This window comes from Desulfovibrio sp. ZJ369 (assembly GCF_011039085.1).
In the GTDB taxonomy this organism is placed as follows: Bacteria; Desulfobacterota; Desulfovibrionia; order Desulfovibrionales; family Desulfovibrionaceae; genus Desulfovibrio.
In genome coordinates, this window is record NZ_JAAKEI010000006.1 from 1 (window position 1) to 109,766 (window position 109,766).

The following is a 109,766-nucleotide window of genomic DNA, read 5'->3' on the forward strand; positions in this document are numbered from 1 at the left end:
AAGCATACTTTCAGCAATCCGGGTAACGGGAGAAACTTGCAGTGTTGTTTTTGATGGGGCACTGGATGGAAAAATGTACAATGCTTATATTGAAAAATTTCTTCTTCCAACGCTTAAAGCTAACGATGTTGTTATAATGGATAATTTGAATGTCCATAAATCAAAAACAGCCCGAAACTTAATAACGGAAAAAGGCTGCAAGTATATTTTCCTTCCAGAATACAGCCCGGATTTAAATCCCATTGAAAAGATGTGGAGCAAAGTGAAACAATTACTTCGTGGTATGAAAGCAAAAACATGTGATGAACTGTATAAATCCATTGGAAAAGCATTAAGTTGTATCACACAAAAAGACGCTGAAGGATGGTTTAAATCCTGTGGATATGTAAAAAGTTAAAAGCAAAATGCTCTAGGCGGGGCGCCAGTCCTTGATGCCCAGATCCACCGAGGCTATGCCGTTGTACATGTCCAGGCGGGAGGTGTAGGCCAGAAGAATGGTCTGACCCACCAGCGAGGGCGGCAGAGCCTCGGCCATGCGCCAGGCCTTTGCGGAAAGGGTGATACCGCTTTTTTGATCCTGCACTCTGAGCAGGACGTGTTCCCGGCTGTGGCCCAGAAAAGTGCGCTCCTTGACCAGCAGCGGCGGCGAGGCGAAAACGGGTTCGGCATTGCCCGGACCAAAGGGCTGCAAGAGCTCCAGTTCCTTTAAAAAACGGTGTTCGGACGCCCTGGCGAAATCCAGCTCACATTCCAGGGTCAGGCTGGGGCTGAGCGGCTCCGGCCCCAATGCCTCGGCCGCCGCGGCCTCGAATTGCGCGCGAAATTCATTGAGGCGGCGCGGCTCAAGGCGCACTCCGGCTGCCAGCCGGTGCCCGCCGAAGCCCAGCAGGCAGTGCGCTGTGCGGGTCAGGCCGGCGTGCAAATCAAACTCCCGCACGGAACGGCCCGATCCCTTGAGGCAGCCCTGATCATCGCAAAGAATAATGGTGGGCCGGTAAAATTCGTCCACAATGCGGGAAGCGACAATCCCCACAATGCCGGGATGCCAGTCCGGGCCGTAGAGCACCAGGCCCGCCCGTGGCCGTTGCGCCAGAAGTTCCTGGGCCTGCTCGCGCGCCGCGGCCAGGATGCGTTCTTCCTCCAGACGGCGCTCCGTGTTCAGCGCGTCCAGTTGCGCGGCCAGGGCGGCGGCCGCCGCATGATCCTTTTCCCGCAGCAGTTGCAGGGCCAGATCCGCCTTGCCCATGCGCCCGGCGGCATTGATCCGCGGAGCCAGTCGAAAGACCGTCTGCCCGGAGCTCAGGGCCGCGGCCGCGTCAAAGCCGCTGACCACTTTCAGCGCCGCCATGCCGGGGCGAGCCGCGGCGGCCAGTCTGGCCAGACCGCCGCGCACCAGAATGCGGTTTTCGCCGGTCAGGCGCATGACGTCGGCCAGGGTGCCCAGAGCCACGAGATCCAGAACCTCGTCCATCTTGCAGCGGTTGCCGGTCCGGGCAGAGAGCAGCGCGTTGAGCCCGGCCATGAGGTAAAAGGCCACGCCCACGCCGGCCAGATGCGGGCAGGGCGAGTCCTCCTGCGGGCCCAGCCTGGGATTGCACAGCGCATGGGCCAGGGGCAGTTGGGCCGGGGGAAGGTGGTGATCGGTGATGATCACGGTCATGCCCAGATCGCGCGCGCGGCGCACGGCGTCCACATCGGCAATGCCGCAGTCCACGCTGAGCAGAATCCCGCAGCCCTGCGCGGCAAGCGCTTCAACACCCTGGATATTGAGACCGTAGCCCTCGGCGCGGCGATCCGGAATATGCCAGACAGCCGTAAGGCCGTGAGCCTCCAGAACATCCAGCACCAGACAGGTGGCGGTGATCCCGTCCACATCGTAATCGCCCCAGACCGCGAGCTTTTTTCCGGCGGCCAATTCCTGCGCAAGGAGTTCCGCGGCCTGAGGAATCTGGGGCCAGCAAGCCGGAGCGGTCAGAGCATGCAGCCGCGCGGAAAGAAAATCCTCCATGCAACGGGCTTCGGTAAGGCCCCGTCGCCAAAGGATTTCCAACAGGAGCGGCGAGATGGAAAGTTTTTCGGCCCAAGCCCTGGGCGGCGCGCCGGGCGGACCTTGCCGGAACTGCCAGTTTTTCACGGCGGGCGTCAGGCCTTGGCCGGGGCCTGTTGGGCGTCCTTGGCCGGGGCCTGCTGGGTAGCCTTGGCCGGGGCTTGTTGGGAGCCCTGGGCAGGGGCTTGCTGGGCGGTCTGGGTCAGAGCGCGCAGGGCTTCGCGCACGGTTTCCAGGCGATCTTCGGGCACCAGGTTCTTTTGGATCAGCCAGGCCAGAAACTTGATGGAGGGCTCGTGGCTGGGCGCTATTTCCAGGGCCTTGAGCAGATGATCAATGCAGCCGTTGATGTCTTTTGTTTCCAGCAGCACGCGGGCCATGTTCATATATAAATTCTCGTCGCTTTGCGAGAGTTGCAGAGCGCGCTGGTAATATTCAAGGGATTGCTGCAACATCTTGTTCTTGCGCAGATTGATTCCGAATTCATTGAACAAATGCTTGTGCTCTGGCTCAAAGGCGCCATCCAGCTTGACCAGCCGCGCGAAAATGTCCTGGGCTTTTTCCGCGTCGCCCCGTTCCAGATAGGTGAGGCCGATGCCGAAGTTGGCCCGCACGTTTTCCTCGTCTATCTTGAGCGCGCGGGAATATTCATATTCGGCGGCAAAGGTTTCGCCTTTCTCCCTGTGACTGTCGCCGTTGTCGACGGAGCGTTGCATTTCCTGCATCTTGGGATAGACGGAGTTCATGTAGAACTCCGGTTCGGGCGCGAACTTGCCGATCAGTTCGTCCATGGTGATTTTACGCTTCGGACCGCTGGGCACATAATTGGGGTTCAAGGGCTGACATTCGATGACATCGCCGTGCTGTTCAATAAACCAGAAGGTTTTCTGCACGGTTTTGCGCGTGGTGGTGCCGGTGCCTACCTTGCGGATTTCCTGAGTGGAAAAGACGCCGCGCACTTCAGTCTTGCTCGCCTCGGCACTGGAGGTCGGGGCCGCGGCGGTCTGCGGGGCGTTTGCCGCCGGGGCCGCGGGGATTTGTTCTTTGGGCATGATCTTCCTCAACAAGGCATGTTAGGCCTGAAATTGCCGTTAAGGCATCATGGAGAATTTTGCTTTTGAAATTGAATAATTTCAAAAGCAAAATTTTCTAGAGGGCGCGGCCGGCAGCCATTTCCGCCAGAATGCGCCGTGCGGCTTCCACAGGGGAGGGCGCTTCCAGAATGGGTCTGCCCACGACCAGAAAGTCCGCGCCCTGGGCCACGGCCCTGGCCGGCGTCATAATCCGGCGCTGATCTCCGGCCGCGCTTCCAGCCGGGCGGATGCCCGGGCAAAGACATTGCAGGCCCGGCAAAGCCGCCTTGATGTGCCCGGCTTCATGCCCGGAGCAGACCACGCCGTCCAGCCCCCAGGTCTGCGCGCCGTGTGCCAGAGTCAGGGCATGTTCGGCGGGCGCGGCACTGATGCCGGGCATTTCGCCGGGCATAAAGCTGGTCAGTACCGTGACCCCGAAAAGCAAAGGCTTGCCGCTGGCCATGCCGGACGCAGCCTCCGCGGCTTCCCGGCACATCCGCTCTCCACCCTGGCAGTGCAGGGTCAGCATATCAATGCCCAACGAGGCGGCCGCCCTGACTGCCTGCCCTACGGTGTGCGGAATATCGTAAAATTTCAAATCCAGAAAAACATTATAGTGCAAATGCTTGAGCGACTCAATCAGCGCAGGGCCGCCCACGGTGAAAAGCTCCATGCCCACTTTGCACCAGGGCACGAAACCCCGCAGCTCACGGGCCAGGGAAAGCGCGGCCTCCTGGCGGGGAAAATCCAGGGCGACGATCAGTTGCGCCATGCGTTTTCCGCCTCGTGTGCAGGTTCCGGGGCGCGGCCAGGGCCGAGCAGACTTTCCAGCAGGCGCGGGTTGCGCTTCGGCGACAGCGTGGCAGCCAGATATACGGCGCGCAGAGCGTCGTAGGCCGCATCAAGCTCGTCATTGACCAGCAGAGCGTCATACCAGCGGGCCTGGCGCATTTCCCGGCGCGCGTTGGCCAGCCGGCGTTCAATGGTGGCTTCGTCGTCCAGATCGCGCGCGCGCAGGCGGCGCTCCAGCTCTTCCATGCTCGGCGGCAGGATGAAGGCAAAGGTGGCCTCCTCCAGCGTCAGCTTGAGCTGGGCCGCGCCCTGGACGTCGATATCAAAGAGCATGTCGCGGCCTTCGCGCAGCAGGGTCTTTACCGGTTGCAACGGCGTGCCGTAAAAATTGCCGTGCACCTCGGCCCACTCTGCGAAATAGTTTTCCGCGCGGCGGCGCTGGAAGTCCTCATGGCTCAAGAAAATGTAATCCTTGCCGTCGATCTCGCCCGCGCGCGGCTTGCGCGTCGTGCAGGAAACAGAATAGCCGAAATGCGGAAATTCCGCCAGAAGCCGCTTGATCAGCGTGGTCTTGCCCGCGCCGGACGGCGCGCTCACAACCAGCGCTATGCCTTCGCGCCGCATCAGCTCCCTTCCTCCTGCGCAAAACGCTGGCTGATGGTTTCAGGCTGGATGGAGGAAAGGAGCACATGGTTGGAATCCGTCACCAGGATGGAGCGCGTCTTGCGCCCCTGGGTGGCGTCAATCAGCCGCCCTTCGGCCCGCGCGTCCTCGCGCAGGCGCTTCATGGGCGAGGAGGAAGGGCTGACAATGCTCACCACCCTGCCGGCCAGCACATAATTGCCGAAGCCTATGTTGATCAGACGATCGCCGCGCATGGGATCCTATTCCAGATTCTGAACTTGCTCGCGGCATTTTTCGAGCTCGTTTTTAAAGTCCACGACCAGCCGCGAAAGCTGCACGTCCGGCAGCTTGTTGCCGCAGGTATTGATCTCGCGGAAGCACTCCTGAAGCGTGAAATCCAGGCGGCGTCCGGCATCCTTGCCGCTTTGCAGAAGATTGCGCAGGCGTTCCAGATGGGTGCCCAGACGGGTCAGCTCTTCGCTCACATCCAGGCGGTCGGCCAGAATGACGATTTCCTGCAGGAAGCGGCTTTCTTCCAGCTCCTGACCGTTTTGCGCAAGAGCATCGCCCAGGCGCTCCCGCAGCATATTGGCGCGCTCTTCTTTGATGGCCGGGGCGCGCTCGGCAATCAGCCCCGTCCATTCTTCCATGCGCAGGATGCGCGAGTGAATGTCCGTGGCGAGCGCGCGACCTTCGTCGGCGCGGGCTTCGTCCCAGTCTTCCAGAGCCAGGGTCAGGCCTGCCTCCAGATTTGCGCTCATGGCTTCGTCGAGCTCGTCGCCGGTGTCGCCCCACAGAAAAGACAGTTGCAGCAAGGCGTTGTAATCCGGGGTAAAGCTGTCGCCGCGCGTTGTGGCCAGATCGCGCAGGCTTTGGAGCATGGCCGCGGCCTGCATGCTGTCAAAACGCGGCGTCGGCGCGGCGTCGGCCGCATAGTGCAATTGAAGGCTGATGTCCACCCGGCCTCTGGAGGCGAAGCGCCGCACCACTTTTTCCAGGCGCGGCTCAAGGCTGCGCACCGCTATGGGCAGCCGCCACTTGAGATCCAGATGACGGCCGTTGACGCTTTTGATTTCCCACTGCTGGGTAATATCGGCATTTTCCACCAGACAGCGGCCAAAGCCGGTCATGCTGTGGAGCATAGCTTCCTTCCTGCTGCAAAGTATAATGAAAAATTGTATCTCAGGGCGGGGGAGAAAGCAAGGAAAGCCCTGCTGGGAGACATTCATGCTTTCAATGGAAATGATATTGCAACCATCTGAAATTCAAAATGAATTTTTTATAAAATCATCTCAAAGGTGAATCCCTCCCTTGCCAAAGGCGAGGGCTTTTCTTGCGCGCGTTGCCTTTCAGCCCGGCGGCGCAAAGGCCGCCCCGCGGCCTTTGGCCTGAGGCCACAACCGCACAGTGTATCGCGCAATCCAACGGATTGCGGTTATTTTGCTCAGGAAAAGCGGCTGCCGCAGCCCCCGCTGCCGCAAGAAGGCATGCCTCTGCCCAGGGGCCGCACCGGCCCGGGCTTGTACGGGAAAGCCCCGGTTTTCAGAGGGCTCGGGGCGCTCATTTGGCGTTGCGTAGCTGTGGAGCCGCATTGCGGGCAGGTCGGAGCCGCGTCGCCGTGGATCAGTTCTTCAAATTTTGTTCCGCAGGCTGTGCAGAGAAAATCGTACATGGGCATGGGGCACCTCGGCAGTCTGGATTTCAGCCCGGCTCAGGGCTTGCGGATGAGCTTTGCTTGCATATATAAGAGGCTGCATTGATAATGGCAAGGGCGGCTTACCCCCCTGCCGTGAATTCGTCAACCGGGCCCCGACGGGGCCATGAAGGCGGCCTGAGCGGGCCGCCCGAGGAGTGAAATGATGAAAAAGATTCTCTTGCTTGCCGGTGATTATGTGGAAGACTATGAAGTGATGGTTCCGTTTCAGATGTTGCAGATGCTGGGCTATGAGGTGCATGCCGTCTGCCCCGGCAAAAAGCCAGGCGATGTGGTGCGCACCGCCATCCATGACTTTGAGGGCGATCAGACCTACTCTGAAAAGCGCGGCCACAATTTCGCGATCAACCATGATTTCGACAAGGTCGATACCGGGGAGTATGCCGGTCTGGTGGTCCCCGGCGGACGCGCTCCCGAATACCTGCGCCTGAACCAGCGGATTCTGGAAATCGTGCGCGAATTCCACGCGGCCCAAAAGCCCATTGCCGCTGTGTGCCACGGCCCGCAGATCCTGGTTTCCGCGGGCATTCTCAAAGGTTGCGCCTGCACTGCCTATCCGGCGGTGAAGCCCGACGTGGTGGATGCCGGGGCTCAGTGGAGCGAGGCCAATGAATCCTTTACCAACGCCGTCGTCGATGGCAATCTGGTCACGGCTCCGGCCTGGCCCGCGCACCCGGCCTGGATTGCCGCTTTCGCCAAGCTGCTGGGAGCCAGGATCAGCATCTGACCTTGATACGATCATCCGTGCGGATCAGGGAGCTGCCGTTCAAGCGGTTCTTGCTCTACAGCCCAAAGAAATCGCTGCCGTTCTCCGTATGCCGCTGGAGCGGCGACGGCTGACGCTGGCCTGTCGGCTTTGTCAAGCTGCGCTTTTTGCGTAAGGAGCGTACCGTCAGAGTGCGCTCCTTTCGCGAGGGGTTCGCCTTTGAGATGATTTTCGCAAAAAATCCATTGTAATTTTACATGGTTGAGAAAGAAATTTCACGCTGAAAGTGAATCCTTTCAGGGCGGGTGAACATTGACAAAGAACATTTGAACAGATATTCTGATAAGAAAAGCTTATATGCAATATATCGTCTCTTGAAAGCGCGGAAGAGGAAGGGAAGGAGGCCTTTGGGCGCGTAAAAAGGCTCTTCTTTTCCTGCGGCAGCGCGCAAGGGCGTGCGAGGGGAAGAAGGCAAGGATGAAAAGACATGTGCTGCTGAGAACGAATCTTCTCATTTTCGCCATAATTATTTTGGGATTTATGTGCATTTTTATTCATAATTATCATTATAACAGGGAAATTTTTAAAAAAGATATGGAGCAGGTGGCTCTGTTGACGGAAAAATGTATTTATAATGATATTGATTCAATCTTTACAAAGCCTATCCATATCGCGATGACAATGGCAAATGACAATTTTCTTAAGGATTTTCTTGAAACAGAAGACATGATGCCTGATAATGAAGAATTTTTAAACACAATAAAAAATTATATTTTAACGTACAAAGAAAAATACAACTATGATGCCGTATTTCTGGTATCCACGAAAACGAATCGCTATTATCATTTTGAAGGCATTGACCGCATTCTGACGCCGGATAACGCTGAAAATACATGGTATTATTCCTTCCTTGCATCTCCTGACGAGTATGCGCTGAATATTGATAACGATGAAGCGGCGCATAATGAAATTGTCGTTTTTATCAACTGTAAAATAAAAAACAAGGCAGGCTCCGTGATCGGCGTGGTGGGGGTTGGCTTCCGCGTCGATTATTTACAGAAGATATTCAAAGAGTACGAAACGCAATTTGATGTGAAGGTCTACCTGATTGACAATCAGGGCATGATTGAACTTTCCATGGATAAGACCGGATTCAGGAAGACGGATCTTTTTGCATTGCCTGAATTCAGGGATCTCAAGGAACGGATTCTTTCTGAAAAAGAAAAATGCCAATATTTCTGGTATGCCGCAAAAGAGCGTAAGGGCTATCTTGTGGCGAAATATGTGCCGAATCTGGAGTGGCATCTGATTATCGACAATGACGCTGACGTGCTGGCGGAGCAGACCAAACGGCAGTTTTTTACCGGCATTATGGTCCTTCTGATGATAGTCGCTCCCGTCCTGATCGTCACCACCTGCATTCTTCGCGGGCATAATATGCGGCTTGTCAAATTGGCCGTGGCGGAAGAAAAAAAGCGCAGTTCGGTTTTTCAGGTGGAAACCGGAAAGCTGTACGAAAACATTTATGAAGTCGACATTACGCATAACCGCGCAGCCAGCGAGGCGACCGAAAGCTATTTTGAAAGTCTGGGCGTGCCGAGGAACACGCCCTATGACGAAGCCTTGCGGATTATCGCCAAAAAACAGATCAAAACCGAATATCGCCAGGGCTATCTGGCCACATTCGGCCGCGAGAATGCCTTGCGCGTCTATGCGGAGGGCGGCGACTGCCTGCGCTATGACTTTATGATTTCCACTGACGCCAGGCCCGACTATCACTGGCTGCGCCTTACGGCCCGCATTTTTCATTGGGATGATGACGGCTCGGTGCGGATGTTGATGTATCGCCAGAATGTGGACAAGGAAAAAGAACACGAACAGCATCTGCTGGAAAAAATGCAGCGCGATTCCCTGACCGGCCTTTACAATAAAGCGGCCACCCAGGAGTATATCCAGCAGCGCCTGTTGCGTCACCCGGGAGAAGTCTTTGCCTTTTTCATCCTGGATATTGATAATTTCAAGAATGTGAACGACAGCTGCGGCCATGCCGTGGGCGATATGGTCATTGCGGATTTCGCGGAATTGCTGAAAAAAGAATTTCAGGAGAACGACATCATCGGGCGCATCGGCGGGGATGAGTTCGTGGCGCTCGTCCGCGCGCCGTCACGGGAGTGGGCGGAGAAAAAGGCTCTGAGCGTGGTGACGGCCATGCGCCATGATGTTACGGACGGCGTGAAGACCTGCCCCGTTTCCGTCAGCATCGGCGTGGCCCTGGCGCCGGAGGCCGGCGCGGAGTTTGAAACGCTGTATAAGAATGCGGACAGAGCCCTGTACCATACCAAACAGCACGGCAAAAACGGCTTTACCCTGTACGATTCCTGAGCGCGCGCCCGCCAGAGCGTTGAGCTAATTCCATCAGCAAAACGCTCTAGAGCATTTTCACTTTGAAAATGCTCTGCTGACGCGAAAGCGGCAGCCGCCGCAACGCGGCGTACATTCAGGCGAAAACCGCGTTTTTCGCCTGAATGCCACCTTTGACTTTCATAAAAAGTCAAAGGTAATCTGCTCTAGGAAGCCCAGGCGGCCAATGCCTTGTCCAGTTCCGGCCCTGGCTGCACCTTCAGGGCGTCGTCCAGGCGCAGGTGACATTGGCAACCGTCCAGGAGAATCAGGGCGTGCGTTTCCACCGGGCCGGGATGGGTTTCAAGGATATTTTTCAGCGCCTGCATATCTTCCCGGCCGAGACGGTGCGCCGGGATCTGCACGCAGACCGGCGTGTCGCTCTGGCCGCAGGCTTCAGCCAGGGGGCGCACGCTCTGGCCCAGCAGCTTGAGCTCGCGCGGAGCGTCTTCATTTTCCTCGTCCGTTTCCGGGGCAGTGTCGCCCTGGCTGTCCAGGCGGGCCGTGAGGCACAGGGGCTGCTCGGCCCGGATCAACTCGCGCGCTTCGGCATAGGCCCGCGGGAAAAAGGTCACTTCCGCGTGGCCGGTCAGATCCTCCACGCCCACAAAGGCCATGCGCTCGCCCTTGGATTTGGTGAGCACTTCCTTGACGCTGGTCACCAGCACCGCGCTGGTGATTTCCGCCCCGGCAAACATTTCCCGCGCGTCTTCCAGGGTGGTCAGGCGCAGGCGGCGGATCTCGCGGCTGTAGGGCTGGAGTGGGTGGCTGGTGAGAAAAAAGCCCAGAGCTTCCTTTTCGCCCCGTAACTTCAGGTCGTCCGCCATTTCGGGCAGCCCGGCTTCAGGGCAGTCAAAGCCGATGCCGGGCAGGGGCGCGGCTTCAGCCGCAGGCGTCATGGCCAGCAGGGAAACCTGGTTGGAATTTTTATCCCTGGCCTTTTTTTGGGCGCGGGCCACCGCGGCTTCCACCGCGGCCAGCAGGCCCGCCCTGCTGACGCCGAAGCAGTCGCAGGCCCCGCCCTTGATCAAAGATTCCAGCACCCGCTTGGTGACCTTGCGCAGATTGACCCGGCAGCAGAGATCCAGAAAGGAGAGATATTCGCCGCCTCCCTTGCGCGCCTCCACAATTTCGCGGATGGCCTCGTCGCCCACGTTCTTGATGCCGCCCAGGCCGAAGATCACCTTGCCCGCATGCGCGGTGAATTCGCGCTGGCTCCGGTTCACCGAGGGCTGGACCACGTCGATGCCCATATCCTTGCAGCAGGAGACGTACTTCAGCAATTTGTCCTGGTTGCCCATTTCCGAGGTGAGCAGGGCGGCCATGAACTCCACCTTGTAATGCACCTTGAGATAGGCCGTATAATAGGAGATCAGGGCGTAGGCCGCCGAATGGGACTTGTTGAAGCCGTATTCGGCGAATTTTTCCATCAGATCGAAAATTTCGTTGGCCTTTTCCTCGGCAATGCCGTTTTTTTCCGCGCCGGCCACAAAGGTCACGCGCTCCCTGGCCATGGCTTCGGCCTTTTTCTTGCCCATGGCCCGGCGCAGCAGATCCGCACCGCCCAGCGTATAGCTGGCGATGATCTGGGCGATCTGCATGACCTGTTCCTGATAGACAATGACGCCGTAGGTGTCGCGCAGACATTCGGTAAGCGACTTATGCGGGTAGACCACCGGCACCTGGCCGTGCTTGCGCTTGATGAACTCTTCCACCATGCCCGACCCCAGAGGCCCCGGCCGGTAGAGCGCCAGCATGGCGATGACGTCCTCAAAGCAGGTGGGCCGCAGCATACGCAGATATTGGCGCATGCCAGAGCTTTCCACCTGAAACACGCCGTCCGTGTCGCCGCGGGCATAGAGATCATAGGTTGCGGCATCGGTGAGCGGCAGATTGTCCAGATCCGGCGGGGTCTGGCCCTGCAGGCTGATGTTGTCCAGAGTGTCCTGGATCAGGGTCATGGTCTTCAGGCCCAGAAAGTCGAATTTGACCAGCCCGACCTTTTCGGTCATGGGACCGTCGAACTGGGTCACAAGTTCGCCGCGCTTGCCCAGGTACAGGGGCAGGTATTCCTCCATGGGCTTGTCCGAGACAACCAGCCCGGCGGCGTGGGTGGAAGCATGCCGGGCCAGCCCTTCCAGGCGCAGGGCCGTATCCAGCAAATGCCTGACCGCCGGATCCTCCTCATAGAGTTTTTTCAGATCCGGCTCCATGTCCAGAGCCTTTTTGATGGTCATTTTGAGGTCGCCGGGCACCAGTTTGGCAATGCGATCCGTCTCCGCAAACGTCATGCCCAGAGCCCGGCCCACGTCGCGCACCACGCCCTTGGCCTTCATGGTGCCGAATGTGGTGATTTGCGCCACCGAGCCCTCGCCGTAGGTCTCCACCATATGGCGGATCACGTCGCCCCGGCGGCGCTCGCAGAAGTCCACGTCAATATCCGGCAGGGAGACGCGCTCATTGTTCAAAAAACGCTCAAAAAGCAGATTATAGGGCAAAGGATCCAAGTTGGTGATGCGCAGGGCCCAGGCCACCAGGGAGCCCGCCGCGGAGCCGCGCCCCGGCCCTACCGGGATATGGTTGTTCTTGGCCCAGTTGATGAATTCCTGCACGATCAAAAAATAGCCGGGAAAGCCCATCTCCAGAATGACGTTGATTTCGTATTGCAGGCGTTGGCGATAGCGCGCCGGGTCGATGTTCTCGCGATCCGGATGCTTTTCCAGGCGCTTTTCCAGGCCGGCCTCGGCCAGCCGGCGGAACTCCGACTCCATGCTGGCCCCTTCGGGCAGTTGGTAGACCGGGAAATAATGGTGGCCGAAGTCCAGATCCACATTGCAGGATTCCGCAATGCGCATGGTATTGGCCAGAGCCTCGGGCACATGGGCGAAGGGCTTTTCCATCTCCTCCACGGACTTGTAGTAGAGCTCGCGCGTCTCAAAGCGCATGCGTTTGGGGTCGTCCATGGTGGTCTGGGTCTGGATGCAGAGCAGAACCTCATGCGCGTCGGCGTCGTCGGCGTTGAGATAGTGGCAGTCGTTGGTGGCCACCAGGGGCAAGTTGGCGCTTTCCGCCAGTTCCAGCAGGGCGGTGTTCACGGTTTCCTGCTGGGCCAGGCCGTTGGATTGCAATTCCAGATAAAAGCGGCCGGGGTAAATATCCGCATATTCTTTGGTCAGGTTCAGGGCCGCATCCATGTCCCCGGCCAGAATGGCGCGGGGAATCTCGCCCGCGAGGCAGGCCGAAAGGCAGATCAGCCCCTCGGCGTAACGGCGCAGCAGGGTCTTGTCCACGCGCGGCTTGTAGTAAAAGCCGTCCAGAAAACCGTGGCTGACCAGCTTGACCAGATTGTGATAGCCCAGCTCGTTCTGGGCCAGGAGGATCAGATGATGACGTCGTTTGCCCGTTTCCGGGCTTTTGTCCGTATGATCGCGGCAGACGTAGACCTCGCAGCCGAAAATGGGCTTGATGCCGAAATCCTTGCAGGCCGTGTAAAAGTAGGCCGCGCCGAACATGTTGCCGTGATCCGTGACGGCGCAGGCGGGCATGCCGTAATCCTTGGCGCGGGCGCAGAGATCCTTGATGCGGATGGCGCCGTCCAGAAGACTGTATTCGGTATGGCAATGCAGATGCACGAAATCGGACATGAGAGCTCCTCAGGCGAAACACGCTGCCCACGCGAGCGGCCGCGGACAAAAAAGTTTTGCCGGGCGCGGCCTGTACCGCGGCCCAACGCCACCTGGATTGTGGAAAAAAATCGCGTTTTTTGAATGATGCCGATTGAAATCAGAGACGTTCAAGCCAAAAAGGTTCCGGGCTCCTGCGCGGCTTGGGGCAGGCAACCGACGCAAGGGCGCGGCGGTCGACCGCGGAGAACGTAGTGTAGCAAATTGCCGACCAACCCTCAAGAACGCGCTTGTGCTGCCGGCGCGCCCCGTGGCTTGCCTTGCGCCAAGGCCCGGCGTACACCAAAAAGCATGAATTCGGACATCAGCCTGCACGAGCAATGGTTTGCGGCATATGCCGCGCGAAAGCGCGCCAGGGAGCTCCACGATGCGGCTCCGCTGGATTTGAAGGCAGCGCACACGCGCGCTGTTCTGGAAAATGCCCGCCGCATGGCGCTGCACGAAAAATTCGAGCCGCCTCTGGTCAGAGCCTGCCTGCTGGCCGCGCTCTATCATGATCTGGGCCGCTTCGAGCAGTATCTGCGCTTTCATACTTTCCGGGATCGCGAGTCATGCAATCACGGCCTGCTGGGCGTGAAAATTCTCAAGCGCGAGGCGCGGCTGGCCGGCGAAGACGCCCGGACGCGCAAAATCGTGCTGGCAGCAGTGGGCCTGCATAACCGCTTCGCCCTGCCCGCGCATCTGCCGCGCACTGTGGAACTGGCCGCGCATGTGGTGCGCGACGCCGACAAGCTGGATATTTTACGGATCATAGACGAGCACTTGAGCGGGCCCGGACCCTGCAGCCCTACCGTGGTGCTGAATTTGCCGGATGATCCCGCCCAGTCGGGTGAAGCCGTGCTGCGCGCGGCTGCGGAAGGCCGTGTGGCCGCATATGCCGATTTGCGCAGCGTCAATGATTTTCGCGTGCTGCTCGGCACCTGGTTTTTTGACATGCATTTTGTGACCAGCCGCCGTCAATTCGTGGAGGACGGTCATGCCCGCCGTCTTCTGGAGGCGCTGCCCCCGGTTCCGCCCTACGGCCCAGCGCGCGCGGCTCTGTTGGAGCGGCTGACCGGGGCTGAGCGCGGCGCGCCGGGCAGCCGCGCAAGAGCGTAAGCATGTTGTGCGGCTGCGGCCCGGAACCACGTTTTTTCCCTTTGGCCGTCTTGCGCTCGCGCGTCCCCTGGCCGGCGCAAGCCAGCGCGGCCCTGCTCAATCCCTCTTGGGCCGAACTGCGGCGGCTCGCGGTGGAAACACAAGGCATTGCCCCCCGCGGCGCGCTCCGCATCCGCCTGGCGTACAGGCTTTTTTATCTGTCGTTCGAGGAAGGCGCGACTTTTCTGGCCCTGGCGGCTCAGGCCGGCGGCGAACTGCTGGCCGCGGATTTCAAACCCGCGGAACGCAATCTGGAGCTGCCCGCCGCGCTCCTCGTGCGTTGTCTGCCGCAGCTCTGGCCCTGTTTCGCAACCGGCCCGGTTTTTGCGGACTTTCTGTCCCGGGGCGGCCTTGAAGGATTGGCTCAGGAAGCCGGGCTGCGGGTGCTGGCGCGCCGTCCCTTGCTGGCAGGCGCGGCCGTGCTGCTGCGCCTCAGCCCTGTTGCCCGGAATTCACGCTGACCCTGCGGGCCGGGGACGGCGCAGAAAGGTATCCGGGCCGAAGCTGCCGCGCAGCGCCACGCGCAGCAAAAGGCGGGCGGCATACCGGGCCGCGCCTTCCGTTGCATACCTGCCGAAGAATTTTCGCTGCACCAGGGGCAGGCATTGCGTATACTTGCGCCAGTATACGCCGTCTTCCATGCGTTTTTCCAGGGCGGGAAGCCGGTCGGTACTGAAGACGCCGCCCAGAAGCCCGGCCAGGCGTTGTTCTTCATTGTGCGCGGCAAGGGCGTTTTGCCAGGGCACAAATGTTTCTCGCGCCTGCGGCAGCGCCTGATGTTCCGTGAGCAGCGGCAGCACCGCAAGGCCCAGCATCAGGCAGGTGGTGAAAACGCCCGAAAGCGGAGAGGCGAGAATAACATCGGCTGCAAAGCGCATGCAGCCCGGGGCAATGGTCAGGGTATCCTGAATCGTGGCTGTGGATGGGGCTCCCAGCAAAATCTGGTGCTCGGGAAGAAAATAATAAGGCTTGAAAATGACGAAATAATGCCGCGACAGGTGCAACACGGTTCGGATTTGCTCCTGCGGGCAGTCAAGCAGGCCGCCGCAGTAAAAGACAATCCTTTTGCCGCAAGGTATGGCGATATTCAGGCCTTGCGCCAATTCCCGGCGCAAGGCGTTTTTGTCTTCATGACGGCGTGTTTCCCACTCTCCCAACTGGTAAAGCCCGGCATGGGCGAACTCCTGGACGGCTTGCGCATTTTCCGCCCTGCCGGACGGCGGCCGGGCGGCCGCGCCTGCCGCCTGACGGGCCTGGCGCTCATACATGCACAGAAAATGGCTGTATTCGGCATGCGCAAGCCGGGGCAAAAAGGTTGTGGCATGCAGCATAAGCACGCGCCGTTCGGCCAAAAGGGAAAGATGGGGATGATTGAGCAGATCCGGCACGCCCGCCACGGCCAGCGCGCCATAGGGGCCGCGCGCCGCGTCGTCCGGCAAGACGGCGTAGCCTTGCCCTCGCAGAGCCGCGAGCGTGGGGTTGGGCGGATTTTGATCCGCGCACAAGGCGCGCGGCACGAGAATATCCACCTCATCAGCGGGCAGATGAGACAGGACATGCCGGAAATAGAGCAGACTGCGGGCCGCGAGATAAACGGCAAGGTGCGGGCTGGGCATTTATTTTTCTCGCAGAAGCTTCAGAAGCGCGTCCAGGCATTGCGCCGGAGACAGCGCGGCCGTATCCAGAGTCAAATGCGGGGCAAGGGGCACATCCACCGGCGTGTCCTGCCCGGCCATCTGGCGCATTTCTCCCTGCGCTGCGGCTGCATACAGGCCTTTGGGGTCGCGGGCGCGCCGCACCTCTTCCGGGCTTTCCAGCCAGACTTCCAGGTAGCCCGGCACATGGGCGCGGTTCCAGGCATGCACCTCATGGAAGAGGGAAATGGTGGCAATGACCACCGTGTGCCCCTGATCGGCCAGCAGCTTGCAGAAACGGGCATAGATCATGGCCAGTCGGAGGCGGCTTTGCCGGTCAAAGCCGGAAGTCTCCGTGCCGAGTACGGCGCGCAGATCGTCGCCGTCCAACAGCACGGCCCCGGGCAGATGCGGCATCAGGGCGCGGGCCAGAGTGCTTTTGCCCGCGCCCGAAAGACCGGTGATCCAGATCACGCGCCCGCAGGATGAAATCCCTGACACTGGCATGCTTACTCCTTGCGCCGCGCGATCCAGGCGCGCGTGAGATATTCGGCCTCAATGACCGGAATATCCCTGGTTACTTCCCGAATATGCTCAATAAAACGGGCAAAGCGTTCTTCACCGGCCTGCACGCGCACGTCGTTGACCGATTCCCAGAGGCCGATATACCGCTCCGGGCTTTGCAGTTCCGTATGCCGTCCTTCCAGATACAGCACATCCGCGAATTCCGCACGCTGAAGCAGGCGCTCCGTCAGTGTGTTGCAGAACTCGGAACGGCCCGAGGACACCCGTTTCAGTTCCGGCACAAGCGTGTGCAGATATGCTTCTATTTCCACCAGCAGTGGATTGGCCTCAAAACGACGTGTGTTCCAGAGCGCCATGAACAGGCCGCCGGGTTTGAGAATCCGGTGAAATTCCCTGACCGCCGCGTCAAAGTCCGGCCAGTGAAAGGAGGACGCCATGCAAACCATGTCGCAGGAGGCAGCGGACAGGCCGGTGGCCTCGGCATTGCCCTTGCGCCAGAGAATGTCCAGATTTGCGTTTTGTTTCTCTCCTGCCATGCGCATGGCATCGTTGGGTTCCACCGCGATGACGCGCACACCCCTGGCCGCCAGCTGACGCGACCAGATGCCCGTGCCCGCGCCTACGTCAGCGCAAAGTCTCCCTCTCTGAGAGAGCGACAGAAAAGCCTCCAGCACAAAGGGCGCGTATCCGGGCCGGTAGCGGGCATAGTTCTCTGCAAGATCTGAAAAATCACCATGTTTCATAGACGATCTTCCTTCAGGAAAAGCGCGGCGATGCGCACAGGCCGGGCGCAGCAGCCCTCTCCGGATCTGGCGCAACAGCGCGCTTCCTTTTGATCAGCGCTTTGCAGTGCGCTGTAGTGGAAAGATATTCTGTCCCCAAACATTTTCAAGCGCACACCATTCTAGCGCCGCCAGTCATGCGGCCAGCTTTCGCTGCGCAGAGCCTGCTCATAGCGCCGCAGGTCCTCCTGATTGTCCACTTCGCACCAGCGCCCCTGCACGGGCACGGCCCCCACGCGGATGCCCCTGCCGATCAAAAGGCGCAGAAAGCCGGTCATATCCATGCGCGCCACAGCCTCGCCCAGTTCGGCGCAGGTTTGGCGAATCTGCGCCCAACCGTGAGGCGTCACCCGAATCAGGCCCATATATTGTCCCTGAACTTCTGCAATATTTTGCGGCTTGCCGCCGATTTCACGCAACAGACCGTCCGTCTGGCGAAAGGTCTCCGCGTCAAGCAAGGGATCGTTGAAACGCAGTCGCCAGAGCTGCTCCCAGCACAGATCACAGGCCACGGCAAGAGGCTCCGCGCAGGCTGACAGGGCGCGCACATGCTCCGGCGGATAGACAATATCGGAATAACTGATCGTGGCCGCGTCCTGCCCCTCTGCAAAGGCCCTTTCCAGCCACGGCCCGGCGCAGAGCAGGGAGGAGAGCATATTGCTCTGTTCCCAGCGCGGATTCTCCACGGTTTCAAACGATCCGGCCTCAAGCCCGGCGGCTTCGGGCGTGAGGATGTGGGACAGATAGCCGCGAACCACCAGGATGCGCGCGGCTCCGGCTCCCCGCAGGGCCTCGCACTGCCAGCGCAGCAGCGGCTTGCCCGCGATCTCCACCAGGCACTTGGGCTTTCGGGCCGTGAGTTCGCGCAAACGCGATCCGCGCCCGGCTGCCAGAAGAACGGCAATCATCTCAGTTGTCCTCGTGCAGGGGCATGATCAGCTTGCCGGCGCAGTCCAGAAGGCCGGAGCGGGCCTTGCAGATGCGCTCAAACAAAATGCCCCCGCAACCGATGGCCGCGGGCAGATTATATTCCGCGCAGCGGATGGCCATATGCGAGTTGGTTCCGCCGTAGCGGGTGACAAGCCCGGCAATGCCGCGCGTGAACAGCCAGTCATAGCCCGGATCCGCGCTTTCGATGCAGACAATGGCCCCGTTCAGCCTGAGGCCCGCGCCGCTGCCCGTCAAATGGATCACCGGCGCTTCCAGGCGCTTGGAGGTGATGAAATTGGGCACGCTGCGCTGCTGGGCCGCCACATAGACGTCGCGCGGCGAGCGGATCAAATGTGAGAGACGGAAAGAATGCGCCAGCTCGTATCCCTGACGCTGGGCCTCGATCAGCTTGAGATAGTATTTGCGGGCCTCGGCGGGCAGGGGCGCGTACAGGCCGTTGATCACCATATCCACATTGAGCATGGAGATCTGCTCGCGCGTCAGTTCCAGCGTCTCGCCCCAGGCGGCCAGGTTCTCAAGCACAGCGCAGATATGGCGGCTGAAGACGAATTTGATCCACTCCCGCCCGGCTATGGCCGTGCGCGCATAGTTGAGAAGATGTTCGGGCCCGCAGTCCAGGCCCGCCTCATCCAGCAGGGCGGCCAGGGCTTTGCGCTCCGCGGCGCGAAGACGGAAACGCGAGGGCGCCTGGCGCGATTCGGGCAGATCGGCGATTTCAAAAAGATCTTCGCGTTGCGCGTAGCAGGGGGTCATGATGTCATAGGTGCCGGGCCGCAGATGCCCGTATTGGCGCAGAAAAGCGCGCCGGGCCGCCCCGCTTTGGCAGGCTGCGCGGAAATCGCGCGACAGTTCGCCGGACACCGTGCGCACGCTGCATTTGAAGGCCTGGAGGCGTTCCGGACTCAACGCGCCGCGCCGAACCGCCGAGCGCAGCAGGGATTCGGCCATGAACGCATGGCGCGCGGCAATGGAAAAGGGCAGGGTGCCGAGCTGGCGGCATTCTTCCAGCAAGGGCGAAAGCGTTGCGACCAGGGCAAAGCCCGAAGAAGCCGTGGGCCGGGGCGGCATAAGCGCCTTTTGTTTTTTCTCCAGGGCCTGCGCGTCGGCCAGCGCCGCGTCAAGGCTGCCGCCGGGCTTCAGCGCCCTGTTGGTCAGGCGCCGCAAACCTGCCTTGAAGGCCAGGCGCTGCGCCGGAGAGAGCAGGCCCGGATAGCGCGCGTCGAAACTTTGGTCAAAATCGAAATCCAGCACAGTATGCGCGATTTCAAATTCCACTTTGTCATGCAGCGCCGGGTTGGCGTCCAGCCTGTCCAGCCAGGCGTTGATCAGCTTTTCGCAGGCGGCGGCAGGCAGATCCGCGGGCAAAAAGGAGTTGAAGCTCGCCCGCACGTCGATATATGGCCGCCCGGCCAGGGAGAGCATCAGCTCCGTGGGCGGCAGGCAACGGTAGCCCATGCGCTCCCGCGCCAGGCTCCAGATGCGGCTGGTGATCAGTTCCCGATAGAGGCTCATGGCCAGGGGCCGCGGGGTGACGCCGATGATTTCCGCCGGGTTCCAGTCCGGCATGATTCCGAGCAGCGTGCGCTGCCCGAAAAGTTCCGGGCGTGGCCGCATGATTTCCTTGACATAGGCTTCCACATGCCGAATGCGGCGTGAAACGCCCAGACCCGCGTTGGCGCGCCAACGCTTGGCGGCGCAGATGCGCCGCACTTGCAGAAGATGCACGTTCTCGGCGCTGTCCACGGCAAATTCCACGTCCAGCGGCGTCTGGCCGTAATGGCGCTCCAGCCCGCGCAGCATCTCCAGCACGCGCCGCAGGCGCGGCGAGTCGAAATATTCCGGCTTGACGCCCTTGTAAATGCAGACGGTCTTGCTGACGCCAATGCCGCCGGTGACAGTGTCGGTGCGGCCAGAAACATCGTCATAATTGATCACATAATACGGCGAGCCGTCTTCCAGAGCGCGGGTCATGGCCACACCGCACATGGTCACTTCGCCGATCATGGGCTGCACCAGCACCTGATCACGCTCGTCGCGAAAAACGGAAATCACACTGTCGATGGCGCTGCCCAGTTCGGACGCATCCTGCGAAGGCACATGCAAAATGCTCTGGAAAGCGCCGGCCAGGGATTGCTCGTTGCCGTCTTCGCAACGGGCCGAGGAGCGCACGGCGAGGTTGCCGCGCGGAAAGCGGCTCTGGATGGCGCGCAGCACCTGATGCGGATCGTTGCGCCATTGGCGGGCTTCAAAAAAATAGCTCGGCGGCACGGGAAAGCCCTGATCCGCGAGGCAGGTCAGGGTTTCTGCCTTGGTTCCAAAAGATTGACGCATACTCCTTCCCCTTGGCTGTGTACAGAGCATAAGCAAGAGTCGTGCCATATTCAGGGGCAAAGAGTGTCACGCTGGGGAAGCGCACAGGAGGCGGAAAGGGCGGCGAGGAAAAGACGTTCACGCGCCTTTTGCCGCAACGCGCCACAGCCATGGCGACTCTCCGGCAGATTCAAGGGACAAGCCCCCAATGACGCCGGAAGAGTTCCAGATCCGCGGGATGCGCTTCAACCTCCCGTTCCGGATGCCACATGAGGCCGAGCCAGGGCAGGTTGCGGGCGCGCAGGGCCTCCACGCTGTTGTCCGCTGCGCAGAGCGCCAGACTTTCCAGTTGCGGCGGCAAAACTTCGGGGAACAGGCCCCACTGATGGTAGGAGTTGACCTCTCGCGTTTCGGATGCCGCTTGCGGCCCCCGCCCGATGATGGGATGCCTGGCGCGCACATGCCGCTCGGCCGCCAGCCGGGCCAGGCCCCCGCCGAAGAAATGCTGCAACATCTGCATGCCCCGGCAGATGCCGATCACCGGCAGATTCCGGGCCGCGGCCCAGGCCAGCAACGCTTGTTCCGTGCGGTCGCGCTCCGGCGTGACGCCGAGGTCGTCGCCGCCGGAAAGCACCAGGGCATTCACGCCAAGGTTTTGCGCCAGGGCCGGGCAGTCCTCCTGCACATTGGGCAGCATGACCCAGGGCAGGCCTCCGGGGCTGAGAGCGCGGAAAAAGCGGGCCCAATCCCGGGCCAGAGCGTCGCGCTGCTCGCCGCTTGCGGGATCGCGCGTCACCCGCATGGTGATGCCCGGCAAGACGTGTTGCGCCGTCATGGCAACGGCGTTCCCGGCTGGCGTTGCAGAGGCGAGGGCGGAGACTGCACCGGAGCCTGGGGCGTGTCCGGGGCAGTGTCCGGGCCGGGCGCGGTCAGGTCCTTGGGAGGATCATCCCGGCCGGGCGGGTTGAGGGAAAGCAGATTCGCCGGCACTTCGCCCGGACCGGGTATCACAAAGGTTTCCGGGTTCAGGCTGTACCAGGCGAACCACATGGAGTAGCCGCCGAAATACTGCTTCATGGACGCGCCCTGCATATTTCCTTTCAGAGCCTTGCCCGTGGCCGGATCCCAGACGCTGCGGGTGTTGAGATCCACAAGGCGGCCGTATTGGCTTACAAACAGAAAAGGCTCGGCCCAGATCTGGCGGTTGAAGATCCGCACCACGTCCAGCCGCGGATCATGCACGGCCAGCAGGGCGGAGGGGCCAAGAAAGAAATTCACCGCGCCTTTCTTCCTGACGTAGCCGATATCCACCGCCAGCAGCAGGCCCTCGTATTCCAGACAGAGCATGGGCGTTTTGCGGGGAAAGCGCCGGTCAATGCGCTGCACCGGATAGACCAGAATGTCGTTGTCGTAATAGGTGCCCTTTTTCAGGTAGTTGCCGTAGGGGTCACGGCCGTAAGGGCGGTTGCCGCGCGGCTGGGCCAGGACCGGGGCGTCGGGGTATACGGTGCGCGCCGCGCCCCAGGTCGTCCAGTACACGGGGATGGTGGGCATGCCCCGGCCCAGCAGGGGGCCTTCAAAGGCCATGCCCGTTGCCTGTAGCCAGAGGCTGCCGGAATTGCGGTCAATAAGCACGCTGTTGCCGTCGTAAAGGCGGCCTTCAAGATCGAAAATCAGATTCAGTCCGCCCATGGATGCGTTGTAGGCCATCAGCGTCCCGGTAATGGGGCAGTAGGTGATGGCATAGGCCACGTCGTCGATAAGCTCGTTGACCACCTGATGCCAGACCATGAAGCGTTGGGGGAAAATGCGCGGGCCGTCCGGCAGCATAACCACAAAGACCACATCCTCCCGGCTCATGTTCAGGTCCGCGTCCTGCACGCGGTCATAGCGCGGCCGGTAGAGCGAAGGAATGGCCCCGTAGCTGACGCTGGTTTCCGTCAACTTGCTGGCGATTGCGGCCAGTTGCTGCAGATTTTGGGGGCGGGCCTGGGCGGGCGCAACTGCCGTTGCCCAGATCAGGCAGAAGAGCGCCATGCAGGCGACCAGCCCGGAAACTGAAACAGCTTGGCGCGAAGCGGGGCTCTGAAGGCCGTGCACGCGTGCCACGGCGGCATCTGCTTTGCTCAACGCGCTCCCTCACTGCCGGGCTGAGCGCCGGGCACATATTCGCTGAACAGAAAATCGCGCAGGGCCTGGGGCCAGGGCCGGGGCTTTTTGCCCAGAAATTCGCTCAGTTTGCCGGTATCCAGCACGGAATAGGCGGGGCGCTGGGCCTTTTGCGGCCATTGCGCCGAGGCCACGGGTTCCACCCGGCAGGGCGAGGCCGTGAGGGCAATGGCTTCGCAGGCCAGCTCGCACCAACTGGCCTGGCCGCCGTTGACCGCATGCCAGATCCCCGTGGCTTGCTTTTCCGCCAGATCCACGCTCCATTGGGCCAGATCCAGGCTGTACGTCGGGGAGCCGGTCTGATCATGAACCACACTGATCGCATCGCGGCGGCGGCAGGCCTCAAGAATAGTTTCCACAAAATTTTTGCGCCCCGGGCCAAACAGCCAGGCTGTGCGCACCACGCAGGCCCGTTCGGGCAGGCCGCGCAGCACGGCTTCCTCGCCTGCAAGTTTGGTGCGGCCGTAGACTGAAGCGGGATGCGGCGCGTCTTCTTCGGTCCAGGGTTGCTGGCGCGGCCCGGAAAAGACGAAATCCGTGCTGAAGTGCACAAGGTGGCCCCGCCCGCGCGCCTTGAGAATCCGGGCCAGGGCGTCGGGCAATGTGCGGTTCACGAGCAAGGCTTCTTCGGGATGCTCCTCGGCCTCGTCCACCTGGGTCCAGGCGACGGCGTTGAAGACCACATCCGCGTCCACGGCCGCCAGACGGGATTCGAGAAAAGCCATGTCCTGCAGATTGCCGTCTGCCCGGCCCAGCGTTTCGGCCTGCCAGCCGCGGGCCGTGAGCACGCGCTGCAACGCCTGCCCCAAAAGACCTGTCGCGCCGCCCAGAATCAGCGCCTTCGCCATCGGAACCTCCCCGGCGACCGCAGCCCGTCCATGCGCGGGACGGAGTCCAGTAGCCATATTGGGCACTGTAGCCTTTCGGGGGGACAGGGGTCAATATCCGCCTTTACGGTCGGCGCGGCCTTGCTCCAGGCCGCAGGCCGCGCAGTGAAGCGCGCTTTTAACGCAATTTCACTTTGGAATCGCTGCGGCGTCTGCTCCCGCAGCCCAGGCTGCCGCTCTTGTGAAAGTATTTTTGAGATGCCGCCGCTCCGTTACGGTCAACCGGCTTTCGTGCGGGCTGCGGTCGTCTTGCCTCGCCTGAGCAAGTGTCGTACAAAAAAGGTATGAGACGCGCAATTCTTCTGACGGCCTTCGGGGCCAGCAGCGCACAGGGGCAAAAGGCCCTGAAAAGTTTTGACGCCCGGGTGCGCGAGCGTTTTCCGGGCGTGCCCGTGCGCTGGGCCTATACGTCGTTGCTGTTGCGCGAGCGCCTGGCCAGAGCCCGCCAGAAAAGTGATTCCGTGCGCAAGGCCCTGCGCAGGCTGAGCTTTGAAAAATTTACGGAAGTGGCGTTGCAGCCCTTGCAAACCATTCCGGGCAGGGAACATGCCGAGGTCTGCGCGGCTGTGGACGAAGCCGCCGCGGAGGACGGGCTGATCTGCGGGGTCGGCGCGCCCTTGCTGGCCACGGCGCAGGATGTGGAGCAGGCGGCTTTGGCCCTGATGCGCCATTTGCCGCCGGAGCGCGTCCCGGGCGAGGACGTGGTGCTCATGGGCCACGGAGCCCGCCATGCGGCCGTGGCCCGTTATGAGGATCTGGCGCGGGCCGTGCGCCGGCTCGACGCGCATGTGCATGTGGGAACAATGAACGGCGCGGTTGCGCTGGAAGATATTCTGCCCCGGCTTGTTTCCGCACGGGTCTGGCTTATGCCCCTGCTCTCGGTGGTGGGGCGTCACGCCCTGCAGGACATGGCCGGGGAGGGCGGCCGGTCGTGGCGCTCGCGCATTGAGGCCCACGGCCGCCAATGCCTGCCCGTGCTCAAGGGCACTGCGGAATATGCGGCTTTTGCGGAGATCTGGCTGCAGCATCTTGAGCATGTTGTCCGGGCGCTCGAAACCTGACGGCGCTGCGCAACGCTGTTTTGCCAGGCGTCGCGTTGAGAAAGCGCGCAAGCCCGGCGGCGCGGGCAGCTCAATGAAAAGGCTCTTTGCGTGATGAAATCGCCTTGTGAAAACCTCGCGACGTTACCATGCCTTCTCGCCAGGCCGCGCAGGCCGGAGCATTCCGCTTTGCGGCAGGTGTTTTAATGAGGGCTGACCCTATGGAAGTATAACGGCTCTGCGGCTTTTGGCTATTCTGCCGGGGCCAGGAGCGTGAACGATAAATGTCAATGTTACTGAGGTGTACTATGCGCGGAGTAGTGGTGTGTACAGTGCTTCTGGGATTCTTGCTGACAGGCTGCGGCGCGGGCGGCACAGGCCGGGCCGCGGCCAGCAGGGCGGACGCGACAACAACACAGCCTGGAGAAAGCGCACCCGGCGGCGCTGCCAACATTTTCAACCCGTATATGCATGAGCGCCTGCCCAACACGCGCGCGCTTTCGGCCGAAGGCGCGCAGATGCTCAAAAAAATCGGCGGCCGGGAACAACGCATTGAGGGCGAGGCCGCCTTCAGAAAGCATTGGCGGCAGGAAATTTATCCCGTGGTCTTTGGCGACCCCAGGGCCCCGCATGAAATTCTGGCGCTTTTGGATTTTTCCGCGCCGCAAAGTGAAAAAGTCTGGCAGGCCGTCACGCAAGCCGCCAAATCGCTGTCTCCCCAACAGTGCAAAATCGCCGTCTTTGCCAACAGCAAGGAAAATTACGGCACTGACCTGATGGGTCTGGCCATCTGGATTTCCTACTCCCGGCCGGGCCAGGCCATGCCTTATCTGAGCTACGCCCTCTCCCGCTGGAACGCCGTCAAGGCCGAACAGAAGCGCGCCGGGGGCGTGAAACGCTTTACCAATGAGTATGACGCCACGGCCAATGCTTCGGACTTTCCCATCCACTATGCCTATTTTTCCAGACTGCGGCCGCCCGTGCCCGCCCGCGAGGAGTTGGCGGTGGCCAAATACTGTTACAACGCGGGCAATGTGAATTTGTACCAGACCGTGCAGATCTGCCGTTATTACGGCATCAACAGTCTGCCTGCCGTGGTGGTGGACGGCAAACCTCTGGGTACGGTTTCGGCGCAGTCCATTTTGAATGCTCTGAAGTAGAGCGTTTTGCTACTGAAAGTAGCTGAACGCTCTGGCGACAGCGTTAGAGCGGTTTGCTGTTGAAAACGGCAACCGCTCTGGCAACACGCTCTCATCGCGTCACATCCTGAAAAAACGCAGCGGCGGCGGCGCGGGGATCATGCCGGCTGTGGCGAGCTTTTCGTAAAAAAGACGCAAGCCCTGCAATTCCTCCTGCCCCAGACTGTAGACCAGACCGTCGCGGTAATAGGCCAGAAGCTCCTCGCGCGAGAGCGGGCAACCCAGGCCCGTGAGATCAAGGATCAGATCCATGTGTTGCAGGCCCCAATCCCGCGCGCGGCGCAGCAGCGCGCCGGGGTCGGTTTTGAACAGGCCTTGTTCGGCAGCCTCCCTGCTCACCACCCAAAGGCCGAAAATGAAAGGCAGTCCGGTCCAATCCCGCCAGGCTTCGGCCAGATCCAGGCGGTAGGGATAGTCGGGATGGTTGCGCAGGCGCAGGGCTTCGTCGCCGATGGCCAGAAACGCCGTGGGGGGGTTGGCGCCGCGCACTGCGGGCGTGACCGGGCCCGTGGAGAAACGCACGTTGAGCTTGTAGCGGTCGCGCATGAGCAGGCGCAACAGCGCCACGGAGGTATGGGTTTCGCCGCTGATCAGAATGCCGTGCCCGTCCAGTTGCTCAATGGGCAGGCGCGAGAGCAGCAGCACGCTCATGACCGGCCCGCGCGAGCCGATGGAAAGATCTTCCACCAGATAATACCGTTCGGGGCGGCAGGCGTATTCAAAGCAGGAGCACGACGAAACGTGCAGCTCGCCTCGGGCCATCATGTTGTTGAGCAGGGCCGGAGGGCCGGAAACCAACTCAAAATCGTGGGGCAGAATGCCTGCCTCAAGCGGATGATAAATGGGCAGCACATTGAGATAGCCGATGCGGCCCATACGCAGGACCAGTGGAGTGCTCATGCCGAATTTCCGGGGTGGTTGAAGGCTGTCGCAATCGCCGGGCGCGCCCGGCGGAACCGGGGCTTTGCCGTGAGGCCAATCGCGGCACATGCCGCGGTGATAGCCGATGCGGCCCATGCGCAGGGCCAGTGGAGTGCCCATGCCGCTTTGCCCTCAGACTGCGGGCTGCGGCTCCACCGGCGCATAGTTCATGGTGCGCTGCACAGGCGTAAAGCCCGCGGCGCGGATCACTTTGTGAATGTCCGCCCGGCTCATGCTGTAGGACACGCCCGCGGCTGCGACCACGTTTTCCTCAATCATCAGGGAGCCGAAATCGTTGGCGCCGTAAAACAGGGCCAGTTGGGCAATCTCAGGGCCCATGGTCACCCAGGAGGCCTGAATGTTGGGCACGTTGTCCAGCACCAGGCGCGATACGGCCAGAAGCCGCAGGTAGGCCGGAGCGGGCAGAGGAGCGCAATGAATGCGGGTGTGCGCGGGCTGGAAGGTCCAGGGGATGAAGGCCGTGAAGCCGTGGGTGCGATCCTGCACGGCGCGCACGGCAAAGAGGTGATCCAAACGGTGGCCCGGTTCCTCCTCATGGCCGAACATCATGGTCGCCGTGGTGCGCAGGCCCAGTTTATGCGCCTCTTCCATGACCATCAGCCATTGATCCGCGGAACATTTGTTGGGCGAGACGCGCGCGCGCACTTCGTTGTGCAGAATCTCGGCCCCGCCGCCGGGCAGGGAATGCAGGCCCGCATCCTTCAGGCGGCGCAGCACTTCGGGCACGGAAAGGCCGAATTTTTGCGACCAGAAAAATATTTCGGGCGGGGAAAAGGCATGGATATGCAGCCCGGGCCAGTTTTCGCGCAGCCAGCGCAGCAGATCCTCATACCATTCCAGAGGCAAATCCGGGTGATGCCCTCCTTGCAGGAGGATCTGCGTGCCGCCCAGGCGCAGGGTTTCCTCCACTTTGGCGGCCATTTCCTCGCGGCTGATCAGATAGCCGTCCTTATGGCCCGGCGGCCGGAAAAATGCGCAGAAGCGGCAGCCGCAGACGCAGACGTTGGAATAATTGATGTTGCGATCGCCCACATAGGTAACCACGGGTTCGGGATGCAGGCGCAGCCGCAGACCGTGAGCCAGGGCGGCCAGGGTGTGCAGGCTTGCCTGGTAATACAGGGTTTCGGCGGCCGCGCGGTCAAGGCGCGCCGGGGCCGCTGAGCCTGTGTCGCCTATGCGGGCGGCCAGCGCGGCAGCCTCGCGCACGGCGGGGCTTTCTTCAAAAGGGCTGTGGGCAGGGGCAAATGTGGCCATCAGCGCACCTCCGCACTGTTCCGGCCGTCAGAAGGCAGGGTTTCAAAAACCGCGTTGCGTCGCACAGGCTCAAAGCCGGACTCGCTGATCATGCTTTCCAGCTCGTTGATGGTCAGGCCCTGGCTGGACTGAGCCCCGGCCATGTGGCCGATGTGTTCCTCCACAATGGTGCCGTCCAGATCGTCGGCCCCGTACCACAGGGCGGTCTGGGCCAGTTTGGGGCCCAGCATGATCCAGTAGGCCTTGATATGCGGGATGTTGTCCAGCAGCAGGCGGGAGACGGCCACGGTGCGCAGTTGATCCAGCCCGCGCTGCGGGCCGAGACGCTCGTCCGGCAGCTTGAGCCTGCTGTTTTCAGTCAGAAAGGGCAGGGGGATGAAACAGGTGAAGCCGCCGCTCTTATCCTGCTGATCGCGCAGGCGGCACAAATGATCCACGCGCTGGGCCGCGTTTTCCAGGTGGCCGAAAAGCATGGTGCAGTTGGTTTTGATGCCCAGGCCGTGCGCTTCGCCGGAAATGCGCAGCCAGGCCGCGGCGTCGGCCTTGTGCGGGCAGAGCCGCGGGCGCAGCTCCTCGTCGAAAATTTCCGCGCCGCCGCCGGGCAGCATCGTCAGGCCAGCGGCCTTGAGCCGTTGGAGCACTTCCAGGCTGCTGATGCCCTCCAGTCGGGCGAAATGCTCGATTTCCACGGGCGTGAAAGCTTTGATCGGCAATGTGGGGTTAACGGCCCGCACCGCGCGCAGCACGTCCTCGAACCATTCTAGGCGCAAGCCCGGATGGCAGCCGCCCACAATATGCAGTTCGTCCAGGCGCAGGGAGCTTTGATCCGCAGTTTTCAGCCGGGCGAGAATGTCCTCCCTGCTCAGGACGAACGCGCCGGGCTCGTTTGCCGCGTCGCGGCGGAAAGCGCAGAAAACGCAGCCGTTCACGCAGACATTGGTATAGTTGATCTGACGGTTGACCACATAAAAGGCCTTGCGCCCGTGCAGACGGCAGCGCGCATGCAGCGCCAGGGCTCCCACGGCGGTGATGTCCGGGCAGTCGAACAGGGCCAGGCCGTCATCGAAGCTCAGGCGGCGGCCGTCGAGCACTTTTTCATGGATGGACGAAAGGCCCAGATCGGCGTAGTATGCGGCGTCAAGCATGGCAATGTCCTATGCGTCTATGGCGGCCGGAAATGAAGGATATGCGGGGCAATTCTCCGGCAAAACGCGCTCGCGGCTCCGGCCCTGGCGCAAGGCCGCCGCACCGGGCGGCGCCATGCCCGCCGTTACGCGCCGGAGCGAGCGTTTCAAAAACACTATGCTCCAGGACGCGCAGGATGCGCCGGAATCGCCCGCTTCCCGCACGGCAAGTGAACCCGGCTGGAGCATTTTCACTTTGAAAATGCTCTGCTGACGCGAAAGCGGCAGCCGCCGCAACGCGGCGTACATTCAGGCGAAAACCGCGTTTTTCGCCTGAATGCCACCTTTGACTTTCATAAAAAGTCAAAGGTAATCTGCTCTAAGACGTATGGCGCGGCGCGCGCGTTTCGCGGAGCGTGGTTTTTGAAAGAGCGCAGTGGGCAGACTATGCCCGTCCGGCGTCTCCTGTCAATGTGAGGAAACTATGGCTGTCTCTCTGCCCGGTTCATTGTCGCTGGGGCTTTCGCCCTGTCCCAACGATACCTGTATTTTTCATGCCCTGCTGCATGGCCTGATTCCCGCCCCGGCCGCCATTCGGCCGTATCTGGCCGATGTGGAGCGACTCAACTCGCTGGCCCGGCAAAAGAAACTGGATGTGACGAAAATGTCTCTGGGCGCGGCCGCGCAAATCATGGATGACTATGCCCTGCTGGCATCCGGCGCGGCCCTGGGCTGGGGCTGCGGCCCTCTGGTGGTGGCCCGCGAGGCTTTGCCGCCCGAAGCCTGGCGCACGGCACGAGTGGCCGTGCCCGGTCTCCTGACCACGGCCAATCTCCTGCTTACCTTGCACGGCGGCTTTCAGGGACCGAGGCAGGAAATGCTCTTCAGCCAGGTCATGCCCGCGGTGGCGCGCGGCGATGCGGATCTGGGCGTGATCATCCACGAGGGGCGCTTCACCTTTGAGCGCATGGGGCTGGTAAAGCTTCTGGATCTCGGCCAGTGGTGGGAAGGAGCCTTTCATCTGCCCCTGCCCCTGGGAGCCATTGCCGTGCGCCGGGATCTGCCCTTGCAGACGGCGCGCGCCATGCAGGCCGCCATTGCCGACAGCCTGGCCTATGCGCGCGCGCATCCGGAGGCTTGCAAAGACTTTGTGCGCTCCCACGCCCAGGAAATGGAAGACAGCGTGATCAGGGCGCATATTGAAACCTTTGTCACCGATTTCAGCCTGGATCTGGGAGAGGCGGGGCGCAGGGCCATTGAGGCGCTGGTAAGTCGGGCCGCGGCCCTGCTCGGACGCGAGCTGCCCGCGCGGGGCCTTTTTCTGGAGTAAAGGTTCCGCGCCGGTCCATGTTCCCGGCGAGGCCGCCGCAGTCCGATTTGCAAGCCCGACGCCTCGCATCAGGATATTCTATGATCCGATCTTTCTTTTCCTGGGCCGAAGCCCGGCGTTTTTACGCCATTGGCCTGCCCATCTTCATTGCCCAGCTTTCGCAGACCGGCATGAATTTCGCGGATACGGCCATGACCGGCCAGTACAATGCCGAGGACATGGCCGCCGTGGCCGTGGCCGGTTCGGTGTGGGCTCCGGCCGCGCTTCTGGGCATAGGCTGCCTTTTGGCCCTGCCGCCTCTCAGCGCGCAGATGGTGGGCGGGGGGCAGCGCGAGGGCGCTGCGCACCTGCTGCGCCAGGGCCTGTGGCTGACCCTGGGCATGAGCCTTCTGCTGATGACTTTTTTTTACGTCATTTCCTGGCGGCTGGAATCCTTTGGCCTGACGCCGGAGCTGGCCCGTCTGGCCGGGGGATACTTGCGCGCCATGCTCTGGGGCTTGCCGGGCTTTATGTTTTTTGTGAACCAACGCAGCTTTCTGGAGGGCTTTTCGCGCACCCGCCCGGCCATGATCATCGGCATGCTCGGGCTGGCGCTCAATATTCCCTGCAATTATGTGCTGATTTACGGCAAGTGCGGTCTGCCCGCCCTGGGCGCGGTGGGCTGCGGCGTGGCCACGGCCCTTTGCTATTGGTTCATGGCTCTGGCTATGCTCTATTATCTGCGCCGCGACCCGCAGTACCGGGATTTGCGGCCGCTTTTCGCCCCCCTGTTTTTCCGTCGCGGGCTTTCCGGCCGGCGGCTTCAGGAACCGCGTTTTGACGGCGCTCTGGCGCTGCGCGTCCTGCGCATCGGGCTGCCCGGCGCGCTGGCGCTGTTTTTTGAGGTTTCGCTCTTTGCCCTGAGCGCCATTTTGCTGGCTCCCCTGGGCACGGTGATGGTGGCCGGGCATCAGATCGTCATGAACTTCAGCGCCCTGGTTTTCATGATTCCCCTGGCAGTGGGCATGACCGCCACCATCCGGGTGGGGCATTACCTGGGCGCGGGAAAGGTGGCGCGCGCCCGCCTGGCGGCCCGCACGGCCCTGGCGCTCAGCGTGGTTTTTGCCTTGCTCATCGCGCTCTGCGCCATTGTCTTTCGCCACGGCATCGTGCTGATTTACAATGATGATCCCGCCGTTACCGCTCTGGCCATGCATCTTTTGTTCTATGTGGCGGCCTATCAACTGGTGGACGGCCTGCAGATGGCGGGCATCGGCATATTGCGCGGCCACAACGACACCCGGATTATCTCCGCGATCTGCTTTCTTGCCTACTGGGTCATCGGCCTGCCCCTGGGCTATGCCCTGGCGCGCACCGATATATTCGGGCCGCCCCGGGGCGCGGAGGGCTTTTGGATCGCCTACATTTTCGCGCTGGGCTTCGGAGCCGCCTGTTACCTTTGGCGTGTGCGTTTTTTGCACGGGCTGGGCGATGCGGAGGCGCTGGCGCGCGTGCGGCGCTGAAACAGAAGAGACAGGGCAGGGAAGGCCCGGCGGGTGTGCGGGTGCGGCCGGTCTATTTGTCTCTGCGGACAAGCTTCCAGGTGCATTTCATGACCGAGAGCAGTTCGTTGAGCCTCGGTTTGCCGGTGAAGAGCTTACTGGTGGCTTCAGTTTCGCTAAGGGGCTCCACTACAGGCAGGCGGCTTGCGGAATCCCGGACCGATCCGCGGGGTGAAGCCGCAGCGTCTTCGTCCAGAGGCATGAGCGCGGGTCGGTCGCCGTCCTGCGGGCTGACCACGCCGCTGACCGTAACACGGCTTGTGCGCGCCCGGCCCGCCAGAGCGGTCAGCGCCGATGGCGCGCCTGTTTCCGGCGCAGTGCCGCGCGGTTCTGTTTTTTCTTCCCCGGTCGGTTCTTTGGCCTGTTCCGCGCCAGAGTCCGCGCTTTCCTGCGCGGCTCCCTCCTGCATTTCCCTCTGCCGGGCCATGCGGCGGGAAACGCTCCACTGGCGTTCGGCTGCGGCCTCACGCCGTCGGGCCTCCTGCTGCCGGATCAATTCGTCGAGGCACGTCCGGATGTCGCTGCCGAGCCTGTCCCCTTGCGCTCCCAGAGCCCGTCCCAGGCTCCTTTCCAGTTGGCGCAGCATGTGCTCCGGTTCCTCGGAGGTCAGGCAGGTCTGCGCTATTTTGTCGCAGAGCTGGCTTTTTGAGGTGACTTCAAAACCTTGCGCCAGAATTTCGGCGGCCTCGTCGTACAGACCCTGGCGCATGAGCTGCCGGGCTTCAGCCAGAAAGGGGCTTTTAGCGCCGGGATCTTCCTGGAGCACGCGCGCGTGGACGGCGCGGGCGCGACGCCAGTGTCCGGCGCGCACAAAGGTGGCCGCTGCCTGCGCAAGACAGGCGCGGTAGCGCGTCAGATCACCCTTGCCCTTCCAGGCCACGGCCATGCCGAGTTCAGCCTCGCCCTTGATCTGGGCATCGCGCAGGGCCCGCTGAAAAGCGTTGATGGCGTTGTTCCAGCGCTGTTGCTGCAGGTCTTGCATACCCACGCGGAAATAATCTTCCGGCTGGCGCACCGGCTTGAGAAGCAGGCCGTATGTGTCCAGCGCGGCGTCAAAAGCCTTGGTGTCCGTATAGCGCGCGGCTTTCTGCAGTTGCGGGAGGCGTTTTGGGGAGACCTCCAGCACGGCCAGGGTGGCTTTGAGATCCGTCACTGAATAGGGGCGGCCGAGCAGGGCGCTGGCGCCGCAGCCCAGGGTTTTGAGCTGCTCCACTTCGCTGTCGCTGGGCAGAATCAGCAAAACGGGCATGGCCAGCAGGCGGGGGTGCAGCCGCAAAATGGCGCAGAACCGCTCGCCGTCCATATCCTCCAGCTTTTGGGCGCAGACGATCACATCGGGCTGAAGGCCGCCGGGGTTGGGGGCCAGGCCCGCCAGAATCCGCGCGGCTGCTATGCCTGAAGTCATGACCTGGATCTGGGTCACGCCCACTTCACGCAGGGCGCGCCGATCAAGAGCGGCAAGCGATTCGCTTTCGCTGAGCAGCAGGACGCTTGGCAAGCTGGGCTGAAGGGTCATGAGCTGCGCTTCCTTACGGAAAAAGCCGCAGCACTGGAGCATAGTGCTTGTGAAACGCTCGCTCCGGCGCTTCACGGCGCAAGTACATTTCCTCTGCTGTCGTCATCCGCAAGGCGGCACAGCCGCCAACGGCTGACGCGCGCGGGCATGGCTTCGCCCTGCCAGAGCGTTGCGCTGATTTCATGAGCAAAACGCTCTGCGGGTTGTTTCCAAATTGAGGAGTTTTGCCCTTGCAGCAAGGAAAGCAGGCTTTTTGCGAAAGGAGTGTACTCCCAATGGTACTCGACTGGAGCAAAAAACGCAGCCTGACAAAGGTGGAAGGCAAAAGAACCAATTGAGAAACAGCCCCTGGGGCGATCCGCCGGACGCTGCGGCTTTCTTTTTTCACATACTATAATGCCTGTTACGGACATCAGCAAGTGCGGACGTTGCCGCCCGGCGTGGAAGGGGGAGCTATTTGGCAAAGGGCAGGATTCGCGCCTGGCGCAGAGCCAGCCCGGAATCCGCGTGGCCGCCGGAATCGCGCGGGCTTCCGGCATAGCTTGAATCGCAATACGGGCAGCGCAATTGGCTGCCGGTTTTTTCCAGCCGGATCAGGGCGCCTTCGCTCTCATAGCAGTGGGTGCAGAACGGGCCCTGTTTGGCCCCGGCGGTCTTGAGCCAGTAAAAGCCGTTCTCCGCATAAAGATTTCGGGAAAGATAGAAGATATCTTCAAAGGTCTGAAGGCGGACTTTAAGCATGCTCATTTCGTCGCGCAACGCAATGCAACGGGATTGCAGCTCCATGAGCAGACGACGCGCTCTTTCCGGCTGGCCCGAGGCAAAGAGATCGTTAATTTCTTTAAAGCGTCTATAGTCGAGCATGGTTTTTTCCATCCGTGTTATGTCCAGCCTATCGGAATGCCCGGGCAAACCTTTAGGGCATATATAAACAACTGTAGTAAAATCGAAAAAAAATAATTAGTGATTATAATAGGTTAAAAATGAAAAAAATTCTAGAAAACTCCTGGAGTCTTTTCTTGTGATCGGCACGGCTTTCCACGGCAGCCGACGCGGCAAAGTTTATGAGTCGGCAGGAAATTTTTTGAGGGGGAGAAGAGAAAGCATACCGGGAGGAAGTGCCGCCTTTGACTTTCATAAAAAGTCAAAGATAATCTGCTCTGGAGGCCGCAAGGGCGTGGCCTTACATCTTGCGGCGGGAAATGGGATCCAGGGAGCGCAGCAGCTCACGGAAGCGCTCTTCCTCCTCGCGCGCGTTGCCCTGCGGCAAAACACCTTCACGGGTCAGGACGCCGCTCAGCCGCTCAACTTCTTTTTGCGCGTCGGCCTTGCGCATCATATCCGTGGCCGCATCCGCGGCAGGGATCGGCAGCGCCTTGTCCGATATGCGGCGGCTGACCCTGTCCTGAGCCTCGGCCGAGCGGCGCAACACGTCCTCATTGACCAGAATGCGGGCCTTGGCGCGCAAAGCCAGCGCAATGGCGTCCGAAGGGCGGCAGTCCACGCGGACAACGCCTTCAGGGCCGTTCAAAATCAGCAGGGCGTAATATACGCCGTCTTTGAGCTCGGTAATCTCCACGCGCGGCAATTCGGTTTTGAGAGCCTTGATGCTCATCAGCAGCAAATCGTGCGTCAGGGGGCGGGGAAGATTCTCATTGTTCAGCACCAGGGAAACGGTCATGGCTTCCATGGCCCCTACCCAGATGGGCAGCAGCGTATCGCCGCCGTTCTCACCCAGGATGACAATGGGCGTTTTGGTCTGGGGATCAATGGTCAGGCCCAGCACGCGCATCTCTACCATAACGCACCGGTCCGTCGGGCTGTAAGGCTGTGTTTTTTGGCTTCCATGATCCGTACAGGGACCATGCGCCCGGTATGATCCTCGCCTGCGGGCAAGGTTACATGCACGGGCACGCCATAGGGGTCGCGCCCTTGCCAGCTCGGTTCCGCGCCCAGCCCCTGCCTGCGGCTCGGCCCTTCGATGAGCAGGCTTGTTTCCCGGCCTGTGCGGGCCTCCAGCCAGCGGCGGCTCAGCTTTTCCTGGAGTTCCTGGAGGCGCAGAAGGCGCTCCTGCTGGACCTCAGGCGGAATTTTGTCCGGGAAAAGCGCGGCCCGCGCTCCGGGCCGATCCGAGTAGCAAAAGGAAAAGCTGGACATGAAGCCGCAGGACTCCATCATTTCCAGGGTGGCCTCAAAGTCCTTCTCGGTCTCGCCGGGAAAGCCCACGATCAAATCCGTGGAAAGCGCAAGATCCGGCCTGGCCGCGCGCAGGCAAGCCACCAGATCCAGAAAATCGCGCCTGTTGTACTTGCGGCGCATACGTTCCAGCACAGTGTCGGAACCGGACTGCAACGGCAGATGCAGGCGCGGGCAGAGCGGGGCAAGCTCGGCAAAGGCCGCCACATCATCCGGCCCCATATCCTTGGGGTGCGGCGTGACGTAGCGCAGGCGCGCGAGGCCGGGCAGGGCCGCCACGCGCGAAAGCAATGCCGCAAAGCTCACGCCGTCGCCGCTTTTGTCGCGGCCGAAGGCGTTGACGTTCTGCCCCAGAAGGGTAATTTCCCGCGCGCCGCGATCCAGCACGGCGAGGCATTCCTCCAGTATGGCCGGTGTGGCCCGGGATTTCTGGCGGCCCCGGGTAAAAGGCACAATGCAGTAGGTGCAGAAATTGTCGCAGCCCTGCATGATATTGATATAGGCCACAGGCTCTGCGGCGTGCCGGGGACCGGCCTCGCGCTCCACATAGCTGCTCGTGAAGTCCAGCAGGGAAAGGCGCAGCCCCGGCTCGGCCAGAAGGCGCTCAATGGCTGCGGGCGCGCCGGCGATGCCGTCGCTGCCGGCCACAAGACGCACCTGGCCCGCGCCTTCAAAAAGCTTCCCGCCCAGTTGTTGCGCCACGCAGCCGGTCACTGCCACCAGCACGCCGGGATTGCCGCCCGTGACCTGACGAACACGGCCCAGGGCGCTGATGACTTTTTGCTCCGGCTTTTCCCGCACCGAGCAGGTGTTGAGCACCACCACCTGAGCCTGCTCCAGGGGCGCTTCCTGGAAACCGCGCCCTGTGAGAGCGCGCGCGAGCCATTGCGAGTCATGCACGTTCATCTGGCAGCCGAAGGTGAGGATGTGGAAGCTTTTTTCAAGCATGGCGCTTATTGCTCAATGCCCGAATCGGCCTCGTAGAGGCCGGGCTCGCCTTCTTCTTCCAAAGCCGCCACACGGTCTTCCAGCCATTCCAGCACGGCGCGCGCGGTATGGTAGTTAAGCAGCACCCGGGAATGGATATGGCGGGTGACTTCGCGCCGCTCATCGTCTTCCGGCGTGATTTCATGCCCGATGGAGCCGTCCGGGGCGACCAGCCGTTCGGAATAGGGAGGCAAGGCGTCGCTTTCGTGATAAAAGTTCATTTCAATTTCGCCCTGGGGATTGATCCCGCCCCAGACGCCGTGGGCCGTATTCAGCCGGGCTTCCGGCGCCATCTGGTAATTATAGCGGATTTTCGCCGGATGGGCGTTGCTTTTGCTCATGTGCGTTCCTTGTGGAGATGGACAAAATACATAGAGGCAGAGTACAATAAAGAATAGAAAGCGCCAAGTAAAGCCGGGCAGGGCTGAGGCAGCTTATGCGGCAGCCCTGGCCGCGGCGTCAAGGGCCTTGACGATGGCGGCCCCCTGGTTACAATAGCAAAAAGGCGCTTTTGCCGTTGCGTGAATTTCAGCCGGGCGGTTTGCAGATGCCGGGCGTGTTTGCCACAGGCGGGACATGCAAGGTCAACTGCCCCTCAAGGAGAGCATGTGAGCCAGACAAGCATTGAGGAACATCATATCCGGCCATATTTCGACATGGAAGCCTTTATGATCATGAGCCGGGAAACGCGCTTGGGCGGCGCCGCCCTGGAGCGCCTTGTGGAGCTGTGGGGGCAATGGCTGGACCGGTTGAAAGTCTGTGAGGTGAAGGCGGGCAAAATTTCGTATCTGGCCGTCTGGCTGCCGGAATCCGTGGAAGACTTCGTGGATGAAGCCTGGGGCAAATCCCCGTCCGAGGGCTATCTGGTCAACAATCTGGCCCAGTTTTTGTGCATGTCCGCTGTTCAGGAGCTCTTGCCGCAGGTGGAGGATGCGGGTTGCGCGCCTTCGCCGCGCCCCACCGAAGCCCTGCGGGAAGCCCTGGCCGGTCTGGGCCTGCCCTACCGGGAAAATTCCCCCACGCTCAGCCGCCGCTATGCCGTGGTGACTCACTATCCCTTCCGGGGAGGGTGCGAGATCTGCCATATGCAGGCCCACTGCCCCAAGGGGCAGGGGCAGGCAGAGAGCGCGGGCGTGATTCTGCCCGGCTACGAGCGGGAAGAGGGGCAGAGCTAGCGGCCTTCCATGACCAGCGTCCGCCGGACGCCCCTGGGCGTGCGCACAACCACTTCCACTGTGCGGGCGTTGCGGGTGACGCTTTCCACAAGGCATGTTTCGCTGATGTCGTTGTCATAGTTGCGCACGTCCACGGTGTCGCCCTGGGCGGGCATTTTGTCGGGCGTGATCTCCACAAGGTCGGTGGTGGCGGCGTCGAAACCGTCCCAGGCCAGAACCGTCAGCGGCAGAACAAGGCAGCCTGCGACGGCCACCCAAAGCAGCAGGTGTTTCATGCAGGCAGATGTAAATCCATTTTGGCTTCTTGGCAACAGGGGGCGCACGAGCAGGGGCGGGGCTTTTGGCGCGCGCCCTGCTTGACGGCCACGGCCGCACGGTGCGCTATCTGCGTCTTTCCGTGACGGATCGCTGCAATTTGCGCTGCCTGTATTGCCGCAGCAATGTGATGCAGCGTTGCATCCCCCACTCCCAGATCTTGCGCTATGAGGAAATAACGCGCATGGTGGGCATTGCGGCCTCTCTGGGCGTGCGCAAGGTGCGGCTTACCGGTGGGGAGCCTTTTGCGCGCAAGGGCTGCGATGGTTTTCTGGTCATGCTGCATGAGCGCTTTCCGGATCTTGATGTGCGCATCACCACCAACGGCACTCTGCTTGCGCCGTACATTCCCCTGCTGCGCCATGTGCGGGTAGGCGCCGTGAATCTTTCGCTGGACAGCTTTGATCGCGCCACCTTTGCCCGCGTCACCGGCCGGGATCTGCTGCCCCAGGTGCTGGCCGCGCTGGATGCCTTGCTGGCCGCGGGCATTCGGGTTAAAATAAACGTGGTGGCCATGCGCGGGGTCAACGACGGGCAGATGGATGATTTTGTGCATGCGGCCCGGAACATGCCCCTGGATCTGCGTTTCATCGAGTTCATGCCTATGGGCAGCGCCACCCCCTGGAGCGTGGAAAATTTCTGGTCCACGGCGGACATTCAGGCCGAGGCGGAGCGCCGCGCGCGCCTGATCCCCGTTACAGCCGATGCCGCGGAATCCGGCCCGGCCCGCATGTACAGGATTGCGGGCGGCCTGGGGCGGCTGGGCTTTATTTCGCCTTTGACCAACCATTTCTGCCTCTCCTGCAACCGCCTGCGCCTGACCAGCGACGGGGCTTTGCGCACCTGCCTGTTTGCGGATAAGGAATACCGCCTGCGCGGACTCCTGCGCCAACCCCGTATCACGGACGAAACCATCGTCCGCGTCATCCGCAGGGCCTGTGCCGACAAGCCCGTGGGCGCGGAGCTGCTGCGCGCGCGGCGCGGCGCGGCCGTGGCCGTGAAGCAGATGGTGGGCATCGGCGGCTGACCGCGTGAGGATGTCATGTGGAAGGTCTATGCGTTGCTGGCGGCCTTGTTTGCCGCCCTGACGGCCATTTTTTCCAAAATGGGCGTCAAGGATGTGGACTCCAACCTGGCCACGGCCGTGAGGGTGACCTTCATCCTGGCGCTGACCTGGGGAATAGTGATTTTTACCGGAGTCGCCGGGCGCGTCAAAGAGCTGAGCGGGCATACGCTGCTCTTTCTCTTTCTTTCCGCCGTGGCCACGGGTCTGTCCTGGTTGTTCTACTTCAAGGCCCTGCAACTGGGCGAGGTTTCCAGGGTCGCGCCCATCGACAAGCTGAGCGTGCCCCTGGCCATGATTCTGGCGGCCCTCCTGCTGCATGAGCCGTTGGGCCTGAAGGCCGTGGCCGGAGGCCTGCTGATCACGCTCGGTTCTCTGCTCTTGCTGCTCTGAGCGGGGGAACCCGGCGACCGCAACGGCGTATTCTTTTGAAAAACCACATGGCGGGCCGCGCCCGCTCCTGCACAACGAGTTGCTATGATCGCCTATCTTGAAGGCCGTCTGGCCGAAACCTGGGGCAATGCCTGCCTGATCCTGACTGCGGGCGGCGTGGGCTATGAAGTGGCCGTGCCCACGCATACGCTTGCCGCGCTGCCCGGCAAGGGCGAGCCGGTGGCGCTCTTCACCAGCCTTGCGGTGCGCGAGGACGCGCTGGAGCTTTTCGGCTTCGCGACCTTTGAGGAGCGCCAGACCTTTGAAGTGCTGGTGTCCATTTCCAAGGTGGGCGCGCGCACGGCCCTGGCCATCCTCTCCATTTACCGGCCTGAGGATTTGCGCCGCCTGGTGCTGGAAGAGGATGTGCTCTCCCTGACCCGCGTTTCGGGCATCGGCAAAAAAACGGCCCAGCATATTTTTCTGGAACTGAAATACAAACTCAAGGTGGACGACGGGCCGCAGACGGCTGTGCTGGCCGCCGCGGGCCGTCCGGGTTCCGTGTACCGGGATGTTCTTGCCGGTCTTGCCAATCTTGGCTATGCCGAGGAGGAATGCGCGCCCGTAGTGAAAAAGATACTGCATGCGGAACCGGATCTGGATGTGACCGGCGCGCTCAGGGCCGCGCTCAAGGCGCTGGCCAGGGGGAGAGCCTAAATGGCGGAATTTGAGGATAACGTGCCCTTCGCGCCGTCCGGGCAGGGGTACGGCCGCGATCCGGCCGTTACGCTGGACGAAAGCGTCCGCCCCCGCAGCCTGGATGATTTCATCGGCCAGGACGAGCTGCGCGCCAATCTGCGCGTCTACCTGGGCGCGGCCAGGGAGCGCGGCAAAGCTCTTGATCATACGCTGTTTTACGGCAACCCCGGCCTGGGCAAGACGACTCTGGCCCAAATCATGGCCGCGGAACTGGGCGTCAACCTGATCTGCACCTCTGGCCCGGTGCTGGAGCGCAGCGGGGATCTGGCGGCCATCCTGACCAATCTCGGCCGGAACGACATTCTTTTTGTGGATGAAATCCACCGCATGCCCATTGCGGTGGAGGAAGTGCTCTATCCGGCCATGGAGGATTTCAAGCTGGATCTGGTCATCGGCCAGGGCCCGGCTGCGCGCACGGTCAAAATTGATCTGGAGCCCTTCACCCTGGTGGGGGCCACCACGCGCATGGGCCTGATTTCTTCTCCTCTGCGCGATCGCTTCGGCATTGTGGCCCGCCTGGAATATTACACCCCCGGCGATCTGGCCCGCGTGGTGCAACGCACGGCGCGCATTCTGGGGGTGGAAGTCACGCCGGAGGGCGCGGAGGAGATTGGCCGCCGTTCGCGCGGCACGCCGCGCATTGCCAATCGGCTCCTGCGCCGGGTGCGGGATTTTGCCCTGGTCCGGGGCAACGGAAGAGTCACCTTTGAGGAGGCCGCGGCCGCGCTCAAGCGCATGGACGTGGACGAGAACGGCCTGGACCAGATGGACCGCAAGCTTCTGGAAGTGCTGATCACGCACTATGACGGCGGCCCGGTGGGCATCAAGACCCTGGCCGTGGCCTGCTCGGAGGAAGTGCGGACCATAGAGGATATTTATGAGCCCTATCTGATCCAATGCGGTTTTTTGAAGCGCACCCCGCGCGGCCGCATGGCCACCGCCAAGGCCTACAAACATTTGAAGCCGCTGCTCTCCTGATGTCCGCTCCCCGCCGCGTCAGGAAAAAAGGGCTGATCCGTCGCTATGCCGGTCCGGGCGTGGACTCCTTTCTCATGGCTTCGCCCTGCCAGAGCGTTTCGCTAGAGCATTTTGCTTTTGAAATTATTCAATTTCAAAAGCGGCGCTGCCATCATTTCGCCTGAAAAGCGTGGTTTTCAGGCTCATTCGGCGCGGGCGTCCGCTCCCGCGGCCGCCAGAGCGGTTGCTGTTTTCAACAGCAAACCGCTCTAATTTCATTAGCAAAACGCTCTGGCAGAGATACCGGCAGCAACGAAAAGCGCGTTTTCCGGCGGAAGGACGTTTTGCAAGCCACAGGCTGCAAAGCCACTCTGCCCCCCCAGGGCAGCAGAGCCGCAGCAGCCGGCCGCTTCAGCTCGGTGAACGTACTTTCACGTTCCGCATGCGTTCAGGTTCAGGCTTCGTATTCCTCCAGGGGCACGGCTTCCCAGGCCTCAAAATCATAGAGGCTTATGCCGGGGTTGTGGGCGCAGGCCGAAGCATGATCATAGGTTTCCACCACAGGCCACGCGGTTACACGGCCCAGCGCCTCCTGAAAAGAGGCTGCTTCAATGATCTGCTGCCTGCTGATTGTAAGGTTTTCATTGGGGCCTGCGATATAATGCACGCGGTACTTGCGCATCAGTCTTCCTTTTTCTGAAGCTGCGGCCGCACGGCCCGGAATGCAGCCGGAGCGCGGCCGGATAAAGAACGGGAGCGCATCGTGGGATGCGCTCCCGTTGCGTCAGGGCATTCTTAGGGTTATTGCCTTTGAAGCGCTCGCTCCGGCGCTTAGAGGGTTTAGCTACGTTCATTAGCAAAACGCTCTAAAGGGCAGAGCTCTTTCTTCACCCGTGGGCCGCCTTGGGCCGCGCCTTTCATTCAAGCCGGGTATCCGAAGAATACGCTTCTTTTTCGAGAGGCCCGTTTAGCTTGCCCGGACTTCAGGAGCGTTGCCGGTTCTCAGACATGGGCCCCAGGAATAAGCTGGCTGACCAGCCACAAGACGACCAGCAGGCCCACGCCCAGCCCCCAGCTCCAATGGATAAGCTTCATTTCGGTCTTATCCAGGGGCTCATATTCCATTTTTTGCACTTCTTCGTGAAACTTCACTTCTTTGCTGTCTTCAGACATGTCCAACTCCTTGCGAAGGAAAGATGATTACAATGTTGCGTGCTGACCCGCTAGAGCATTTTGCTTTTGAAATTATTCAATTTCAAAAGCGGCGCTGCCATCATTTCGCCTGAAAAGCGTGGTTTTCAGGCTCATTGCTTCAGCCGTTGCGACGAAGGAAGCTACGGATGAAGACAGCAACTGGTTACTGCGACAGCCAGCCAACGCAACCGCTGTCGCTATCCGTAAGCAAGCAAAGCTTGCTAACGGCTACCGCCGGCGCGGGCGTCCGCTCCCGCGGCCGCCAGAGCGGTTGCTGTTTTCAACAGCAAACCGCTCTAGCCCACCGGCGTAACCAGCGGCGGGGTCAGGCCGTGGAAGAAGGCCCAGGAGATGAACAGGCCGACCCAGATGATGAAGCCGAAAAGGCAGACCACATACACCACGGCCAATTTGCCGATGCCTTCTTCCATCAGCTTGCGGAAATTGGAAACCATGCCAATGCTGAAGAAGGTCAGCAGGAAGAAAATGGTGCGGAAGCCGTTGATCGTGCTGGAAACGCCCTTGCCGAGCTTCTGGAGTTCGGGAGACTGCACGCAGATCAGCAGCAGAATGAGAAAGGTGACCAGATAGCCGATGACAAAGCGCGGGAAGCGGGCCCAGACATCGGACCAGCCCATGGTCTGCTCGCCGTTCCTGGTCTTTTCAAACTTTGTGGTCCAGATCCAGGCCAGAACCAGCGACCAGACGCCGATGAAAATATCAATGAAGATTTTCACCGTGGTGGTGACCATCAGGATCCAGCCGGGCTGGTAGTTGATGCCCTGGGACGCGGCCTTGACCAGGATGAGGGAGTCGGTGATGGCGCCGCTGGCAATGGCCCCGCCGTCGGACTTGACCGCCAGGCCCATCCAGCCGCCGGCGACCATGGGTTGTGAAGTGAGGAAGTATTGCGCGATAAACGGCAGAATGAGCATTTCAATGCAGGTGAAAACCACCACCAGCGAGGAAACCATGATCGGCACCACGGGCCGGGCGCGGATGGCCGCGCCGGTGGCAATGGCCGCGGACACGCCGCAGATGGAAATGCCAGAGGCCAGCGGGGCAGCCCATTCTTTGTTGAATTTGAAGTACTTGCGGGCCACATAATACACCACGGCCCAGTAGAGCAGATAGGCTTCCACAATGGCGCAGAGACCCCGGAAAAGGATGTGCCCGGCAAAACCGGCGGCGCCGGCGGCCTTCACGCCCAGCTCGGCACCCATGATCACGATGGCGATTTTGACGAAGAGTTCCGGCCGGCAGGCGTCGCGCAGACTGTCGGCCACGCCGGGCAGAAAGTTACTGATCAGAATGCCCGCAATCAGGGCGATGATCAGGCCCGCCTCCGTGCTCAGGCCCAGGGACCAGGGGATGTCGATCTTGCCGATGGGCGCGATCTGGGTGGGATTGGCCGCAATGTAGGCATTGGCGCCGATGGCGTAGCAGATGAAGGCAATAAAGAAGATCACGGTAAAGGAGCCGATAAATCGCCCCACATTGCCGCCCAGCATTTTTATGCCCCAGGACAGAAGAAGGGTAATCGCCGCCCAGGTCAGCAGAGCGGAAGCGTAGCCCGGCAGCAGGCCCTTTGTGGCTGAGGACCAGGCATTGAGCGGATTGCCCACCCACAGTCCGGTTTTGACCACCCAGCCCAGTAAATCAATGTTGCCCAGTTTGAACAGGGCCAAGATGAAGATAAGCCCCCCGAGTACGAGAGCCACCTTATCTTCGTTCATCCTTGGTTCGGCCATAATGTTCCTCCTTTACGGAACACAGTTAGGGTGAATTCATCCGCTTTCTGCGGCGGAAGCCTCCCTCTGTGGATGTCCGGCGCGAGCCGGCAATCGACCTCGTCAGACATGACAGCCGGGACAGTGGACACGTTGCGCAATCCCTTACGCCAGGGCGCGCTGCGGTAGAAAGGCGGGCTCCCTGTGAAGGGGTTGAGACGGGGCTATCAAAGGCGCTGTACCGTGTCAATGCGTCGCGAAACCCAGGAAAGACGCCGTCTCCAGGGGATTGAACCGGGACGGGGCCCCGGCATGATCCATGTATCGGAACGCATTGAAAGGAGGCAATTTCCCTTGCCGTGATCGGCAGCCGCCATTTTTTGATTGAACATATCCATTTTCAATCAAAAGCTGCGCTACTGCTATAACGCTATGGAATAGTTGGTAGAAAAATATTTTACGTATTTTCCTACCAACTATATTACCAACATTCTTTCTGGCTTTCAGAGGATTCTATCGCCCTTCATCAGCCAACCTCCCCATGCCGGGCGGGTCGCCTCTTGGCATTTTCATTTCCCATACACTTGCCATACCTTCTGGACCGACTTCCAGCGACTGATTCATTTTTTTGCAGAGCACCTTGCCTGGTCTCCGGAGCTCAAGCCAAGACACGCATTCGGGCACGCCGGACATACTGGCGTCGTCCTCTTGCGACGAATAATCCATCCCTGTGGGAAATGGCAATCTCACATATTCCACGGAGATTGCACTTTCTCCCCATACAGTCACTGTCACCGCCAGCCTGGCCTTCGGATGCCCCCGCTGTCACGCTCACCCTGCCGACCATTCTGTGAGCCAAATACAGATCGGACGGCTGCCGCATGATGCCCAGACTTTCGCCGCATACCGCTTTCCCGTGAGCGGGATGTTTGCCCGATATCGCTGACATACCTATCCGCGACGCGTCGGATGCGATCCAGTTTCCCGCCAGATACGCACCTGCAACGATCCCGATATCCGTATCATGCGTCTCCGTTTTCGCACGGATACCTGTTCATTTGTCCGGCATTATCCCGGAAGGCCAGCTTACCTTTCGTATAGACGCTTCGCGTCATACTTCACGGCTGGCAAGAGGCGCTGCCCCTTTGAACCCCGGAAAGGCAAAAGGCAGGGAGAGCGGTGACACGCCCAGTCGCCATCTTGTATGCCCTATGCCCGGATTATCCAAGGCAGACACAGCCCGCCCCAGGCGCTACGCGGCGCTCCCGCCATGCCCCACGCGCCTATCGACAGTATAAAGGGCCGATAAAAATTCACCTCGCCAAATCATGTCAAGCAAAAATTTGCTGTGCCTGCGCTCTCCCGTTGGACGTATGCGGATTGCCCTGGTCATAGCCTCATCTTCAAATAAGGAGTCGCTTGAAAAAGCCATGATACGCTGTGCGGAACCCGCCTTGCCCAACAGAAAAAGTTGTTGGATCAAGACGGCAAACGCAAGGAGGATACCGCATGGCTCGTCATCGCTTGTCAGACCCCTTGGCACAGCAACCGCCCGTCCAGGCAGGGCGACGTGATGCGCCCATCAGCCTTGATGCCTTTGTCGCAAACGTCTATCTGCCGCACGTCACGATCCGCAAGCGGAGCTGGCGCGTGGATGAGCGCATTGCGCGGCAGCATCTTTCCCCGGTATTCGGCGACAGGCGACTTGCCAGCATCCAACGCCACGAAGTGGAAGACTGGCTGCACGGCCTGTCTGTTCAGGGGCTGGCCCCGGCCACCTGCAACCGCATTCTGGCGGTCTTCAAGACCATCTGTTCTCTGGCGAAAATGCGCGGCGTTCTGCCCGCCGGACAATCCCCGTGCGCGGGCGTGTCTTCCTTCAAAATCCACATGTTGCGGGAACGCTATCTCACGCGGGAGGAAGCGCAGCACCTCATGCGGGCGCTGGAAAAAAGCGTGCGCCCGGAAGCCCTTGCCATCCGCCTGCTTTTGCTGACCGGCGCGCGCAAGAGCGAAATCCTCAAGGCCCGCTGGGAAAACGTCCGCCTGGATTTGCGGCTGCTCATCGTGCCGCTGTCCAAGTCCGGCAGGCCGCGCCATATCCTGTTGTCCGACGCCGCAGTGGCGGTTCTTCGCGCCATACCGCGCACGCCCGGCAATCCGTGGCTCTTCCCCGGCCATGCTCCGGGCAAGCCGCTTTCCGATCTCTATCTGTTCTGGAACAAGCTCCGGCGGGAATTGGGGCTTGCGGATGTGCGCATCCACGATTTGCGGCACACGTTCGCCAGTTTTCTCGTGAATGCCGGTCATTCGCTGTACGAGGCGCAAAAGATGCTGGGGCACCGCGATCCCCGAACGACCATGCGCTATGCCCACCTGGGGCAGGCGTCACTGCTGGCGGCAGCGGAAACCGTGAGCGGATTTTTCACTCTGCCAGCACGCGCCGACAGAAACTTTTTCCCGTCGCCCGTCTGGAGCCCCCCCTTGGAGAGGTGCACGCCGATCATATCTGGAATGGGAGGGACACGGGACGGCGTATCCCATAGAAGATAGCGGGTTTTCACAAAAAGGAGGGGTAGAGACTTTTCTGACCGACGCTGGAGGCCTTCGGACATGCCTGGCTGTCTGCGGACGTGTGCGGACTGCTCATCGACAGACGCACTGTCAATGAACTTTTGGAACACAATACCTGCAAGAGCCCTTTTAGGCAAGACTCTTCTGCGGGAAAAAAGTTCCCCGCCCGCGGGTTCAAAAAATATTCATTATTTCAATGCGCTTTTCCCTTCGGGATCTTCTGATCCTCCAAAAAATCGACAGTGCGTCTGACACTGAGTGTCTTACCAAATGTCGGGGGAAGAACGCCCCCGGAGGAATCTGAGGAGGATCTTGTATGCTTACGAAAGGAGCTATCGGAAATCTCATCAACAGATATCGGGCGGTTCTCAAAAAATGCAGCCTGATCAATACCTTCGGCTCGCTGGCCGTGGCCGGGATGCTGGTCATGGGCGGCGCGGGTCTGGCTGTGGCGGAGGAGCCGGAGTATCCGGGCAACTGGAATACTGATTCCCTGACCATAGGCAGCACCGGCACCTCCTCCGTTACTGGGGGGGGCATAGATCTTACTACTAATGGGACTAATGGGAATGATGGGAATAACCTGTCCGGAAACTATGGGAAAAACGTCCGGACCGAGAAGCTCTTCATCCGCGACGGGGGGACGCTGACGCTGGGCAGCAGGACCGAAAACCAGCGGGTCGTGCATTACCAGCGCAACGGGGGAACGCAGCCGTCGGCCGCGTCCGGCATCACCATCCCGGGTATGGGTATGGTTGTGGAAATGAGCGGCGGCACGGTGGCGATCACCAGCAAAGATCCCACCTCCTCTGCCAGCGAGGCCGCTGTCACCGCCGCCGCCGAGCAGGGCACCTTTGATTTTTCCAGCCTGGACGTCAATACCTTCAAACTGACCGGCGGCGACATAACGCTGACCGGCAACCCAAACAGCACGCGCTGGGATGAGGCCGCCTACATCGGCGCCTACAATGGCATGGACATCGGCAGCAGCACCGCTGCCACGACGATCACCATGAACGCAAACAGTGAGCTCTTTGCCGGAAATCACCTCAACATCAGCGGCGCCAACACCACCATCACCATGAAGGGCGCGAAGGCGGTGGATGGGGAGTACGGTAAATTCGACGCCCAAACGGCCCATATCATGTTCGCCGCATCGGGGAACAACACCATCAGCGGCGGCAACATCACTGTGGCTGTGAACTCCTCCGGCGTGTTGAGCGCCAAGAAACTGAACATGACCGGCGGCACACTCACGGTGGCGGAGGGTGGCGCTCTGCTGCTTCAGCCGAACTCGGGCGAGAGTGATATCGTGTATACCGGTGGCGCCACCAGCGACTTCAACCTTTCCGGCAGTGCTACCGTGAAAGTGGAGGAGGGCGGCCTGCTCTGGGCTCCCTATACCCAGATCAACCAGACCGGCGGCACGCTGACCGTCAACGGCGCGCTCAGGACGGAGAAGCCCAAAGGCGACGCGGACGGCACCGCCAATCACTTCGCTTTTCTCCGTAGCGGCTACACCCTTTCCAGCGGCATACTTAATATCGAGGGCAACGCCCAGGCCATCGACAAGGGTAACGGCGCGGTCAACGGCAACATGCAGGTGGGCAAGCTGCTCATTGAAGGAGACGGCAGGGTTACAATCGGCGCTACGAAGAATAATAAACCGAACCAGTGGGATCAAGGCCCCTTCCTGGGCGGCGAGCTCGGCACCACCATGACCGGCGGCACAGTGACCCTGGGCAACTACGGCGAGCTGTATGGAGGGGTTGATGCGCCGGGATGGAGCGCCGGCAAAATAGGCGAGATGAACCTTTCCGGCGGCGACATCTTCATGACAGGCAAGAATACGGGCTCTGGCGAAGGCAGAGTCGTCAAGGGTTCAGTGCTCTATGCCGCTGCCAATCAGAACTGGGGTTCGACGGTTTCGGGTGTGAATGGTGCCGAAGGCTATGTGGCCCTGAATCTCAGCGGCACCAACATTACGGTCGGCACTGAGAACGCGCCTGCTGATGGCTACATCGTGGCCCGCGAAATCAATATGAGCGGCGGCTCTATCACCGTGAACAGCGGGAGCACGCTGACCGTGGCCGGGGGAGCCAAGAAGGGCAATAACGAGGGGTTTACCCCTGATATAGAAGAAGGTATCCAGGCGATGGTGGGGGATCCCTCCGAACCCTCGGGCGGCGGCGCCGGCGCCGGAGCAAGCGTAGCGGCACTGAAAACAACGTCCCCCACGCCCGCCACGCCCGCGCCCGAGTTCGACGAAACCTTCACCCTTTCCGGCGGCGAGATCACCGTGGCCAGCGGCGGCAGCCTGGACTTCGCCAAGGGCAAGGTGGACCTGGTTCTGACCGGCGGCGGCAAGTTCAACTATACCCAGGCCGCCGACTCCGGCTACCTGATCTTCAACGACCTGACCCTGGCCGGCGGCACGCTGAACCTGACCGACGTGGACACCCTGACCGTGGGCACTAACCCGGAGGATCTGACGAGCACCAAGGGCGTGTACGTCGATGATACCTTGCAGGTGGGCGACAGCAACAATACCCACGACCTGACACTGACGACGCTGAACCAGGTGAAAGGCCACGACAGCAATGTGCGCGTGGCCAACGGCAGCCTGACCGTGAACCACCTGAACCAGACTTTTGAGGATGCGGCCGGCGCGGCGATCGCGGCCAGCACGCCCGGCACGCCTGCGGATGCCGACACCAGCCTGATCACTGTGGGCGGCCAGGGCGCTGTGGGCACGCTGACGGTGAAAGACTCGCTGACGAACGTGGAATATGCGGCGGGCCAAAAAGGCATTCTGGTCGCCAATCTTGGAACGCTGGTAGCGGGCAAGAATGTTCTGCTCAAAACAGCAGCAGTAGACAATTACGCCAAGCTAGACACCGTGCAAACGATTGGGGTCGCGGCTGGCGGTACCCTGAAAATAACCGGCCTGGACAATCAGACGATCACTGATGCTCAGCTGACTGACATCAAAGCCATCATGTCTGCTACGGCTAATGACGGTATGCTGGATCTGGGCAACGCGAAGCTCGACGTCGTGGCGGAGGACGCGACTGAGATTACCGCTGACACAGCAAAGACCCTCGGTAACGTCGAAACCACTGCCACCTTGGGGCTTACCGTTACCAACGCGGACAATACCCAGCCTCTGAAGGGCGGCTACAAGAATGTCGAGGTGAAGGAGGACGCGGGAACCGCCGCGGAGATCAAGACCGAATCCGGCACCTTGCGACTGGCCGGTGATACGAGCAATGGCAATCTTGTAGCGAAGGGCAACACCGTTGCGGCCGTCATTGTGGGTAAGAGCGATAGTGGGGATAACGCGGCCCTGACGCTCGGCGTCGAAACCGCCGACAACAGCGGCAAGGTGGGCGATGTGACCTTGACGACCCAGAGTGGTAGCGCCGGCGGCACAGCCACGCTCAATGCCGAAGGCAAGGGCAACGCTTCCTTCGAGACCGGCGCCATCAAAGTTAATGGTCAGGGCGCTACCGCGGTCAACGCTTCCGGCGCAAGCCTGGAGAGCACCAAGATCGGCGACTCCGCGGCGGACAAGGCAGTGACGACGGTCAATGCCACCAACGGCGGCAAGGTGATCTCCACGAGTAGCATCAACGCTGACAACCTGGCCGCCGACCAGAAGGGCAGCGTGGTGAGTGCCGGATCTACCATCACCGCTGACAACCTGAGCGCCGCCAATGGCGGCACGGTTCAGGCAGCAACGGGCATCACAGTTACCAACGCCGTGACCGGCCTGAACGACGGCACAATCAAAACCACCAACGGCACCGTGACCCTGAATGGCGGCGCGACCAACGCCAGCGGCACCATTGAGGCCGGCGGCACTACGGGCGAAATCAAGGCGGAGGCCGATGGCGGTACTAAGCAGGACATTCTTGCCGCCGCTGGCAAGGATCTTACCCTTTCCGCCACACAAGGCACCATCACCGCCAAGGACATCACCGCCACCAACGTGGAGGCCAAAACCCTGACCGCCTCCGGCGCGGTGTCCGTGACGAACGGCACACTGAAGACCGCGAACGACAGCACCGTGGGCTCTCTGACCCTGGACAACAACGCTGAGGGCACGGTGGGCAAGCTGACCGTAAACAGTACTGGTACGACCACCCTCACCAACGGCGCTTCCCTGGAGGCCAAGGAGCTGGACGCGGGCTCTGGTGCGACCACCCTCACCAACGGCGCTTCCCTGACCGCCGAGAAGCTGACCGCCGCCGACAGCGCTGTGAGCGTGACGGACGGCAAACTGAATATCACAGCTACGGACGCTGCTGCCGCCAGCGCCGTGAAATCTCTGGCCCTGGACGGCTCTACGGGCACTGTTGCGGGCCAGCTGACCGTAAGCACTACGGCCGCCCTCACCAACGGTTCTGTTCTGCACGCCGACACCCTGATCATGAGCTCCGGCGGCACCAACAACCTGACCGTGGGCAGCGCGAACGATACCAAGGGCGGCACGACGCTGGTGGTGAAGAACTTGACGCTCGACGGCAATTCTCTGCTCATTGACCCTGCCTGGGAATCCGGCGGGGTTGCCCTGCCGTCCACCAACGTGGCCGTGGAACACTTTGGCGGCGACCCTGTCGCTAAGCCTGATGTAGAGATCGACGGCAACGTGGGCGTGGGCAGAAACTCCATGGCCGCCATCGGCACCGGGGATGAAAACTGGTTGCGCGGGCATGTCAATGCCGTGACCAACAACGCGGGCCTGACCGAAAACGGCGTGACTGCCGCTCTGGGCATCGTCAAGCCCACGGCGCTGCAAAACGCCACTAATAATGGCCTTGAGGTGAACGGAATCAAGACCACCGATACATTCGGCAGCTCCCCCAACCTCGGAACCCCCACAGCCGGCAAGCTCATATTCGCCGACAACTCCCTGCTGGTAGTCACTGCCGAGGCGGCTGATAATGATGGGAACGGCGCCTTGTCCTTCGCAAGCAGCACCGGAACAGCCGAAATCATCGGCAACGCGAAACTGCGCATTGAGGGCGCGGAAGTGGGTGAAACCTACAAGGTGCTCGGCAAGAACATCAGTCAGGGAGGTGGTGGCAACGGCATCACCAAGGATGATCCTGACGCCTGGAGCGGCGACAACCTCAGCACGGACTCGGCGATGGTGGAGCTCGGTAACTTTAACAAGGCCGACGGCACCATTGAGGCCAAGCTCAAGTCGGCCAGCAAGAACTACCCCTTGCTGGACTCCGAGCTGGCAAACGTGGTGGACGCGGGCTACCTGGCTCACGAGATCGGAACCGACGACCAGTATGTAAATGCCGAGGACAAGGGCGTGCGCTTCCTCTCCCGCGCCACCAGCGACAAATACATCGGCAAGGACGCCGAGCAGGTTGCCGTAACCATGGAAAGCGCGGCGCGCATGGCTCTGATCGGCGCTGTGCCGCAAATGACCCTGGCGGCCAACAATGCGGCGGGCAATGCCGTGACCCAGCGCACCAGCCTGGCCCAGCCCGGCGGCAACGCCATCCAGAGCATGGCCGCGGATGGCTCCGTGTCCGGCTCTTCTGCCACCAACGTCGCCAAGACCGGCTTTGCCCTCTGGATCATGCCTCTCTACCAGAGCGCCAACGGTTGGGGCCTGGAAGGCGGCAACTTTGATCTGGACTACAGCGGCGGCCTGGGCGGCGTGGCCATTGGCGCGGATTACACCTTTGACAACGCCATCCGCGCGGGCATCACCTTCAACATCGGCGGCGGCTATGCCTCTGGCTCCGGTGATTTCAACGAAACCACCAACAACATGACCTTCTGGGGCATCGGCGCCTATGCCGGCTGGACCATGAACAACTTCGGCCTCACCGCCGATGTCAACTACACCTCCACCTATAACGAGCTGGAGCAGGAACTGCCCGCGGCCATGCAGATGGACAGCCTCAAGAGCGACGTGACGGCCTGGGCCATCAGCGTGGGCCTGCGCGGCGAATACAAGATCGAAACCAGCGCCCTGGACATCACCCCCCACGTGGGCGTCCGCTACACGAGCCTGAATACCGACGAATACGACGTGACGTCCGGCGGCACAGTGCTCACCGGCGACGCCATCAGCCAGAGCATCTGGACCTTCCCCGTGGGCGTGGCCTTCTCCAAGCAGATCGACACCGGCAACGGCTGGCACTTCAAGCCCAGCCTGGATCTGGCCGTGATCCCGGCCGCCGGGGACATTAAGGCCCGCGGCGATGTGCGCTTCACCGGCGTGTCCGGCACCGCAGAACTGGAAACCCAGACCATGGACTACATCTCGTACATGGGCCAGGCCGGTCTGGAATTCGGCAATGACAACGTCAGCTTTGGCGTGAACTACAACCTGCAAACCGGCGTCAACAGCACGTCGCACGGCGTGTTTGGCACCTTCCGCTACGAGTTCTAGCGTTCTTTGGAGTTCTGATGCCGTGCGGCGTTCACCGCCGCACGGCATCAGACACAGAGCGCGAGAACAAAAATGCTTCACATGACCCGGCCTTCGGGCCGGAAAATGTGATCCCGTCTGCCGCGGGCGGGCGGCTCCGCCAGGGGGCGGAACCGCCCGGCTGGATATCCGGGGGGCATGGGCTTCCCGAGTCCGGCGGCCGTCCGCCGTTATCGCTTCCCCGGCGGGCGGTTTTTCTGAAGCCGGCGTTTTTTTTCCTTCCTGGGGCGCCGGCAGCGGCGCGGCGGCATGTGCCCGCCGCGCCGTTTTTGTGGAAAAGAGCGTTTCGCTCATTGCATGAGCAAAATGCTCTGCCCTGACACGCATAACAACAGGAAATCAGCCCCATGTGCCGTAGTACTCCATTTCTCCTTGCCCTCACGGCCCTGCTTGCCGCCTGCCTTTTGAGCGGCTGCCTGGAGGGCGACAAACCCGCCTCCGCCGCGTCCGCAGCCCCGCAGATCGCCACCGTGGATCTGGAACGGATCATGACCCGTTCCAGCGCCGCCGAGGCCGGGCGCGCTCATCTGGCCCAGGCCCGCCAGCGTCTGGAACAGGGCTTTGCCGATCTGCAAAAAGCCTGGGCCAAAGCCCCGGCCAAGGAACGCGAGGCCGTCTTGCGCGAAGGCGCCCTGACCCTCAGCCGCCAGATGGCCGCCGAGGAAGCCGCTGTGCAAAACGTGATCAACAAACTGTTGCTGGAAGAGGTCAGGGCCTGGCGGCAGGCCCACAAGGCCGCGCTGGTTCTGGCCCGACAGAACGCCCTGGATGCCGACGACACCCTGGACATCACGGCCAGCGTGCTCGCGGCCATGGACGCCCGCAAGCCCGCCTTCCCGGCGCTGCCCGTGGTCTCGGTCAAACTGCCGCCCAACGCGGAGCAAAAAGCCGCCCCGGCGCCCGCCCAGAAGGACAAAACCCCGGCCCGCGCTGCGGACAGGAAAAAGAGGTAGCCATGAGCAAAGAGAAAAAGCAAACCGCCACCGCCGACGCGGCGGCAAGCCAACAGATCCGCGTGGCCCTGAACAGCGCGCAGCTTGTCACGTCCTACGCCAATGTTTTTCAGACCCGCTGCACCGCCGAGGAAGTGATCCTCTGCTGCGGCCTGAGCCTGCCCGAAAGCCTGAACGGCCCGGACGGCAACGCGGAAAACGGCCTGGCCGTGGATCTGGATCGGCGCATTGTCATGAGCCCGTCCTCGGCCCGGCGCCTGCTGCTGGCCCTGGATCGCACGCTCAGGGAACATGCCGCCCGTTTCGGCACAGACAGCCCGCAAGAGTGAAACGGCCGCACAGGCAAGACTGACGTATCTGAAGAGGAGGGCGTTTTGCGCATGCAATCAGCAAAACGCTCTCCATAGCAAGCGCAATACGTTTGCTGGCTCAGCAAGATATTGCGATCCTCTTGTTACTCCCCTCCTTTTTTGCGCAGGCACGATAGTATGACCACGCTCGGCTCACGCATCAAAATGGTTCGCGGCAAGGAGTCACAGGAAAAATTCGCCGCCAGGCTCGAGATCAGCAAGGGCACTCTGGGCTTTTATGAGCGGGACGAAAATCTGCCCAAATCCGACGTTATTCTTAAAATCTGCGCCCTTACCGGCGCTTCGCTGGATTGGCTGCTGACCGGCGCGGAATCCGCCACCCGCGAAACGGCGCACGACCTCGCCCCCTGCCCGACCCCTGCCAGGCAGGCGAAACAGAGCGCCGCCGCGCCGCAAGAGAGCCGGGAATGCTCCTGCCCGCAGTGCGCGGAGCTGAAAAAACGCCTGACGACCCTTGAAGAGGAACGGCGGGATCTGTACGCTGAAAACAGAAACTTGTGGAAAAAGCTCTGCTCGCTGCTGGAAGAGAGCGCCCGCCCGCGCGAGCGGCCGCCCTTGCCGCTCTATGATGGCGAGAGCAAATCCAGGCGCAGGCGGACTTTTCTTGTGCCGTGAAGCGCCGGAGTAAAAGCAATATGCTCGAGAGCTCAGCGGGGCGCGCACCTTGCGCACGGAGCCGCTCCGCGCCCTCGCCGCCCGACGGCATCGCTTCCTCGGCGGGCGGCCTTTCCTGAGGCCCGCGTCCTTGCCCTTCCTTGGGGGCGCGGGCCTCCTCCGCTTGCGCTGCCCGGCGCAGATCCGCCTGGCGACTTACTTTCGCCGGGGTCGGGAAGCGCACCTTTTGCCCGTGGCTTGCCAGCGCCCCCGGCGCTCTGCGGATTTTTCATGTAATAATCTGATGTTCCTCCAGCCCCATGCCCCTGAGAAACATTCGCACGGTTTCCGGGATCTGCTACCCGGTCGGTATCTCGTGCTCGTTCCAGATCAGCAACCAATGGCAAACAGGCATCCTGCTCCTTACGGATTCTTCAGCGAGCGAGATCATCTCGGCTCGTTGACCTTTTCTTGTTGCCGCAATGAAATTCAGTGCTGTTGACCAGACGCATTTGTTCCTGCCATTCTCATCTTTTTCGGAAAGCACATAGTCCACTATGCCGCCAATCATGGAGCGTTTTGCTTTGGTCAGATTGGTGCGCTTACATTGCTTGAGTATCATGTCCGTGCCCAAGCCTGTCGATTGCTTCCTGAATTATTTTCAGTGCCCGGCTCATTTCCCCCCACACCGCTGACTGATGCGCCTCGCTTGCCAAGGCAAAATTGTGCTTGAGCAGCCCCCAGGCCGCCGCAGTTCCCGGATGGTCTGCTCGTCCGTTCTGGCAATGATGGGCCTGCCGCCGAAGAACAGCCGCCGCATGTACTCGGAAACAGAGATTCCGGCGGTCGCGGCCTGCCGGGTGATTCTTGCGTCTTCTTCAGCGGTGAGCCTGAGCCTCCGCCGTCGCTGAAATCTGATTGTCGCCTTCCGCTTTTCCGTCTGCCTTTCCCGCCTTTTTGAGAGCGTGAGAAGCGAAGCGCCGAACGCTCTGCCGGAGTCCAGAGGGCGGCAGCCCTTTGGCAGGATGGGGTTGTGTGTAGCACAACTTCCATCCTGCCACGGCGACCCCGTATCGTGGAGTGGTAGATTTATGCAAAATTTTATCTTTACTGCCGATTGGCTATGATCTTCCCAAAGGAGGCAAAAAACATGGCTTCAAACGCAACAATACGCATGGAACAGCTCACGGAGGCGAAGAAACTGTTCATGAATTTGCCAAAGAAAAAAGACGGAAAAACCAGACCGGACGCAGCCAAATTTCTGGAAAAAGCTTTCAGGAACGCTCTCAAAAAAGGCTACAGCCCAAAAGAACTGAGTCAGCTGCTCAAGAATGAGAACATCATCATTCCCGCATATCTTATTCAGAAATTTTTCTCTGAAACTGCGGACAGCGCGGACGTTGCTCCTGCACAAAAAAAGGAAATTCCCCCGCAAAAACCACCGACTCCGGCAAGAACTTCGTTCATCGTGCCGGATTTGCCGGATAAGAAGTTGTGAACATAAACGCGTCGATTTTTTATGTGGGCGAAAGCAAAGGCGGCGTGGGGAAAAGCAAGGTATCTTTCGCCCAGATCGACTCCCTGCCTGATGACGGAAAAAAGGCGCTTTTGCTGGAAAGCGACAACCTCAAATCCTGCGGAATGGTCGGCGGCGGCGCGAAAAAATCCTGCCGATCCTCAAAAAACAAACGGGGAAAAGGCGGCAAAACAAACAAGAATTATTGGGTGTTGAGTGGGACTTTTATAAAACATAAACAGTTAGCACAGATAAAAGAGCGCCCCTGTCCGAGACGGAACCTCTGGAACCGGGCGGGGGCGTGTCTTGCTTTTTATCCCGTCTATCGTACTTTTCCGCGTAACATATCCAGATAGTCGGCGTACTCCTGAACCATGCGTCGCCGTTCCGGCAAGTACTCCGCGTAGTTGTACGCGGCGCGGACGCCGTTGCGCTCGCAGTGGGCAAGCTGGCGCTCTATCCAGTCTGTGTTATAGCCAAGCTCGTTCAGGAGGGTGGACGCCATTGACCGGAAGCCGTGAAAGGTATGGTCGCCGGTGGCGCAGCCGAGTTGCCGCAGGACGCGCAACGGGCCTCCTCTGTACATGGGGCCGTCGTTTCCCGCCCTGTTGCCAGGAAAGACAAAGCGTCCATCGCCGCTTTTCTCATGCAGCTCATGGAAAATCGTCAGGGCCTGACGTGAGAGCGGCACGACATGGATTTGCTTCATCTTCATCCGTTCCGCCGGAATGCGCCATTCCGCCGCCTCAAGGTTGATTTCCTCCCATTCCGCGCGGATCAGTTCATTGGCACGGACGAACACCAACGGCGCAAGACGCAGGGCGCGGGAGATGAAAAAGTTCCCCTCATAGGCGTAGATTTTGCGCAACAGTTCGCCCACGGCGGCGGGTTCGGTGATGGCCGCATGGTGGCCGTTGACCGTGGGCGCGAGCGCGCCGCGCAAATCGGCGGCAATGTCATGTTCCGCCCTGCCGGTGACAACGGCGTAACGAAAAATCCGTCCGGCATCACGCAGCGCCTTGTGGGCGATGGTCAGCGCGCCCCGTTCTTCCACCCGCCGGAGAACGTCCAGCAGTTCCCTTGGGGTAATAGCGTTGACGGGACGTTTGCCAATGTGGGGGAAGAGGTTTTCCTCCAGAATGCGAATGACAGTTTTTCGGTATGCGGGGATCCACTTCGGCGAATACCTGGTATGCCATTCCCGCGCCACGTCCTCGAAAGAGTTGCGGGCCGCTTCCGCCGCCGCTTCTCTGGCCTGGCGTCGGGCCTCGCTGGGATCGATATGTTCCCGCAGCAGCTTTTTGGCGTCTTCCCGTTTGTCCCGCGCTTCGCGCAGGCTCACGGACGGATACGGGCCAAGGGAAAGGAGCTTCTGCTTGCCCGCGAAGCGGTACGCCAACCGCCACGATTTTTTGCCCGTGGGCGTGACGTAGAGAAACAGCCCCCCGCCGTCCGAGTGCTTCTGAATCTTGCCGTTGGCTATGACATGCCGTATGAATGTGTCGGTCAGTTTCATCCGGCCACCTCCAGAGTGGTGTTTTTGGTACGGCTGGACTGACTGCTACCAACATATTTCTGAAAAAACCTTTTTATACAAGGTAGTACAAAAAATATGCCGCTAGCTGAGAGGGGAACCCCGCTCAGTTTCCCAAGGTCGGGGGCAGCACTGCCCGACCTTGGGAAACGCCGTCATTGACAGCCCAGACCTGCCAAAAGACTACCAACGTGTCTACCAACAGTTTTTGTGGATGCAGGTGGATTTTTGTGGATGGGATAAGGCAAAGATGCCTGGTTAACACATTGAAATTACATGCTAAACAGACATATTTGGACTTTCTGAAACAAGTTGGGCAACTTCAATCAAAAAATGCTCTAAAGCCCGTTCAGGGCCGGAGCCGAAAGATGCCTGATTTTGGCGCGCGCGTCGGCTTTCACTCCCCAGCGCCGCAAAAGGTCCAGAGCCGCATGCGCGGCCGCTTCAAAGCATCGGGCCACCTGGGGCGAAAAAGGCGCGCCCAGGGTCATGGCAGCGGGCTGCACGCCCAAAAGGGCGCAGCACCGCGGCTGCGTGCCGCGCAGCGCGGCATAGCCCATGACTTCAGAAAAGCTGTTCTGGTGCGGGCCCAGCTTGCGCGCGGTGATATGGGCAGGCACCCCCTCCCGCAGCACCAGCTCGCCGGGCGCAAGGCCGAAGTCCACGGCATCCAGCACCAGCAGCCTGTCGGCCTCCTCCACGAAGGCCAGCAGGGTCTGCCCCTGAGTGCCGCCGTCCACCACGCGGACGCCGGGAGAAAAGTTCCACCCCGCGTACAGCCTTTGCGCCAGGCGCACGCCAAAGCCCTCATCCCCGTAAAGAATGTTGCCGAGTCCCAGGACGATCACGCGTTCCATGTCTCTTCCTTTGAGGGTCACGCGGCCGGGCCGCGCGGCAAAGCCTGAGAGCGGCCGGGCCGCAAGGCTGACCTTAGTCTTTGCGCCGCTCTCTGTACCCGCTGAACATGGTGGAGGCCAGGGTGGTCTTGCCCATGATCTCTTCCCGGATCACCATGTAGATATGCACGATCACAAAGGTGATCAAAAGCAGCATGCCCAGCCTGTGCAGGCTGCGCAGCTCCTGATCGTTGCCTCCGATCCAGTACATGAAATCAAGCACAAGGAGAAAGGGTTTGAAGAATGGCGACGCGGAAGCCTGAGCGTACATGCCCAGGCCGCTGAGCATGATGAGCAGCATGAAGATCATGCCCACGGCCATCCCGGCTTGCGCCAGGGGGTTATGCCCCACATACGCGCGCGGCTCCCTGTCCAGAAAGAGATACCAGCGGATCTCGCTCCACAGGCCCTCCCACCAGGATTTTCTCCAGACCGGCAGGATGATCAGCTCCCGCGAATATCTGTTGCCGATCAGCGCGTACAGATAACGCAGTACCGTGGCGATGATCAGGATGAAGCCCGCGATGAAATGAGCCATGCGGGTGTACCCCATGTAAAAGGTGTCACAGGGCTGTCCGGTGACGGAAAGCCAGGGTTTGCCGATGATATAGCCTGTGACGATCAGCACGCTGACGCAGATTGCCATGCTCCAGTGCCAAAGGCGGATGGGCAATTGGTAGACATACACTGATTTGCCCACAGGCATGAGCACGTTGTCGCAATATTCGGTCATGATATTTCTCCACAGCGCGGGACAGGCGGCACGCCGTCTGTTTGCGCCTCAACTCCACGCCGCGCCGGCGCGGCGGCAAGGTTTCAAAAGCCGCGATCCACGCGCACGGTCAGCAGGTCCGAACCGTCGGGCCCGATGATATGCGTGGCGCAGGCCAGGCAGGGGTCAAAACTGTGAATGGTGCGCAGAATTTCCAGAGGTTGATCGGGGATGGCCATCTGCGTGCCCATCAGAGCGGCCTCATACGCGCCCAACTGGCCGTTGGGGCCGCGCGGCGCGGCATTCCAGGTGGTGGGCACCACGCATTGGTAACGCTCGATCTTTCTGTTCCTGATCACCACCCAGTGGCCCAACGCGCCGCGCGGGGCCTCGGTGAAGCCCACGCCGCGCACTTCTTTTTCGGGCCAGGTGTCCGGTTCCCATTTTCGGGTAAAGGCCGTAGCCCGGTTGCCGTTTTTGAGATTGACCAGCAGCCGGTCGTAAAAATAGCGGAGCCGGTCGGCAGCCCAGGTCGTTTCCAGGCAGCGGGCCGCAATGCGTCCGAGGGTGGACTGGAGAGCGCTGAGCGGCACGTTGAGCCGGCCGCAGAATTCATCCACAGCGCCTCTGATCTCGTCATTGCCCCTGGCGTAGCCCACCAGGGTGCGCGCCAGCGGGCCCACTTCCATCTGACTGCCGTGCCAGAGCGGCGTTTTAATCCAGGAATAGCGGTCCCGGGCGTCCAGTTGCTGGATATTGGTGGGCGTGCCCTTGATGTTGGGCCCCGGCGCATACCGCGGATCCGTGATGCCCTCGAAGGGGTGCAGACCCACTTTGCCTTCAGGGTATACATACCAGGCGTGCGTGACGCTTTCCTGGATTTCGTCGGGATCACGCAGATTGACGGGCAGAACCTCGTCAAAATTGCCGTTGATGATTGCGCCGCGCGGCATCAGCAGGCTTTTGTCCGAAAAGTCGTTGGCAATGTCCGGGATGCCGCCGTAGGCCAGCACCGAGAGTTTGGAAAGGCCGCCGCCGACGCCCAGCCAATCGGGATAAAAGCCGGCCAGGGCCATGACGTCGGGAATGACCACCTGGCGCGAGAAAACGCGGCAGCGATCAATAAGCTGGGAGACCAGCTCCAGACGCTCCATATTGATCACGTCGGCCCCGCCCTGTCCGTCCAGGGTCAGCGAACAGGGCACGCCGCCCACCAGCCAGTTGGGGTGGGGGTTTTTGCCGCCGAAAACAGTGTGGATCTTTACCACGTCCTTCTGAAAATCCAAGGCTTCCAGATAATGCGCCAGGAACATGAGATTGGCTTCCGGCGGCAGTTTGTAGGCCGGATGCCCCCAGTAGCCGTTGGCGAAAATGCCGAGCTGGCCGGATTCAATGACCCGCAGCAGGCGGTTTTGCACCTCCTTGAAATAGCCCGGAGAGGAATTGGGCCAGGGCGAGATTTTGCGGGCCAGGGCCGAAGCCTGGGCCGGATCGCCCCTGGCGGCCGAGATCACGTCGATCCAGTCCAGGCCGCTCAGATGATAAAAATGCACCAGATGATCGTGATACATCAGGCACAATTGCATCAGATTGCGGATGATGTTGGCATTGTCCGGCACTTTGATGCCCAGGGCGTCTTCCACGGCATAGACCGAGGCCAGGGCGTGCGTGCCGGTGCACACGCCGCAGATGCGCTCGGTAAATGCCCAGGCGTCGCGCGGATCGCGGCCTTTGAGAATGATCTCAATGCCGCGAAAGAGCGTGCCGCTGGACAGGGCGTTGGTGATTACATTCTCCTCGTTGAGGTTCACCTCGCAGCGCAAATGTCCCTCGATGCGCGTAATCGGGTCCACCACAACGCGGCGGCCCGCGTCAATGACGGTATAGCCTTGAGTGCTGTATTCGTAGGGCATGGATGCATTCCTCAGCGCTTGGAATCGTTACGGGTTGTGGAGGAGCCCTCGGCAAGGGGGGAAGGGGCGCCGGGGGCGGCCGTCTCCCTTTTGACGACCGGGATGCCATGCTCGCAGGGATCGTGAACGTCGCCGTTGCCCGGAGGCGTCGCCTTTGCTTCAGGACAACGGGCGTGGCGGATCATGCTGGCCACGCCGTGCGCGGCCACGCCAGCGGCCACGGCCGCCACTGCGGCCACGCCCACGGTTTCGGCCGTGGCATTGGCGCCGAAATGCGGGATGGTGGTGATGCGATCATAAAAGGAGCCCTGATCCCAGAAATGTTGTTCCGCGCAGCCGATACAGCCGTGCCCGGACGCAATGGGAAAGGAAACGCCGTCGTTCCAGCGCGTGGCCGGGCAGGCGTTGTAGGTGGTGGGGCCCTTGCAGCCCATTTTGTAGAGACACAGCCCCTGGCGCGCGCCTTCGTCGTCCCAGGATTCCACATACTCGCCGGCGTCAAAGTGGGCGCGGCGGTAACACTGGTCGTGCACGCGCTTGCCGTAAAAGGCCAGAGGCCGGCCTTGGGCGTCCAGCTCCGGCAGGCGATCGAACGTCACGATATAGGCGACGATGGCGCTCATCACCTCCGGAATGGGCGGGCAGCCGGGCGCCTTGAGCTGGGGCTTGTTGGGAAAGAGCTTGTGCAGGGGCGTGGCGTCCGTGGGATTGGGATGGGCCGCCTGCACGCAGCCCCACGAGGCGCAGTTGCCCCAGGCCACCAGAGCGCGGGCATGCTCCACGCCGCGGGTCAATTTCTCCAAAAAGGGCTTGCCGCCGTCAATACAGTACATACCGCCCGCGCCCAGGGGCGCGTTGCCTTCCAGGGCGAGAATATACCGGCCCTTGTAACGGCTCACGGCCTCATTGAAGGCGTCCTCGGCCTGCTCTCCGGCCGCGGCCATGATCAGATCCACGCAGTCCAGGGCGATCATCGAAAGGATGATGTCCGTGGCCAGCGGATGAGCCGTGCGCAGAAAGGACTCCGTGCAGCAGGAGCAGGTCAGGCCGCTCAGCCAGATCACCGGCAGGCGCGGCCTGGTGGAAAGAGCCTGAGCGATGGCTGTTTCCGCGCCCGGCCCAAGCCCCAGGGAGACGGCCGTAAGCGCGCAGAACTTCAGAAAATCACGGCGGCTGAAGCCGCGGCTGCGCAAAACTTCAGCGGTTGTTTCCAGATGTGACATATCTTACCTCAATGAGTAACAGCTCTAGAGCATTTTTTGATTGAAAATGGATATGTTCAATCAAAAAATGCTCCAGTATGATCGCCGCGGGCGTTGAGCCACGTCCTGAAGGCGTGCATTTCTCTGGCCTGGGACACACTGATCTCCTGTGCGAGCTTGAGCAGAGCCTCATGCTGGAAGTGAACCAGCACCGGCACGGTCATAATCACGGCCATGCCGTGATGCGGCAGCATCTGTTGCACAAACTGCACGTTGGGATCCTGGGCAGTGTACCTGTGCATCATGGCCTGCATTTCCCGATGCATCTGATCATAGGCCTTTTGATCAAGGCCGCCCACGTCTTTGAGCCAGCCTTTCATTTCTTCTATTTCGCTCTTCTGGGCTTTGATGATTTCTCTGGCCCAAGCCGCCACCTGCGGATCCTGCCGGTTTTCGGGCGTGCGCAGCAGTGCTTCGGACATGGCCACAGCCCCTTCGTGGTGCGCGATCATGCCGGAAAGAAAAGCCTGCCCGGAATAGGCGGGGTCGCTGTCGTGCATGTCGTGAGCTTGCATGGGCGGCTCTGCCGCCTGTGCCGGCAGAGCCAGAAGCAAGAAAGCGAGAAAAAGATATATGTGACGCATACGTTCTCCATTTTCGTAACAAATGAGAGGAAGTATCGGCCGTACCCTGTGCAGCGGCCGATGTTCCGAAACTGCAAGAGATCTTCCTGCGTTTTTCAAGGTCTTTCCCCGGAGTCAGGTCGTCATAAAAAACAGCGCACAAGCAGATGTAGTGAAGAAACAGAAGCCATAGATACGGCCACAAGGCGGATGCCCTCTGCATACTGGCCGAATTTATGCGCACTGAACGAAGTTTGTAGAGTTTGAATCCGGACATTTTATCGTACTCAGGGAAGTGCTTGCATAAACTGCGTACCTGGAAAAATGTTCTTGCCCTTCACAACGTCAGATACTCTGTTGTCAGGCGTTGTTGCGCAGTATACGACTGGAGGCGCGTTCTTGTCGATAGTTTAATACATATAAAAAAATTTATATAACGCGTAGAGTATTTTGCCTGTAAAATACTCTCCAGCCGGCCGGCGCGGCGACATTGCTGACAGAAAAAAACGGAGAGCGCAGGGCATAAAAAAAAGGGGGGCATATTGCCCCCCCTTTTGCAGGTAGTGCTTGTATCGCGCTTATTCTTCGTCGCCTTCCCACTTGATAAAGCCGGGATTGACGTTGGCCATGGCGTTGACGATCAATTCCACCAGGCCGCCGTACGCGAAGCTGTTTTTGGAATACAGGTCGTTGTGCTCCAGCATCTCGCGGATCTGGCCCTTGCAGTTGGAGCAGGGGGCGCAGATGTATTTTTTGGTCTCAGGGCCAAGGCAGTCCTTGAAGGCCTCGCCGATCTGCCACATCTTTTTGCGGCCCGAAATGTTGCCGCGCCATTCATCAATGTTGTTGCGGGTCATGATCGCGAAGCCCGATCCGCCGCCGCAGCAGTAGTTGTCCACGCCGTGGCAGGGCATTTCGCGGAACTTGGGCGCGATCTTGTGCAGGATCTCGCGCTGCGGCTTCACAATGCCCATCAGGCGCACAGCGTTGCACGGGTCGTGCAGGGTCACGGGAAAGTCATTGCGCGAGGGATCCAGCTTGAGCCTGCCGGACATCACGATGTCGCGCAGCGTCACATAGCAGGACTCGCGCGGCACCTGGTACTCAAAGGGGATCACGCGATCCGCGATGACAGTCAGGGCCTTGTGGGCATGCCCGCACTCGCCGATGACGATCTTTTTGACGCCCAGCTCCTTGGCGGCCATCATGTGCTGCAAGGCGATGCGCGCTGTCTGGGCGTCGTCGTAGAACACGCCGTAGTTCACGCCGTCATAGGCCACGGCCTTGCTGGAGAGCGTCCAGGAGAGACCGGCCTCCTGGAAAATCAGCGAGAAAGCGGCGATATTTTCGGGCCAGGCCATGATTTCGCCGGCATTGTGCAGCAGCATGATATCCGCGCCCTGCACGTCAAAGGGCGTATGGATGCCCACGCCGGTGATCTCCGTATAGTCCTCGTCGATGAACTCCACATTTTCCTTGACCACTTCCGGGGTCATGCCGGTGGAGGAACCGACCTTCATCTGATTGATGGTGCCCTTTTCGTGCAGTTCGCGGGGATAGATGCCCAATTCCTGGCTGAACAGCTTGCGGATTTCACGGGCGATCAGACCGTTGTCCACGCCGATGGGGCAGGTCTGGGCGCAACGGCGGCAGAGATTGCAGCGGTAGGCCAGTTCGCCCAGACGGGCCACTGTTTTCCAGTTCAGGCCCATGTCGCCGTAGCGCCATTTGGCAAGGGGCTCTTTTTTCACATACTGCTTGTAGATGCGCCGGAAGATTTCCGAGCGGAAATTGGGCCTGTACATTTCGTGCCCGCCCGACATTTCATAGAGATGGCAGGCCTCGGAACAGGAGTTGCACTGCGCGCAATAATCCATGCTGGTCTCCAGCATGGGCAGGAAAGTCCAGTTGTTTTCCTTGGAAAAGAGCTTGCGCATGCCGGTGAGGAACTTGTTGACCAGCTCTTCCTCTTCCTGCGGCGTCTTGGGCTTGGGAATGTTCAGCACGCAGACGTCGTCCAGGATGCAGGCCGTATTTTCCTTCTGCTCGTCCGTGAAGGGCCTCCAGGGCATGGGGCGCACGTCCAGGGAGAGCTTGGGCAGGTCATTGAGATCAATGCTGACCATCTGCCCCTCGGCAGTGGAAACATCGGTCAAGTGCAGATTGTCTTTCATGGTTGGGACTCCCTAGTCTTCTTTCTTGGGTGCTGCGGGATTGGTGGTGGCCACATCCACCCAGGTCTTGGGCTTGCCGTCGCCGGCGATGTGGTCGGCGGACCAGGTCACGTTATATTTGAGCGCATCGGCGATTTTCTGCTTGTTCTTGTCGCTGTAGTTGGTGGGTTCGTCGCCCCAGCGAATGTCATGATAGGTGAAATACTTCATGAAAAGATGCCCCATGTGGGTCATGGGGATCCAGACCAGCAGGAAAAAGCCCACCAGCAGCTGCAACGCGAAGAGCGTGCTGGTCTGGGGCGCGAAGTTGAAGGTAATCAGGTTGCAGATAAAGGTGCGCGCCAGCTCGAAATACGAGGGGTTCACGGCCCAGGCCGCCAGGCCCAGAATGCCGAAGAGCACAAAGACCAGCAGGTTGAAGTAATGTTCGGGCGTGGTGTATTTTCTCAGGCCCTCGTCGTTCATGCGGCGCAAGACCAGCGCGGTGCCGCCGCCGATGAAGCAGAGCGTGCCGACCAGGCTCACGGCGTTAATCACGTTGCCCACAAAGATCATGAAGCCGCCGTGAGGATCGAGGCCGCAGAGCTGGGCAATGGCCGAGAGAAGTACGATGATCGTGCCGCCCATGAGCAGGTACATGCCCACATGGAAAGGATAGGTGCGGATCCAGAGCCTGGGATTGTGCTCAAGGGTGGCGTGCAGCGCGAGCACTTCGATGAGCAGGGCCTTGAGGTCGCCCCAGTGCGAGACATGGCGGGGCTTTGTCCACCAGTCTTTTTCTTCCATGAAGCTGCCGCCGTACGAGGTTTTCTCGCTGCCCTCATGAGGCACGGGGTACAGCTCCCAGCGCGCATGCAGAGGACTGGCCGCCAGATAGGATTTGATTTTTGTGTAGGCCAGGCAAATGAAGCCGACTACCGCCAAGTAGCCCAAGATGTAAAACAAAATGGTCATGCGTTTTCTCCCGTAAGTCAAGATGCCGCTGCATCATGGGTTTGCCGGAGCGCCGGCCCCAAGCCGTCGCCGCCGCAACAAGCCCGGCATACGCCTGCTTGCCTTTCAACCTCTCCCCAATGGCGCACGCACCCGCCGCTTTGTACCCGTGCTATCAGGAATTGGTTACAAAAGCGGGAAAGTCAAGGTGTGTGCCAAGTCACCTTTGATAACGAAAATTCACAAAAATGCAAAGATCTTGCTGTGATTGTAAGGAAGTGCGGCAATCGTGACTGAAATAATTTTATTTAAATAAATCCACTGGATTATCGGAGAAAAAGATTCCGTAAATTTTTTTTGGGGCTGGAGCGAAAAAAAATTTTTCTGTCAGGGGAGGGGGGGGCAGAAGAGAGCGTTTTGCTCATGGAAGTAGCGAAACGCTCTCACTGAAAGTTTCTCAGAATCCGATCCAACGGAAGGAATCACCCGCAACAAGCCCCGGACGGCAGCCGTCCGGGGCTTGTTGCGGGTGAGAGCGTCGCGCTACTGGTTGAGATCCACCAGCACGGGATTTTCTTCCAGATCCTCCAGGAACTTGTCGGGCCGCTCTTTCTGATCCGGCACTTCGATGTCGCCGTGTACATATTCGCGGTAGCCTGTACCCGCCGGAATCAGGCGACCGACAATGACGTTTTCCTTGAGGCCGCGCAAATAATCCATCTTGCCCTTGAGCGAAGCTTCAGTAAGCACCTTGGTGGTTTCCTGGAAGGAAGCCGCGGAGATGAAGGAGGAGGTGGTCAGCGAAGCCTGGGTGATGCCCAGCACCAGCGGCTCGGCCGTAGCCGGCGCGCGGCCGTCGGCAATGGCCTTCTGGTTTTCGGCCTTGAACTCGCTTTTGTCCACCTGTTCGCCCTCCAAAAAGCTGGTGCCCCCGGAGTCGAGAATCGTCACTTTCTTGAGCATCTGGCGCACGATCACTTCGATGTGCTTGTCGTCAATGCCCACGCCCTGGAAGCGGTACACTTCCTGTATTTCATCCACCAGATAGCGGGCCAGGTATTTCTCGCCCCTGGTGCGCAGGATGTCATGCAGTTCGGGATAGCCTTCGGTGAGGGGATCGCCTGCCTCCACAAAGTCGCCGTCCGCGGCGGTGATGTGTTTGCCCTTGGGCACGAGGTATTCCTTGGCCTCGCCGATTTCCGGCGTGACCACCAGCTTGCGCTTGCCCTTGGACTCGCCCGCATAGGTGACAGTGCCCGCGATTTCGGAAACCACAGCCATATCCTTGGGCTTGCGCACTTCAAAAAGCTCGGCCACGCGCGGCAGGCCGCCCACGATATCCTTGGTCTTGGAAGTTTCGCGGGGCTTGCGGGCGATAATATCGCCTGCCTGGATGCTCTCGCCGTCCTTGACCATGATGATCGAACCCACGGGCAGGCTGTAAACAGCCGCGGCCGTGCCGTGAACGCGCTTCTTGACATTGCCGTTTTCGTCGCAGACGGAAATCGAGGGCCGGAAGTTGGTGGTGCGGTACTCCATGATGGTCAGCGAAGCCTGGCGGGTGACGTCGTCCACCTTTTCCTGCACGGTCTTGCCGTCAATGATGTCGGTGAAACGGATCACGCCCTCTTCTTCCGCCACAAAGGGCTCGTTGAAGGGATCCCATTCGGCCAGCACCACGCCCTTGGCGACTTCCTGGCCGTCATGGACCAGCAGGCGCGCGCCGTTGGGCAGGATGTATTTCTCCCGTTCGCGGCCCTGCGCATCCACGATGGTCAGCTGGCCGCTCTTGCCGAGCACCAGTTCCGCGCCGTCGCGGTTGGTCACGGCCCGCACGCGGTTCAGAATCACCCGGCCCGCGTTCTGGGCCTCGAACTTGTTCTTTTCAATGGTGCTGGAGGCCGTGCCGCCGATGTGGAAGGTGCGCATGGTCAACTGCGTGCCCGGCTCGCCGATGGACTGGGCAGCGATGATGCCCACGGTCTCGCCGGTGTTCACCAGATGGCCGCGCGCCAGATCCCGGCCATAGCAGAGCGCGCAGATGCCGCGCTCCGATTGGCAGGTCAGGGGCGAGCGCACGGTCACTGAGGCAATGCCCTTGTCGCTGATCAGCCTGGCTTCAGTTTCCGTGATCATGGTATTCTCAGGGAGCAGGATTTTTTCCGGCTCGTCCGGGTCATACACAGGGTAGAGCAGCACGCGCCCGACGATCCGCTCGGCCAGCGGCGTCTTGATATCCCCGCCTTCCTTGAGGTGGCTCAGCTCAATGCCGTCCACCGTGCCGCAGTCGTGCTCGGAAACAATCACGTCCTGGACCACGTCCACCAGGCGGCGGGTCAGGTAGCCGGAGTTGGCCGTTTTCAGGGCCGTATCCGCAAGGCCCTTGCGCGCGCCGTGCGTGGAGGTGAAGTACTGCAACACCGAAAGCCCTTCCCGGAAGGAAGAGGTGATCGGCGTTTCAATGATTTCGCCCGATGGTTTGGCCATCAGACCGCGCATGCCCGCAAGCTGGCGCATCTGATCCTGATTGCCGCGCGCGCCGGAGTTGGACATCATGAAGATCGGGTTGAAGCTCTGGTTTTTCTCCTGCTTGCCGGTCTTCGGATCCGTGAGCACGTCATAGGAGATCTCTTTGGTCATTTCCGTGGAAACGTCCTGCGTGGCCTTGGTCCAGACATCCACCACCTTGTTGTATTTCTCGGTACGGGTGATGATGCCGTCCCGGTACTGGTGCTCAATGTCGTCCACTTCAGCCTGCGAGGCTTCCAGGATGCTTTTTTTGGCGGCGGGGATGGTGAGATCCTTGACGCCGATGGTCACGCCCGCGCGGGTGGCGAATTCGTAGCCCATGTCCTTGAGCTTGTCGCAGAGAATGACCGTGGCCTTGATGCCGCACTGGCGGTAGGCCGCGCCCACCAGCCGGGCGATATTTTTCTTGGTCAGGACGCAGTTGACCAGTTCAAAGGAAAGTTCCGGGGGCAGAATGTCGCTGACCAGCACGCGGCCGGGCGTGGTCTGGACGGGCTCCCCGCCCTCGTGCATACGCACCTTGATCCGGGCATGCAGGGAGACCTGATCCGCGTCATAGGCCGCCTCCACTTCCCAGGGCGCGCAGAAGGTCATGCCCTCGCCCTTTTCAAAGCTGCGCTCCACGGTCATGTAGTAGAGGCCCAGCACAATGTCCTGCGAAGGCACGATGACCGGGCCGCCGTTGGCCGGGGAAAGAATGTTGTTGGTGCTCATCATCAGCACGCGGCATTCGATCTGGGCTTCCACGGAAAGCGGAATGTGCACGGCCATCTGGTCGCCGTCAAAGTCCGCGTTGTAGGCCGAGCAGACCAGCGGATGCAGGCGGATGGCCTTGCCTTCCACCAGCAGAGGCTCAAAGGCCTGGATGCCCAGACGGTGCAGGGTCGGCGCGCGGTTGAGCAGAATGGGGTATTCGCGCACCACTTCCGAAAGGATGTCCCAGACCACCAGTTCCTCGCGCTCCACCATCTTTTTGGCGCTCTTGATGGTGGAGGCATGGCCGCGTTTTTCCAGCTCCGAGTAAATGAAGGGCTTGAAGAGCTCCAGAGCCATCTTTTTGGGCAGGCCGCACTGATGCAGCTTCAGGTACGGGCCCACGGTGATCACCGAACGGCCCGAGTAGTCCACGCGTTTGCCCAGCAGATTCTGGCGGAAGCGGCCCTGCTTGCCCTTGATCATGTCGGAGAGGGATTTCAACGGGCGGCCGTTGGTTCCGGCAATGGCCCGGCCGCGGCGGCCGTTATCAAAGAGCGCGTCCACGGCTTCCTGAAGCATGCGCTTTTCATTGCGGATGATGATTTCCGGCGCGCCCAGCTCCATGAGCCGCTTGAGGCGGTTGTTGCGGTTGATCACCCGGCGGTAGAGGTCGTTGAGATCCGAGGTGGCGAAACGGCCGCCGTCCAGGGGGACCAGAGGACGCAGCTCCGGCGGGATGACCGGAATCACTTCCATAATCATCCATTCGGGCTTGTTCTGGGACTCCAGAAAAGCTTCCACGATTTTCAGGCGCTTGGTCAGCTTTTTCTTCTTGGTCTGGCTCTTGGTGCCCTCGCTTTCCTCGCGCAGCTCCACGCGCAGCTTTTCCAGATCCAGCTCTTCCAGCAGGCTGCGCACGGCTTCGGCGCCCATGCCCACAGTGAGCACATCGTCGCTGCCGTAATGGTCCAGAATCTGCAGATACTGATCCTCGGAAATGACCTGGCGCTTCTGCAAGTTGGTCTGGCCCGGATCCAGAACAATATAGGAGTCGAAGTAGAGCACCTTTTCCAGATCAGCCATGGTCATATCCAACAGCGTGCCGATCTTGGAAGGCAGGGTCTTCAGAAACCAGATATGGGCCACGGGCGCGGCCAGCTCAATGTGCCCCATGCGCTCGCGCCGCACTTTGGAGGCTATGACTTCCACGCCGCACTTTTCGCAGACAATGCCGCGGTGCTTCATGCGCTTGTACTTGCCGCAGTTGCATTCGTAGTCCTTGACCGGGCCGAAGATCTTGGCGCAGAACAGGCCGTCCCGTTCCGGCTTGAAGGTGCGGTAGTTGATGGTTTCCGGTTTTTTCACTTCGCCGTACGACCATTCGCGAATGGCCTCCGGCGAGGCGATGGAAATCTGGATGGCTTTCAGATTGCGGATGTTGGTCACATTGGCCGACGTGCCGCGAGCGGTGAAAAGATCGTCCAGGCTCATATATGTCTACCTTGCTTTGTAAAAGCTCGTTTGGAATCGTTACAGCAATCCGTGCGCGGGCCGCGGCGGGCGTTTATTCCGCCTCGTCGTCGCGTTCGCGCATATAGCCCACGCGCTTGGGTTTTTTCTTGCCTTCTTCCTGGTGCAGGGTCACGTTGAGCCCGAGGCTCATCAGTTCCTTGACCAGGACGTTGAAGGATTCGGGCAGGCCGGCTTCCAGGAAGTTGTCGCCCTTGACGATTTTTTCATACATTTTTACGCGCCCGGTCACGTCGTCGGACTTGACCGTCAGGAATTCCTGGAGCAGGTAGGCCGCGCCATACGCCTCCAGGGCCCAGACTTCCATTTCGCCCAAACGCTGCCCGCCGAACTGGGCCTTGCCGCCCAAAGGCTGCTGGGTGACCAGGGAGTAGGGGCCCGTGGAACGGGCATGGATTTTCTCGTCCACCAGGTGATGCAGCTTGAGGATGTACATGACGCCCGTAGTGACCCTGTTTTTAAAGGGTACGCCGGTACGGCCGTCATAAAGCGTGGTCTTGCCGTCGTTGGCAAGCCCGGCCTTGTCCATCCAGCCCCAGATTTCCTCTTCCGTGGCGCCGTCAAAGACCGGGGTCTTGGTGACGATGCCGTTGCGCAGTTTTTTGACCGAGGCGACAAATTCCTCGTCGTCCATTTCGTCAATCAGGGCGCTGATTTCTTCGGAGGCGAAAACCTCCTTGGCTTCTTTGCGCGCCACCTGGAGGGCCGCGCCGGAATCCACCAGCTCGGCCAGTTGGCGGCCCAGTTCTTTGGCGCCCCAGCCCAGATGGGTTTCCATGATCTGGCCGATGTTCATGCGCGAAGGCACGCCCAGGGGGTTGAGCACAATATCCACGGGCCGCCCGTCGGCAAAGAAGGGCATGTCCTCTTCCGGCAGGATGCAGGAGACCACGCCCTTGTTGCCGTGGCGGCCGGCCATTTTGTCGCCCACCGAGAGTTTGCGCTTGATGGCGATATGCACTTTGACCATCTTGATCACGCCCGGGGGCAGATCGTCACCTTCGGTGACTTTTTCGCGCTTGGCGTCATAAATGGCTTTGAGGTAGTCCACCTCGTGATCGTAGGTCTTGAGCAGATCGGTCACGGTGTCGTTGACTTCCTTGCTCTTGAACAGTCCGGCCAGCTTCTTGACGGGCAGAGCATTGAGTTGTTCCTCGGTAAGAGCCGCGCCGGCTTCCACCAGCATTTCGCCCTTTTTCTTTCCCGGCACGGAGGTCGCCGTCTGCTTGCCCAGCACATGCGGAGCCAGCAGAACACGGGTGCGATCCGTCAGGGCGCGCATGTGATCGGCTTCCTTCTGATCCAGCACGGCCGTGTCGTGGGCCTCAATGGCCAGAGTGCGCTCGTCCTTCTCGCCGGAGCGGCGGTTGAAGACCTTCACGTCGATGATCGTGCCTTCCACTCCCGGCGGCACCTTGAGGGAGGTGTTTTTCACATCCCGGGCCTTTTCGCCGAAAATGGCGCGCAAAAGCTTTTCTTCCGGGGTGAGCTGCGTCTCGCCCTTGGGCGTGATTTTGCCGACCAGAATATCGTCGGGCTTGACCGCCGCGCCGATGCGGATGATCCCGCTGTCGTCCAGGTTGCGCAGCATATCCTCGCTGACGTTGGGAATATCGCGAGTGATTTCCTCGGGCCCCAGCTTGGTGTCGCGGGCAACCACCTCGAATTCTTCAATATGGATGGAGGTGAAGACGTCCTCTTTGACCGTGCGCTCGGAAATCAGGATGGAGTCTTCATAGTTGTAGCCGCACCAGGGCATGAAGGCCACCACCAGGTTTTTGCCCAGCGCAAGCTGCCCTTCGTCGATGCCCGGGCCGTCGGCGAGAATCTGGCCTTTTTTGATGATCTGACCCGGATAGCACGTCGGTTTCTGGCCGAAGCAGGAATTCTGGTTGGACTTGTGGAACTTGAGCAGATCATAGGCGCGCACGCCGCCCTGCGCTTTGTACAAATCGCCTTCATAGGCCACCACAATGCGATCCGCATCCACATAGGCCACTTTGCCGTCGGCCGGCGCCACGATGCAGGCCCCGGAATCGCGGGCCACGTCCACTTCCATGCCCGTGCCCACCAAGGGCTTTTCCGAGCGCAGCAGCGGCACGGCCTGACGCTGCATGTTGGAACCCATCAGGGCGCGGTTGGCGTCGTCATGTTCCAGAAAGGGAATCAGGGCCGCGGAAATGGAAACCATCTGACTGGGCGAAATGTCCATGAGAGTCACTTCGTCGCGGTGGCGCATTTCCACTTCGCCCCTGACGCGCACGGTGACGAATTCGTCCAGCAGATTGCCTTCGGCGTCAATGCGGGCGTTGGCCTGGGCCACCACCTGATCGCCCTCGCGCGAGGCGTCCAGATGCACGACCTCGTTGGTCAGCCTGCCGCTGCGCACCACCCGGTAGGGGGTTTCGATGAAGCCGTAGTCATTGACCTTGGCAAAGGTGGTCAGGGAGACGATCAGGCCGATGTTCGGGCCTTCGGGCGTCTCAATGGGGCAAATGCGGCCGTAGTGCGAGGTATGCACGTCGCGCACTTCAAAACCCGCGCGCTCGCGCGTCAGACCGCCGGGGCCCAGAGCGGAGAGACGACGCTTATGGGTGACCTCGGAGAGCGAGTTGGTCTGATCCATGAATTGCGAGAGCTGGGAGGTGCCGAAGAATTCCTTGAGCACCGCGGCCACCGGCTTGGGGTTGATCAGATCGTGGGGCATGAGCGTGGAGATTTCCTGAAGGCTCATGCGCTCCTTGATGGCACGCTCCATGCGCACCAGGCCGATGCGGTACTGATTTTCCACCAGCTCGCCCACCAGACGCACGCGGCGGTTGCCCAAATGGTCGATATCGTCGGCCGGGCCGTGGCTGTCCTTGAGCTGGACCAGCACCTTGATGGCCGTGAGAATGTCCTTGTCGGTCAGCGTGCGCAGATCCGCGGGCTCGTCCAGTTCCAGACGCTGATTGAGCTTGTAGCGGCCCACCGGCGAAAGGTCGTAGTAATCGGCATTGCGGAAGAGATTGTCAAAGAAGCTGGCCGCAATCTCAGCCGTGGGCGGCGAGGACGGGCGCAGACGGCGATAGATTTCTTCCTGGGCTTTTTGCTGATCCGGAATGCGATCCAGCACCAGCGTATCGCGAATGGAAGAAGAGGTGTCCGTGCCTTTGGTGTGCAACACGGAAATTCGCTCAATACCGGCTTCGCGCATACGCTCCAGGAGGCCGGGCGTGAGTTCGTCGGCAGCTTCGGCCAGTACTTCGCCGCTCTTGGGAGCCACGGCGTCCTCGGCCAGAAACATGCCGTCCAGCAGATCCGGGCGCACCTCAATGGCCTCAATGCCAGCTTCGCAGATCAGCCGCCAGCTCCGTTTGGTGATGGGCTTGCCCGCTTTGACGAGCACAGTGCCGTCAGGGCCGGCGATGTCCGCATAGGCGTTATCCTTGCGGTAAAGCTCCTTGCGGACTTCCCAGAACAACCTGCCCTGGTCGCCCAGGCGGTAGTGTTCCCGGCTGTAAAAATAGTCGAGGATTTGCTCCTTGCTCATGCCCATGGCCTTGAACAGAATGGTGGCGGGCATTTTGCGGCGGCGGTCAATGCGCACATAAAGGATGTCTTTGTGGTCGAAATCAAAGTCCAGCCAGGATCCGCGCATGGGTATCACCCGGCAGGAGTAGAGCACCTTGCGGCTGGTGTGCGTCTTGCCGCCGTCGTGTTCAAAGATAATGCCGGGCGAGCGCTGCAACTGATTGACAATGACCCGCTCGGTGCCGTTGATGATGAAGGTGCCTTTCTCGGTCATCAGGGGCAGGGTGCCGAAATAGATGTCCTGCTCCTTGATGTCGCGGATGGTGCGGTTGCCCGACGCTTCGTCGGCGTCATACACCACCAGCCGCACCTTGATCCGCATGGGCGCCTCATACGTCAGGCCCTTGGAGATGCACTCGGCCTGATCATACTTGGGCTCGCCTATCTCGTAACTGACAAATTCGAGGCTGGCGGTCTTGTTAAAGTCCTCAATGGGAAAAACTGTGTGGAAAACTCCTTCCAGGCCCTCGTCGGGTCTGCGGTCGGCTTCGGGGACGCCTTCCTGGAGGAACTTCTGATATGAGTCTATCTGCAGGTTCAGCAGATGGGGGATGGGGAGGGAGATCTTGATCTTGCCGAACTGTTTGGTGAGCTGGCCCATGGGTACCTCAAGATAGGTAGCGGTTGCGCCCCGCCTGCAGAACAGGGGGGCCTGTTGCCGCCGACCGCAGGCTGGCGCCGCGGCCGTGTCGGACCCGCCGTACTCCGCGCGCTGGCGGGAGGCGGAGCCGCAACCGGCGGCTGATGAGGCAGCCTGCCGGCGGGCAGGAAATTGCTGTCAATGCGTCTGCAAGCAACGTGCGTCAGTGCCGGAGGAGATGCCGATGACGCGCTGTATTCAGTCCGCGGCAAAAGTGCCGCGCCGTCTGATCCTCCAGGTAGAAAAGTCTCTTGCGCAGGCCATGCGCATGTTCCAGACAGAATTTTTTCAAAAGCAATATGCGCTGCTGTCTGCGGGCTGAGCGTCGATCAACGCTTGGACCGCAGCAAAGGCGACAAAAACCCATTCCCTGTCTGGGAAACAGGGCCTGGGTCTTGCTGTCAGCCTTAAAAAAATATGCGTATACAGTGGGTTATAAAAGCCAGAAAGGAAACCTCCCGTGCTGTTAATTGAACAAAAATAGATACTCAGAAAAAATTATTTTGGCAAGTGTTTTTTGCAGGAAAATTCAGAGCCCTTCAGTCGGGGCGAGCAAGCAATACAATGGAAATAAGCTTATACGCGCATACATGATTATACAGTATTGCAAAAATTGCAACCGCGCATAGCTGCGCTCATCTTGAATATTTCCCAAACCCTTTTGCAGAGTAAAGTCAGGCATGCCAGCAGTTGATGGAGCATAGCCATTGGCCATCTTTCAAAAGCGCCATATATATTTCTTCAGTAAAAAGTTACCATACATACGCATGTCCCATTTTTACCTGATCGTCGTGCGCAGGGCAAGCGCAATGAATTTCGACACTTCTCAAGCGCACAGGGCGCGCCAAGCACGGCGTATGTTTGTGCATCCAGAAAGTTAGAGCGTTTTGCGAATGAAAGTAGCGAAATGCTTGAGAGCAGTTCCCCTTTGAAACTGCTCCAAAGAAAAGAAGGCGGAGTCTTCTGACTCCGCCTTCAAAAAAAAGCAGGAAGGCTTTGTGCGGACACAAAGCCTCGCGGCTGACAATCTACTTGATTTCCACAGTGGCGCCGGCTTCGGTAAGCTGCTTTTTGGCTTCTTCGGCTTCTTCCTTGGAAACGCCTTCCTTCAGGGTGGAGGGAGCGCCGTCAACCTTTTCCTTGGCTTCTTTGAGGCCAAGGCTGGTCAGAGCGCGCACGACCTTGATAACGCCGATCTTGTTGGCGCCGGTTTCCTTGAGGATGACGTCAAACTCGGTCTTTTCCTCAGCGGCGGCGGCATCGCCGCCGGCGGCCGGAGCCGCCATCACCATGGCCGCGGCAGGCGCGGCTGCGGAAACGCCGAATTTGTCTTCCAGTTCCTTGATGAATTCGGAAAGTTCCAAAACAGTCATGTTGGAGATAAACTCAACAACGTCTTCTTTGGTCACGGCCATGATACTCTCCTGATCTTCGGCTTTTGAAAGTTCTGTTGCAAAATGCCTTTCAGCTTATGCAGCGGCTTTTTCCTTCTGCTCCTCAATGCCTTTCAGAGCATAGAGCAAGCCACGCAGCATATTGGCAAACAGCGACACAAAGTTGGTGGGCACGGCGTTCATGGTGCCAAGCAAATGGCCGAGCAACTGCTCCCTGCCGGGCAGTTTGGCCAGAGCTTCCACCTGGGCGGAGGTCATTTCCTTCCCTTCCAGGCTGGCGCAGCGAAGCGTAAACAGCTTGCTTTGCTTGGCAAAATCGTTGAGCGCCTTGGCCACCGCCACAGGGTCGTCGAACCCAAGGGCCACGCCGCAATTCTCATGGAACTTGTCCTTGAGCGCGTCATGCGTGCCGCCGGTCAGAGCAATACGAGCCAGGGTGTTCTTGACGACATGATACTCGCCGCCTGCATTGCGCAGGCTCACCCGCAGGTTCGTCAGCTCTTCCACCGTCATACCCTTGAAGTCCGTCAACACCGCAAAGGAAGCCTGGTCGGCCTTGGCCTTTATGGCTTCAATAATCGCGGCTTTTTCAGACCTGTTCACGTGATACCTCTCACGTTCGGGGTTGCCAGGTGGAATGCCGAGCCAAAGAAGAAGCGTCTGGGCAGGTGATTAAGGGCCAAAGCCCGCCTGCCGTCTTCGACTCGAATTCCGTTTCCTCAGACATCCGGCCTGAGACTGCAATTCAGGCCGGTATAAAAAGCCGAGTTTCAGCTTTTTGTCATGATTGGGAAAAGCGGGATTTTTTTCTTGCGGCACGGAGGAGGATTTTTTGCGCAGTGTACAAAAAGATACCCGACTGGAGCAAAAAACTCGTCTGACGCAGCCACAAGGAAAAAAACGCTTTGCTTAGCCCTCAAGAAATTTCTTCACGAGCGGCATATCAATCTTGAAACCCGGGCCCATGGTGGTGGAAACCGCCATGGACTGCATGTACGCGCCCTTGGCCGCCGAAGGCTTAAGCCGATTGACGGTATCCAGCAACGCCTTGAGGTTGCCCAGAATTTTTTCGGGACCAAAGGAAACTTTGCCCAAGGGGGCATGCAACACGCCGGCTTTGTCGACCTTGAATTCCACGCGACCGGCTTTGAGTTCGCTCACGGCTTTGGCAACGTCAAAGGTGACGGAGCCGGTTTTGGCATTGGGCATCAGACCGCGCGGCCCCAGCAGGCGGCCGATCTGGCCGACCAAAGCCATGACGTCCGGAGTGGCGACTGCGGCGTCAAACTCAAGCCAGCCTTCCTTGACTTTGGCCACCAAATCTTCGGCGCCCACAATATCGGCGCCGGCCTCCCTGGCTTCAGCCTGTTTTTCGCCCTTACAGAACACGGCCACGCGCACTGTCTTGCCCAGGCCGTGCGGCAGGGTGACGGCGCCGCGCACCATCTGGTCTGAGTATTTGGGATCAACGCCCAGGCGGATAGCCACGTCCACGGTTTCATCAAATTTGGCAAAAGCCGCTCCGAGAGACTTGCTGACCGCATCTTCAACACTGAAGCGCTCTTGCAAGTTGTTGCCCTCAAGGGCCTTGCGAAAGTTTTTGCCATGTTTGGGCATGAGATATTCCTTGTCGTTTTGCATCTCCTGCCGCTTTCCGGCATGAGCGGAAAACAGCAGTACAATTGATTTCAACGAGTATGAGCAAAAAAAGCTTCGCTCATCAGCGGGAGCCGCCGCAAGCAGCAGTACGCCCTGGGCGGACTTGCGAAGCTTACTTTATATCAATGCCCATGCTGCGGGCCGTGCCGGCGATGGACTTGATTGCCGATTCCAGGCAAGCGGCATTCAGATCCGGCAATTTCAGCCTGGCGATCTCTTCCACCTGGGCCATGCTCAAGGTGCCCACCTTGTTGCGGTTGGGCTCGCCGGAACCCTTTTCCAGCTTGGCGGCCTTCATGATCAGCACCGAAGCCGGAGGCGTTTTGGTGATGAAAGTGAAGGAGCGGTCGGCAAAAACCGTGATGACAACGGGAATAATCATCCCTTTTTGATCCTGGGTTCTGGCATTGAACTCCTTGCAGAAGCCCATGATGTTCAGGCCGTGCTGGCCCAGGGCCGGGCCTACCGGCGGCGAGGGATTGGCCCCGCCCGCGGGAATCTGCAATTTGATTTTGGCAACTTCTTTTTTGGCCATCTGCGTTATCCTTCGTCGCTCTTTCGTGCGGCTTCCCGATATGTCACGACCGCCGCACGGGGCAAGTTAGCCTTTGGAAACCTGTACAAAATCCAGCTCCACCGGCGTCTGACGACCGAAGATGGAGACGGAGACGCGCAGCTTTCCCTTGTCATAGTTGACATCTTCCACCACGCCGTTGAATCCGCCGAAAGGCCCGTCAATGACGCGGACTTCGTCGCCCCGGTCGAAGTTGAACTTGGGTCGGGGAGTTTCCTGACGTGTTTCCATCAACGCCAAAATGCGCTCGGCGTCGCTGTCGCGCATGGGCGTGGGGCGATTCTTGCCGCCCACAAAACCGGTCACCTTGGGTATGGATTGCACCAAATGCCAGGATAAGTCGGTCATAATCATGCGCACCATCACATAGCCAGGGTAGAACTTGCGCGTTGTTGTGCGCCTTTCTCCACCCTTGGCAAGCTCGATGACCTTTTCGGTGGGTACCACCACCTCCTGGATAAGGCCCTGATCCTGCCCGGTGCGGCTCATCTCGTTGATGGTTTTTTGCACGCGCTGCTCAAAACCCGAATAGGTATGCACAATATACCAGCGAGATTTTTTGCCCAGCTCGGAATTTTCGTCAATAACGGGATCTTTCATAACAGCCTTCAGGACAGAACGGACTTGATCAAAGCCGACAAGCCAAGATCCACAAGCCAGAGAATAAACGCCATCACAGCCACAAAGCCCAATACCGCAAGCGTGGCTTTGCGCGTCTCTTTCAGCGTGGGCCAGGTGACCTTGCGCAGCTCGGCCTTGGAATCTTCCACATAGCGCGCAAAGCGCGTCACGGGATGCGCAAGGCGCGCAAATGGATTCAAGGTCTTCTCTGCCTTGGCGTCAGCGGCTTGAGCCTGTTTTTTTGCCATGATGATACCTAAAGATAAAAAATGGCAGGGCAGGAGGGATTCGAACCCCCAACTTGCGGTTTTGGAGACCGCCGCTCTAGCCGTTAGAGCTACTGCCCTGCGTGCCGTCCGGGGGGCTTGCGCCCCCCGCCGGAAAGTTTGCTACCTGGTTTCGCGATGCACTGTGTGCTTCTTGTCCCAGGGACAATATTTTTTGATTTCCAGCCGCCCGGTCGTATTCTTTTTGTTCTTCCGGGTGCTGTAATTACGCCGTTTGCACTCGGTGCAGGCCAGAATGATGTTGACTCTCATGGTTTACTCGATGATTTCGGTCACCACGCCGGAACCCACCGTGCGGCCGCCTTCGCGAATGGCGAAACGCAGGCCGTTTTCCATGGCGATGGGCGCGATGAGCTCGACGATGAACTGCGAGTTGTCGCCGGGCATAACCATTTCCACGCCCTCGGGCAGGTTGATCACGCCGGTGATGTCAGTGGTGCGGAAGTAGAACTGCGGACGATAGCCCGTGAAGAAGGGGGTGTGACGACCGCCTTCCTCCTTGGAGAGCACATAGACTTCGGCCTTGAACTTTTTGTGAGGCGTAATGGATTTGGGCGCAGCGAGCACCTGGCCGCGTTCCACTTCGTCACGCTTGGTGCCGCGCAGCAGCGCGCCGATATTGTCGCCGGCCTGGCCCTGATCCAGCAGTTTGCGGAACATTTCCACGCCCGTGCAGGTGGTCTTCTGCGTGGGCTTGATGCCCACGATTTCCACTTCGTCGCCCACCTTGAGCACCCCGCGTTCCACACGGCCGGTCACCACGGTGCCGCGCCCGGAGATGGAGAACACGTCTTCAATGGGCATCAGGAAGGGCTTGTCAATGTCGCGCTGCGGTTCGGGAATGAAGTCGTCGCACGCCTGAAGCAGGTCCAGAATGGGCTTGGCGTCGGCGGAGTCGGGGTCGTCGCTTTCCAGTGCCTTCAAAGCGGAGCCGCGGATCACGGGCACGTCGTCGCCGGGGAAGTCATAGGAAGAGAGCAGCTCGCGCACTTCCAGCTCCACCAGTTCCAGCAGTTCTTCGTCATCCACCAGATCGCACTTGTTCAGAAAGACGACGAGCTGCGGCACGCCCACCTGACGGGCCAGCAGAATATGCTCGCGGGTCTGCGGCATGGGGCCGTCAGTGGCGGCCACCACCAGGATGCCGCCGTCCATCTGGGCGGCGCCGGTGATCATATTCTTGATGTAGTCGGCGTGGCCGGGGCAGTCCACATGCGCGTAGTGGCGCTTTTCGGTCTCGTATTCCACATGGGCCGTGGCAATGGTGATGCCGCGTTCCTTTTCTTCGGGAGCCTTGTCGATTTCGTCATAGGAAACGAACTTGCCCGAACCCTTGAGGCCCGCAATCTTGGTGATGGCGGCGGTCAAAGTGGTTTTGCCGTGGTCGATGTGGCCGATAGTGCCGATGTTTACATGGGGCTTTTTGCGTTCATATTTTTCTTTGCCCATTGTACGTCTCCCTGGAAAAAAAGTTTTTGCGGTTTTACGTGCGCTGCGGCTTCAAGGCCTGATGCCCTTGGCAACGTCTGTTCCTCGCGTAACGGCTGAGGCAGGGCCAAGCCGCGAACGACCGTCGTCGCTGCCAGCATTCAATCCCTGGTCACCAGGGAACGTGCGTTGGCGGGAAGACTACTGAGGGGTTGGATTTTCGCAGGAATGGAGCGGGAAACGGGATTTGAACCCGCAACCCTCAGCTTGGAAGGCTGATGCTCTAGCCGTTGAGCTATTCCCGCACGCTACCGTAGTCACCCGACAGACTTCTGTCTCCTACAGCCAAGGCAGTTTGTAAAAACCAGCCACCGCCCGTCCGAAAATTCCTGAAGACGGTAAAGTGGTGGTGGAGGGGGGTGGATTTGAACCACCGAAGTCTTACGACGACAGATTTACAGTCTGTTCCCTTTGGCCACTCGGGAACCCCTCCACACGATGCCGCAAAGGCCTTGCCGGACGGCGCGCCTTTGGTCAGCTTTTAGTGGAGCTGGCGATGGGACTCGAACCCGCAACCTGCTGATTACAAATCAGCTGCTCTGCCAGTTGAGCTACGCCAGCGGCAAGATGCTCTCTTAGCTGCTTCCGGCGCTCTTGGCAAGAGAAAAATGCGTTTCAAGAATTTTTTTCACTGTTTTTTGCCCTTGCAGCCGCCCCCAGGATGCAGGGAAACAGGCTGAAACGCCTTGCCCGTGGTGACTCATTATTTTTTCCAGGCCAGGGTGCAGCGCTCCAGCCCGGCCAGATCGCGGCGCGTGGCCACATGCGCAAAAACCGTCGCCGCGGCCAGCAATCCGCGCACGGCTGTGCCTTGCCCTGCGCCGTGCTCCAGAAGCAGCAGACCTCCGACTTTAAGAGCGCGCGCGGCCTGGGCGACGGCCGCCTGCAGATGGGCAAGGCCGTGATCCGGAGAAAAAAGAGCCGTGTGCGGTTCAAAGCGCACGACCTCGTCCATGACCAGAGGCCGTTCGCATTCCGCAATATAGGGGGGGTTGCTGACCAGCAGATCACAGGAACAGGCCGCCAGCGGCGCCTGCCGCAGATCGGCCCGCAGACATGCCAGGCGCTGCGCGGCGTCCAGACGACGGGCATTGGCCTGGGCCACGGCAAGGGCTTCGGCGTTGATCTCGAGCAGCAGGCCGCGCCAGGCGGGCCGCTCCAGCGCGAGCGTCACGCCGATGCAGCCGGAGCCCGCGCCCAGATCCGCAAAATACAGCGGCGTCTGGGCAGGCAGCAGCTCCAGCGCGGTTTCGACAAGCAACTCTGTTTCAGGGCGGGGGATCAAGGTGGCGGGCGTGACCAGAAAATCCCGGCTGAAAAATTCCTTGCGGCCGAGAATCCGGGCCAGAGGCTCGCCTGTGGCCCGGCGGGCCGTGAGCGCGTCCAGCCTGTCCATTGCGGCAGGGTCCAGCTCGCGCTCAGCTTCCAGAATGCAGTGCAGGCGATCCAGGCCCAGCACATGAGCGGCGAGCAGTTGCGCGCAAAGGCGGGGGCTGTCCACCCCCGCCTTTGTCAATCGCGCTGTGGCGTTCCGTTCATAGTCCCGCAGGCGCACGCCGTCAGGCTCCGGCTTCGGCTGCATTTTTGCGGCGGCTTGCTGCCGTCCTGGCCGGACGGGCAGCCACTGCGGCAGTTTCCTCGCTTGTGGCGGCGTTTTTTTTCGCCTTCCGACTTTTCGTGCCGCCGGCGCTGCCGCTTTCAAAGACCAAAGGCAGCAGCTCGTCATACTGATGCACAGGATGCACCGTGATCCGTTTGAGCAGCTCCCTGGGCACATCTTCCAGATCTTTCACGTTCTGTTGCGGGATGATCACATGCTTGAGGCCCCGCGCCACGCCGGCCAGGATCTTTTCCTTGATGCCGCCCACGGGCAAGACCCGTCCCTGAAGCGTTATTTCGCCGGTCATGCAGAGGTCGGCCCGCACCCTGCGCTTGCTGAGGGCCGAAATCAGGGCCGTGGTCAGGGTTACGCCCGCCGATGGGCCGTCTTTGGGCGTGGCGCCGGCAGGCACATGCACATGAATGTCCTGCTTGTTCACAAAGGACGGGTCCACGCCCAGCGCGTCGGCGCGGCTGCGGATGTAGCTCAGGGCCGCCTGGGCGCTTTCTTTCATGACATCGCCCAGCTGGCCGGTGAGGGTCAGGCCGCCCTTGCCCTTCATCACGCTGGCCTCCACGGTCAGCACTTCGCCTCCGGCCGGGGTCCAGGCAAGGCCCAAAGCCATGCCGGGCATCAGCCGCTTTTCTTTTTCATCTTCCACAAAGCGGGGCGCGCCGAGAAGTTTTTCCACATCCCTGGGCTCCACCTTAAAGGGGCCTTTTTTGCCCTCGGCCTTGCGGCGGGCCAGCTTGCGGCAGATGGACGACAATTCGCGCTCCAGATTGCGCAGGCCCGCTTCGCGCGTATATTCCCTGATCACTTTTTCAAGCGCCGCGTCACTGAGCGCGAGGTCGTTTTCGGCAAGGCCGTTTTCCGCAATCTTTTTGGGCAGCAGGTGCTTGCGGGCGATTTCCACCTTTTCCTGCAGGGTGTAGCCGGGCAGGGAAATGACCTCCATGCGGTCGCGCAAAGGCGCGGGAATGGTTTCCAGGTGGTTGGCCGTGCAGATGAACATGACCCTGGACAAGTCAAAAGGCACATTCAGATAATGATCGCTGAAGGTGTGGTTTTGCTCCGGATCAAGAACCTCCAGCAGCGCGGAGGAAGGATCGCCGCGAAAGTCCATGCCCAGCTTGTCCACTTCGTCCAGCACGATAACCGGATTGCGCGTGCCGGCCTGCTTGATGGCCTGGATAATCCGCCCGGGCATGGAACCTATATATGTGCGCCGGTGGCCGCGGATTTCAGCCTCGTCGTGCATGCCGCCCAATGACAGCCGCTGGAATTTGCGGCCCAGGGCCCGCGCAATGGAGCGGCCCAGCGAGGTCTTGCCCACGCCGGGAGGGCCCGCAAAGCAGAGAATCGGCCCTTTGGACTGCGGGTTCAGCTTGCGCACGCTGAGAAATTCCAGGATGCGATCCTTGATTTTTTCCAAACCGCAGTGATCCTCGTCCAGAATTTTTTGGGCATGGGCAATGTCCAGGCGATCGCGCGAGAGCTTCTTCCAGGGCAGATCCACCAGCCAGTCCAGATAGGTGCGCACCACGTTGGCTTCCGAAGAATCGGCGTGCATGCCTGAGAGGCGGCGCAACTGCTTGTCCGCCTCTTTGCGGACGTCCTTGGGCAGGCCGGCCTTGTCCAGGGCTTTTTTCAACCCTTCCAGGTCATCCTCGCCCTCGCCTTCGCTCTCGCCCAGTTCCTGACGGATAGCCTTGAGCTGCTCGCGCAGGAAATAATCTTTTTGCGCCTTGTCCATGCCCTCGCGCGCGGAGCTCTGGATTTTGGCCTGCATCGTGGCCACCTCGACTTCCCGCTGGAGTTGGGCATTGACCAGACGCAGACGCTCCAGGGGATCCGCGGCTTCCAGAATGTGCTGGGCGTCCGCAATTTTCATGCGCATATTGGCCGCGATCAAATCCGCCAGCCGGCCGGGATCTTCCACGCCCTGCAAGACGGCCAGCACGTCCGGCGAAGAGAGCCCGCGCAGGGAGAGCACCTTTTCGCTCTGCTCGCGAGCCGCGCGCAACAGAGCCTCTGCCGTGGCGTCAACAACCGGCGTGGTTTCGGGCAGCGTTTCAATGCGCGCCTCAAGATAGGGCTCCACCTGGCGGTAGCCCGTGATCCGCGCGCGGTTGACGCCCTGCACCAGAATTTTGACCCGCGAATCCGGCATCTTGAGCATGCGCATGACCTGCACCACAGTGCCCACGTCGTACAGATCGGAGGGGCCGGGATCTTCCGTGCTTTCCTCTTTTTGCGCGCACACAAGCAGATGCCGACCGCTTTTCAATGCCGATTCCACCGCGTGCACGGATTTTTCGCGCCCGATGAACAACGGCAGAATCATATATGTAAAAATGACCACATCGCGCACGGGCAGCACGGGCAGCACGTCCGGAATGCCCTGAGCGGCGGTGTTGGCGCTGTTTTCGTTTTCCATCAGATCGCTCGCGGCGGCGCGCTGCTCCTTCTGCTCCTCGTTGCGGGCATCCGGTTCGGCGGCGCTGACTTCCTGTTCTTCAGCGCGAAGAACATGTTCTTTATCTTTGTTATCAACCATATATACTCCCTGACTGCCCCAAGAGCGTGCGTTTCAAAAGCACTATGCTCTAAAGAAGTTTGGATTGTGTTATGCTGTAGCAGTCTCCCTCGGTGACGACGACATGATCCAAAAAGCGCAGGCCCATGCGCGGCGCCAGCCGTTGCAATTCCGTGGTCAGCAGCATATCCGGCCTGGACGGCGCCGGGTTGCCGCCGGGGTGGTTATGCACAAGAATAATGCCGGCGGCCTTGTGCGCGAGCGCGGTTTCAAGCACATCCCTGGGCTGCACCGGCACTTCGCCGATGCCGCCGCGTTGCAGCCGCTCCCAGGCGATCAGGCCGTTGCGTTTGTCCACCAGGGCCACCCAGCATTCTTCATAAGGGCATCCGGCCAGGCGGGCTTTGGCCATCTGCGCCACTGCCTGCGGCGTGGCCAGGATCTCGCGTCGGCGTACCGCCGATGCGACATAGCGGGCACGCAGTTCGCGCAGCACCCGCCAGAGGCTCATAAGCCCGGGCCCGAAGCCCGGCGTCTGCAACAACTCGTCCGGCCGGGCGTCAAGCACGCCCCGGATGCTGCCGAAACGCTGCAGCAGTTCTTTGGCCAGAGGTTTGGTGTCTTTGCGAATAAGCCCGTAACCAAGGAAAAGTTCAAGCACTTCGTAATCTTCAACGGCCAGGGGTTCGCATTCAAGCCGCCGGCGCAGGCGGGCGCGGTGCCCGCTGTACGGGGAAGAACTGGAAGCAGGCTTCGCTGTCATAAGGTAAGCAGTCTTGAAACTTATGCAAGGGGTGAGAGCGTTCAGCTCATTTCATTGGCAAAACGCTCCGGGGGCTGTGCCCGTTGGCGACAAAGGAGCCGTACGGGCGCGGCAGCGTTTTTCGGCGCAGCGTTCTTCACACTGAAAAGGCAGTAGTATGTATGATGAGTCACCAGAGTACACGAGCGATGTTCCCCCTGCGCGACAAGCCTGACCGGCCCTGCGCCGCGTTGCGGCCGCGATCAGGCGCGCGGCTGCCCGGCAAACAAGCAGGTCAGGCGTGCGGCCAGAAATTCCAGGCTTTGCTCCGGCGTGCGGCGACCGCTTTTGACCTGCCATTCGGCATCCATAATGGCCGCCATGCTTTCCGCCAGGCCCCGCGGGCCGAGGCGCAGGGCCAACTGCCGCTTGAAGCCCGCTTCAGAGGGATGCAGGCGGACTTTCTCACCGGCCCGGGTTTGCCAGAGCAGACGCATTTCCCGAGCCAGCAGAGCCAGAAGAGAGAAGAGCAGGCTGTCATTGTCCCGACTGCGCGCCAGCTCCTTCCAGACCGCGGCAAGATTGCCCGCCTCCATATGGCGGATGCAGGCAAAGATGTTACATTCCGGACTCCAGGAACCTGTGGATGTCATGGCGGTGGTAATGGTTTTCAGGGCCGGGGCATTTCCGGCCGCCGTATCTTCCAAGCTACGGGCCCCGCCCGCGTTGCGCAGCAGCGTCAGTTTTTGCAGCTCGTTTTCAATGGCCAGGGCGTCCGGCGGCACGGCGGCGCAGAACTGTTCCAGGGCGTCCGGCTCAAAGCTCAGTTGCAAAGCCGCGGCGCGTTGCTGCACATGCCGCTTGATGCCGCGCTCCGTAAGCCCTTCATGACGCCAGATCCAGCCTTGCTTGTCGGCAAAGCCCATGCAGCGCAGTTTGGCAATATGGGCCGGTATTTTGGGCTGGCCTTTTTCCCAGTTCACTTCCAGGCAGAAAAAAGGCCAGCATTGCGTTGACGGGCGGCCCAGCGCCTGGGAAACATTTTTCCACACCGCCGCAGGCCAGAGCTGAGCCTGACGCACAACCAGCGCGCGCGCTGTGCCGAACAGGCCCGGCAGGGCGAGTTGTTCCCAGAAGCGCGGCGGCGGTTCCTCATCGCCCCAATACACATGGCGTTCCCACTGGCCGCTTGCCGGCGGAAAGGCGGCAAGCTGCTCTCTGAGATACGTTCGGAGCAACTGGCTGTCGGGACAGACCAAAAAAGTGAAACCTGGTTTGCTCTGGGGCATGCTTTGGCATCCGGCTTTGCACAGTTCGACGTTGCGCTGCGCAGCATTTCAAAGCGTTAGATCGTTTTGCTCATGAAATCAGCAAAACGATCTAATTCGCCACAATATTTACCAGTTTGCCCGGCACCACCACCACCTTGCGCACAGTCAGGCCGCTTGTGTGCCGCTGCACCGCGGGATCGCCAAGAGCGGCCTGCTCGCAGGCGATCCTGTCCGCTTCTGCCGCAATTTCCAGGGTGCCGCGCAGCTTGCCGTTGACCTGGAGAGCCACGGTGAGCATGTCCCGGGCCGTGGCCGCAGCATCCCATTGGGGCCAGGGCGCGTCGGCCAGGGGGCTTTTGTGGCCCAGGCGCTCCCACAATTCTTCGCAAAGATGCGGGGTGATGGGCGAGAGCAGGGTCAGCACCGTGGCCATGGCTGAGGAGAAGATCCGCCGCTCGGCCTCGCTGCGGCCCAATTTTTCGCGCGAAAGATACATGGCGTTGACCAGTTCCATGATCGCGGCAATGGCGGTATTGAACTGAAAACGCCCTGCCATGTCCTCGCCCGCCTTTTTTACGGTGAGATGCTCCTTGCGCCGCAGCTCGCGGGCAGCCGGGCTTTGGGCGTCGGCAGCCGCGGCTTCGCAGGCCTTGAGCGGCAAAAGGCGTTCCTCTTCCTCGTTGAAGAGACGCCAGACGCGGTTGAGAAAGCGCGAAGCCCCTTCAATGCCTGAATCCGACCAGTCGAAATCCCGTTCCGGGGGGGCCGCAAAAAGGCAGAACAGACGCACCGTATCCGCGCCGTACCTGGCAATCATCTCCGTGGGATCAACCACATTGCCCTTGGACTTGGACATTTTGCCGCCGTCCTTGAGCACCATGCCCTGAGTCAGCAGATTGGTGAAGGGCTCGGCCAGATCCTTGGGGAAAAAGCCCAGATCCCGCAGAACTTTCGTGAAGAAGCGGGAGTAGAGCAGATGCAGGATGGCGTGCTCCACGCCGCCGATATATTGATCTACGGGCAGCCAGTATCTGAGCGCCTCGGGCGTGAACGGGGCCGTGGCGTTGCGGGCGTCGGTGTAGCGCGCGAAATACCACGAGGACTCCACAAAAGTATCCAGAGTGTCTGTTTCACGCCTGGCCGGACCGCCGCAGCAGGGGCATACGCACTCCGCAAAAGAGGGTGTTTGGGGTAAGGGCGAACGGCCGTCGTCGCGGATTTTCACATCCAGGGGCAGGAGAACGGGCAGATTCTCTTCTTTTTCCGGGACAACGCCGCATTTTTCGCAGTAGATTACGGGGATGGGCGCGCCCCAGTAACGCTGGCGCGAGATATTCCAGTCCCGCAAACGAAACTGGGTGGTGGCTTTGCCTTTGCCCTGCTTTTCCAGGGCGGCGGCAACGGCGGCCTTGCCTTCCACATTGGGCAGCCCGTCAAAGTCTCCGGAATTGACCATGCGGCCTTCGCCGGTATAGGCCTCGCCCATGCTTTCCGGTTCAAGCTGTTGCCCCTGCGGATTGATCACCACCCGCACGGGCAGGCCGTATTTGCGGGCAAAGTCAAAGTCGCGCTGGTCATGCGCGGGCACGCCCATGACCGCGCCGGTGCCGTAGTCGGCCAGGACGAAGTTGCCGAGCCAGAGGGGCACGCGTTGCCCGCTGAAGGGATGCACGGCATACGCGCCGGTGAAGATGCCTTCTTTTTCCAGGGTGTCGGACTGACGATCCAGGCGGTCCATGTTCCGGATGCGCTCCACAAAGGCTCGCACCTCATCCGCCTTTTCGTAGCCCTGGATCAGCTTTTCCACCAGCTCATGCTCCGGGGCCAGGGTCATAAAGGTCACGCCGTAGAGCGTGTCCGGCCGGGTGGTGAAAACGTCGATGCCCTGCGCGCCCGCAACGGCCCTGTCCAGGCCGAAGGTAATGAGCGCGCCCGTGGACTTGCCGATCCAGTTGCGCTGCATGGCAAGTACGCGCTCCGGCCAGCCGCCGTCCAGACGGGCAAGATCTTCCAGCAATTCGTCGCCGTAGGCGGTGATACGCAAAAACCACTGGGTCAGATCCTTTTGCTCCACCCGGCTGTCGCAACGCCAGCACAGACCGTCAATGACCTGCTCGTTGGCCAGCACCGTATGGCAGGACGGGCACCAGTTCTGCGGCGCTTTTTTGCGATAGACCAGGCCTTTTTCCAGAAGGCGGAGAAAGAACATCTGCTCCCAGCGGTAGTACTCAGGGCGGCAGGTGGCAAGCTCGCGCGTCCAGTCGTAGGAATACCCCAGTCGCTTGAGCTGGGCGCGCATAGTGTCGATATTGGCGTAGGTCCATTGGGCAGGGTGGGTGTGATGCTTGATGGCCGCGTTCTCGGCGGGCAGGCCGAAAGCGTCCCAGCCCATGGGGTGCAGCACGTTGAAGCCCTGCATGCGCTTGCAGCGCGCCACCACGTCGCCGATGGAGTAGTTGCGCACATGGCCCATATGGATGTTGCCCGAAGGATACGGAAACATCTCAAGCACATAATACTTGGGCTTCTCGTTCTCATGCCGGACGGCGAAAGCGTTTTCGGCCTGCCAGCGGGCCTGCCATTTTTTTTCGACAGTCTGCGGATCGTAGCGTTCTTGGGTCATGTGCGGATCACCGGGTTGGCAGGTTAGGAGTGAGATTCGGGCTGTGCGTGCGCGGTATGCAATTCCCCGTTTTCCAGGGCTTTGGCCGCTGCGTCAAGAATGCCGTTGATAAAATTTTTGGCCTTGCCTTCGCCGAACTGGCGGCTCAGTTCCAGGGCTTCGTTGATGGCCACCTTGGGGGGCACATCCTGCCGGAAGAGCATTTCAAAGACCGCCAGACGCAAGAGGGTGAGTTCAATGCGGCCCATGCGATCCACGCGCCAGTGGTGGGAGAAGCGGCCGATGGCGGCGTCCAGTTCCGCGCTTTTGCTCCAGACGCCCTCCACAAGCTCCCAGGCAAAACCCGCGGGATCGGGAATGCCTGCTTCAGCCTCGGCGGCATTGTCGGGCGAGAGCCGGAAAGCCCTGCGCAGATCCTCGCGATTGGCCGCCGGGGTGAAGGAGAGCCCGTAGAGCACCTGGAAAGCGCGCTCGCGTTCGCCGCGGCGAGTGGCGTTTTTACCTTTGCTCATGAATTACAATTGCTCCAGCACGCGGATGGTTTCCAGCATGGCGGCGGCGGCTTCAACGCCCTTGTTGCCGGCTTTGGAGCCGGCCCGCTCTATGGCCTGCTCAATGTTGTCGCAGGTCAGAAGGCCGAAACCAATGGGCGTGCCTGAGGCCAGCATGGCCTGGGCAATGCCCTTGCTGGCTTCCGCGCAAACATAGTCAAAATGGGGCGTGCCGCCGCGGATCACCGCGCCCAGGGCCAGAATGCCGTCATACTTCTGCGAGGCGCCCAGTTTCTGGCAGATCAACGGGAGCTCAAAGGCGCCGGGAATACGCACCAGGGTGATGTCGGAAGCCTCAAGGCCGTGACGTTCAAGATAGTCCAGCGCGCCGCCCACCAGGCGGTCCACAATAAAATCATTGAAGCGCGTGGCAACAATGGCCACCTTGAGGCCTTTGGCGTCCAACTGGCCCGCAATGGTCGTAACAGTGCTCATGGCAACTCCTGCTGATGATGACGGCAAAGCGTTGTGTCGATCCTCGCACGACTAGAGCATTTTCACTTTGAAAATGCTCTGCTGACGCGAAAGCGGCAGCCGCCGCAACGCGGCGTACATTCAGGCGAAAACCGCGTTTTTCGCCTGAATGCCACCTTTGACTTTCATAAAAAGTCAAAGGTAATCTGCTCTAGATAAAGCCGGTTCGGAGCAAAAATTCCCTGCTGATTTGCGTATGTTTTTCCGCTGCCTTTGTCTGCCACGGGCCCAGCAGGCGGCGAACGTATTTTCCGATCAGGTCCGTTTCCATATTGACATGCACGCCGGGACGCCAGAGGCGCATGGTTGTGCGTTTCTGCGTATCCGGGATACTGTTGATTTCCAGAAAATCCGGACCGCAATCATTGACCGTAAGGCTGATTCCGTCAAGGGCCACCGAACCCTTGGGAATGACCTCCGAACCGTAGGCGGCCGGAAAAGCGAGACGGCAGCAGAGGGATTGCCCGGCGGGCCGCACTTCCAGCACGGTGGCCAGACAATCCACATGGCCGCTGACCAGGTGCCCGCCCAGGCGGTCGCCCACGGCAAGCGCGCGCTCCAGGTTGACCGCGTCCCCTCTGGCGAGTTTGCCCAATGTGGTGCGCGAAAGGGTTTCGGCCGAGGCATAGGCCGTAAAACTCTCCGGCCTGTGCATTTCCACGGAAAGGCAGGCTCCATTGACCGCAATGGATTCGCCGTCCGTCAGATTTTCAAGGGCAAAAAGCGGTTGAATGTCCAGGCGACATTCCGCGCCGCTTTTGCGCACGGCCACAATTGTGCCCTGGCCCTGGATGATGCCCGTGAACATGCCGCGCTCTCCCGGATCCTGTCAATCTCCGGCGGCCGGGGCCGCCGGGCGAAGAGTGATGTGGATGTCGCCGCCGCAAAGGCCCATGCTGCTTACGCGCAGACGCAGCGCTTCGCTCAGATCCAGGGGGGCGCGGCCGCTGAACAGAGGGTGCGCGTCATTGTCGCCCAGAATCATGGGGGAGAGGTGCAAGCGGAACTCATCCACAAAACCGGCTTCCAAAAGGGCGAGGCCGAGTTTGCCGCCGCCCTCGCAGAGTACATAAGGGCAGTTCAACTCCCGGCGCAGCGTCTGGAACATGCCGAGAAAATCCGGGCCGCCGCGCGGGGCGGGCCCCAGGGCCAGAACGCGCACGCCTTTTTGGCGCAAAGCCTGGGCTGTGGTGGAAGCCGCGGCTGCGGGCGAAGCCAGAAAGATGGTGTGGTCCGGCCGATCCTTGAGCAAATGAAAGTCCGCGTCAGGCATGGGCAGGCGCGACGTGAGCACGCAGGCCAGGGGCTGCGGGTCTGCCGCGGATGTGCTGCGGGCCGTGAGCCGGGGGTTGTCGGCCCTGAAAGTGCCGCCGCCCACCAGCACCGCGCCGCCGCACAGCCCTATGTCTGCCCGCAGCTTGTGCACCTCGCGGCGCGAATCCTCCGAGCTGATCCACTGGGACTGGCCTTTGCGCGTGGCAATGCGGCCATCCAGGGTTGCCGCCATCTTGAGGAGCACATAAGGACGATCCAGTCTCTGCCAGATCAGAAAATCCGCCAGCATGTCGCGGCATTCCTGCTCGCAGACATGCTCGATCACCTCCACCCCGGCCTGGCGCAGGCGCGCGGCGCCTCCCGCGGCCAGGGGATTGGGATCGGCAAGCCCCATGACCACCCGGCTGATGCCCGCATCCAGAATCGCCTGGGTGCAGGGAGGGGTTTTCCCCTGATGGTTGCAGGGCTCCAGGGTGACCACCAGCGTGCAGCCGCGCGGATCCACGCCCTGGGCGGCAGCGTCTTTCAGACATTCGATCTCGGCATGAGCCTTGCCGGCCGCATGGTGATACCCCCGGGCCAGAATACGACCGTCGCGCATCAGCACTGCGCCGACCGCGGGATTGGGATAGGTTTTCCAGCGCCCCAATTCTGCCAGGCGCAAGGCCTCACGCATGAACGGCGCAAAATCCGGCTCAGTCATGGCAGCCCTCTTCACATCCTGTCGCGGTTGCGCAGCCGGGCAAAGGCTGAAGCCTGCCGTCAGGCGTTTTTTCGGCCAGATCCCGGATAAGAGGCGGCGTGAAATTGAACTGTTCCACAAGCACCCCTGCTTCCTTGAGCATGGCTGCGGCCAGATCGTCCGGATAATCCTCGGTGTAGAAAATACGGCGGATGCCGCAGTTGATCAGCATTTTGCTGCAAAGCCCGCAGGGATGTGTGGTGCAGTAGAGCTCAGCGCCCTGAATATTGATGCCGTGCACTGCGGCCTGGATGATCACGTTTTGCTCGGCGTGCAGACCACGGCAGATTTCATGGCGCTGGCCGGAGGGGATGCCCAGTTGCTCGCGCAGGCAGCCCACTTCAAGGCAGTGCGGAACGCCGGCCGGAGCGCCGTTGTACCCTGTGGCCAGGATACGTTTGTCCTTGACGGCCACGGCACCCACCCTGCGGCGGGTGCATGTGGATCGCTCGCTCACCAGGTAGGTGATATTCATGAAATAGTCAGGCCAGGGCAGTCGTCGCATGGGGCACCTTCACGGAAGTTTACGGCAGTTTACACAGAGCCGGCCTAAAAGCCAAGCCACGGTGTTTTTCATCCCAGGGCCGATGCAATCTCAGGGCGTATGCCCTGCACAGGTTCCCGGCAGGCTCAGCGGCAAAAACAAATTTTTGCGATCTTTCAACGCCTTGCCCTGCATTGGGGGGCCTGCCGGCTTCGTCAAGCTGCGCTTTTTGCAAAAGGGGAAAACTCCTTAATGGAGCCGCAGTTTCTGGCAGCATGTACTACAGAAAACTTTGTTGAGAGCAGAACTCATTTCATAATTCTGGAAAAAGCCATGGATTTTGGATAGCATCAAAAAATGAGCAAAGCCGAATTGTTAGAGCGGTTTGCTGTTGAAAACGGCAACCGCTCTGGCGGCCGCGGGAGCGGACGCCCGCGCCGGCGGTAGCCGTTAGCAAGCTTTGCTTGCTTGCGCCAGCCGTTGGCGAGTCTGCGAGCCTTACGGATGGCGACAGCGGTTTCGTTGAATGTTTTTTGTGGTAACTCATTGCTGTCTCCATCCGTAGCTTCCTTCGTCGCAACGGCTGAAGCAATGAGCCTGAAAACCACGTTTTTCAGGCGCTTGTCCCGCTTGCGGGGAAATGACGGCAGCGCCGCTTTTGAAATTGAATAATTTCAAAAGCAAAATGCTCTAGAGCAGATTACCTTTGACTTTTTATAAAAGTCAAAGGTGGCATTCAGGCGAAAAACGCGGTTTTCGCCTGAATGTACGCCGTGTTGCGGCGGCTGCCGCTTTCTGGTCAGCAGAGCATTTTCAAAGTGAAAATGCTCTGGAGTATATTGCTTTTGCAACGCTCGCTCCGGCGCGTAACTGCGCAAGTAAATTTCGCCTGCGTCTGTCTCTGCGGAGCACGGCCGCCAACTGAGCGTAAAGGGGAGGGCCGGGGGGGCGAAATTTGGGCGGTGCGGGAAAAAAGGCAGACAAGTGCCGGGATTGCTCGATCATGCGTCCCCCTGGCAAGGCAACCGTGCCCGACGGAAGGGACGGCCGTTACGGGCGCATGCGTTTTTCGGCGTAAGCGCGTTCGGCCGCCTCAGCCACGTCGGCGGGCACAATGGTTTTGCCGATGGGGCAAAGAGCCAGACCGGCCAGCTTGACGTGCTGCCAGGCAAAAGGAATGCCGATGATCGTGATGGCGCAGAAAAACGCCCAGATCAGGTGCTGCAGAGCAATCCAGATTCCGGCCAGCAGCAGCCAGATCACATTGCCCACTGTGCCCCAGATGCCGGTGCCGATGTCGGGTTGGCCTGTGAGCACCTCGCGGGAAACGGGCATTTTGCCGAAAGGAAAGAAGGCGAACTGGCCGATGACAAAACAGGCCCGCCCCCAGGGGATGCCCACAATGGAGATGAAGCAGAGCAGCCCATAGAACCACCAGGCCAGACCCATCCAGATGCCGCCCAGTAAAAACCAGATGATGTTGCCGAGGCAACCCAGGGTATTGCGCATATAAGAACCGTCCTGGAACAGATTGGTTTTTGCTTTTAAATAGACCTACACACAAAGATGCCCGCCGCGCGCGTCAGCCGTTGGCGGCTGTGCCGCCTTACGGATGACGACAGCAGAGGAAATGTACTTGCGCCGTTACGCGCCGGAGCGAGCGTTTCAAAAGCAATATGCTCCAGGGGCATGGACAGCAGAGACGCGGCGGCAGGAGAGCTTTTGCCTTTGAAAATCCTCTAGAGTATTTTTGATTGAAAATATCCATTTTCAATCACTTCGCTGCCATCATTTCGCGTCCAGAACGCGGTCTGGACGCTCATTCGGCGCGGGCGCCAGCTAACGCTGTCGCCAGAGCGTTTAGCTAATTTCATTAGCAAAACGCTCTAAAAGGTAATGATCACCTGCTCGCCCGATCCGTCTTTGGCGCGCCGGGCAATTTCGCCGATGCGCCAGGCCCGCAGACTGAAGGCCTGAATGCGATTGACGGCTTCTTCGGCCTGCTCCGGGGGCAGCACAAGAATGTAACCTATGCCGCCGTTGAAGATCTGGAGGATTTCCGGCCAGGTGAGCTTGCCCGCGGTCTTGAGCCAATGGAACACAGGCGGCATCTGCCAACTGCCGAAATTGATCCGGGCTTCCACCTGTGCGGGCAGAACGCGCGGAATATTGTCGTAAAAGCCGCCGCCCGTGATGTGGGCCATGCCCTTGACGTTGAGATCGCGCAACAGGGAACGCACGGCTTCCACATAAATAATGGTGGGGGTCAAAAGGGTTTCGCGCACGCTGGCCCCGTCCGCGCCGGGAAAGGCGTCGTCAGGCTGAAGGCCGCTTTCGCCCAGGATTTTGCGCACCAGGGAATAGCCGTTGGAATGCAGACCTGAGGAAGCGATGCCAACGATCTCGTCGCCCACCTGGATGCCCGATCCGTCAATGAGCCGGGCATTGTCCACAATGCCCACGCAAAATCCGGCCAGATCATATTCGCCGGGCGCGTACATATCGGGCATTTCGGCGGTTTCGCCGCCCAGGAGCGCGCATCCGGCCTGGCGGCAACCCTCGGCAACGCCGCTGATCACGGTCTGCGCCGTGTCCACATCAAGTTTTCCCGTGGCAAAATAATCCAGGAAAAAGAGCGGATTCGCCCCTTGCACCAGAATATCGTTGACGCTCATGGCCACAAGATCCACGCCCACGCTGTCATGCTTGTCAAAGGCAAAGGCCAGCTTCAGTTTGGTGCCCACCCCGTCGGTGGAGGATACCAGCACAGGTTCGCGCATTCCGCTCAGATCGGGGCGGAACAAACCGCCGAAGCCCCCGATATCCGAAATGACGCCTCTGGTCTGCGTGCTTGCCACCAGATGCTTGATGCGCGCAACCAGATCGTTGCCCGCCTGAATGTTGACCCCGGCTTGGGTATAGGCTTTTGCGCGGTCGCTGGACATCCGTGCCCTCCTTGAATAGTTGAAGAATATTAGCAAATTTTCCGCCGAATCCCAAGCGACTTTTTTTCATGGACCGGCCCGGCTGCCGCTGGTATAGAGAAAAAAACAGTTATGGAATGACGATGATGCGCAAGTACACCCTTTTTTTTCTTGTGCTGCTTGCGGCCCTGGGTCTCTGCGGAGCGCACGTTGCCTCCGGCATGGGTTCGGATGCCGGCAAGAACACGGAAGCGGGCGCCGCGCACCGGCCAGAGCCGCTTTCCGGCGCTCTGCCGCCCGACGCCGCGCAGCCGCCTGTGCAGCCCCCGGACGTGCAGAGCCAGTATACTAACTCCAATGTATACAACAGCACCACCACGGTCTACACTACTGCCGGGGGCTATAGCGGTTTTGCGGGAACCTGGCGGGACCCGGAGAGCGGCGATATCATAACCTCGGTCATTGCGCCGCGCCCCCCGCAGCAGCCCGACTGGGACTCGCCGCTGATCGTGGCCCCGCAGGTGTATCCGGGCTGCAACAATCAGTCCAACCCTCCCGGCCCGCCGCCGCGCCCGCATCCCTATCCTCCCGGCCCGCCGCCGCGCCCTTATCCGGGGCCCGGCTCCGTGCCGCCCTGGCAGCAGCCCGGCTGGCAAAATCCCCGGCCGCCGCAAGGCCAGATGCCGCCGGGCTGGCGGCCTCCCGCCAACACACAGCCCTGGCCGCATGCGCCGGGTTGGCGGCCCCGGCCGCACAACGGCATTCCCCCGTCGGGCAATGGTGCGCCGGGCATGCCCGGGGCAAGGCGCTGACATGAAGGCCATGCTTTGGGATCCTTTGCCCGGCGCAGCGGTGCAATGCCGCCTTTGCGCGCATGCCTGCCGCTTGAAAAAAGGCGGCAAGGGGCTCTGCGGCGTGCGCGCCAATCTGAACGGCACGTTGATTTCCCTGGTGCGCGACGTGATCACCAGCGCTCAGCTTGACCCTGTGGAAAAAAAGCCGCTCTACCATTTTTTGCCGGGCAGCAAAACTTTTTCCGTAGGCAGCGCGGGTTGCAATTTCACCTGCCTTTTCTGCCAGAACCATGTCATTGCGCGCCTGCCAGGCAACGGCAGGGTGCCGGGCAGGCATGTGCGCCCAGAGGCTCTGGCGCAAGCCGCCGTGGAGAGCAGGGCGCGCAGCATTGCCTTCACCTATAATGAGCCGACGGTCTTCTTCGAGCTGATTCATGAGACCGCGGAACTCGCCCAGGCTGCGGGCATGCGCGCCATTCTGGTCAGCAACGGTTTTATGTCCAAAGACTGTCTCCTGCCCCTGCGTCGCCGGATTGCTGCGATCAATGTGGATCTGAAGTCCTTTCGCGATCAGTTCTACAAGGAATATTGCGGTGGCCGTCTCCAGCCGGTGCTGGACAATCTCAAAGCCGTCAAGTCCCTGGGCTGGTGGCTGGAAGTGACGACCCTGGTCATTCCGGGCATTAACGACAGCGCGGCCGAATTGGGCGAAATGGCCGCCTTTGTGCGCGATGAACTTGGGCCGGAGACGCCTTGGCATCTCTCGGCTTTTCACGGCGCACACCTCATGGCGGCGCATCCCGCCACGCCGCTCTCCCGCCTGGAGGAAGCCTGGCGCATCGGGCGCGAGGCGGGCCTCCACTTTGTTTACATGGGCAATGTGCGGAGCGCCGTGGGCGCGAATACCTTCTGCCCGTCCTGCGGCGCTCTGGTGATCGAGAGGCGCGGCTATGCCGTCCGCTTTTCGGGCGCGCCGGGCAAATGCCCCTCCTGCGGGGCTGAACTGCCGGGAGTCTGGAAATAATGCTTTTGATCTATACCGGCCACGGCAAGGGCAAAACCAGCGCGTGCGTAGGGCAGGCCGTGCGGGCTATGGGGCAGGGCTTGACCGTGGCGTTCGGGCAATTCATGAAGCGGGACGGCCAGGCCGGCGAGCAGCGCATGCTGGCGCAATGGCTGGGCGAGCGTTTTCTGGCCGGAGGCCAGGGCTTTTTGCGGCGCGAGGAGGAGCGCCCGGCCCACCGCGCGGCCGCGTTGCGCGTTCTGGCCTGGGCGCGCGAGCAGTTGGAAGCCGCGGACATGCTGATTCTGGACGAAGCGATCTACGCGCTTGGCGCGGGCATTCTTGAGCGGAAGGAAGTGGAAGGCCTGTTGGCCGAGGCGCGCGCGCAAAACCGGCATCTGGTGCTTTCGGGCCGCAACGCGCCGGACTGGCTCATCAGGGCCGCGGATTTGGTGACGGAGATGGGCGAGATCAAGCATCCCTGGCGCGCGGGCGTCAAAGCCGTGCGCGGCATAGAATTCTGAGGTTCGGATGCAGGCTTTATGCATTTATGTGGCCGGTTCCTTCAAGCACAAGCACGGCGTCCGCCTGTTGGGCCGCGAGTTGCGCGCGCAGGGCTGCCGCATGCTGGATTGGACGGAAAAAGCCGTGCCCCCGCCGGGCCTGAGCCCGGCCGAGCGCCGGATCTGGATGGATACGGACAGGGACGGCGGCCAGGTGTATGCTTTTTGCCGAGACGCCTGCCTGAATGCGGATATCGTCATTTATTACGGCGCATCCGGCCAGGATGCCGGGGTGGAAGTGGGCCTGGCCGCAGGGGCGGGCGTGCCGGTGCTGGGCATTCGCGGCCCCCTGGAGGGGCCGGGCCTGATGCTGCACGGGGCGGTCGATGTCTGGGTGGACAGCGCGGAGCACGCTCTGGAGATCATCGGAGGGGTGCTGGCAAATGCCGCGAGCCGCTGGGCGGACCTGGATTCCGAGCCTGACGAGGCCGTGCGCCGCCTGTGCCGGGCCGTGCGCCGCCGGAGCGGGAAGCGCTCCGCAGCATGCGCCTCTTGAGGGGGACGATCATCCCCGGCCACGAACAGCCCTTGGAGCCTGTTCTGGCCCAAGAGCAGTGAGCAGGTCAAGGCGATCGAAACTCGGAAGCGCGTTGCGGACATGCCGTGCCGCAAGCCTCAGTCATATTCCACGCTGACCAGCGCCAGGCCCCGCGCCGGGGCAGTAACCGAAGGCACGGCCCTGCGATTTCGGGCAGCCAGCATTGCGGGGATGGAGTCCGGATTGATTTTTCCTTGCCCGCAGGCCGCCAGCAGCCCGGCCATATTGCGCACCATCTGCTTGAGAAAACCGTCGGCCGTGACGCTGAATCGCAGGATCGGCGCGTGCGGCGGGTAAAACTCGCACGGGGGCAGGGGCGTCAGAGAAGCGGCGAACACGTTGCGGCGCGTGCTTTCCATGTCGGTCCCGGCATTTTGCAGACTCGCAAAATCCCGCTCTCCCAGCAGATGCGGCAGCGCCGCGCGCATGGCTTCGGCTTCCAGGGGCCCGCAACTCCAGACATAGGGGGCCAGTTGCGGCGGCGTAAAGATTTTCTCCTGCCAGAACTGGTAGGCATAGGTTTTGCGCGCGGCGTCCTTGCGGGCGTGAAAATCCGGCCGCGCAGGCGTGGCCGCAAGCACCCGGATTTCAGGAGGCAGCAGGGCATTGAGGCTGTGCCGCCAATCCAGCCCGGCCTTGGTTCCGGGCACGTCGCAGTGGGCCACCTGGCCGTGGGCATGCACGCCCGCGTCCGTGCGGCCCGATCCGAACACCCGCACGGGCGTGCCGGCCAGGATGCGCAGGGCCGCTTCCAGCTCGCCCTGAATGGTGGGCGGCGGAGAAGGCTTTTCCTGGATCTGCCAGCCGCTGTACTTGCCGCCCAGATAGGCCAGGAGCAGTTTGAGCCGCATTATTCGGGCAGCCTCATGCGGGTGATCAGCTCCGTGAGCTTGGCTGTCTTGGCAGGATTTGTATATGTCAGAATTTCGCCGGATTGCTTGGGCGCCATGCCGGAAAGAATCCTGATGGCCACGCGCTCGTCCATGTTTTCCAGGGCCTTGGCCGCGGTTCTCGGTTTCATGTTGGCGTACATCTGGATCAGGCTGTGGATTTTTTTGTCCTCCAGGCCTTTGGCCTCGCGCAGCATGTCCTTTACCTTCCGTTCGGCATTCTCCAGATCTTTCAGGCGTTGATCCATCTGCTGCCGGAGCATCAGAATGTCCTGTTGCTGCCGCGCCAGATCCAGGGCTTTGGCGTTGGGATCTTCAGGCAAAACTGTGGGCGCGACGCTGGGCGCCGGAGCATGCATGGCGGCGGATTGCCCGGCCCGTGGCAGGGCGGGCAGGGCCGCGGAGTCTGCGCCCGCCGCGCGTGGCGGCAGTGGAGCGCCGTCAGCGCCCTGACCGCGCGGGATATTGGCGGGAATGTCCGGCGCGCCGGGCATGGCCAGGGGCGCGTTCTGCTCCGCCGGAGCAAAGGGCGAGGCGCTGCTGGCGGGAGTCTGGGGCACGGGCATGTCCAGCGCCGCGGCATGGGCCGCCTGCACGCTGCCGAGGCCCGGAACGGGCAGATGCGTGAGGCCGAGCACGTCCAGCCAGCCGTCTTCGCGGGCGCGCCGATCCGCGGCAAGGGCAGGCAGCGGCGCATTGTTTCCGGTCAGAGGCGAGGTTCCGGGCTCGACCGTGGGCGCGTCAAGAGCCGCGGGCTCCGGCAGACTGGGCGGTATGAAGACGTTCTCACCGCCGGGCGTGCCGCCCGCAGGGGCCTGGGCCGTGACCAGCGGCGCGGGAAGCGCGGCCTGGGTCGGATTTTGCCGCATGGCGCGGCGTGGCTTCGCAGTGGCGGCCAGTTGCGCGGCAGCCGCGCCTTGCGGCGGATTTTGGGGCGTGAGCGCGGAAGATCGGGCCTCCTGGGGAGCGAGCTGCGATCCGACCGCTTCGGGCAGCCGCGCTGCGCCCGGCGAAAGCGAGGCTTCGGCCAGGGCCGCGCTTTCCGAACTGTCGGGCAACGTCGTGGGCGTGTTTGCCGCGCTTTGCGTGGGCATGGCGCCGTTGTCGGGAGCGTTGCCGCCCAGCCATGCGGGCAGCGGCAGATCCAGCATCAGCATGCCCAGAATGGAGAGCTTGATAAAGCAGAGCACCGCCAGCCAGCGGAAAAGCCTAGAAAGCCGGAGCCTTGTAGCGGAGGGTCGCTGTTTCGTCATTGAAGCGTTGCTCCTGCAGTTGTTCTGCGCGGATAAAATGCTTTTTTTGCCGTTCCTTAAGCTTTTCCAGCAGTTTTTTGTCAATGGCGCGGGCGGCGAGCAGCTTGCGGGCCTCCTGGGCCATTTGATCCATCATGCGCTCCTGCAGCGAGGCGGCGGCCACATCCGCGCGCAGGCCCGTGATGTACTGTTCCTGCAGCCAACGCTCGCCCGCTTCCATCAGCGGATTGTCGCGAAGCCGATCCGCTGCGCGCTCAAGCTCCCCGCGCAGCTGGTCAAGACGCTTTTGCGCTTCCTGAAGGCGACGCTCGGCCTCGGCCAGGCGCACTTTGGCTTCTTCTTCCAATTGCTCCCGGTAGTCGAGCACTTTCTGCATGGCAAAGCGAAAGGGCACGGAGAGAAACCGCCTTGTTTTTGACGCTTGTTTTGAAGTATTGCAACACGATGCAAACAGCGGGCCAAAATACATGTCTTCAGTGCTTGAGCGGCATGCCTGTACTGGTTTGGAACATCTTGCCCTTGAAATGCTTCAGGAACTGACCACCTGGTCTTACTCTTCAAATGTCAACGGCTCTTCCGCCAGTGTGGCCACCATCACGGCCTTGATGGTATGCAGGCGGTTTTCCGCTTCCTCAAAAGCCATGTTGCGGGGCGACTCAAAAACATCGTCGCTCACTTCCATGCACTCAAGGCCGAAACGTTGGTAAATGTCCTCGCCCACCGTGGTTTCGCGATTGTGAAAAGCGGGCAGGCAGTGCAAAAACTTGCAGTCCGCATTGCCTGTTCTCTCCATGACCCTTTGATCCACGCGGTAGGGCGTGAGCAGGTCGATGCGCTCTTTCCAGACAGCATCCGGCTCGCCCATGGAGACCCAGACGTCTGTGTACAAAAAATCGCAGCCTTGCACGCCTTCATCCACATTTTCCGTGCGCGTGATCCGCGCGCCGGTGCGCCGGGCGATGCTCCGGGCCATCTCAAAAACCTCGTCCGAGGTCCAGAGCAATTTGGGCGCCACGGAACGAAAATCCACGCCGAGCATGGCCGAGCCGATCATCAGCGAGTTGCCCATATTATAGCGCGCGTCCCCCAGATAGGCCAGGGTCTGGCGGTTCAGGGGCCTGGCGCAGCATTCGCGCATGGTGAGCATGTCGGCCAGAAGCTGCGTGGGATGCCACTCATTGGTCAGGCCGTTCCAGACCGGCACCGTGGCGTGTTCGGCCAGGGCCTCCACCCGGCTTTGGCCATAGCCGCGATATTCAATCCCGTCATAAAAACGGGAAAGCACGCGGGCCGTGTCGGCCATGGATTCCTTTTTGCCCATCTGCGAGCCTGAAGGCCCCAGATAGGTGACGTGCGCGCCCTGATCATGGGCGGCGACCTCAAAGGAACTGCGCGTGCGCGTGGAGTCTTTTTCAAAAAGGAGCACAATGTTTTTGTCCTTCATGAATTTGGGTTCTTGCCGCGCTTTCTTGGCTTTTTTGAGGTAGGCCGCCAAATCCAGCAAATAGGTCAAATCCTCAGGCGTGAAGTCGGTTTCCTTCAGAAAATCCCTGTTTTTCAATCTGTTCATGCACTGTGCCTCTTTCTGTCTGATGCAAGCCAATGGCTGCATTGCAATGCGAGCTTGCGGGATTGCCGCGCCTCACAGCGTGAGGATCATGCCTATTTCGTCACAGCAGTAAAATTTCGGGCATTTGCTGCACTCCACCCAGACAATGGGGGGCATGGTCTCGCGCTGGAATTCCTGAAAACCGCAGCGCTCGAAAAAAGGCGCGGCCAGAGTGAAAACAAACGCCCTGGGGATGCCCAGGCCCCGACAGCGCTCCACCAGCGCCTGCACCAGACGCCTGCCCAGGCCCTGCCCCTGACAGGAGGCGTGCACGGCCACGGAGCGGATTTCGGCCAGATCCTCCCAGAGCACATGGACCGAGCCACAGGCCACCACGGTTTCCCGGCCGGTGTCCGCGGCGGGCGCGGTCGCCACCATATAGTCCTGAATATGCTGGTAAAGATACTGCGGCCCCCGCGCCAGCATGACATTGGAAGAGGCATACTGGTTGATCAGAGCCGACATGCCGTGCACGTCCTGCACTTTGGCCGCGCGCATGGCAAGGGCGTTGGAGTCGCCGACGTGCACCTCAGGCACAGCCGCGGCCTCCCCGAGATGAAAACGTGGAATGGCTATGGGCATCTCAGTATTTCCGTTTGTGGTTTGCGGGCCCTGGCGGAGAAAAGCAGCCTTGCCGCGGCCCGTGTTGTGCGCGACTCTGGCTCAGGCCCGCGTGAGCGGAACCGGGCCGCCCTGGAGCTTTGCCAGCATGGCGCTGCATTCCGCGGCGGGCATGGGTCTGGCAAAGACGAAGCCCTGCACGAAATCACAGCCCGTTGCGCGCAAAAAATCCACGCCGAAATCATCCAGAGAACAGCGGAAGCCATGTTCTTGCAGCGCAAGGATCAATTCCCGGAAATTCTCGCCGGACAGGGGCAGGGATTTGGCGCATTCCAGTTCCAGCAGGCCGTCGGGAGATGCCGGCCCCATGCGCATAAATTCGTTATTGTCGTTGACTTCCTTGAGAATGGGCATGACCTTGTCGCGCGGCGCGTGCGCAAGCGTGATTGCCACGCCGCGCAAAATCTGAAAGTCCATCGCGATTTGCCTCTGGAACAAGGCGTGGAGTTGATTTATCGTATCATAGAGGTAGAGTGCGTTTTCTCTTTCGGTTTGCTGGCCGATCTGCCACAAGAGCAAAAGGCTGCAAGCGAGAAAAACAACGCCGATGAGAGCGACTGCCGCATATGTGCGTCTGATTTGCTGCGAGCCCCTGGACATGCCGCCTGACCCCAAAAAGTATTTCAAACTTTATGTATACCCCGTTATGCAACATAGCTCAAGCCCGACCGCGTGAAGATGTATGCGCGCTTTCAATGAAAATGATATTGCAACTATATGAAATTCAAAACGAATTTTTTTAGAAACGCATCGAAAAGGTGAATGTTTTGAGAAAAAGCCGGCATTGTCCCGTGTTTTTTTTGCGGCTATGCTGATGCCAATCTTGCAAGGAGGGGAGAATGCGCGTCATCCGTTTTTTTCTTTTTTTGCTGATTTGCGGGATTTTTTCCGGCGTCCCTGCTGACTGCGCCTTTGCTGGAGCTGACGGCGACAAGGCGCGTCTGCTCAAAGTTGTGGCGCTTTCCCGGCATGGCGTGCGCTCTCCGACGCAGGACATGAAAACCCTTGCGCTCTGGAGCAGCCGCCCCTGGCCGCACTGGCCCGTGCCTCGCGGTGATCTGACGGCGCGCGGCGGCCGCCTGATCACCGCCATGTGGACGGAACTGCGCGGCACGTTTATGGAGCTCGGTCTGTTGCCCCACGCGGCCTGTCCGCCGCCCGGCGCGATTTTTGTGCGTGCGGATACAGATCAGCGCACCCTGGCCACGGCCCGGGCCCTGCTCGCAGGTCTGGCGCCGGGCTGCGAGACAGGGTACGCCGTGGCCGACGGTCGCCCGGATCCGCTGTTTCATCCGGTCAAAGCCGGGCTCTGCGCCTTTGATCCCGCGGCCGCGGCCAGTGCTGTTCTCAGCATGACTCCAGGCGGCCTGGATCGCCTGCATGAGGAGTACAGCGCCCCGCTCGCGCTCATCGACCAACTGACCGCGCCGCCGGCTCCCGAACTTTGCGCCTTTTTCGCCCTGCCGCGCCAATGCCGAATCTCGGATCTGCCCACTTCCATAAGCGTTTCGCCCAAAGGGAGAAGCGTGCGCCTTTCCGGCTGCCTGGGCATTGCGTCCAGTCTGGCGGAAATATTCTTGCTGGAATACGGACAGTGGCCGGGCAGAGCCGCGGCCTGGGGGCAGGCGGACGGACAGGTTCTGGCCCGCTTGCTGCCTTTGCACAGCCGCGTTTTCGACGTGATCAACCGCGCGCCGCTTGTGGCCCGGGCCCGCGGCAGCTCTCTGCTGAAAGAAATGGCCGACGCCCTGGCGGGCAGACACTATGATCAGCGGCTCAATGCGGCCCGGCTGGTTGTTTTTGTGGGGCATGACACAAATATTGCCAATATCGGCAGCCTGTTGGGCGTAACCTGGCAGGCCCGGGGCTGGCCGCCCGACGGCATTCCGCCGGGGAGCGCGCTCTTTCTGGAGCTCTGGGGCGTGGGCGAAAGGCGTGAAGTGCGGGTGCGTTTTTACGCCCAGACGCCCGCGGCCTTGCACACGCCCCTTGCCGGCGACCATGAGCAGAGGCCAGAGCCTCCATTTTCACGGAACGCCGGGCAGGATGCGCCCCGGACCGTGAAGCCGGAGCAGGCCGGGGATGCAGCGTTATTCGCGCCCGCAGCGGCGGTTGTGACCGCGCCGCCCGTTGTCGGGGAAGCGCGCTTCAGCCTCGCGGCCTTCGAGGAACTGGTGCGTAAAAGAATCAATCAGGATTGTCTGGCCCCGCAGCAGACGCCGGCCTTGCGCCATGCAGCAGACGCGGCGCAGTAGAGCGGTTTGCTAATAAGATTAGCCAAACCGCTCTAACCGCATTTCTGGCCTGAATGCCGACGTTGAAACGCGCCGCATTTCAACGTCCATCTGCTCCGCGAGCCTCTTGCGCATGGGGACGCCGGACACGCGTTTTCCGCGTGACATACGCCGCAGCGGCGGCTTTGACCCGCGATTCTTCAGGCCAGCAGATGCGGTCCGGCCTGGCGAAGCGAGGCGCAGCCCGTGAGCAGCATGCTTTCCATGAGCTGACGCTGCAACCGCGTCAGAAACAGGCGCACGCCTTCTTCTTCTGCGCCCATGGCCGCGATAATCGCCGGGCGGCCGATCAGCACGGCTCTGGCCCCCAGGGCCAGCATCTTGAGCACATCCGCGCCGGATCGCACGCCGCCGTCCACCAGCACGGCCATCCGGCGCACGCTCCGTGCAATATCCGGCAGAGCGTCCGCCGTGCCCGGCAGAGCTTCCAGAACGCGGCCGCCGTGATTGGAAACCACCAGAGCGTCACAACCGCAGGCCTCGGCGGCCAGCGCGTCTTCCACGCTGAGAACGCCCTTGAGCATGAATTTCAGGCCCAGGGCATGGGATTTTTGCACAATTTCCGCCAATTCCTCGCGGCTTTTGGGCGAGACCGGGCGTTTGCTTTTGGCCAGCGCGGTTATGGCGGCGGTGTCAAGATCCATGCCCACAACGCGGCATCCGGCCCGGGCCACGCGTTCCAGCCGTTCAAAAAAAGCCTCTCCGGCCCAGGGTTTGATGATGGGAATCCCCCAGCCGTCAAGGCTCTGCACGGCATTCAGGCCGTTGTCAAAGACTTCGGAAGTGCCATCGCCGGTACAAGAGACGGTTCCGGCGGCCCTGGCCCCGGCAGTGACGGCCTGGGCAAAGCGCTCTTCGGAAAGGCCGTTGCCCATATTAAAGGACGTTCCGGCCAAGGGCGCGATGAGAATCGGCATTTTCAGGGGCAGGCCCAGTATTTCGCACGCGGTTTCCGGTTCGCGCAGATCGTGGATCAGCCGCAGTTTCAGATGCACTTTTTCCAACGCGCTGATGTTCGCGCGAAACGACGCGCCGCTGCGTATGCCGCCCATGCCCGGCAATTCGCCGGAGCAGGCCTTGCCGTTGCACTGCGGGCAGACCCGGCAGGCGCCGTTCATGCGTTCCCGCGCCTGACGGCGCACTGTTTTCATGTCCATGCGTCTATCCTTTGGGGTTGCGGCGACAGTAAAGGCAATTCGCGCTCTTGCGCAGGCCGGGCGTTGCACATGCCCATGCGCCCTGGATGCAGCGCTGCTTGCGTCAATGGGCAGCGCAGGCGACAGGCTCCCCGGCGTCGGCGCACTGCGGCGTTTTTGCTGAGCGACAAAAGGAGTCAGACCCGCAGGCCCGGCCTCTTGAAAAGCATGTGGCGCGCCCAGGAGGAATCGAACCCCCGACCAAGAGCTTAGAAGGCTCCTGCTCTGTCCATCTGAGCTATGAGCGCGCAAGGAGCCGAAGAAAGGCTCTGAACTTTTTTCGCAATGAATATAGAGGCAGACTCCCTTGGCGTCAAGGCGCGCTGTCTCTGCTCATTTTGACTGATGAAAAAGTCTGTTCCGCGCCCGCACGCAAAACAGGAACGCGCCCCGTGCGCGGCAATGGCGGTTCCGCGTTGCGTTTTTTCAAAGGCAAGCGGTCCGGACGCCATGCCCCGGCCAGCAAGACGTACCCCGCTGACAGGCGGAGCTCTTTCGCGTATTGTAGCGGGCATGCGCGCATCTTTTCAAAACTTTCAGCAAGTGCTGGCCTATCTGCAGGGCAAGGGCCTTTTTCACATGGATTTGAGCCTGGACCGCATGCGGCGGGCCTTGGCCGCCCTGGATCTGACCCGGCCCCCCTTTGCTGTGGCGCAGATCCTGGGCACCAACGGCAAGGGTTCCACCGCGGCTTTTCTGGCCTCGCTCTGCGCGGCCCACGGCTGCAAAACCGGCCTGTACATTTCGCCGCACTTTGTCTCCCCGGAGGAGCGCATCCGCGTGGACGGGCGCCCCTGGCCCGGCGAGAGCTGGGTGGCGCATGCCGAGAATATCCTGTCCGTGGCTCCCGATCTCACTTATTTTGAATTTCTCACGGTCCTGGCTCTGCTGATCTTCCGGGAGGAGCGCGTGGACGCGGCCGTGCTGGAGGCGGGCCTGGGCGGCCGCCATGACGCGACCACGGCCGTGGCCGCGGATTTGCTTTGCTTTACGCCCATCGCCCTGGATCACAAGGACGTGCTGGGGCCGAGCCTACGGCATATTGCCGCGGACAAGGCCGGGGCTGTGCGCGGGCCCGCGCCGATCTGCACGGCCGCGCAATTCCCCGTGGCCGCGCATTGCCTTGAAGATGCCGCGCTTGCGCATGGTGCGCCGCTGCTGTGGGCCGAGCCTTTGCCTGCGCCTTCACCGGGCGGCCCGTCTGCGGCCGGGCTGGGGCTGCAAGGGCCGCATCAGTCGGTCAACGCCGGGCTGGCGCTCGCGGCCTGGCGGCGGCTGGCCCCGTTGCTGGGCAAAAACGCCGATGATGTCAGGGCTCAGGCGCACGGCCTGGCCCGCGCTTTTTTGCCCGGCCGCCTGCAAAGCGTGCCTGCCGCGCACGATCATCCGCCCCTGCTGCTGGACGGCGCGCACAATCCCCACGGCATGCGCGCCTTGCTCACGGCTTTGCAGCAAAAAAACATCCGCCCCGCCGGAGCCGTGTTTTCCTGCCTCGGCGACAAGGACTGGCGCACTTCGGCCCTGATGCTCAAACATTTTCTGGGCCCGGCTCCCATGTTCATCCCTGCCCTGGACAACCCGCGCGCGGCGCGCGCACACGAGGTCGCCGCGGCCTGCAATGCCCTGCCTCCGGCCACGGCCGTGGCTCTGGATAATCTGCCCGAAGCCCTGACGCGAAGCGCGGCCGCTCTTGGCGCTGGAGCCACGGCCGATCCCGTTCGCCCGCTGCTGCTGCTGCTGACAGGCTCCTTGTACTTGTTGGCCGAGTTTTTTACACTGCATCCCGATCTGCTTGAGGCTCCGGCCCCTGTGCCTGCTCCGGACAGCGCGGGAACAGCCTCGGCCTGAAAAGAGGCAAACGACCGGCACAGCCCAGCCCCAAAAAGTTCCGCGCCCTTGCCTGCCCGGCACGGTCCATTGAACTGCGCGCGCCCTGCCGCAAGGGCTAAATAACCATGTGCCGGCAAGCCCCTTAGAGCGTTTTGCTCATGAAATGAGCTAGAGCAGATTAATTTTAAATTTTCCGAGAGTATTAACAATATGATGTAAATGTGTTATATCCCTCCAAAAGGAGAAACACATGGAAGCAAAGCCCGACTGCCCCAAGTGCCATGCCAGCACGGTATATCGAAGCGGAAAGATTCTGGGAAAACAACGGTATCGCTGCAAGAATTGTGGATTTCAATTTACTCGCACCACTCCACGG

The 109,766-nt window shown here is 60.7% G+C and carries 96 protein-coding genes and 5 tRNA genes; 29 read left to right on the top strand and 72 right to left on the bottom strand.

Features of this window, described 5'->3' with window-relative positions:
- The coding region (locus G7Y51_RS03095; protein WP_165174933.1) for a transposase at window positions 1–397 on the top strand (397 nt) is incomplete at its 5' end.
- Window positions 398–409: 12 nt separating this feature from the next.
- Here the strand turns inward: G7Y51_RS03095 and recJ are convergent.
- From recJ to G7Y51_RS03130, 7 genes are all read right to left on the bottom strand, one after another.
- Entirely contained in the window at window positions 410–2,134 is a 1,725-nt protein-coding gene (gene recJ, locus G7Y51_RS03100) for a single-stranded-DNA-specific exonuclease RecJ (protein WP_165174934.1), read from the bottom strand.
- Between the two features lie 8 nt (window positions 2,135–2,142).
- On the bottom strand, window positions 2,143–3,099 hold the full coding sequence (locus G7Y51_RS03105; protein WP_165174935.1) for a tetratricopeptide repeat protein: 957 nt from the start codon (window positions 3,097–3,099) through the stop codon (window positions 2,143–2,145).
- Window positions 3,100–3,196: 97 nt separating this feature from the next.
- A complete protein-coding gene (gene pyrF / locus G7Y51_RS03110) occupies window positions 3,197–3,892 on the bottom strand; it encodes an orotidine-5'-phosphate decarboxylase (RefSeq protein WP_165174936.1) in 696 nt (231 codons plus the stop codon).
- Window positions 3,880–4,536, bottom strand: a complete 657-nt coding sequence (gmk, locus tag G7Y51_RS03115; protein WP_165174937.1) for a guanylate kinase — start codon at window positions 4,534–4,536, stop codon at window positions 3,880–3,882. Before gmk ends, pyrF begins: the two co-directional genes overlap by 13 nt.
- Complete coding sequence (locus tag G7Y51_RS03120; RefSeq protein ID WP_165072002.1) at window positions 4,536–4,790, bottom strand: DUF370 domain-containing protein; 255 nt, start codon at window positions 4,788–4,790, stop codon at window positions 4,536–4,538. Before G7Y51_RS03120 ends, gmk begins: the two co-directional genes overlap by 1 nt.
- A gap of 6 nt (window positions 4,791–4,796) precedes the next feature.
- Window positions 4,797–5,678, bottom strand: coding sequence for a YicC/YloC family endoribonuclease (locus tag G7Y51_RS03125; RefSeq protein WP_165174938.1), 882 nt, complete (start codon window positions 5,676–5,678; stop codon window positions 4,797–4,799).
- A gap of 302 nt (window positions 5,679–5,980) precedes the next feature.
- Window positions 5,981–6,214 carry a zinc ribbon domain-containing protein gene (locus G7Y51_RS03130; protein WP_165174939.1) on the bottom strand — a complete coding sequence of 78 codons (234 nt, stop codon included), beginning with the start codon at window positions 6,212–6,214 and terminating at the stop codon, window positions 5,981–5,983.
- Window positions 6,215–6,395: 181 nt separating this feature from the next.
- On the opposite strand from G7Y51_RS03130, the gene G7Y51_RS03135 reads away from it, so the two are divergent.
- Window positions 6,396–6,977, top strand: a complete 582-nt coding sequence (locus G7Y51_RS03135) for a DJ-1/PfpI family protein (protein WP_165175017.1) — start codon at window positions 6,396–6,398, stop codon at window positions 6,975–6,977.
- Window positions 6,978–7,550: 573 nt separating this feature from the next.
- Complete coding sequence (locus G7Y51_RS03140; RefSeq protein WP_241160119.1) at window positions 7,551–9,338, top strand: sensor domain-containing diguanylate cyclase; 1,788 nt, start codon at window positions 7,551–7,553, stop codon at window positions 9,336–9,338.
- A gap of 185 nt (window positions 9,339–9,523) precedes the next feature.
- Here G7Y51_RS03140 and dnaE read toward each other — a convergent pair whose 3' ends face one another.
- Window positions 9,524–13,000: a DNA polymerase III subunit alpha gene (gene dnaE, locus G7Y51_RS03145; protein WP_165174941.1), complete on the bottom strand. Its 3,477-nt coding sequence runs from the start codon at window positions 12,998–13,000 to the stop codon at window positions 9,524–9,526.
- A gap of 330 nt (window positions 13,001–13,330) precedes the next feature.
- Between dnaE and G7Y51_RS03150 the strand changes: the two genes are divergently transcribed.
- Window positions 13,331–14,137, top strand: a complete 807-nt coding sequence (locus G7Y51_RS03150; protein ID WP_165174942.1) for an HD domain-containing protein — start codon at window positions 13,331–13,333, stop codon at window positions 14,135–14,137.
- A 2-nt stretch (window positions 14,138–14,139) separates the two neighbouring features.
- Window positions 14,140–14,637, top strand: coding sequence for a hypothetical protein (locus G7Y51_RS03155; protein WP_165174943.1), 498 nt, complete (start codon window positions 14,140–14,142; stop codon window positions 14,635–14,637).
- On the opposite strand, the gene G7Y51_RS03160 is transcribed toward G7Y51_RS03155, so the two are convergent.
- The 8 genes from G7Y51_RS03160 to rfbD all read right to left on the bottom strand — a co-directional run bounded on the left by G7Y51_RS03160 (window position 14,629) and on the right by rfbD (window position 23,395).
- Window positions 14,629–15,792, bottom strand: a complete 1,164-nt coding sequence (locus tag G7Y51_RS03160) for a hypothetical protein (protein WP_165174944.1) — start codon at window positions 15,790–15,792, stop codon at window positions 14,629–14,631. The genes G7Y51_RS03155 and G7Y51_RS03160 overlap by 9 nt on opposite strands.
- Window positions 15,793–16,317 carry an adenylyl-sulfate kinase gene (locus tag G7Y51_RS03165; protein WP_165174945.1) on the bottom strand — a complete coding sequence of 175 codons (525 nt, stop codon included), beginning with the start codon at window positions 16,315–16,317 and terminating at the stop codon, window positions 15,793–15,795. It lies immediately after the preceding gene.
- Window positions 16,318–16,319: 2 nt separating this feature from the next.
- Window positions 16,320–17,078: a class I SAM-dependent methyltransferase gene (locus G7Y51_RS03170; protein ID WP_165174946.1), complete on the bottom strand. Its 759-nt coding sequence runs from the start codon at window positions 17,076–17,078 to the stop codon at window positions 16,320–16,322.
- A 161-nt stretch (window positions 17,079–17,239) separates the two neighbouring features.
- Window positions 17,240–18,025 (bottom strand): phosphocholine cytidylyltransferase family protein, encoded by a 786-nt coding sequence (locus tag G7Y51_RS03175; RefSeq protein WP_165174947.1) that lies wholly within the window; start codon window positions 18,023–18,025, stop codon window positions 17,240–17,242.
- Window position 18,026: 1 nt separating this feature from the next.
- On the bottom strand, window positions 18,027–20,399 hold the full coding sequence (locus tag G7Y51_RS03180) for a PEP-utilizing enzyme (RefSeq protein ID WP_165174948.1): 2,373 nt from the start codon (window positions 20,397–20,399) through the stop codon (window positions 18,027–18,029).
- A 169-nt stretch (window positions 20,400–20,568) separates the two neighbouring features.
- On the bottom strand, window positions 20,569–21,213 hold the full coding sequence (locus tag G7Y51_RS03185) for a gamma-glutamyl-gamma-aminobutyrate hydrolase family protein (protein WP_165174949.1): 645 nt from the start codon (window positions 21,211–21,213) through the stop codon (window positions 20,569–20,571).
- Entirely contained in the window at window positions 21,210–22,487 is a 1,278-nt protein-coding gene (locus G7Y51_RS03190) for a DUF3179 domain-containing (seleno)protein (protein WP_241160113.1), read from the bottom strand. The genes G7Y51_RS03185 and G7Y51_RS03190 overlap by 4 nt, the downstream gene beginning before the upstream one ends.
- Window positions 22,488–22,504: 17 nt before the next feature.
- Complete coding sequence (gene rfbD / locus G7Y51_RS03195; protein ID WP_165174950.1) at window positions 22,505–23,395, bottom strand: dTDP-4-dehydrorhamnose reductase; 891 nt, start codon at window positions 23,393–23,395, stop codon at window positions 22,505–22,507.
- A 323-nt stretch (window positions 23,396–23,718) separates the two neighbouring features.
- On the opposite strand from rfbD, the gene G7Y51_RS03200 reads away from it, so the two are divergent.
- Together G7Y51_RS03200 and G7Y51_RS03205 are read left to right on the top strand one after the other, a co-directional pair.
- Entirely contained in the window at window positions 23,719–24,495 is a 777-nt protein-coding gene (locus G7Y51_RS03200) for a sirohydrochlorin cobaltochelatase (protein ID WP_165174951.1), read from the top strand.
- Window positions 24,496–24,797: 302 nt separating this feature from the next.
- A complete protein-coding gene (locus G7Y51_RS03205) occupies window positions 24,798–25,634 on the top strand; it encodes a hypothetical protein (protein WP_241160114.1) in 837 nt (278 codons plus the stop codon).
- A 99-nt stretch (window positions 25,635–25,733) separates the two neighbouring features.
- Here the strand turns inward: G7Y51_RS03205 and G7Y51_RS03210 are convergent, their stop codons facing one another.
- From G7Y51_RS03210 to mqnE, 3 genes are all read right to left on the bottom strand, one after another.
- Entirely contained in the window at window positions 25,734–26,573 is an 840-nt protein-coding gene (locus tag G7Y51_RS03210; protein ID WP_165175019.1) for a menaquinone biosynthesis protein, read from the bottom strand.
- A 153-nt stretch (window positions 26,574–26,726) separates the two neighbouring features.
- Window positions 26,727–27,869 (bottom strand): cyclic dehypoxanthinyl futalosine synthase, encoded by a 1,143-nt coding sequence (gene mqnC, locus G7Y51_RS03215; RefSeq protein WP_165174953.1) that lies wholly within the window; start codon window positions 27,867–27,869, stop codon window positions 26,727–26,729.
- Window positions 27,869–29,014 carry an aminofutalosine synthase MqnE gene (gene mqnE, locus G7Y51_RS03220; protein WP_165174954.1) on the bottom strand — a complete coding sequence of 382 codons (1,146 nt, stop codon included), beginning with the start codon at window positions 29,012–29,014 and terminating at the stop codon, window positions 27,869–27,871. Before mqnE ends, mqnC begins: the two co-directional genes overlap by 1 nt.
- A gap of 463 nt (window positions 29,015–29,477) precedes the next feature.
- Between mqnE and G7Y51_RS03225 the strand changes: the two genes are divergently transcribed.
- Window positions 29,478–30,323, top strand: coding sequence for a 1,4-dihydroxy-6-naphthoate synthase (locus G7Y51_RS03225; protein ID WP_165174955.1), 846 nt, complete (start codon window positions 29,478–29,480; stop codon window positions 30,321–30,323).
- An 80-nt stretch (window positions 30,324–30,403) separates the two neighbouring features.
- Window positions 30,404–31,825 (top strand): MATE family efflux transporter, encoded by a 1,422-nt coding sequence (locus G7Y51_RS03230; RefSeq protein WP_165174956.1) that lies wholly within the window; start codon window positions 30,404–30,406, stop codon window positions 31,823–31,825.
- A gap of 52 nt (window positions 31,826–31,877) precedes the next feature.
- Here G7Y51_RS03230 and G7Y51_RS03235 read toward each other — a convergent pair whose 3' ends face one another.
- From G7Y51_RS03235 to G7Y51_RS03260, 6 genes are all read right to left on the bottom strand, one after another.
- Window positions 31,878–33,380: a histidine kinase gene (locus tag G7Y51_RS03235; protein ID WP_165174957.1), complete on the bottom strand. Its 1,503-nt coding sequence runs from the start codon at window positions 33,378–33,380 to the stop codon at window positions 31,878–31,880.
- A 71-nt stretch (window positions 33,381–33,451) separates the two neighbouring features.
- Complete coding sequence (locus tag G7Y51_RS03240) at window positions 33,452–33,793, bottom strand: hypothetical protein (RefSeq protein ID WP_165174958.1); 342 nt, start codon at window positions 33,791–33,793, stop codon at window positions 33,452–33,454.
- A 40-nt stretch (window positions 33,794–33,833) separates the two neighbouring features.
- A complete protein-coding gene (locus G7Y51_RS03245; RefSeq protein WP_165174959.1) occupies window positions 33,834–34,244 on the bottom strand; it encodes a hypothetical protein in 411 nt (136 codons plus the stop codon).
- Window positions 34,245–34,563: 319 nt separating this feature from the next.
- Entirely contained in the window at window positions 34,564–35,181 is a 618-nt protein-coding gene (locus G7Y51_RS03250; RefSeq protein WP_165174960.1) for a bifunctional nuclease family protein, read from the bottom strand.
- Entirely contained in the window at window positions 35,175–36,524 is a 1,350-nt protein-coding gene (gene miaB, locus G7Y51_RS03255; protein WP_165174961.1) for a tRNA (N6-isopentenyl adenosine(37)-C2)-methylthiotransferase MiaB, read from the bottom strand. The genes G7Y51_RS03250 and miaB overlap by 7 nt, the downstream gene beginning before the upstream one ends.
- A gap of 5 nt (window positions 36,525–36,529) precedes the next feature.
- Window positions 36,530–36,904 (bottom strand): hypothetical protein, encoded by a 375-nt coding sequence (locus G7Y51_RS03260; protein ID WP_165174962.1) that lies wholly within the window; start codon window positions 36,902–36,904, stop codon window positions 36,530–36,532.
- Between the two features lie 267 nt (window positions 36,905–37,171).
- On the opposite strand from G7Y51_RS03260, the gene G7Y51_RS03265 reads away from it, so the two are divergent.
- Entirely contained in the window at window positions 37,172–37,738 is a 567-nt protein-coding gene (locus G7Y51_RS03265; protein WP_165174963.1) for a hypothetical protein, read from the top strand.
- On the opposite strand, the gene G7Y51_RS03270 is transcribed toward G7Y51_RS03265, so the two are convergent.
- Window positions 37,735–38,013: a DUF5334 family protein gene (locus G7Y51_RS03270; protein ID WP_165069152.1), complete on the bottom strand. Its 279-nt coding sequence runs from the start codon at window positions 38,011–38,013 to the stop codon at window positions 37,735–37,737. The two genes, G7Y51_RS03265 and G7Y51_RS03270, sit on opposite strands and share 4 nt — an antisense overlap.
- Before the next feature lie 65 nt (window positions 38,014–38,078).
- On the opposite strand from G7Y51_RS03270, the gene moaA reads away from it, so the two are divergent.
- The 4 genes from moaA (at window position 38,079) to ruvB (ending at window position 41,225) form a co-directional block, all read left to right on the top strand.
- Window positions 38,079–39,080 carry a GTP 3',8-cyclase MoaA gene (gene moaA / locus G7Y51_RS03275; RefSeq protein WP_165174964.1) on the top strand — a complete coding sequence of 334 codons (1,002 nt, stop codon included), beginning with the start codon at window positions 38,079–38,081 and terminating at the stop codon, window positions 39,078–39,080.
- A gap of 15 nt (window positions 39,081–39,095) precedes the next feature.
- Window positions 39,096–39,509: an EamA family transporter gene (locus tag G7Y51_RS03280; protein WP_165174965.1), complete on the top strand. Its 414-nt coding sequence runs from the start codon at window positions 39,096–39,098 to the stop codon at window positions 39,507–39,509.
- Between the two features lie 84 nt (window positions 39,510–39,593).
- Entirely contained in the window at window positions 39,594–40,205 is a 612-nt protein-coding gene (gene ruvA / locus G7Y51_RS03285) for a Holliday junction branch migration protein RuvA (protein WP_165069143.1), read from the top strand.
- Window positions 40,206–41,225, top strand: coding sequence for a Holliday junction branch migration DNA helicase RuvB (gene ruvB, locus G7Y51_RS03290; protein ID WP_241160115.1), 1,020 nt, complete (start codon window positions 40,206–40,208; stop codon window positions 41,223–41,225).
- Window positions 41,226–41,658: 433 nt separating this feature from the next.
- On the opposite strand, the gene G7Y51_RS03295 is transcribed toward ruvB, so the two are convergent.
- The 3 genes from G7Y51_RS03295 to G7Y51_RS03305 all read right to left on the bottom strand — a co-directional run bounded on the left by G7Y51_RS03295 (window position 41,659) and on the right by G7Y51_RS03305 (window position 44,149).
- Complete coding sequence (locus tag G7Y51_RS03295; RefSeq protein ID WP_165174966.1) at window positions 41,659–41,886, bottom strand: hypothetical protein; 228 nt, start codon at window positions 41,884–41,886, stop codon at window positions 41,659–41,661.
- 320 nt (window positions 41,887–42,206) lie between these two features.
- Complete coding sequence (locus tag G7Y51_RS03300) at window positions 42,207–42,377, bottom strand: bacteriocin-type signal sequence (protein ID WP_165174967.1); 171 nt, start codon at window positions 42,375–42,377, stop codon at window positions 42,207–42,209.
- A 317-nt stretch (window positions 42,378–42,694) separates the two neighbouring features.
- Window positions 42,695–44,149 (bottom strand): putative sulfate exporter family transporter, encoded by a 1,455-nt coding sequence (locus G7Y51_RS03305; RefSeq protein ID WP_165174968.1) that lies wholly within the window; start codon window positions 44,147–44,149, stop codon window positions 42,695–42,697.
- Window positions 44,150–45,637: 1,488 nt separating this feature from the next.
- Here G7Y51_RS03305 and G7Y51_RS03310 point away from each other — a divergent pair.
- The 5 genes from G7Y51_RS03310 (at window position 45,638) to G7Y51_RS03330 (ending at window position 55,101) form a co-directional block, all read left to right on the top strand.
- Window positions 45,638–46,681 carry a site-specific integrase gene (locus tag G7Y51_RS03310; protein ID WP_165174969.1) on the top strand — a complete coding sequence of 348 codons (1,044 nt, stop codon included), beginning with the start codon at window positions 45,638–45,640 and terminating at the stop codon, window positions 46,679–46,681.
- A 337-nt stretch (window positions 46,682–47,018) separates the two neighbouring features.
- A complete protein-coding gene (locus tag G7Y51_RS03315) occupies window positions 47,019–53,123 on the top strand; it encodes an autotransporter domain-containing protein (protein WP_165174970.1) in 6,105 nt (2,034 codons plus the stop codon).
- A 386-nt stretch (window positions 53,124–53,509) separates the two neighbouring features.
- On the top strand, window positions 53,510–54,115 hold the full coding sequence (locus G7Y51_RS03320) for an OmpH family outer membrane protein (protein WP_241160116.1): 606 nt from the start codon (window positions 53,510–53,512) through the stop codon (window positions 54,113–54,115).
- Between the two features lie 2 nt (window positions 54,116–54,117).
- Window positions 54,118–54,444: a DUF3467 domain-containing protein gene (locus G7Y51_RS03325; RefSeq protein WP_165174971.1), complete on the top strand. Its 327-nt coding sequence runs from the start codon at window positions 54,118–54,120 to the stop codon at window positions 54,442–54,444.
- Window positions 54,445–54,603: 159 nt separating this feature from the next.
- Complete coding sequence (locus G7Y51_RS03330) at window positions 54,604–55,101, top strand: helix-turn-helix transcriptional regulator (RefSeq protein ID WP_165174972.1); 498 nt, start codon at window positions 54,604–54,606, stop codon at window positions 55,099–55,101.
- A 337-nt stretch (window positions 55,102–55,438) separates the two neighbouring features.
- On the opposite strand, the gene G7Y51_RS03335 is transcribed toward G7Y51_RS03330, so the two are convergent.
- Window positions 55,439–55,714: a hypothetical protein gene (locus tag G7Y51_RS03335; RefSeq protein ID WP_165174973.1), complete on the bottom strand. Its 276-nt coding sequence runs from the start codon at window positions 55,712–55,714 to the stop codon at window positions 55,439–55,441.
- Window positions 55,715–56,230: 516 nt separating this feature from the next.
- On the opposite strand from G7Y51_RS03335, the gene G7Y51_RS03340 reads away from it, so the two are divergent.
- Window positions 56,231–56,578 carry a hypothetical protein gene (locus tag G7Y51_RS03340; protein ID WP_206214235.1) on the top strand — a complete coding sequence of 116 codons (348 nt, stop codon included), beginning with the start codon at window positions 56,231–56,233 and terminating at the stop codon, window positions 56,576–56,578.
- Entirely contained in the window at window positions 56,575–56,952 is a 378-nt protein-coding gene (locus tag G7Y51_RS03345; protein ID WP_165174975.1) for a hypothetical protein, read from the top strand. Before G7Y51_RS03340 ends, G7Y51_RS03345 begins: the two co-directional genes overlap by 4 nt.
- Here the strand turns inward: G7Y51_RS03345 and G7Y51_RS03350 are convergent.
- The 10 genes from G7Y51_RS03350 to rpoB all read right to left on the bottom strand — a co-directional run bounded on the left by G7Y51_RS03350 (window position 56,919) and on the right by rpoB (window position 75,512).
- Window positions 56,919–58,112 carry an integrase arm-type DNA-binding domain-containing protein gene (locus tag G7Y51_RS03350; protein ID WP_165174976.1) on the bottom strand — a complete coding sequence of 398 codons (1,194 nt, stop codon included), beginning with the start codon at window positions 58,110–58,112 and terminating at the stop codon, window positions 56,919–56,921. The genes G7Y51_RS03345 and G7Y51_RS03350 overlap by 34 nt on opposite strands.
- 356 nt (window positions 58,113–58,468) lie before the next feature.
- Window positions 58,469–58,987: a HyaD/HybD family hydrogenase maturation endopeptidase gene (locus G7Y51_RS03355; RefSeq protein WP_165174977.1), complete on the bottom strand. Its 519-nt coding sequence runs from the start codon at window positions 58,985–58,987 to the stop codon at window positions 58,469–58,471.
- 73 nt (window positions 58,988–59,060) lie between these two features.
- Window positions 59,061–59,759, bottom strand: coding sequence for a Ni/Fe-hydrogenase, b-type cytochrome subunit (cybH, locus tag G7Y51_RS03360; RefSeq protein WP_165174978.1), 699 nt, complete (start codon window positions 59,757–59,759; stop codon window positions 59,061–59,063).
- Window positions 59,760–59,842: 83 nt separating this feature from the next.
- Complete coding sequence (locus G7Y51_RS03365) at window positions 59,843–61,651, bottom strand: nickel-dependent hydrogenase large subunit (RefSeq protein ID WP_165174979.1); 1,809 nt, start codon at window positions 61,649–61,651, stop codon at window positions 59,843–59,845.
- An 11-nt stretch (window positions 61,652–61,662) separates the two neighbouring features.
- The gene (locus G7Y51_RS03370) at window positions 61,663–62,874 is read right to left on the bottom strand and encodes a hydrogenase small subunit (protein ID WP_165174980.1); all 1,212 of its coding nucleotides are present in this window, start codon (window positions 62,872–62,874) and stop codon (window positions 61,663–61,665) included.
- 56 nt (window positions 62,875–62,930) lie between these two features.
- On the bottom strand, window positions 62,931–63,497 hold the full coding sequence (locus G7Y51_RS03375; protein WP_165174981.1) for a DUF305 domain-containing protein: 567 nt from the start codon (window positions 63,495–63,497) through the stop codon (window positions 62,931–62,933).
- A 557-nt stretch (window positions 63,498–64,054) separates the two neighbouring features.
- A complete protein-coding gene (locus G7Y51_RS03380) occupies window positions 64,055–65,650 on the bottom strand; it encodes a (Fe-S)-binding protein (RefSeq protein WP_165174982.1) in 1,596 nt (531 codons plus the stop codon).
- A 12-nt stretch (window positions 65,651–65,662) separates the two neighbouring features.
- The gene (locus tag G7Y51_RS03385) at window positions 65,663–66,604 is read right to left on the bottom strand and encodes a respiratory nitrate reductase subunit gamma (RefSeq protein WP_165174983.1); all 942 of its coding nucleotides are present in this window, start codon (window positions 66,602–66,604) and stop codon (window positions 65,663–65,665) included.
- A gap of 522 nt (window positions 66,605–67,126) precedes the next feature.
- On the bottom strand, window positions 67,127–71,299 hold the full coding sequence (gene rpoC, locus G7Y51_RS03390) for a DNA-directed RNA polymerase subunit beta' (protein WP_165174984.1): 4,173 nt from the start codon (window positions 71,297–71,299) through the stop codon (window positions 67,127–67,129).
- A 73-nt stretch (window positions 71,300–71,372) separates the two neighbouring features.
- Window positions 71,373–75,512 (bottom strand): DNA-directed RNA polymerase subunit beta, encoded by a 4,140-nt coding sequence (gene rpoB / locus G7Y51_RS03395; RefSeq protein WP_165174985.1) that lies wholly within the window; start codon window positions 75,510–75,512, stop codon window positions 71,373–71,375.
- 205 nt (window positions 75,513–75,717) lie between these two features.
- Here rpoB and G7Y51_RS03400 point away from each other — a divergent pair, with 205 nt between their 5' ends.
- Window positions 75,718–75,873, top strand: coding sequence for a hypothetical protein (locus tag G7Y51_RS03400; RefSeq protein WP_165174986.1), 156 nt, complete (start codon window positions 75,718–75,720; stop codon window positions 75,871–75,873).
- A 706-nt stretch (window positions 75,874–76,579) separates the two neighbouring features.
- Here the strand turns inward: G7Y51_RS03400 and rplL are convergent.
- The 22 genes from rplL to G7Y51_RS03510 form a co-directional block, all read right to left on the bottom strand.
- Window positions 76,580–76,966: a 50S ribosomal protein L7/L12 gene (rplL, locus tag G7Y51_RS03405; RefSeq protein WP_165069087.1), complete on the bottom strand. Its 387-nt coding sequence runs from the start codon at window positions 76,964–76,966 to the stop codon at window positions 76,580–76,582.
- A 54-nt stretch (window positions 76,967–77,020) separates the two neighbouring features.
- Entirely contained in the window at window positions 77,021–77,548 is a 528-nt protein-coding gene (rplJ, locus tag G7Y51_RS03410; protein WP_165174987.1) for a 50S ribosomal protein L10, read from the bottom strand.
- 306 nt (window positions 77,549–77,854) lie between these two features.
- Window positions 77,855–78,562, bottom strand: a complete 708-nt coding sequence (rplA, locus tag G7Y51_RS03415) for a 50S ribosomal protein L1 (RefSeq protein ID WP_165175021.1) — start codon at window positions 78,560–78,562, stop codon at window positions 77,855–77,857.
- A gap of 154 nt (window positions 78,563–78,716) precedes the next feature.
- Window positions 78,717–79,139: a 50S ribosomal protein L11 gene (gene rplK, locus G7Y51_RS03420; RefSeq protein WP_165174988.1), complete on the bottom strand. Its 423-nt coding sequence runs from the start codon at window positions 79,137–79,139 to the stop codon at window positions 78,717–78,719.
- Window positions 79,140–79,205: 66 nt separating this feature from the next.
- Window positions 79,206–79,778: a transcription termination/antitermination protein NusG gene (gene nusG, locus G7Y51_RS03425; RefSeq protein ID WP_165174989.1), complete on the bottom strand. Its 573-nt coding sequence runs from the start codon at window positions 79,776–79,778 to the stop codon at window positions 79,206–79,208.
- Window positions 79,779–79,786: 8 nt separating this feature from the next.
- Window positions 79,787–80,047, bottom strand: coding sequence for a preprotein translocase subunit SecE (gene secE / locus G7Y51_RS03430; RefSeq protein WP_165174990.1), 261 nt, complete (start codon window positions 80,045–80,047; stop codon window positions 79,787–79,789).
- A gap of 22 nt (window positions 80,048–80,069) precedes the next feature.
- Window positions 80,070–80,146 (bottom strand) — tRNA-Trp (locus G7Y51_RS03435).
- A gap of 42 nt (window positions 80,147–80,188) precedes the next feature.
- The gene (gene rpmG, locus G7Y51_RS03440) at window positions 80,189–80,338 is read right to left on the bottom strand and encodes a 50S ribosomal protein L33 (protein WP_165069065.1); all 150 of its coding nucleotides are present in this window, start codon (window positions 80,336–80,338) and stop codon (window positions 80,189–80,191) included.
- Window positions 80,339–80,341: 3 nt separating this feature from the next.
- A complete protein-coding gene (tuf, locus tag G7Y51_RS03445; protein ID WP_165069061.1) occupies window positions 80,342–81,535 on the bottom strand; it encodes an elongation factor Tu in 1,194 nt (397 codons plus the stop codon).
- 208 nt (window positions 81,536–81,743) lie between these two features.
- A tRNA-Gly gene (locus G7Y51_RS03450) sits at window positions 81,744–81,819 on the bottom strand.
- A 102-nt stretch (window positions 81,820–81,921) separates the two neighbouring features.
- Window positions 81,922–82,007: transfer RNA gene (locus tag G7Y51_RS03455), tRNA-Tyr, on the bottom strand.
- Window positions 82,008–82,059: 52 nt separating this feature from the next.
- Window positions 82,060–82,135: transfer RNA gene (locus G7Y51_RS03460), tRNA-Thr, on the bottom strand.
- Window positions 82,136–82,277: 142 nt separating this feature from the next.
- On the bottom strand, window positions 82,278–83,156 hold the full coding sequence (gene prmC / locus G7Y51_RS03465; protein WP_241160117.1) for a peptide chain release factor N(5)-glutamine methyltransferase: 879 nt from the start codon (window positions 83,154–83,156) through the stop codon (window positions 82,278–82,280).
- A complete protein-coding gene (lon, locus tag G7Y51_RS03470; RefSeq protein ID WP_241160120.1) occupies window positions 83,134–85,614 on the bottom strand; it encodes an endopeptidase La in 2,481 nt (826 codons plus the stop codon). Before lon ends, prmC begins: the two co-directional genes overlap by 23 nt.
- A gap of 169 nt (window positions 85,615–85,783) precedes the next feature.
- On the bottom strand, window positions 85,784–86,476 hold the full coding sequence (gene radC, locus G7Y51_RS03475) for a DNA repair protein RadC (protein WP_165174992.1): 693 nt from the start codon (window positions 86,474–86,476) through the stop codon (window positions 85,784–85,786).
- Between the two features lie 242 nt (window positions 86,477–86,718).
- Window positions 86,719–87,744 (bottom strand): DNA polymerase III subunit delta, encoded by a 1,026-nt coding sequence (locus tag G7Y51_RS03480; protein ID WP_165174993.1) that lies wholly within the window; start codon window positions 87,742–87,744, stop codon window positions 86,719–86,721.
- Between the two features lie 91 nt (window positions 87,745–87,835).
- On the bottom strand, window positions 87,836–90,349 hold the full coding sequence (leuS, locus tag G7Y51_RS03485; RefSeq protein ID WP_165174994.1) for a leucine--tRNA ligase: 2,514 nt from the start codon (window positions 90,347–90,349) through the stop codon (window positions 87,836–87,838).
- A 23-nt stretch (window positions 90,350–90,372) separates the two neighbouring features.
- A complete protein-coding gene (gene nusB / locus G7Y51_RS03490) occupies window positions 90,373–90,861 on the bottom strand; it encodes a transcription antitermination factor NusB (protein WP_165174995.1) in 489 nt (162 codons plus the stop codon).
- A gap of 3 nt (window positions 90,862–90,864) precedes the next feature.
- The gene (gene ribE / locus G7Y51_RS03495) at window positions 90,865–91,335 is read right to left on the bottom strand and encodes a 6,7-dimethyl-8-ribityllumazine synthase (RefSeq protein ID WP_165174996.1); all 471 of its coding nucleotides are present in this window, start codon (window positions 91,333–91,335) and stop codon (window positions 90,865–90,867) included.
- A gap of 190 nt (window positions 91,336–91,525) precedes the next feature.
- Window positions 91,526–92,182: a riboflavin synthase gene (locus G7Y51_RS03500; RefSeq protein WP_165174997.1), complete on the bottom strand. Its 657-nt coding sequence runs from the start codon at window positions 92,180–92,182 to the stop codon at window positions 91,526–91,528.
- Between the two features lie 21 nt (window positions 92,183–92,203).
- Complete coding sequence (gene ribD, locus G7Y51_RS03505; RefSeq protein ID WP_165174998.1) at window positions 92,204–93,352, bottom strand: bifunctional diaminohydroxyphosphoribosylaminopyrimidine deaminase/5-amino-6-(5-phosphoribosylamino)uracil reductase RibD; 1,149 nt, start codon at window positions 93,350–93,352, stop codon at window positions 92,204–92,206.
- A complete protein-coding gene (locus tag G7Y51_RS03510; protein ID WP_241160118.1) occupies window positions 93,345–93,896 on the bottom strand; it encodes a cytidine/deoxycytidylate deaminase family protein in 552 nt (183 codons plus the stop codon). The genes ribD and G7Y51_RS03510 overlap by 8 nt, the downstream gene beginning before the upstream one ends.
- Window positions 93,897–94,581: 685 nt before the next feature.
- On the opposite strand from G7Y51_RS03510, the gene G7Y51_RS03525 reads away from it, so the two are divergent.
- Window positions 94,582–94,800 carry a hypothetical protein gene (locus tag G7Y51_RS03525; RefSeq protein WP_165175001.1) on the top strand — a complete coding sequence of 73 codons (219 nt, stop codon included), beginning with the start codon at window positions 94,582–94,584 and terminating at the stop codon, window positions 94,798–94,800.
- 125 nt (window positions 94,801–94,925) lie between these two features.
- Here G7Y51_RS03525 and G7Y51_RS03530 read toward each other — a convergent pair whose 3' ends face one another.
- Both G7Y51_RS03530 and purM read right to left on the bottom strand, forming a co-directional pair.
- Window positions 94,926–95,384, bottom strand: coding sequence for a YccF domain-containing protein (locus G7Y51_RS03530; RefSeq protein WP_206214236.1), 459 nt, complete (start codon window positions 95,382–95,384; stop codon window positions 94,926–94,928).
- Window positions 95,385–95,761: 377 nt separating this feature from the next.
- Window positions 95,762–96,820 carry a phosphoribosylformylglycinamidine cyclo-ligase gene (gene purM, locus G7Y51_RS03535; RefSeq protein ID WP_165175002.1) on the bottom strand — a complete coding sequence of 353 codons (1,059 nt, stop codon included), beginning with the start codon at window positions 96,818–96,820 and terminating at the stop codon, window positions 95,762–95,764.
- 122 nt (window positions 96,821–96,942) lie between these two features.
- Here purM and G7Y51_RS03540 point away from each other — a divergent pair, with 122 nt between their 5' ends.
- The 4 genes from G7Y51_RS03540 to G7Y51_RS03555 are packed head-to-tail and all read left to right on the top strand — an operon-like array spanning window position 96,943 to window position 99,655.
- Entirely contained in the window at window positions 96,943–97,611 is a 669-nt protein-coding gene (locus G7Y51_RS03540; protein WP_206214237.1) for a hypothetical protein, read from the top strand.
- 1 nt (window position 97,612) lies between these two features.
- The gene (gene amrS, locus G7Y51_RS03545) at window positions 97,613–98,617 is read left to right on the top strand and encodes an AmmeMemoRadiSam system radical SAM enzyme (RefSeq protein WP_165175004.1); all 1,005 of its coding nucleotides are present in this window, start codon (window positions 97,613–97,615) and stop codon (window positions 98,615–98,617) included.
- Window positions 98,617–99,120, top strand: a complete 504-nt coding sequence (locus G7Y51_RS03550) for a cob(I)yrinic acid a,c-diamide adenosyltransferase (protein ID WP_165175005.1) — start codon at window positions 98,617–98,619, stop codon at window positions 99,118–99,120. The genes amrS and G7Y51_RS03550 overlap by 1 nt, the downstream gene beginning before the upstream one ends.
- A gap of 7 nt (window positions 99,121–99,127) precedes the next feature.
- On the top strand, window positions 99,128–99,655 hold the full coding sequence (locus G7Y51_RS03555) for a translation initiation factor 2 (protein ID WP_165175006.1): 528 nt from the start codon (window positions 99,128–99,130) through the stop codon (window positions 99,653–99,655).
- A gap of 119 nt (window positions 99,656–99,774) precedes the next feature.
- Here G7Y51_RS03555 and truA read toward each other — a convergent pair whose 3' ends face one another.
- The 6 genes from truA to G7Y51_RS03585 all read right to left on the bottom strand — a co-directional run bounded on the left by truA (window position 99,775) and on the right by G7Y51_RS03585 (window position 104,487).
- Window positions 99,775–100,551 carry a tRNA pseudouridine(38-40) synthase TruA gene (gene truA / locus G7Y51_RS03560; RefSeq protein ID WP_165175024.1) on the bottom strand — a complete coding sequence of 259 codons (777 nt, stop codon included), beginning with the start codon at window positions 100,549–100,551 and terminating at the stop codon, window positions 99,775–99,777.
- Entirely contained in the window at window positions 100,548–101,840 is a 1,293-nt protein-coding gene (locus tag G7Y51_RS03565; protein WP_165175007.1) for a hypothetical protein, read from the bottom strand. The genes truA and G7Y51_RS03565 overlap by 4 nt, the downstream gene beginning before the upstream one ends.
- Window positions 101,797–102,234, bottom strand: coding sequence for a flagellar export protein FliJ (fliJ, locus tag G7Y51_RS03570; RefSeq protein WP_165175008.1), 438 nt, complete (start codon window positions 102,232–102,234; stop codon window positions 101,797–101,799). The genes G7Y51_RS03565 and fliJ overlap by 44 nt, the downstream gene beginning before the upstream one ends.
- Before the next feature lie 156 nt (window positions 102,235–102,390).
- On the bottom strand, window positions 102,391–103,410 hold the full coding sequence (gene argF, locus G7Y51_RS03575; RefSeq protein ID WP_165175009.1) for an ornithine carbamoyltransferase: 1,020 nt from the start codon (window positions 103,408–103,410) through the stop codon (window positions 102,391–102,393).
- 72 nt (window positions 103,411–103,482) lie between these two features.
- Window positions 103,483–104,031 (bottom strand): N-acetyltransferase, encoded by a 549-nt coding sequence (locus G7Y51_RS03580; RefSeq protein ID WP_165175010.1) that lies wholly within the window; start codon window positions 104,029–104,031, stop codon window positions 103,483–103,485.
- A gap of 81 nt (window positions 104,032–104,112) precedes the next feature.
- Window positions 104,113–104,487: a hypothetical protein gene (locus G7Y51_RS03585; RefSeq protein ID WP_165175011.1), complete on the bottom strand. Its 375-nt coding sequence runs from the start codon at window positions 104,485–104,487 to the stop codon at window positions 104,113–104,115.
- Between the two features lie 422 nt (window positions 104,488–104,909).
- Between G7Y51_RS03585 and G7Y51_RS03595 the strand changes: the two genes are divergently transcribed.
- On the top strand, window positions 104,910–106,325 hold the full coding sequence (locus tag G7Y51_RS03595) for a histidine-type phosphatase (protein ID WP_165175013.1): 1,416 nt from the start codon (window positions 104,910–104,912) through the stop codon (window positions 106,323–106,325).
- 179 nt (window positions 106,326–106,504) lie between these two features.
- On the opposite strand, the gene G7Y51_RS03600 is transcribed toward G7Y51_RS03595, so the two are convergent.
- Window positions 106,505–107,521: an alpha-hydroxy-acid oxidizing protein gene (locus tag G7Y51_RS03600; protein WP_165175014.1), complete on the bottom strand. Its 1,017-nt coding sequence runs from the start codon at window positions 107,519–107,521 to the stop codon at window positions 106,505–106,507.
- A 210-nt stretch (window positions 107,522–107,731) separates the two neighbouring features.
- Window positions 107,732–107,808 (bottom strand) — tRNA-Arg (locus G7Y51_RS03605).
- Window positions 107,809–108,073: 265 nt separating this feature from the next.
- On the opposite strand from G7Y51_RS03605, the gene G7Y51_RS03610 reads away from it, so the two are divergent.
- Window positions 108,074–109,408: a cyanophycin synthetase gene (locus tag G7Y51_RS03610; protein ID WP_165175015.1), complete on the top strand. Its 1,335-nt coding sequence runs from the start codon at window positions 108,074–108,076 to the stop codon at window positions 109,406–109,408.
- The last annotated feature ends 358 nt before the right edge of the window (window positions 109,409–109,766 follow it).

Coding starts and splice junctions, on each gene's coding strand:
- G7Y51_RS03330 (WP_165174972.1), top strand. CDS start 54,604: ATGACCACGCTCGGCTCACGCATCAAAATGGTTCGCGGCAAGGAGTCA.
- G7Y51_RS03610 (WP_165175015.1), top strand. CDS start 108,074: ATGCGCGCATCTTTTCAAAACTTTCAGCAAGTGCTGGCCTATCTGCAG.
- rpoB (WP_165174985.1), bottom strand. CDS start 75,512: ATGGGCCAGCTCACCAAACAGTTCGGCAAGATCAAGATCTCCCTCCCC.
- cybH (WP_165174978.1), bottom strand. CDS start 59,759: ATGACCGAATATTGCGACAACGTGCTCATGCCTGTGGGCAAATCAGTG.
- ruvB (WP_241160115.1), top strand. CDS start 40,206: ATGGCGGAATTTGAGGATAACGTGCCCTTCGCGCCGTCCGGGCAGGGG.
- G7Y51_RS03370 (WP_165174980.1), bottom strand. CDS start 62,874: ATGTCACATCTGGAAACAACCGCTGAAGTTTTGCGCAGCCGCGGCTTC.
- G7Y51_RS03120 (WP_165072002.1), bottom strand. CDS start 4,790: ATGCGCGGCGATCGTCTGATCAACATAGGCTTCGGCAATTATGTGCTG.
- G7Y51_RS03130 (WP_165174939.1), bottom strand. CDS start 6,214: ATGCCCATGTACGATTTTCTCTGCACAGCCTGCGGAACAAAATTTGAA.
- G7Y51_RS03235 (WP_165174957.1), bottom strand. CDS start 33,380: ATGACCCTTCAGCCCAGCTTGCCAAGCGTCCTGCTGCTCAGCGAAAGC.
- G7Y51_RS03600 (WP_165175014.1), bottom strand. CDS start 107,521: ATGGACATGAAAACAGTGCGCCGTCAGGCGCGGGAACGCATGAACGGC.
- rplL (WP_165069087.1), bottom strand. CDS start 76,966: ATGGCCGTGACCAAAGAAGACGTTGTTGAGTTTATCTCCAACATGACT.
- mqnC (WP_165174953.1), bottom strand. CDS start 27,869: ATGGCCACATTTGCCCCTGCCCACAGCCCTTTTGAAGAAAGCCCCGCC.
- G7Y51_RS03355 (WP_165174977.1), bottom strand. CDS start 58,987: ATGGAACGCGTGATCGTCCTGGGACTCGGCAACATTCTTTACGGGGAT.
- G7Y51_RS03200 (WP_165174951.1), top strand. CDS start 23,719: ATGAGACGCGCAATTCTTCTGACGGCCTTCGGGGCCAGCAGCGCACAG.
- G7Y51_RS03185 (WP_165174949.1), bottom strand. CDS start 21,213: ATGACGGCGCAACACGTCTTGCCGGGCATCACCATGCGGGTGACGCGC.
- nusG (WP_165174989.1), bottom strand. CDS start 79,778: ATGAAAGATCCCGTTATTGACGAAAATTCCGAGCTGGGCAAAAAATCT.
- G7Y51_RS03325 (WP_165174971.1), top strand. CDS start 54,118: ATGAGCAAAGAGAAAAAGCAAACCGCCACCGCCGACGCGGCGGCAAGC.
- amrS (WP_165175004.1), top strand. CDS start 97,613: ATGAAGGCCATGCTTTGGGATCCTTTGCCCGGCGCAGCGGTGCAATGC.
- pyrF (WP_165174936.1), bottom strand. CDS start 3,892: ATGGCGCAACTGATCGTCGCCCTGGATTTTCCCCGCCAGGAGGCCGCG.
- G7Y51_RS03350 (WP_165174976.1), bottom strand. CDS start 58,112: ATGAAACTGACCGACACATTCATACGGCATGTCATAGCCAACGGCAAG.
- G7Y51_RS03500 (WP_165174997.1), bottom strand. CDS start 92,182: ATGTTCACGGGCATCATCCAGGGCCAGGGCACAATTGTGGCCGTGCGC.
- tuf (WP_165069061.1), bottom strand. CDS start 81,535: ATGGGCAAAGAAAAATATGAACGCAAAAAGCCCCATGTAAACATCGGC.
- nusB (WP_165174995.1), bottom strand. CDS start 90,861: ATGAGCAAAGGTAAAAACGCCACTCGCCGCGGCGAACGCGAGCGCGCT.
- rplK (WP_165174988.1), bottom strand. CDS start 79,139: ATGGCCAAAAAAGAAGTTGCCAAAATCAAATTGCAGATTCCCGCGGGC.
- G7Y51_RS03240 (WP_165174958.1), bottom strand. CDS start 33,793: ATGTCCGTAACAGGCATTATAGTATGTGAAAAAAGAAAGCCGCAGCGT.
- prmC (WP_241160117.1), bottom strand. CDS start 83,156: ATGCAGCCGAAGCCGGAGCCTGACGGCGTGCGCCTGCGGGACTATGAA.
- G7Y51_RS03280 (WP_165174965.1), top strand. CDS start 39,096: ATGTGGAAGGTCTATGCGTTGCTGGCGGCCTTGTTTGCCGCCCTGACG.
- radC (WP_165174992.1), bottom strand. CDS start 86,476: ATGACAGCGAAGCCTGCTTCCAGTTCTTCCCCGTACAGCGGGCACCGC.
- secE (WP_165174990.1), bottom strand. CDS start 80,047: ATGGCAAAAAAACAGGCTCAAGCCGCTGACGCCAAGGCAGAGAAGACC.
- argF (WP_165175009.1), bottom strand. CDS start 103,410: ATGAACAGATTGAAAAACAGGGATTTTCTGAAGGAAACCGACTTCACG.
- G7Y51_RS03140 (WP_241160119.1), top strand. CDS start 7,551: ATGGAGCAGGTGGCTCTGTTGACGGAAAAATGTATTTATAATGATATT.
- G7Y51_RS03565 (WP_165175007.1), bottom strand. CDS start 101,840: ATGACGAAACAGCGACCCTCCGCTACAAGGCTCCGGCTTTCTAGGCTT.
- G7Y51_RS03105 (WP_165174935.1), bottom strand. CDS start 3,099: ATGCCCAAAGAACAAATCCCCGCGGCCCCGGCGGCAAACGCCCCGCAG.
- G7Y51_RS03180 (WP_165174948.1), bottom strand. CDS start 20,399: ATGCGTCAATCTTTTGGAACCAAGGCAGAAACCCTGACCTGCCTCGCG.
- G7Y51_RS03315 (WP_165174970.1), top strand. CDS start 47,019: ATGCTTACGAAAGGAGCTATCGGAAATCTCATCAACAGATATCGGGCG.
- G7Y51_RS03375 (WP_165174981.1), bottom strand. CDS start 63,497: ATGCGTCACATATATCTTTTTCTCGCTTTCTTGCTTCTGGCTCTGCCG.
- G7Y51_RS03150 (WP_165174942.1), top strand. CDS start 13,331: ATGAATTCGGACATCAGCCTGCACGAGCAATGGTTTGCGGCATATGCC.
- leuS (WP_165174994.1), bottom strand. CDS start 90,349: ATGACCCAAGAACGCTACGATCCGCAGACTGTCGAAAAAAAATGGCAG.
- G7Y51_RS03580 (WP_165175010.1), bottom strand. CDS start 104,031: ATGCCCATAGCCATTCCACGTTTTCATCTCGGGGAGGCCGCGGCTGTG.
- rfbD (WP_165174950.1), bottom strand. CDS start 23,395: ATGGCGAAGGCGCTGATTCTGGGCGGCGCGACAGGTCTTTTGGGGCAG.
- G7Y51_RS03160 (WP_165174944.1), bottom strand. CDS start 15,792: ATGCCCAGCCCGCACCTTGCCGTTTATCTCGCGGCCCGCAGTCTGCTC.
- G7Y51_RS03510 (WP_241160118.1), bottom strand. CDS start 93,896: ATGCGACGACTGCCCTGGCCTGACTATTTCATGAATATCACCTACCTG.
- miaB (WP_165174961.1), bottom strand. CDS start 36,524: ATGCTTGAAAAAAGCTTCCACATCCTCACCTTCGGCTGCCAGATGAAC.
- mqnE (WP_165174954.1), bottom strand. CDS start 29,014: ATGCTTGACGCCGCATACTACGCCGATCTGGGCCTTTCGTCCATCCAT.
- ruvA (WP_165069143.1), top strand. CDS start 39,594: ATGATCGCCTATCTTGAAGGCCGTCTGGCCGAAACCTGGGGCAATGCC.
- G7Y51_RS03555 (WP_165175006.1), top strand. CDS start 99,128: ATGCAGGCTTTATGCATTTATGTGGCCGGTTCCTTCAAGCACAAGCAC.
- G7Y51_RS03365 (WP_165174979.1), bottom strand. CDS start 61,651: ATGCCCTACGAATACAGCACTCAAGGCTATACCGTCATTGACGCGGGC.
- G7Y51_RS03305 (WP_165174968.1), bottom strand. CDS start 44,149: ATGGCCGAACCAAGGATGAACGAAGATAAGGTGGCTCTCGTACTCGGG.
- ribD (WP_165174998.1), bottom strand. CDS start 93,352: ATGACTGAGCCGGATTTTGCGCCGTTCATGCGTGAGGCCTTGCGCCTG.
- G7Y51_RS03155 (WP_165174943.1), top strand. CDS start 14,140: ATGTTGTGCGGCTGCGGCCCGGAACCACGTTTTTTCCCTTTGGCCGTC.
- G7Y51_RS03385 (WP_165174983.1), bottom strand. CDS start 66,604: ATGACCATTTTGTTTTACATCTTGGGCTACTTGGCGGTAGTCGGCTTC.
- rpoC (WP_165174984.1), bottom strand. CDS start 71,299: ATGAGCCTGGACGATCTTTTCACCGCTCGCGGCACGTCGGCCAATGTG.
- G7Y51_RS03230 (WP_165174956.1), top strand. CDS start 30,404: ATGATCCGATCTTTCTTTTCCTGGGCCGAAGCCCGGCGTTTTTACGCC.
- G7Y51_RS03540 (WP_206214237.1), top strand. CDS start 96,943: ATGATGCGCAAGTACACCCTTTTTTTTCTTGTGCTGCTTGCGGCCCTG.
- rpmG (WP_165069065.1), bottom strand. CDS start 80,338: ATGAGAGTCAACATCATTCTGGCCTGCACCGAGTGCAAACGGCGTAAT.
- ribE (WP_165174996.1), bottom strand. CDS start 91,335: ATGAGCACTGTTACGACCATTGCGGGCCAGTTGGACGCCAAAGGCCTC.
- G7Y51_RS03595 (WP_165175013.1), top strand. CDS start 104,910: ATGCGCGTCATCCGTTTTTTTCTTTTTTTGCTGATTTGCGGGATTTTT.
- G7Y51_RS03170 (WP_165174946.1), bottom strand. CDS start 17,078: ATGAAACATGGTGATTTTTCAGATCTTGCAGAGAACTATGCCCGCTAC.
- G7Y51_RS03175 (WP_165174947.1), bottom strand. CDS start 18,025: ATGATTGCCGTTCTTCTGGCAGCCGGGCGCGGATCGCGTTTGCGCGAA.
- G7Y51_RS03550 (WP_165175005.1), top strand. CDS start 98,617: ATGCTTTTGATCTATACCGGCCACGGCAAGGGCAAAACCAGCGCGTGC.
- G7Y51_RS03165 (WP_165174945.1), bottom strand. CDS start 16,317: ATGCCAGTGTCAGGGATTTCATCCTGCGGGCGCGTGATCTGGATCACC.
- rplA (WP_165175021.1), bottom strand. CDS start 78,562: ATGCCCAAACATGGCAAAAACTTTCGCAAGGCCCTTGAGGGCAACAAC.
- lon (WP_241160120.1), bottom strand. CDS start 85,614: ATGGAAAACGAAAACAGCGCCAACACCGCCGCTCAGGGCATTCCGGAC.
- G7Y51_RS03225 (WP_165174955.1), top strand. CDS start 29,478: ATGGCTGTCTCTCTGCCCGGTTCATTGTCGCTGGGGCTTTCGCCCTGT.
- G7Y51_RS03380 (WP_165174982.1), bottom strand. CDS start 65,650: ATGAAAGACAATCTGCACTTGACCGATGTTTCCACTGCCGAGGGGCAG.
- G7Y51_RS03210 (WP_165175019.1), bottom strand. CDS start 26,573: ATGAGCACTCCACTGGTCCTGCGTATGGGCCGCATCGGCTATCTCAAT.
- G7Y51_RS03125 (WP_165174938.1), bottom strand. CDS start 5,678: ATGCTCCACAGCATGACCGGCTTTGGCCGCTGTCTGGTGGAAAATGCC.
- G7Y51_RS03250 (WP_165174960.1), bottom strand. CDS start 35,181: ATGGTAGAGATGCGCGTGCTGGGCCTGACCATTGATCCCCAGACCAAA.
- G7Y51_RS03260 (WP_165174962.1), bottom strand. CDS start 36,904: ATGAGCAAAAGCAACGCCCATCCGGCGAAAATCCGCTATAATTACCAG.
- G7Y51_RS03300 (WP_165174967.1), bottom strand. CDS start 42,377: ATGTCTGAAGACAGCAAAGAAGTGAAGTTTCACGAAGAAGTGCAAAAA.
- G7Y51_RS03320 (WP_241160116.1), top strand. CDS start 53,510: ATGTGCCGTAGTACTCCATTTCTCCTTGCCCTCACGGCCCTGCTTGCC.
- G7Y51_RS03295 (WP_165174966.1), bottom strand. CDS start 41,886: ATGCGCAAGTACCGCGTGCATTATATCGCAGGCCCCAATGAAAACCTT.
- G7Y51_RS03585 (WP_165175011.1), bottom strand. CDS start 104,487: ATGGACTTTCAGATTTTGCGCGGCGTGGCAATCACGCTTGCGCACGCG.
- purM (WP_165175002.1), bottom strand. CDS start 96,820: ATGTCCAGCGACCGCGCAAAAGCCTATACCCAAGCCGGGGTCAACATT.
- G7Y51_RS03480 (WP_165174993.1), bottom strand. CDS start 87,744: ATGCCCCAGAGCAAACCAGGTTTCACTTTTTTGGTCTGTCCCGACAGC.
- G7Y51_RS03340 (WP_206214235.1), top strand. CDS start 56,231: ATGGCTTCAAACGCAACAATACGCATGGAACAGCTCACGGAGGCGAAG.
- G7Y51_RS03310 (WP_165174969.1), top strand. CDS start 45,638: ATGGCTCGTCATCGCTTGTCAGACCCCTTGGCACAGCAACCGCCCGTC.
- G7Y51_RS03530 (WP_206214236.1), bottom strand. CDS start 95,384: ATGCGCAATACCCTGGGTTGCCTCGGCAACATCATCTGGTTTTTACTG.
- gmk (WP_165174937.1), bottom strand. CDS start 4,536: ATGCGGCGCGAAGGCATAGCGCTGGTTGTGAGCGCGCCGTCCGGCGCG.
- dnaE (WP_165174941.1), bottom strand. CDS start 13,000: ATGTCCGATTTCGTGCATCTGCATTGCCATACCGAATACAGTCTTCTG.
- G7Y51_RS03270 (WP_165069152.1), bottom strand. CDS start 38,013: ATGAAACACCTGCTGCTTTGGGTGGCCGTCGCAGGCTGCCTTGTTCTG.
- G7Y51_RS03135 (WP_165175017.1), top strand. CDS start 6,396: ATGAAAAAGATTCTCTTGCTTGCCGGTGATTATGTGGAAGACTATGAA.
- G7Y51_RS03245 (WP_165174959.1), bottom strand. CDS start 34,244: ATGCTCGACTATAGACGCTTTAAAGAAATTAACGATCTCTTTGCCTCG.